73 protein-coding genes, 3 rRNA genes and 1 pseudogene (1 of these 77 cut by a window edge) are annotated in these 92,431 nt (G+C 72.2%); 18 read left to right on the top strand and 59 right to left on the bottom strand.

The genetic code is table 11. The features are described from left to right. Both ABD946_RS20665 and ABD946_RS20660 read right to left on the bottom strand, forming a co-directional pair. A partial coding sequence (locus tag ABD946_RS20665; protein WP_345285681.1) for a type VII secretion protein EccB occupies nucleotides 1-1,049 on the bottom strand: 1,049 nt, incomplete at its 3' end. A 396-nt stretch (nucleotides 1,050-1,445) separates the two neighbouring features. Then, a complete protein-coding gene (locus ABD946_RS20660; RefSeq protein ID WP_345285679.1) occupies nucleotides 1,446-1,574 on the bottom strand; it encodes a hypothetical protein in 129 nt (42 codons plus the stop codon). A gap of 74 nt (nucleotides 1,575-1,648) precedes the next feature. Here ABD946_RS20660 and eccE point away from each other — a divergent pair, with 74 nt between their 5' ends. The 3 genes from eccE to ABD946_RS20645 all read left to right on the top strand — a co-directional run bounded on the left by eccE (nucleotide 1,649) and on the right by ABD946_RS20645 (nucleotide 5,602). After that, nucleotides 1,649-2,662 (top strand): type VII secretion protein EccE, encoded by a 1,014-nt coding sequence (eccE, locus tag ABD946_RS20655; RefSeq protein ID WP_345285677.1) that lies wholly within the window; start codon nucleotides 1,649-1,651, stop codon nucleotides 2,660-2,662. Then, the gene (locus tag ABD946_RS20650; protein WP_345285675.1) at nucleotides 2,662-3,420 is read left to right on the top strand and encodes a hypothetical protein; all 759 of its coding nucleotides are present in this window, start codon (nucleotides 2,662-2,664) and stop codon (nucleotides 3,418-3,420) included. Before eccE ends, ABD946_RS20650 begins: the two co-directional genes overlap by 1 nt. A 166-nt stretch (nucleotides 3,421-3,586) precedes the next feature. Continuing rightward, nucleotides 3,587-5,602, top strand: coding sequence for a nucleotide-binding protein (locus tag ABD946_RS20645; protein WP_380149479.1), 2,016 nt, complete (start codon nucleotides 3,587-3,589; stop codon nucleotides 5,600-5,602). 86 nt (nucleotides 5,603-5,688) lie between these two features. On the opposite strand, the gene ABD946_RS20640 is transcribed toward ABD946_RS20645, so the two are convergent. The 10 genes from ABD946_RS20640 to rimP form a co-directional block, all read right to left on the bottom strand. Further along, a complete protein-coding gene (locus tag ABD946_RS20640) occupies nucleotides 5,689-6,636 on the bottom strand; it encodes a bifunctional riboflavin kinase/FAD synthetase (protein WP_345285674.1) in 948 nt (315 codons plus the stop codon). A gap of 65 nt (nucleotides 6,637-6,701) precedes the next feature. Further along, on the bottom strand, nucleotides 6,702-10,457 hold the full coding sequence (locus ABD946_RS20635; RefSeq protein WP_345285672.1) for a hypothetical protein: 3,756 nt from the start codon (nucleotides 10,455-10,457) through the stop codon (nucleotides 6,702-6,704). A gap of 339 nt (nucleotides 10,458-10,796) precedes the next feature. Beyond that, a complete protein-coding gene (gene truB / locus ABD946_RS20630) occupies nucleotides 10,797-11,726 on the bottom strand; it encodes a tRNA pseudouridine(55) synthase TruB (RefSeq protein WP_345285670.1) in 930 nt (309 codons plus the stop codon). Between the two features lie 41 nt (nucleotides 11,727-11,767). Then, nucleotides 11,768-12,889, bottom strand: a complete 1,122-nt coding sequence (locus tag ABD946_RS20625) for a DHH family phosphoesterase (protein ID WP_345285668.1) — start codon at nucleotides 12,887-12,889, stop codon at nucleotides 11,768-11,770. A gap of 2 nt (nucleotides 12,890-12,891) precedes the next feature. After that, the gene (rbfA, locus tag ABD946_RS20620; RefSeq protein WP_345285666.1) at nucleotides 12,892-13,335 is read right to left on the bottom strand and encodes a 30S ribosome-binding factor RbfA; all 444 of its coding nucleotides are present in this window, start codon (nucleotides 13,333-13,335) and stop codon (nucleotides 12,892-12,894) included. Nucleotides 13,336-13,482: 147 nt separating this feature from the next. Continuing rightward, entirely contained in the window at nucleotides 13,483-13,779 is a 297-nt protein-coding gene (locus tag ABD946_RS20615) for a DUF503 domain-containing protein (protein ID WP_345285664.1), read from the bottom strand. A gap of 130 nt (nucleotides 13,780-13,909) precedes the next feature. Then, nucleotides 13,910-17,047, bottom strand: a complete 3,138-nt coding sequence (gene infB, locus ABD946_RS20610; protein WP_345285662.1) for a translation initiation factor IF-2 — start codon at nucleotides 17,045-17,047, stop codon at nucleotides 13,910-13,912. Between the two features lie 186 nt (nucleotides 17,048-17,233). Further along, a complete protein-coding gene (locus tag ABD946_RS20605) occupies nucleotides 17,234-17,527 on the bottom strand; it encodes a YlxR family protein (RefSeq protein WP_345285694.1) in 294 nt (97 codons plus the stop codon). A gap of 69 nt (nucleotides 17,528-17,596) precedes the next feature. After that, a complete protein-coding gene (gene nusA / locus ABD946_RS20600) occupies nucleotides 17,597-18,610 on the bottom strand; it encodes a transcription termination factor NusA (protein ID WP_345285661.1) in 1,014 nt (337 codons plus the stop codon). 46 nt (nucleotides 18,611-18,656) lie between these two features. Then, the gene (gene rimP, locus ABD946_RS20595) at nucleotides 18,657-19,208 is read right to left on the bottom strand and encodes a ribosome maturation factor RimP (protein WP_345285660.1); all 552 of its coding nucleotides are present in this window, start codon (nucleotides 19,206-19,208) and stop codon (nucleotides 18,657-18,659) included. A 231-nt stretch (nucleotides 19,209-19,439) separates the two neighbouring features. On the opposite strand from rimP, the gene ABD946_RS20590 reads away from it, so the two are divergent. After that, a complete protein-coding gene (locus ABD946_RS20590) occupies nucleotides 19,440-20,534 on the top strand; it encodes a ferritin-like domain-containing protein (protein ID WP_345285658.1) in 1,095 nt (364 codons plus the stop codon). 152 nt (nucleotides 20,535-20,686) lie between these two features. Beyond that, nucleotides 20,687-21,607: an aminoglycoside phosphotransferase family protein gene (locus ABD946_RS20585; protein WP_345285656.1), complete on the top strand. Its 921-nt coding sequence runs from the start codon at nucleotides 20,687-20,689 to the stop codon at nucleotides 21,605-21,607. On the opposite strand, the gene ABD946_RS20580 is transcribed toward ABD946_RS20585, so the two are convergent. The 9 genes from ABD946_RS20580 to ABD946_RS20540 form a co-directional block, all read right to left on the bottom strand. Beyond that, the gene (locus ABD946_RS20580; RefSeq protein ID WP_345285654.1) at nucleotides 21,580-22,140 is read right to left on the bottom strand and encodes a GNAT family N-acetyltransferase; all 561 of its coding nucleotides are present in this window, start codon (nucleotides 22,138-22,140) and stop codon (nucleotides 21,580-21,582) included. The two genes, ABD946_RS20585 and ABD946_RS20580, sit on opposite strands and share 28 nt — an antisense overlap. A 203-nt stretch (nucleotides 22,141-22,343) precedes the next feature. After that, nucleotides 22,344-23,222: a GNAT family N-acetyltransferase gene (locus ABD946_RS20575; RefSeq protein WP_345285692.1), complete on the bottom strand. Its 879-nt coding sequence runs from the start codon at nucleotides 23,220-23,222 to the stop codon at nucleotides 22,344-22,346. Between the two features lie 116 nt (nucleotides 23,223-23,338). Further along, nucleotides 23,339-24,499 (bottom strand): flavodoxin-dependent (E)-4-hydroxy-3-methylbut-2-enyl-diphosphate synthase, encoded by a 1,161-nt coding sequence (ispG, locus tag ABD946_RS20570; protein WP_345285652.1) that lies wholly within the window; start codon nucleotides 24,497-24,499, stop codon nucleotides 23,339-23,341. A 141-nt stretch (nucleotides 24,500-24,640) separates the two neighbouring features. Beyond that, the gene (locus ABD946_RS20565) at nucleotides 24,641-25,945 is read right to left on the bottom strand and encodes a M50 family metallopeptidase (protein ID WP_345285650.1); all 1,305 of its coding nucleotides are present in this window, start codon (nucleotides 25,943-25,945) and stop codon (nucleotides 24,641-24,643) included. Between the two features lie 38 nt (nucleotides 25,946-25,983). Next, nucleotides 25,984-27,204: a 1-deoxy-D-xylulose-5-phosphate reductoisomerase gene (dxr, locus tag ABD946_RS20560; protein WP_345285648.1), complete on the bottom strand. Its 1,221-nt coding sequence runs from the start codon at nucleotides 27,202-27,204 to the stop codon at nucleotides 25,984-25,986. Nucleotides 27,205-27,235: 31 nt separating this feature from the next. Beyond that, nucleotides 27,236-27,640, bottom strand: coding sequence for a hypothetical protein (locus tag ABD946_RS20555; RefSeq protein ID WP_345285646.1), 405 nt, complete (start codon nucleotides 27,638-27,640; stop codon nucleotides 27,236-27,238). Nucleotides 27,641-27,758: 118 nt separating this feature from the next. Beyond that, a complete protein-coding gene (locus ABD946_RS20550; protein WP_345285644.1) occupies nucleotides 27,759-29,201 on the bottom strand; it encodes an aldehyde dehydrogenase family protein in 1,443 nt (480 codons plus the stop codon). A gap of 341 nt (nucleotides 29,202-29,542) precedes the next feature. After that, nucleotides 29,543-31,105 carry a PucR family transcriptional regulator gene (locus ABD946_RS20545; RefSeq protein WP_345285642.1) on the bottom strand — a complete coding sequence of 521 codons (1,563 nt, stop codon included), beginning with the start codon at nucleotides 31,103-31,105 and terminating at the stop codon, nucleotides 29,543-29,545. A 142-nt stretch (nucleotides 31,106-31,247) separates the two neighbouring features. Beyond that, nucleotides 31,248-33,290, bottom strand: a complete 2,043-nt coding sequence (locus ABD946_RS20540; RefSeq protein ID WP_345285640.1) for an ATP-binding protein — start codon at nucleotides 33,288-33,290, stop codon at nucleotides 31,248-31,250. A gap of 219 nt (nucleotides 33,291-33,509) precedes the next feature. Between ABD946_RS20540 and gabT the strand changes: the two genes are divergently transcribed. Beyond that, nucleotides 33,510-34,850: a 4-aminobutyrate--2-oxoglutarate transaminase gene (gabT, locus tag ABD946_RS20535; protein WP_345285638.1), complete on the top strand. Its 1,341-nt coding sequence runs from the start codon at nucleotides 33,510-33,512 to the stop codon at nucleotides 34,848-34,850. Between the two features lie 409 nt (nucleotides 34,851-35,259). Continuing rightward, entirely contained in the window at nucleotides 35,260-35,874 is a 615-nt protein-coding gene (locus tag ABD946_RS20530) for a phosphatase PAP2 family protein (protein ID WP_345285636.1), read from the top strand. Nucleotides 35,875-35,931: 57 nt separating this feature from the next. Here ABD946_RS20530 and ABD946_RS20525 read toward each other — a convergent pair whose 3' ends face one another. After that, nucleotides 35,932-36,264: a DUF2218 domain-containing protein gene (locus tag ABD946_RS20525; protein WP_345285634.1), complete on the bottom strand. Its 333-nt coding sequence runs from the start codon at nucleotides 36,262-36,264 to the stop codon at nucleotides 35,932-35,934. Between the two features lie 142 nt (nucleotides 36,265-36,406). On the opposite strand from ABD946_RS20525, the gene ABD946_RS20520 reads away from it, so the two are divergent. Next, nucleotides 36,407-36,895 carry a MarR family winged helix-turn-helix transcriptional regulator gene (locus ABD946_RS20520; protein WP_345285632.1) on the top strand — a complete coding sequence of 163 codons (489 nt, stop codon included), beginning with the start codon at nucleotides 36,407-36,409 and terminating at the stop codon, nucleotides 36,893-36,895. Here the strand turns inward: ABD946_RS20520 and ABD946_RS20515 are convergent. After that, a complete protein-coding gene (locus tag ABD946_RS20515) occupies nucleotides 36,807-37,769 on the bottom strand; it encodes an EamA family transporter (RefSeq protein ID WP_345285690.1) in 963 nt (320 codons plus the stop codon). The two genes, ABD946_RS20520 and ABD946_RS20515, sit on opposite strands and share 89 nt — an antisense overlap. Before the next feature lie 177 nt (nucleotides 37,770-37,946). Here ABD946_RS20515 and ABD946_RS20510 point away from each other — a divergent pair, with 177 nt between their 5' ends. Further along, nucleotides 37,947-38,849: a LysR family transcriptional regulator gene (locus ABD946_RS20510; protein ID WP_345285630.1), complete on the top strand. Its 903-nt coding sequence runs from the start codon at nucleotides 37,947-37,949 to the stop codon at nucleotides 38,847-38,849. Between the two features lie 42 nt (nucleotides 38,850-38,891). Here the strand turns inward: ABD946_RS20510 and ABD946_RS20505 are convergent, their stop codons facing one another. Next, nucleotides 38,892-39,659: a ZIP family metal transporter gene (locus ABD946_RS20505; protein WP_345285628.1), complete on the bottom strand. Its 768-nt coding sequence runs from the start codon at nucleotides 39,657-39,659 to the stop codon at nucleotides 38,892-38,894. Nucleotides 39,660-40,101: 442 nt separating this feature from the next. On the opposite strand from ABD946_RS20505, the gene ABD946_RS20500 reads away from it, so the two are divergent. Then, the gene (locus ABD946_RS20500) at nucleotides 40,102-40,509 is read left to right on the top strand and encodes a DUF6278 family protein (RefSeq protein ID WP_345285626.1); all 408 of its coding nucleotides are present in this window, start codon (nucleotides 40,102-40,104) and stop codon (nucleotides 40,507-40,509) included. A 116-nt stretch (nucleotides 40,510-40,625) separates the two neighbouring features. On the opposite strand, the gene ABD946_RS20495 is transcribed toward ABD946_RS20500, so the two are convergent. From ABD946_RS20495 to ABD946_RS20450, 10 genes are all read right to left on the bottom strand, one after another. After that, on the bottom strand, nucleotides 40,626-42,344 hold the full coding sequence (locus ABD946_RS20495) for a restriction endonuclease (RefSeq protein WP_345285624.1): 1,719 nt from the start codon (nucleotides 42,342-42,344) through the stop codon (nucleotides 40,626-40,628). Between the two features lie 117 nt (nucleotides 42,345-42,461). Further along, a complete protein-coding gene (locus ABD946_RS20490) occupies nucleotides 42,462-44,084 on the bottom strand; it encodes a hypothetical protein (protein ID WP_345285622.1) in 1,623 nt (540 codons plus the stop codon). 365 nt (nucleotides 44,085-44,449) lie between these two features. Beyond that, nucleotides 44,450-45,100, bottom strand: coding sequence for a YigZ family protein (locus tag ABD946_RS20485; RefSeq protein ID WP_345285620.1), 651 nt, complete (start codon nucleotides 45,098-45,100; stop codon nucleotides 44,450-44,452). Nucleotides 45,101-45,240: 140 nt separating this feature from the next. Further along, complete coding sequence (locus tag ABD946_RS20480; RefSeq protein ID WP_345285618.1) at nucleotides 45,241-46,497, bottom strand: DUF6986 family protein; 1,257 nt, start codon at nucleotides 46,495-46,497, stop codon at nucleotides 45,241-45,243. 88 nt (nucleotides 46,498-46,585) lie between these two features. Next, nucleotides 46,586-48,148, bottom strand: coding sequence for a DUF2637 domain-containing protein (locus ABD946_RS20475; RefSeq protein WP_345285616.1), 1,563 nt, complete (start codon nucleotides 48,146-48,148; stop codon nucleotides 46,586-46,588). Nucleotides 48,149-48,275: 127 nt separating this feature from the next. Next, nucleotides 48,276-48,962, bottom strand: coding sequence for a response regulator transcription factor (locus ABD946_RS20470; RefSeq protein WP_345285614.1), 687 nt, complete (start codon nucleotides 48,960-48,962; stop codon nucleotides 48,276-48,278). Next, nucleotides 48,914-50,326: a sensor histidine kinase gene (locus tag ABD946_RS20465; protein ID WP_345285612.1), complete on the bottom strand. Its 1,413-nt coding sequence runs from the start codon at nucleotides 50,324-50,326 to the stop codon at nucleotides 48,914-48,916. The genes ABD946_RS20470 and ABD946_RS20465 overlap by 49 nt, the downstream gene beginning before the upstream one ends. 188 nt (nucleotides 50,327-50,514) lie before the next feature. Next, nucleotides 50,515-50,631, bottom strand: a 5S ribosomal RNA gene (rrf, locus tag ABD946_RS20460). Nucleotides 50,632-50,717: 86 nt separating this feature from the next. Continuing rightward, nucleotides 50,718-53,839 (bottom strand): 23S ribosomal RNA (locus ABD946_RS20455). A gap of 282 nt (nucleotides 53,840-54,121) precedes the next feature. Beyond that, a 16S ribosomal RNA gene (locus ABD946_RS20450) occupies nucleotides 54,122-55,643 on the bottom strand. The 16S, 23S and 5S rRNA genes sit together here, the layout of an rRNA operon. Before the next feature lie 655 nt (nucleotides 55,644-56,298). On the opposite strand from ABD946_RS20450, the gene ABD946_RS20445 reads away from it, so the two are divergent. Both ABD946_RS20445 and ABD946_RS20440 read left to right on the top strand, forming a co-directional pair. After that, nucleotides 56,299-57,024 carry a DUF4166 domain-containing protein gene (locus tag ABD946_RS20445; protein ID WP_345285610.1) on the top strand — a complete coding sequence of 242 codons (726 nt, stop codon included), beginning with the start codon at nucleotides 56,299-56,301 and terminating at the stop codon, nucleotides 57,022-57,024. Between the two features lie 121 nt (nucleotides 57,025-57,145). After that, nucleotides 57,146-57,790: a TetR/AcrR family transcriptional regulator gene (locus tag ABD946_RS20440; RefSeq protein WP_345285608.1), complete on the top strand. Its 645-nt coding sequence runs from the start codon at nucleotides 57,146-57,148 to the stop codon at nucleotides 57,788-57,790. 83 nt (nucleotides 57,791-57,873) lie between these two features. On the opposite strand, the gene ABD946_RS20435 is transcribed toward ABD946_RS20440, so the two are convergent. The 9 genes from ABD946_RS20435 to ABD946_RS20395 all read right to left on the bottom strand — a co-directional run bounded on the left by ABD946_RS20435 (nucleotide 57,874) and on the right by ABD946_RS20395 (nucleotide 68,262). Continuing rightward, on the bottom strand, nucleotides 57,874-59,406 hold the full coding sequence (locus tag ABD946_RS20435) for a CoA-acylating methylmalonate-semialdehyde dehydrogenase (protein WP_345285606.1): 1,533 nt from the start codon (nucleotides 59,404-59,406) through the stop codon (nucleotides 57,874-57,876). A gap of 102 nt (nucleotides 59,407-59,508) precedes the next feature. Beyond that, nucleotides 59,509-59,955 carry a hypothetical protein gene (locus tag ABD946_RS20430; RefSeq protein WP_345285604.1) on the bottom strand — a complete coding sequence of 149 codons (447 nt, stop codon included), beginning with the start codon at nucleotides 59,953-59,955 and terminating at the stop codon, nucleotides 59,509-59,511. Nucleotides 59,956-60,181: 226 nt separating this feature from the next. Continuing rightward, on the bottom strand, nucleotides 60,182-60,949 hold the full coding sequence (locus tag ABD946_RS20425; RefSeq protein ID WP_345285602.1) for a CDP-alcohol phosphatidyltransferase family protein: 768 nt from the start codon (nucleotides 60,947-60,949) through the stop codon (nucleotides 60,182-60,184). A 127-nt stretch (nucleotides 60,950-61,076) separates the two neighbouring features. After that, complete coding sequence (locus ABD946_RS20420; RefSeq protein WP_345285600.1) at nucleotides 61,077-62,471, bottom strand: NAD(P)/FAD-dependent oxidoreductase; 1,395 nt, start codon at nucleotides 62,469-62,471, stop codon at nucleotides 61,077-61,079. A gap of 69 nt (nucleotides 62,472-62,540) precedes the next feature. Beyond that, the gene (locus ABD946_RS20415; protein ID WP_345285599.1) at nucleotides 62,541-63,344 is read right to left on the bottom strand and encodes an ABC transporter permease; all 804 of its coding nucleotides are present in this window, start codon (nucleotides 63,342-63,344) and stop codon (nucleotides 62,541-62,543) included. Next, on the bottom strand, nucleotides 63,344-64,267 hold the full coding sequence (locus tag ABD946_RS20410) for an ABC transporter permease (RefSeq protein WP_345285597.1): 924 nt from the start codon (nucleotides 64,265-64,267) through the stop codon (nucleotides 63,344-63,346). The genes ABD946_RS20415 and ABD946_RS20410 overlap by 1 nt, the downstream gene beginning before the upstream one ends. Then, the gene (locus ABD946_RS20405) at nucleotides 64,264-65,409 is read right to left on the bottom strand and encodes an ABC transporter ATP-binding protein (RefSeq protein ID WP_345285595.1); all 1,146 of its coding nucleotides are present in this window, start codon (nucleotides 65,407-65,409) and stop codon (nucleotides 64,264-64,266) included. Before ABD946_RS20405 ends, ABD946_RS20410 begins: the two co-directional genes overlap by 4 nt. Nucleotides 65,410-65,454: 45 nt before the next feature. Further along, nucleotides 65,455-66,705 (bottom strand): polyamine ABC transporter substrate-binding protein, encoded by a 1,251-nt coding sequence (locus ABD946_RS20400; RefSeq protein WP_345285593.1) that lies wholly within the window; start codon nucleotides 66,703-66,705, stop codon nucleotides 65,455-65,457. Nucleotides 66,706-66,747: 42 nt separating this feature from the next. Then, on the bottom strand, nucleotides 66,748-68,262 hold the full coding sequence (locus ABD946_RS20395) for a gamma-aminobutyraldehyde dehydrogenase (RefSeq protein ID WP_345285591.1): 1,515 nt from the start codon (nucleotides 68,260-68,262) through the stop codon (nucleotides 66,748-66,750). Nucleotides 68,263-68,586: 324 nt separating this feature from the next. Between ABD946_RS20395 and ABD946_RS20390 the strand changes: the two genes are divergently transcribed. Then, nucleotides 68,587-70,242 carry a PucR family transcriptional regulator gene (locus ABD946_RS20390; protein WP_345285589.1) on the top strand — a complete coding sequence of 552 codons (1,656 nt, stop codon included), beginning with the start codon at nucleotides 68,587-68,589 and terminating at the stop codon, nucleotides 70,240-70,242. A 158-nt stretch (nucleotides 70,243-70,400) separates the two neighbouring features. On the opposite strand, the gene ABD946_RS20385 is transcribed toward ABD946_RS20390, so the two are convergent. The 3 genes from ABD946_RS20385 to ABD946_RS20375 all read right to left on the bottom strand — a co-directional run bounded on the left by ABD946_RS20385 (nucleotide 70,401) and on the right by ABD946_RS20375 (nucleotide 74,594). Then, nucleotides 70,401-71,552 (bottom strand): polyamine ABC transporter substrate-binding protein, encoded by a 1,152-nt coding sequence (locus ABD946_RS20385; protein WP_345285587.1) that lies wholly within the window; start codon nucleotides 71,550-71,552, stop codon nucleotides 70,401-70,403. A 64-nt stretch (nucleotides 71,553-71,616) separates the two neighbouring features. Continuing rightward, complete coding sequence (locus ABD946_RS20380) at nucleotides 71,617-72,975, bottom strand: aspartate aminotransferase family protein (RefSeq protein ID WP_345285585.1); 1,359 nt, start codon at nucleotides 72,973-72,975, stop codon at nucleotides 71,617-71,619. Nucleotides 72,976-73,148: 173 nt separating this feature from the next. Next, nucleotides 73,149-74,594 (bottom strand): gamma-aminobutyraldehyde dehydrogenase, encoded by a 1,446-nt coding sequence (locus ABD946_RS20375; protein WP_345285583.1) that lies wholly within the window; start codon nucleotides 74,592-74,594, stop codon nucleotides 73,149-73,151. Between the two features lie 270 nt (nucleotides 74,595-74,864). Here ABD946_RS20375 and ABD946_RS20370 point away from each other — a divergent pair, with 270 nt between their 5' ends. From ABD946_RS20370 to ABD946_RS20355, 4 genes are all read left to right on the top strand, one after another. After that, nucleotides 74,865-75,338, top strand: a complete 474-nt coding sequence (locus ABD946_RS20370; RefSeq protein WP_057232352.1) for an Lrp/AsnC family transcriptional regulator — start codon at nucleotides 74,865-74,867, stop codon at nucleotides 75,336-75,338. Beyond that, complete coding sequence (locus ABD946_RS20365) at nucleotides 75,335-76,711, top strand: aspartate aminotransferase family protein (RefSeq protein WP_345285580.1); 1,377 nt, start codon at nucleotides 75,335-75,337, stop codon at nucleotides 76,709-76,711. Before ABD946_RS20370 ends, ABD946_RS20365 begins: the two co-directional genes overlap by 4 nt. Before the next feature lie 209 nt (nucleotides 76,712-76,920). Further along, complete coding sequence (locus tag ABD946_RS20360) at nucleotides 76,921-77,682, top strand: ABC transporter ATP-binding protein (RefSeq protein ID WP_345285578.1); 762 nt, start codon at nucleotides 76,921-76,923, stop codon at nucleotides 77,680-77,682. Between the two features lie 2 nt (nucleotides 77,683-77,684). Beyond that, the gene (locus tag ABD946_RS20355; protein WP_345285576.1) at nucleotides 77,685-78,833 is read left to right on the top strand and encodes a hypothetical protein; all 1,149 of its coding nucleotides are present in this window, start codon (nucleotides 77,685-77,687) and stop codon (nucleotides 78,831-78,833) included. A gap of 72 nt (nucleotides 78,834-78,905) precedes the next feature. Here ABD946_RS20355 and rlmN read toward each other — a convergent pair whose 3' ends face one another. The 6 genes from rlmN to rpsB all read right to left on the bottom strand — a co-directional run bounded on the left by rlmN (nucleotide 78,906) and on the right by rpsB (nucleotide 84,686). Further along, the gene (gene rlmN, locus ABD946_RS20350; RefSeq protein ID WP_345285574.1) at nucleotides 78,906-80,006 is read right to left on the bottom strand and encodes a dual-specificity RNA methyltransferase RlmN; all 1,101 of its coding nucleotides are present in this window, start codon (nucleotides 80,004-80,006) and stop codon (nucleotides 78,906-78,908) included. An 82-nt stretch (nucleotides 80,007-80,088) separates the two neighbouring features. Further along, the gene (locus ABD946_RS20345) at nucleotides 80,089-81,138 is read right to left on the bottom strand and encodes a phosphatidate cytidylyltransferase (RefSeq protein ID WP_345285572.1); all 1,050 of its coding nucleotides are present in this window, start codon (nucleotides 81,136-81,138) and stop codon (nucleotides 80,089-80,091) included. Further along, complete coding sequence (frr, locus tag ABD946_RS20340) at nucleotides 81,138-81,695, bottom strand: ribosome recycling factor (protein ID WP_345285570.1); 558 nt, start codon at nucleotides 81,693-81,695, stop codon at nucleotides 81,138-81,140. Before frr ends, ABD946_RS20345 begins: the two co-directional genes overlap by 1 nt. A gap of 115 nt (nucleotides 81,696-81,810) precedes the next feature. Next, nucleotides 81,811-82,566, bottom strand: coding sequence for a UMP kinase (gene pyrH / locus ABD946_RS20335; RefSeq protein ID WP_345285568.1), 756 nt, complete (start codon nucleotides 82,564-82,566; stop codon nucleotides 81,811-81,813). Nucleotides 82,567-82,839: 273 nt separating this feature from the next. Then, nucleotides 82,840-83,679, bottom strand: coding sequence for a translation elongation factor Ts (tsf, locus tag ABD946_RS20330; RefSeq protein WP_345285566.1), 840 nt, complete (start codon nucleotides 83,677-83,679; stop codon nucleotides 82,840-82,842). A gap of 131 nt (nucleotides 83,680-83,810) precedes the next feature. Then, on the bottom strand, nucleotides 83,811-84,686 hold the full coding sequence (gene rpsB / locus ABD946_RS20325) for a 30S ribosomal protein S2 (RefSeq protein WP_345285565.1): 876 nt from the start codon (nucleotides 84,684-84,686) through the stop codon (nucleotides 83,811-83,813). Between the two features lie 479 nt (nucleotides 84,687-85,165). Between rpsB and ABD946_RS20320 the strand changes: the two genes are divergently transcribed. Next, nucleotides 85,166-86,071 (top strand): M23 family metallopeptidase, encoded by a 906-nt coding sequence (locus ABD946_RS20320; RefSeq protein ID WP_345285564.1) that lies wholly within the window; start codon nucleotides 85,166-85,168, stop codon nucleotides 86,069-86,071. Nucleotides 86,072-86,233: 162 nt separating this feature from the next. Here ABD946_RS20320 and ABD946_RS20315 read toward each other — a convergent pair. The 7 genes and pseudogenes from ABD946_RS20315 to ABD946_RS20285 all read right to left on the bottom strand — a co-directional run. Further along, nucleotides 86,234-86,782, bottom strand: a pseudogene (locus tag ABD946_RS20315) (TetR/AcrR family transcriptional regulator); the annotation flags it as partial. A 137-nt stretch (nucleotides 86,783-86,919) separates the two neighbouring features. Beyond that, nucleotides 86,920-87,819 (bottom strand): RNA polymerase sigma factor WhiG, encoded by a 900-nt coding sequence (gene whiG / locus ABD946_RS20310; RefSeq protein WP_345285563.1) that lies wholly within the window; start codon nucleotides 87,817-87,819, stop codon nucleotides 86,920-86,922. A gap of 272 nt (nucleotides 87,820-88,091) precedes the next feature. Beyond that, nucleotides 88,092-89,363, bottom strand: a complete 1,272-nt coding sequence (dprA, locus tag ABD946_RS20305; RefSeq protein ID WP_380149471.1) for a DNA-processing protein DprA — start codon at nucleotides 89,361-89,363, stop codon at nucleotides 88,092-88,094. Nucleotides 89,364-89,496: 133 nt separating this feature from the next. Then, nucleotides 89,497-91,149 carry a YifB family Mg chelatase-like AAA ATPase gene (locus tag ABD946_RS20300; RefSeq protein WP_345285561.1) on the bottom strand — a complete coding sequence of 551 codons (1,653 nt, stop codon included), beginning with the start codon at nucleotides 91,147-91,149 and terminating at the stop codon, nucleotides 89,497-89,499. A gap of 1 nt (nucleotide 91,150) precedes the next feature. Further along, nucleotides 91,151-91,813 (bottom strand): YraN family protein, encoded by a 663-nt coding sequence (locus ABD946_RS20295; protein ID WP_345285559.1) that lies wholly within the window; start codon nucleotides 91,811-91,813, stop codon nucleotides 91,151-91,153. Nucleotides 91,814-92,007: 194 nt separating this feature from the next. After that, nucleotides 92,008-92,334, bottom strand: coding sequence for a DUF2469 domain-containing protein (locus tag ABD946_RS20290; protein WP_057232326.1), 327 nt, complete (start codon nucleotides 92,332-92,334; stop codon nucleotides 92,008-92,010). Continuing rightward, nucleotides 92,331-92,431: the end of an NUDIX hydrolase gene (locus ABD946_RS20285; protein WP_345285557.1), read on the bottom strand. Its footprint extends 433 nt past the window's final position; only the last 101 of its 534 coding nucleotides appear in the window; its start codon lies beyond the right edge, outside the window; the stop codon is at nucleotides 92,331-92,333. Before ABD946_RS20285 ends, ABD946_RS20290 begins: the two co-directional genes overlap by 4 nt.

The raw sequence follows: 92,431 nt of genomic DNA, 5'->3' as shown, positions 1-92,431 counted from the left end.
TGGGCGAAGTCGTTCGGAGAGAGCTCGGCGAACTTGGGCGTGCTGCCGCCGTAGAGCGCCCGCAGTTCGAGGTCGTTGACCATCAGCCGGGACTGGAAGGGGGAGATCTCGTAGAGCTTGTCGTAACCCACCATGAAGAAACTGCGGTTCTGGAAGGAGACCAGCCGGCCGACCTTCCGGTCCTCCGCGTTGCTGAGCGGGAGTTGGGAGCGCTGGTTCTTCTTGGTGTCGAACTCGTCGGGGCGCTTGAACTCCACCGCCCCGCCCTTGTCCAGGGTGTCCAGCCACTCCTGGGTCACCTGCTGCGGGTCGGCGTTGGAGCCGAACAGGCCGTCCTCCATCGCCGAGCGCTGCTGCGCGGTGGCCGAGGGACCGCCCAGGAAGTGCAGGGAACCCTTGTTGTCCACCAGGTACTTGGAGCCCGGGTAGGTGCCCTGCTTGGGCCCCTGGACGTACATCATCTGCCCCGGCCCGAGCATCCGGGCCGGGTCGCGCAGCGCGGCCGCGTCCTTGTCGGCGGCGACGAAGACGGCCTGGTTCGGCGGCTTCTTCTCGTCCGCGCCGGGGCGGTTGCAGACCGTCCAGAGCTTGGTCTGGCCGGCCACCGAGTCCAGCGGAAGCTTGTCCGGGGCGTACGGGATCCCGATGGTCGGGCCGTGGTTCTTGTACGCGTCCAGCACCTTGTCCGCCACGATCACGACCTTGGCGCCGGCCGGCAGGACCAGGCGCGCCGAGGACATGTTGAGGACCTGGTGGAGTTCCTTCTCCTTGGTCTTCTGGTTCGGCAGGATCACGTAGCGGGTGGTGGACTGCTTGCCCTGGATGATGTTGGCCCCGCTGTCCCAGTCCTTCGGCGCGGCGGGCTTGATCACTCCCCACATGCCGAAGCCGGCCACGATCACCGCGGCCACCACCACACTGGGCAGGATCGCCTTCACCGGACGCGGCGCGTCCTCGTCGTTCCCCCCGCCGCTGGGCAGCAGGAAGGCCCCCACCGTCCGCTTGCGCGCCGAGGTGTAGGCGTTCAGCTCGTCGCGGCGTGATGCCATGCTCGTCGTCTCCCCTGTTCGACCGAATTGCCAGTCCGACAACTGTGTGTGCGTCAGCACGACCGGCCCGCACGCGCGTTCCCCGTCGCGGGCCACGGCGGCTGAGTCTGCCACCCGCCGGGCGCACGTCGCAGCCAACCCTCTACGATGCGGCAGCAGACGGTGAGTACGGTACGGGTACGGTTTGCCGACCGGTCAACCGGGCCGTGGATTATCTGATTCAGAGAGGGCCACTCGGGGGATGCCAAGTCAGACCGCTCCAGGGCGACGCAGCACAGGGCACGGCAGGGGAAGCGGCGGGAGCCGCCGCGCGCAGTCCGGGCCCGCCCGGGCCACCGCTCCGGTTCCGGTCAAGGTGCACCCGCGGCCGGGCCTGCTCGGCACCCGCCTCAGGCTTCAGCAACTCGTGCTGCTGGAGGTCGCGTTGGCCTTGGTGGCGGTCGGCTGGACCATCAGCAAGGCGATGGCCGGGGCGTTCGCCGTCCCGGCGCTGCTGCTGGTGGTGCTCGCGCTGCTGCCGCTCAACGGCCTCAGCCTGCCCGAGGGCCTGAGGGTCCGCGCCGAGCTCAACGCCCGCCGCCGCCAGGCCCAGCAGAAACGTGCCGCCGCCCGGCACCGACCCGGCGCTGGCCCCGGCCCTGGAGCTCGAACCGGCGCTGCGCACCTACACCCACGCGATCGAGGCCGACCTCGGCGGCGGCCGCCCCGTCCGCCGGGAGACCGGCATGGTGGGCGACGGCACATTCCTCACCTCGATCCTGCTGGTGCAGGCCAAGGACCAGCCGCTGCGGCCGCACCGCAACGCGCTGCCGCTCCCGCTGGACGTGCTCTGCTCGGCCCTCCAGGTGGACGACATCGCCCTGGAGTCGGTGCAGTTGGTGCAGCACACCCAGCCGGCCCCGGCCCCGCACCTGCCCGACCAGTCGCTGGCCGCCCGCGCCTACCACCAGCTCCCGGACGGCGTCGCCACCCCGGGCCTGCGGCTCACCTGGGTCGCCCTCAAGCTCAGCCCGGAGCACACCCGCACCGCCGTCGAGGCCCGCGGCGGCGGCGAGGAGGGTGCCCGCAAGGCGCTCCAGCGCGTCACCGACCAGCTGGCCGGACGCCTCAACGGGGCCGGCTTCACCGCCACCGTGCTGGACGAGCGCGAGCTGATCGCCGCGCTGGCCATCTCGGTCTGCGCCAACCCGATCGCGGTGGCGGGCCGTCAGGGCACCGGCGGCGGTGGCGGCAACGGCCGCCGCACCCAGGAGAGCCGCAAGTTCTGGCGGGTGGACGACCGCTGGCACGCCACCTTCTGGGTCGCCAAGTGGCCCCAGCTCAGCCGCCCCGGCGGCGCCCCCGGCCGGATCGCCGCCCCCGACCTGGTCAACCTGGTCACCAACACCCCGGCGCTGGCCAGCACCTTCAGCCTGACCGCCAGCCGCGGCACCGGCGACTCGATCGCGGTCAGCGCGCACGTGCGCGTCACCGGCCGCAGCGAGAGCGAGGTCACCCAGGTCGGCCGGATGGTGGAGTCGCGCGCCCAGAGCTCCGGGATCGGCCTGACCCGGCTCGACCTGGAGCAGGCGCCCGGCCTGCTCGCCACGCTGCCCCTGGGAGGGACTTCCTGATGGCCTATCAGACCTATCCCGGCCAGACCGCGCCCGAGCCCACCGCCCGCGCCCCCCGACTGCGCCCCGGCTTCGGCCTGCGCGGCCCGCGCCGCGAGCGCCACGTGCTGGCCGCCGAGGACCTGGCCGCGCTGGCCTTCCCGGTCGGCGACGACGGCGTGCTGGTCGGCGTGGACCCGCAGAACCAGCCCGCCGTGATCGGCCTGTTCCGCCCCAGCCAGTACGAGTTGGTGCTGGTCGGCGGCATGTGGACGGCCCAGGTGATCGCACTCCGGGCGGCCGCCACCGGCGCCCGGGTCGCGGTCGAGACCGCCCGTCCGCAGGCCTGGTCCCCGATGGCCCAGGCGGCCGGCGGCGGCCAGCCGTGCGTGACGATCCACCAGGTCGGCCGGCTCGGCGCCCAGGGCGCCTCGGTCGCCTCGCCGGTGCTGGTGGTGCGCGACCTCGGTGCCCGTCCGCCGCGCAGCCGGCTCTCCGCCTCGCCCTGGCAGACCACCCTGACCCTGCTCCCCTACCTCGGCCCGAACGCCTCACGGGTGATCAACTCGGCCGATCTGGTGGGCATCCAGCGGGTCTCCCCGCAGGAGGCGGAGATCCTCGCCCGGCTGCTCTCGCTCGGCGACCAGGAGGTCGCCGCGCTGCCCACCCTGGGCGACAACATCACGCTCTGGGCGACCCGGATGCGGCGTCAGTTCGTGATGACCAACCCGGGCGAGGCCGAGGCACAGGTGCTCGGCGGCCCGCGCCGGATGGACTGACGGCGGACCGGCGAGAAGGTCCGTACACCGTGGGCACGGTGTACGGACCTCTCCATTCGTCCACGATGGTGTGAGTTCCGGCACCGCCTTAGGCCAACCGGACCACACGTCCTAGTCTTGTGCCTACGGCACCGCGAACAGCGGCGGCGAACACGAGGGAGCCCAAGTGAGCAGCGATCGGGACGGCGTCTACGTCGGCGACAACGCGGCGGAGGACGACGACGACTGGTCGGACGTTCCTGACTACTCCCCGCCCTCCTGGTACACCCAGGGCGACCCGGCGGCAGCGCCCGCCGCCGCCCAGCCCCCCGCGCCCGCTCCGGCGCCCGTCCCGGCCCCCGCGCCGGCGCCGGGCCCGGTCGCTCCGCCCGCACCCGCACCGGTGGCCGCGGCCCCGGTCGCCGAGACGCCCGCGCCGGTGGCTCCCGCGCCCGCCGTCCCGGCTCCGGCCCCCGCGCCCGCCGAGGTGGTCGAGACCGCCGTGCTGCCGCCGGTCACCGACCACGGCCAACCGGCGCCCGCCCCGGTCGCGTTGCAGTCCGCCCCGGAGCCCGTGGCCCCCGTGGCCCCGGTACCGCCCGCCCCCGCCCCGGTGCCCGTTCCGGCTCCGGCGGACGGGCAGGCCGTCCCCGGCCCGGTGCCGCCGCAGCCCGTCCAGGCCCAGCCGCCGCACCCTCAGGCGCCGCACGCCCAGCCGCCGCACGCCCAGCCCGGCCCGCCGCAGCCGCCGTACCCGCAGCAGGGCGGGGCCGTCCCGCCCGGTCCGCAGCCCGGGCCGTGGCCCCAGCAGCCGACGCACCCTCAGACCGCCCCGCCGCAGCAGCCGGTGGACCCGCGGCAGGGCGGCTGGCCGCAGGCAGCGCCCCAGCAGGCCGCACCGCAGCCGTACCCCCAGCAGCAGGTGCAGCAGCCGTACCCGCAGCAGGCCGTGCCGCAGGCACCGGTCGCCTTCCAGGGGCAGGGCCAGCAGCAGCCGATGGCGCACGGCGCCGCGCTCGGCTACACCGCGGCCGTGGAGCTCTCCTCGGACCGCCTGCTGCGCGGCCAGCCGAAGCAGCAGCGCGAGTCCCGGCTGAAGTTCGGCGGGAAGGCGGCCCAGGCCGACCGGGCCCGCAAGCTGGAGGTCATCCGCACCCCGGTGCTCTCCTGCTACCGGATCGCCGTCATCAGCCTCAAGGGCGGCGTCGGCAAGACCACCACGACCACCGCGCTGGGCGCCACGCTGGCCACCGAGCGCCAGGACAAGGTCATCGCGATCGACGCCAACCCGGACGCCGGCACGCTCGGCCGCCGGGTGAAGCGGCAGACCGGCGCGACCATCCGCGACCTGGTGACCGCCATCCCGCACCTGCGCAGCTACATGGACGTGCGCCAGTTCACCTCGCAGGACCTGCACTCGGGCCTGGAGATCCTGGCCAACGACGTCGACCCGGCCGTCTCGACCACCTTCAACGACTCGGACTACCGCCAGGTGATCCAGGTGCTCGGCCAGCACTACCCGATCATCCTGACCGACTCCGGCACCGGCCTGCTCTACAGCGCGATGCGCGGCGTGCTCGACCTGGCCGACCAGCTGATCATCGTCTCCACGCCCAGCGTGGACGGCGCCAGCTCGGCCTCCACCACGCTGGACTGGCTCTCCGCGCACGGCTACGCCGACCTGGTGCAGCGCTCCATCACGGTGGTCTCCGGGGTCCGCGAGACCAGCAAGATGATCAAGGTTGAGGACATCGTCGCGCACTTCCAGACCCGCTGCCGCGGCGTCGTGGTGGTGCCCTTCGACGAGAGCCTGGCGGCCGGCGCCGAGGTCAACCTCGCGATGATGCGCCCCAAGGTCCGCGACGCCTACTTCGAACTCGCCACCCTGGTCGGCGAGGACATCATGCGCGCCCAGCACGCGGCCGGCGGCTGGGGCCAGCCCCAGCAGCAGGGCGGTTACCCCCAGCAGGGCGGCTACCCGCAGCAGCAGGGCCAGCCGGGCTACCCCCAGCAGGGCGGCTACCCGCCCCAGCAGGGCCAGCAGCCGGGCTACCCGCCGCAGGGCCAGCCCTGGGCCCCCCAGCAGCAGCCCCCGCAGCAGTACGGCTACCCGCAGCAGCCGCTGCCCCAGGAGTGGGCGCAGCAGCCCCCGCAGCAGCCCGGGTACGGCTACCCGCCGCCGCCCCAGCAGCCGCAGCAGTAGCACCCGTCACGCCGGAGGGCGGCCCACCGAGCTGGTGGGCCGCCCTCCGGCGTACGGTCCGTCAGACCCCGGGCGAGAGTGCCGGGTCAGGGCGCCGAGTCGGTCAGCTCACGGGCCCGCTTCACGTCGTCGGCCATCCGGTCGAGCAGCGCCTCGATGGAGTCGAACTTCTCCATCCCGCGCAGGTAGGCCAGGAAGTCCACGGCCACGTGCAGGCCGTACAGGTCCAGGCCGACCCGGTCGATGGCATAGGCCTCGACCGTCCGGTGGGTCCCGTCGAAGGTCGGGTTGGTGCCGACCGAGATGGCCGCCGGCATCCGCTCGCCGTCGGCGGTCAGCCAGCCCGCGTAGACGCCGTCGGCCGGGACCGCGCTGTGCGCGACGGTGTCCACGTTGGCCGTCGGGTAGCCCAACTCCCGCCCGCGCTGGGCGCCCTGGACCACCACGCCCTCGACCCGGTGCGGACGGCCGAGCACCTCGGCGGCGGCCTCCACCTCTCCCTCGGCGACCAGTCGGCGGGTCAGCGTGGAGGAGAACGGCACGCCGTCCCCGGCCGTGCCGCGCAGCTCCAGGTCGAGCACCTCCACCGCGAAGTCGTCCGCCCGGCCCAGCTCGGCCAGCAGCGCGACGTTCCCCGCCGCCTTGTGGCCGAACCGGAAGTTCGGGCCCTCGATGACCAGCTTCGCGTGCAGCGCCTCCACCAGGACGGTCCGCACGAAGGTCTCCGGGGACTCCTGGGAGAACGCGGCGGTGAACGGCAGCACCAGCACCGCGTCCACGCCCAGCCCCTCGATCAGCTCCGCCCGCCGCGGCTGCGGCGCCAGCAGGGCCGGGTGGCTGCCCGGCCGGACGACCTCGCTCGGGTGCGGGTCGAAGGTGACCACGACCGCCTTCACCCCGAGCTCCCGGGCCCGCTCCACGGCCCGGCCGATGATCAGCTGGTGGCCCCGGTGCACACCGTCGAACGATCCGATGGTGACGACGCTGCGCCCCCAGTCCCCGGGGATCTCCTCCAGGCCACGCCAGCGCTGCACCTGACCGCTCCTTGTTCCCGAACCGGCGTGCGGTCACCGCACGCCCTCGCTTCCTTACCGGACCCCTATAGCGTGCCATGCGCCCGATGCTGTGTCGGCACCGGAACCGCAGCTGCGCGCGGCGTCCGCACCAAGGCGCAGCGCTCGGCCTCCGCCGCCGCGTACTGAGGGTCCCGCCCGTCGGCCGCCAACAGCCGCATCCGGGTCAGCAACGGGCCACCGCACGGACCCGGCTCGTCCGGCGGCCAGTGGGCCAGCAGCCGGGCGAACCCGGCCGAGCGGCCCGCCCCGCGGACCAGCGCGGCGTCCACCCCGGGCCCGCCGCCCTGCGCCGCGATCCGCACCAACTCCCTGGTGCCGTCCGGCGGTTCGCCGTCATAGCGGGCCGCCAGCCGCTCCACCACCGGCACCAGCACCAGCGGGTCCCGCTCCTCGGCGAGCAGCGCGGCCAGCAGCCCGGTGGGGTGCTCCGGCTCGGTCAGCAGCAGCGCCAGCACCGCGCGCAGCCCGGGCGGCCCACCCGCCGCCGCGGCCACCACCGCCTCCGGACCGGCCGGGCCCACCAGCAGTCCCACCAGGTGCTCGACGACCTGACCCGCCGTCCGCTCACGGGCCGGGCCGCCCTCCCGCTCCGCGCGTTCCAGCAGCTCGGCGGCCAGGTCCAGGGCCGGACCGAGCAGCTCGGGGCCCGGCTGCCCGGCCAGCACCCGCAGCACCTCCGCCACCGCCGCCCCGGGCTCCGCCAGCCGCCGCCGGAAGGCCTCCAGCACCGGCCCCGGCTCGTCCGCCAGCACCGGAGCCAGCGCCTCGGCCGTGACGAAGGGATCGTCCCGCAGGAACGCCTCCAGCGCCCGCTCCAGGTGCCGCACCCGGCCCGCCGGCTCCCGTACCAGCAGGGCCAACGCCGCACCGTGCAACGCCGGTTCCTCCTCCCGGGCGAGCAACGTCCGGGCGGCGTGCCACAGCAGCTCGGCCCCCGTCCCGGCGGCGTACGGGGCCACCCGCAGCCCGTGCACCGCCGCCGCCACGTGCCAGTGCGGGCCCGGCCGGTGGCTCCACCGGTCCACCGCCCGGCACAGCGCCGAGGGCTCCTCCGCGGCCAGCCGGGCCAGCAGCGCGTCCGCCCGGGGATGGGCGGCGATCGCCAGACACTCCGTCAGGTCGTCCACCGCACCGTGCCGGTGCGCGAAGAGCAGGTCGTCCGCGAGGTCGCCCGCCGCACTGCCGCCGGTCTCCCGGTACCAGCCGCACAGCAGCGGCAGCACCGCCCGAGGCTCGGCCGCCAACAGCCCCGCCACCGCCGGGCCGGCCGGCTGACCCGCCGTCACCAGGCGCCGCAACAGCCCCACCCGGTCCTCCACCGGCAACGGCAGCCCGGTCCAGAACCCCGGCTCCAGGCCGCCGCCACCGCGCTCGGCGATCCGCTCCAGCAGCTCCCGGTGCGCGGCGGGGCCGGCCCCGAACCCCAGCCCGTCCACCAGCAGCCGCCGCGCCCACCAACCCTCCTCCGGCCCCGGAGCCGTCTCCACCCCGCGCCACAACCGCCACAACCACCCGTCCAACCCCTGCGCCCCGTACCGCTCCGCCACCCGCCGCAGCGCCCACCCCACCACCCCGACCCGCCACCGCGGCACGCCTCCGGCGGGGGCCGGGGCAGAGGCGGAGGGGGAGCCGGAGAACGGCGAAGCCGGGCCGGACGGGAGCTCGGAGACGGCCCGGGCGAAGCCGGCACCGGACGCGGAACCGGCGGGGGCGGGGACGGAGGGGGAGCCCGCGAAGGGCGAAGCCAAGCCGGACGGGAACTCGGAGGCAGCCGGGGCGGAGCCGGCATCCGACGGGGAACCGACGAGGGCCTCGGCGGACGCGGACGCGGAGCCGGAGAACGGCGAAGCGGGGCCGGACGGGGCACCGGAGGAGGGCGGACCGCCCAAGCCCCGCGCGGGATCCTCCGACGGGCCGGAGCAGGCCGTGGCGCCCGGGCCGGCCGCGGACGGCGCCGGCCCGCCGGACCCGTGCCCGTCCACCGCACCGCACGCCGCGGCAGCGCTCCCCGCCGACCCACCGTCCCGCGCGCCACCGCCCGCCGTCCCGGACGCCACCCCTCGCCTCACCGACTCGTCCGGGTGGCCGTCCGGAGCGCCGCCGGCCGGCGCGGACGCCGCCCCCTGCCCCACCGACCCGTCCGGAGCGCCGTACGCCGCGTCGCCGCCTCCCCCCACCTCGCCGAGCAGCAGCCGCAGGGCCGCGTCCAGGTCGAGCTGGGCGGCCTGCAGCCAGTCCGCGAGGTCCTCGTGCGGGAAGCGGTAGCCGCGCCCCGCCGGGACCAGCAGCGGGACACCCAACGCCGCGCCGGCCCAGCCGCCCGTCGCCGGGAAGAGCTCGTCGAAGTCGGCCGCGTCCAGGGTGCCGTGACCGCTCGACAGCATCCGGCGGGCCACCTCCCGCAGCCGCTCCGCCACCACCCCCGCCCGCTCCCGTTCCCGGGCCTCCGCCAGCTCCGGGGACGGCCCGCCCCGCCGGTGCGCCCCCGCCCGCCGGGCGGCCCCGGCCGCCGCCACCGCCCGGGCCGCCTCCCGGCAACCCCGCTCCAGCCAGCCCGCGTACAGCTCCGCCAGGTCCGCCGGCGCTCCCGTCTCGCCCGCCAGCCGCAGTGCCAGCGGCCGCCCGTCGAAGGGCTCCGTCCCGTACCGGCGGGCCACCCGGGCCGCCGCCTCGGCGGGCAGCTCCCCCAGCCCGTGCACCGCCGCCCCCGCCAGCCCCGGCCAGCCCTCCGGCCGGGCCGCCACCAGCAGCCGCGCTCCGGCGAACGCGAGCCACTCCACCGTCCCCGCCAGCCACTCCCCCGTGACGACGGCCGGCGCCTCCTCCAGCCCGTCCAGCAGCACCAGCAGCGGCCGCTCCGCCGCCGCACAGACCAGCAGCACCTCCGGCAGCCCCGGCTCCGGCACGCCCAACAGGCCCGCCGCCCACCCCAGTTGGCGCTGGACCGCGGCGGCCGGAGTGGGCTCCCCCGCCAGCAGGTCGGCCCCGCGCAGCCAGATCGTCGGCAGCGGCCCCGGCCCGCCCATCCGGCGGACCGCCAACGCCGCCAGTTCGGTGGAGCGCCCGCTCCCGGCCGGGCCGAGCAGCGCCGACACCACCGCCTGCGGCTCCTCCCCGGTCAGCCCGTCCGGGCGGTCCACCCGGTCGGCCGCCAGGTCCGCGATCCGGCCCGGCCCGGCGCCGGCCGAACCGAGCTGCACCGAGGCCAGTTGGAGCACCCCACCGAGGTTGAGCGCCCGCCCGTGCGCGGGGGCCGCCTCGGCGTTCCTGGCCCGCAGCGCCGCCAGTTCCGGCCCGTCCAGCGGCAGCGCGACCGGCCGCGCACCCGGCCCCGGCGCCAGCACCCCGAGCACCGCCCCGCTCTCCGCGCACAGCACCGGCGCGCCCGCCGTCACCGGGCCGCGCAGCTGCGGCAGCTCGAGCTCCAGCACCCCGTCCGGCCCGACCGCCCGCACGCCGCCCTGGAGCTGCGTCAGCTCCCACACCCCGGCGGCGAGTTGGCAGACGGTCAGCAGCCCGCTGCCCACCCCCGCCGCGATCGGCGGCGGCTGATCGGGCAGGCCCCCGACGCCCGCCGTGTGCAGCAGGGCCAAGCCCGCACCGGGCAGCTCCTCCACGCTCTCCCGCCCGAGCACCCGGGCCTGCCCGCCCGCCGTGTGCAGCACCAGCTCCGCGACCCCCGCCACCACCTGACGGGCCGTCACCACGGTGCCCGACCGGTCCGCCACGAAGCCCAGCCCGCGCACCAGTCCGTCCGCCCCGCAGATCCGCAGCAGCACGACGCCCGCCCCTCGTCCCCGGCAACACCCGCCCGGTACCTGCCCGCTCCCACCCGGACCGCTACCGCCACTCACCTGAAGGGATGAACTTCACCGCGACCCGGCCACCCTCGGACCGCCCTCGGACCTCCCTCGAACCGCCCTCGGACCGCCCGGAGGGCGGTCAGGGGCGCGAGGAACTGCGCGAATCGGAAGACGAAAACCCGTGTGCCGGGTACGGAGATCCACGTGCAAGTGAGTGTCCGTACCCGGCACACGGGTCGTTTCCTCCCGCAGCGCGCAGTTCCCCGCGCCCCCGGTATGACCAATTTCGTCCGCTGCCCCCGGCAGGGTGCGTCGTCAGCCCACGAAGACCGCGACCGGCTTGGCCTGGCCGGCCTTCTCCTCGATCAGGGCCAGGAAGCGCCCGTCCGGCGCGAAGACCGCGATCGGCCCGTCCACGCCCAGGCCCGGAGCCTTGAGGCGAGTCCCGTGCGAGAGCTGCTCGGCCTGCTCGGCGTCGACGTCCCAGCGGGGGAACGCCGCGGCTGCCGCGTCCCCGATCGCCAGCACCTCCAGCGGGGCGCCGTCCTCCCCCTTGACGGCCTCCTCCAGCTGCTCCAGCGTCCGCGCCGAGTCGAGCCCGTACGGCCCGACCTTGGTCCGCCGCAGGGCGGTCAGGTGACCGCCGACCCCGAGGCCCGCGCCCAAGTCCCTGGCCAGGGCCCGGATGTAGGTGCCGGAGGAGCACTCCACCGTGACGTCGAGGTCGATCACCGGGGTGCCGTCCTCCGCCACCGCCGCGCGCTGCTCGTGCACCACGAAGGAGTGGATGGTGGTCGGCCGCGCCGCCAGCTCGAAGTCCTCGCCTTCCCGGACCCGGGCGTAGGAGCGCTTCCCGTCGATCTTGATCGCGCTGACCTTCGACGGCACCTGCATGATCTCGCCGGTGAGCGCCGCGATCCCGGCGTCGATCGCCTCCCGCGCCACCGCGGAGGCGTCGGCCGAGGCGGTGACGTCGCCCTCGCGGTCGTCCGTGACGGTGGTCTGCCCGAGGCGGATCGTCGCCTCGTAGGTCTTCGCCGTGAGCATCAGGTGCCCGAGCAGCCGCGTGGCCCGCTCGACCCCGATCACCAGCACGCCGGTCGCCATCGGGTCCAGCGTCCCCGCGTGCCCGACCTTCCTCGTGCCGGCCAGCCAGCGCAGCTTGGCCACCACGCCGTGCGAGGTCAGGCCCTCCGGCTTGTCGACGATGACCAGTCCGTCCGGGCCCGTGCCTTTACGCTTCATCAGTTCTTTCTCTGCACCTAGTACTTACCAAGAAGAAGAAATCAGCCGTGCGCGCCCAGTGCCGCCCGGAACCGCGCGACCGTGGCGTCCACGTCCTCCCGCGCGGAGAACCCCGCCGCGAAGCGGTGCCCGCCGCCGCCGAGGTCCGCGCAGACCGCGGCCACGTCGACCTCGCCCTTGGCCCGGCAGGAGCCGCGCAGGGTGCCGTCCGGGTCCTGCTTGAGCACCAGTGCCACCTCGGCCTCGGCCGGGCGCCGCAGCACGTCGATCAGGCCCTCGATCTCCTCCACCGTGACGCCGTAGAGCACCAGTTCCTGGTACGGCACCCAGGTCCACACCAGCCCGCGGCCGCCCGCCGCGTCCGGCTCGTAGACGGCCCGGCCGAGCGCCGCGGCCAGCACCTTGAGGTAGCCGAAGGAGGAGGTGTCCCAGAGCTGACGGGAGATCAGGTCGTGCCGGATGCCGGTGGCCAGCAGCCGCCCGGCGAACTCGTGGGTGGCCGGGGTGGTGGCCGCGTACTTGAAGGAGCCGGTGTCGGTGGCCACGCCGGTGTAGAGGCAGGTGGCCAGCGCCTGGTCGAGCTCGACGCCGAGCCGCCGCAGCAGTTCGTCCACCAGCACGGCGGTGGCCGGGGCGGTGGGGTCGATCAGGCGGTGGGTGCCGAAGCCGGGGTTGGAGGCGTGGTGGTCGATGACCACCAGGGCGGGGGCGGCGAAGGCCTTGTCGTGCAGCAGGCCGAGCCGGCCGGTGGAGGCCACGTCGAAGCAGACCACCAGCGCGGGCACCTCGGGCACCTCGGCGGCCGGCACGATCAGCTCCTGACCGGGCAGGAAGGAGAGCGACTCGGGGATCACCTGCGGGTCGTCGCCGAAGGACACCCGGACCCGGCAGCCGCGGGCCCGCAGCGCCAGCCCGGCGGCCAGCGCCGAACCGAGCGCGTCGCCGTCCGGGTTCACGTGGCAGATCAGGTCCACCTCGTCGGCCCGGCCGAGCAGCTCCACCACCCGCTGCCACTCACCCGCCAGCGCGGGGGCCCCGGGCTCGCCCGCGGCCGACGATCCGCCGTCACCCGCGCTGCGCGGCCCGGGAAGCACCGCGAGGGCACCCTCCACCGTGTCGGTGGAAGATGCCCCCTGGCCGGCCTCGGCCGGCTCGCCGGTCATGGCTACTCGTCCTCGTCGTCGCGCTCGGCGGCCGGCACCCGGTAGGGGTCGGCGTCCCCGGCGTAGGTGGCGCCGGCCGAGGCCGTGCGCACCGCGGCGTCGGAGAGCCGGGCCTTGTCGAGCAGGTCGTCGATGTTCTTCGCGTTGTCCGGCAGCGCGTCGGCGACGAAGGTCAGCGACGGGGTGAAGCGGACGCCGGTCTGCTTGCCGACCTCGGAGCGGAGCACGCCCTTGGCGCTCTCCAGCGCCGCGGCGCTGGCCTCCCGCTCCGCCTCGTCACCGTAGACGGTGTAGAAGACGGTGGCCTCGCGCAGGTCACCGGTGACCCGGGCGTCGGTGATGGTCACGTAGCCCAGCCGCGGGTCCTTGATCCGGCGTTGCAGGGTCTCGGCCACCACCACCTGGATGCGGTCGGCGAGCTTGCGCGCCCTTGCGGTGTCGGTCACGTTGCCTCCTCGTGCAGTGAGCGCGGTACCGGGACGGTCGCACCCGGTGCGGCCCTGGCCCCAACGTACCCGCCCGCGCCCGGCCTTGCGGGCGCTCTCGGTCCTCGTCGGTGTGACGCTCCCGACCGGCCGGCCGGACGTCCCACCTCAATCATCGTCGTCGCCGTGGTACCGCCTCCTCGCGGAGAGCAGCATCACCTCGGGGCGGCCGGCGACCAGCCGCTCACAGCTGTCCAGCACCTCGGTGACGTACCCGGCGTCGCCGGAGACGACCGCCAGGCCGATCTCGGCCCTGCGGTGGAGGTCCTGGTTCCCTACCTCTGCGGCGCACACGCTGTACTTGCGCGCCAGCTCGGCCACGATGGGCCGCACGATCGACCGCTTCTCCTTGAGCGAGTGCACGTCGCCGAGGAGAAGGTCGAAGGTGAGTGTTCCTACGAACATGTATGACAGGCCAGAGCCGGCCTGGGGGCCTCGAAGGAGTTGCCCGAACGGGCGTACCTGGAGGCTAACAGTGAGGCCGGGGCCGGTCGACGGGATTTGCACCCGTCGACCGGCCCCGGCTCACACCGCGTTACGCGCGGGGCTTCTCGCGCATCTCGTACGTCTCGATGACGTCCTCGACCTTGATGTCGTTGAACGAACCGAGCGTGACACCGGCCTCGAAGCCCTCGCGGACCTCGGTGGCGTCGTCCTTGAAGCGGCGCAGACCCTCGATGGTGAGGTTCTCGGTGATGACCTTGCCGTCGCGGATGAGGCGGGCCTTGGCGTTGCGGCGCAGCAGGCCCTCGCGGACGATGACACCCGCGATGTTGCCGAACTTGGAGGAGCGGAAGACCTCGCGGATCTCCGCGGAGCCGAGGCGCACCTCCTCGTACTCCGGCTTGAGAAGACCCTTGAGGGCGTTCTCGATCTCCTCGATGGCCTGGTAGATGACCGAGTAGTACCGGACGTCCACGCCTTCCTTCTCGGCAGCGGTACGGGCGCGGCCTTCGGCGCGCACGTTGAAGCCGATGATGATGGCGTCCGAGCCCATGGCCAGGTCGACGTCCGACTCGGTGATCGCACCGACGCCGCGGTGCAGCACCCGGAGCTCGACCTCCTCGCCCACGTCGAGCTTGACGAGGGCGTCCTCGAGGGCTTCGACGGAACCGGAGACGTCACCCTTGATGATGAGGTTGAGCTGCTCGATGGAGCCCGCTGCGATGGCCTTGTCCAGGTCCTCGAGCGAGATCCGGACCCGACGCTGCGCGAAGGCGGCGTTGCGGTCGCGGGCCGAGCGCTTCTCGGCGATCTGACGGGCCGTGCGGTCCTCGTCGACGACGATGAAGCTGTCGCCGGCGCGGGGCACCGAGGTCAGACCGAGCAGCAGCACCGGGCGGGACGGGCCGGCCTCGGCGAGGCTGTTGCCGTTCTCGTCCAGCATCGCGCGGACGCGGCCGTAGGCGTCGCCGACCACGATCGAGTCACCGACGCGGAGGGTACCGCGCTGCACGAGCACGGTCGCCATGGCGCCGCGGCCCTTGTCGAGGTGGGCTTCGATCGCGATGCCCTGCGCGTCCTGCTCCGGGTTGGCCCGGAGGTCGAGCGAGGCGTCCGCGGTCAGGACCACGGCCTCCAGCAGGGAGTCGATGTGCAGGCCCTGGCGGGCGGAGATGTCGACGAACATGGTGTCGCCGCCGTACTCCTCGGCCACCAGACCGAACTCGGTCAGCTGGCCGCGGACCTTGGTCGGGTCCGCGCCCTCGACGTCGATCTTGTTGACCGCGACCACGATCGGCACGCCGGCGGCCTTGGCGTGGTTCAACGCCTCGACCGTCTGCGGCATGACGCCGTCGTTGGCCGCGACCACCAGGATCGCGATGTCGGTGGACTTGGCACCACGGGCACGCATGGCGGAGAACGCCTCGTGACCCGGGGTGTCGAGGAAGGTGATCGGGCGCTCTTCGCCGTTCACCGTGGTGACGACCTGGTACGCACCGATGTGCTGGGTGATGCCACCGGCCTCGCCCGCCACCACGTTGGACTTGCGGATGGCGTCGAGCAGGCGGGTCTTACCGTGGTCGACGTGACCCATGACGGTGACCACCGGCGGACGCGCGGCCAGCATCTCCTCGTCGCCCTCGTCGGCACCGAAGTCGATGTCGAAGGACTCGAGCAGCTCGCGGTCCTCGTCCTCCCGGCTGACGATCTCCAGCTGGAAGCCCATCTCCTCGGCCAGCATCTGGAGCGTGTCGTCGGAGACCGACTGGGTCGCGGTGACCATCTCACCGAGGTTGAACATCACCGAGACGAGCGCGGCCGGGTTGGCGTTGATCTTCTCGGCGAAGTCCGTCAGGGACGAGCCCCGCGACAGGCGAACGGACTGGCCGTTGCCGCGCGGCAGCATCACGCCGCCGACCGACGGGGCCTGCATGGCCTCGTACTCCTGGCGCTTCGCCCGCTTCGACTTGCGGCCACGGGCCGGACGGCCACCGGGGCCACGGCCGAACGCACCCTGCGTGCCACCACGGGCACCCGGACCACCCGGACGGCCGCTGAAGCCACCCGGACGGGCACCGCCGCCGGCGAAGCCGCCGCCGCCACCGGCACCACCCGGACGCGGGCCGCCGAAGCCGCCACCGGCCGGACGCGAGCCCGGACCGGCCGGACGACCGGCGAAGCCCGGACGGGCGCCACCGGCGGCACCCGGACCACCCGGACGGCCACCGGGACCACCGGGGCCACGGCCACCGGCACCCGGGCCCGGACGCGGGCCCGGACGCTGCGGCATCATGCCGGGGTTCGGACGGGGCATGCCCGAGGGGCTCGGGGCACCCGGACGCGGACCGGCCGGACGGGGCATCCCGTCGGGACGCGGAGCGCCACCCGGACGGGGGGCACCGGCACCCGGCGCACCGGCCGGACGCGGACGGTCGCCACCGGGACGCGGGGCACCCTGGCCCGGAGCGCCACCCGGACGCGGACGGTCGCCACCCGGACGGGGGGCACCGGCACCCGGCGCACCGGCCGGACGCGGACGGTCGCCACCGGGACGCGGCGCACCGGCACCCGGCGCACCGGCCGGACGCGGACGGTCGCCACCCGGCGCGGCCGGACGACGGTCGCCGGGGCGGCCCATGCCGGTCGCGGAGCCGGAGGTGAAGGGGTTGTTGCCCGGACGCGGGCCGGCCGGGCGCGGGCCCGGACGGGCGGCCGGGTTGGCGGGGTTCGCCGGACGAGCGGCCTGGGCGGCCGGACGGGCCGGGGCCTCACCGGCGGGAGCCGGGGAGGAGAACTCCGCCGCCGGGGCGGCCGGAGCGGCCGGGGCAGCGGGGCGGGCCGCCGGGCGCGGGCCCGGCGTCGGGGCGCCGGCCGGCTTCGGCGCGGCGGGGGCGGCCGGGGCGGCGGGAGCCGCGGCGGCCGGGGTCGGACGGGGACCCGGAGTCGCGGCGGGCCGCGGTCCGGGGGTGGGGGCACCCGGCTTGGGTGCGGCCGCACCGGCACCGCCGGTGGGCTGGGGCGCCGCGGGCTTCCGCGGGCCAGGCTTGGCAGCACCGCTGCCCGAGGGGGCAGCCACTCCCAAAGCGTCAGTCAACTTGCGCACGACCGGCGCCTCGATCGTCGAGGACGCCGAACGGACGAACTCACCCAGCTCGGTGAGCTTGGCCATGACGGCCTTGCTCTCCATGCCGAGCTCCTTGGCGAGCTCGTATACCCGGACCTTAGCCACTTCGCTCCTGTCTACGTGTCCGGGGTATTCGTCCGCCGGACCATCGCTACTTCATGGGCGTACTCATCGCGTACTCATCGAGTGCTCATCGCAATCTCGACCTACTTCCAACTCGCGAGGTACCTGACGTGGTGCGCACCGGGCGCGGGCCTGCCGGCCCTCCCGGTGCTTGTTGCGGTGGTTCTCTCAGCCTGGCGGGATGTCACCCGCCCGCTGCTCGACGTGCTCGCGCAGCGCCGCGGTGTCGAGCGTCCCCTGGAGCCGGAAGGCCCGGGGGAACGCCCGGCGGCGGACCGCGAGGTCGAGGCAGGCCAGGTCGGGGTGCAGGTGTGCGCCCCGGCCGGGCAGTGCGCCGCGGAGGTCGGGGACGCAGATGCCCTCGACCGCCACGACACGCAACAGCTGGTGCTTGGCCGCGCGCTTGCGGCAGCCCACGCAGGTGCGTTCCGGGCATGCTCGGACATGCGTCCGGCCAGACAAGCTCAAGTCTACCCCTCCGGAGGGACATGACGCCGCCCCGCCGATCGCGGTAGGACGTCTACAACGTGACTACTCGGCCCGGGATTCCCGGCGATCGTCCTCCGCAGGGGCCTCGGTGTCCGGCCGGATGTCGATCCGCCAGCCGGTCAGACGGGCGGCCAGGCGGGCGTTCTGGCCCTCCTTGCCGATCGCCAGCGAGAGCTGGTAGTCCGGCACGATCACCCGTGCGGAGCGCTGACCGTAGTCAACGATCTCCACGCTGCTCACCCGTGCGGGGGACAGCGCGGCGGCGACCATCTCGGCCGGGTCCTCGGACCAGTCCACGATGTCGATCTTCTCGCCGTGCAGCTCGGCCATCACGTTCCGCACCCGGGTGCCCATCGGGCCGATGCAGGCGCCCTTGGCGTTCAGGCCGGCCCGGCGGGACCAGACGGCGATCTTGGTGCGGTGGCCGGCCTCGCGGGCGATCGCGGCGATCTCGACGGTGCCGTCGGCGATCTCCGGGACCTCCAGCGCGAACAGCTTCTTCACCAGGCTGGGGTGGGTCCGGGACAGCGTCACGGACGGGCCGCGGACACCGCGGCGGACGGCCACCACGTAGCACTTCAGGCGGGTGCCGTGGGCGTAGACCTCGCCCGGGACCTGCTCCTGCGGCGGGAGGATGGCCTCCAGCTTGCCGATGTCGACCAGGATGTTCTTGGGGTCGTTGCCCTGCTGGACGACACCGGTGACGATGTCGCCCTCCTTGCCCGCGTACTCGCCGAAGGTCTTCTCGTCGGCGGCGTCGCGCAGGCGCTGCAGGATCACCTGCTTGGCGGTGGAGGCGGCGATCCGGCCGAAGCCGCTCGGGGTGTCGTCGAACTCCTTGGGCTCGACGCCCTCGTCCAGCTCGGAGGCGTCCTCCAGGGCCCAGACGGTGACGTGCCCGGTCTTGCGGTTCAGCTCCACCCGCGCGCGGCGGCGGGAGCCCTCGGTGCGGTGGTACGCGATGAGGAGGGCCGACTCGATCGACTCGACCAACAGGTCGAACGGGATGTTCTTCTCGGTAACCAGCCCACGCAGGGCGCTCATGTCGATGTCCACGGCTACGCCTCCTCTTCTCTCTTCACGGTCATGTTCGGGGTGGTGCTCACTCGTCGTCGGCGTCTTCGTCGGTGTCGTCCTCGACGGGCGCGGACTCGTCGAGCAGCCCCTCGTCTTCCTTGCGGTTGAACTCGACCTGGACCCGGGCCCGGGCCACCTCGGAGAACTCCAGGCGGCGCTCCTTGGGCTTGCCGCGGCCCTTCACCGGCTGCACCTCGACCAGCGCGCCGTCCTCGTCGCTCTCCAGCACCCGGGCGGTGATCTCGCCGCCGTCCACCAGGTGGATCTTGGCGAGGCGGCCGGTGGCCCGGTGCCAGTGGCGGGGCTCGCGCAGCGGGCGCTCGGCCCCCGGGGAGCCGACCTCCAGCACGTACGGGGCGGAGCCCATCACGTCCTCGGCGGCGTCCAGCTTCTCGCTGACCACCCGGCTGAAGTCCGCGATCGCGTCCAGGTCGACCCCGCCGTCGGCGTCCACGTCGATCTGCACCTGGCGGCGGTTGCCCGCCTGGGTGACGGTGACGTCCTCGAGGTCGAGACCGGCCTCGGCCGCCAGCGGCTCCAACAACGCGCGCAGCCGGTCAGTGGGGGTGGTGCTCATCCGGGTGACTCCTCGGCCGCGTCTGCTGTTGTCGGTAGGGCTCGCTTCTCAGCGCAGCGGCAAGCCTATCCGGTCGCGGGCCGTTCCACCGACTCCGTCCGGCGCGCGGGCCCCGTGCGCCGGGCGCGCTGCGAGCAAGGTCACAACGGTGCCGCAGGCCGTCTGTCATGATGCACGGGCCACCGGGGGGCCGCCCATGCCCTCCCACGACTTCACCCGGGAGCCCCACCGATGCCGTCCCTCACCCGGCGCAGCCTGCTCGCGCTCGGCGCGCTGACCGGCGCCTCGCTGCTGGTCTGCGGCTGCACCGACGAGGACGGGCCGGCGGCCGAGCAGCGCCAACGGGAGGACGCCGACCGGCCGGTGCGGGCCAAGGCGGTGGCCGACACCGACCGGCTGCTCGCCGGGTACGACGCGGTGGCCGCCTCGGCCGGGGCCCAGGCCGAGCAGGTGAAGGCGCTGCGGGCCGAGGTGGCCGAGCACCGCGCCGTGCTGGCGGCCGGGCTGTCCGGCGGCGGGTCCGCCGCCCCGACCGCCCAGGCCGTCCCGGCCTCCCCCGCGGCCTCCGGCGGCGACGGCGCGGTGGGCTCGGTCGCGCAGCTGGCGGCCGCCGAGCGGACCACCGCCCAGGCCCGGCTGGCGCAGCTCGCGGGCGCCTCGCCGGAGCTGGCCAAGCTGCTGGCGGTGGTCGCCGCCTCGGGGGCGGTGCACGCCGCCGTGCTGGGCGACCGCACTCCGGTCGCGGCACCCGGGGACGGCTCGGCCGCCGCGTCCGCCTCCGGGTCGGCGAGCGGGTCGGCGTCCGCCTCGGGTTCCCCCTCCGCCTCGCCCTCCGGGGCCGGCTCCGGGACCGCCTCCCCCAAGCCGGTGCCGCTGCCCGCCGCCACGGCCACCGCCCTGCAGACCGCGCTCGCCGCCGAGCACGCCGCCGTCTACGGCTACGGCGTGGTCGGTGCCCGCATCCCGGGGCCGGGCCGGGCCGAGGCGCACTCGGTGTTCGCCGCGCACCAGGCGCAGCGGGACACCTGGCAGCGCCGGCTGGCCGCCGGGTCGGCCACCCCGACCGCCGCCGCGGCCGGGTACCAGCTGCCCTTCACCGTGAACAGCCCGGAGACCGCCCGCCAGCTGGCCGCCCACATCGAGGTGCAGCTCGCCGGCGTGTACGCGGGCCTGGTCTCCGCCTCCACCGGCGAGCTGCGGCAGAGCGCCGCCACCGCGCTGCGCGAGGCCGCCCTGAACGCCCGCCGCTGGGGCGGCGACCTCACCGCGTTCCCCGGCCTCCCGGCCACCGGCGGCCCCGCCTCGCCGTCGCCCTCCACCTCCTGAGCCTTCCTCAACCGACCGGCCGGCAGCGCTTCCTGACGGACCGTCGGCACGCCACGCCGGTCCCCTGACCAGCGGTTTCACCGCCATGGCCGACAATGAGCGGGTGAACCGCCGCACCGGCCCGGCCGGGTGGTGCCAACCGAGAGGCCAGCATGTCGGCAGCAGCAGGGCAGCAGATCACCGTCCCGGCGCGGCTCGCGGAGGCCGTCCGGTCCCGGTACGGCGCCGAGGGAGCGGCCTGGCTGTCCGCCCTGCCCGGACTGGTCCGCACCGGGCTGGAGCGCTGGGAGCTCACCCCCGAGCGGGTGGTGGAGCCCGGCGGCCGGCTCTCGCTGGTCTGCACCGTACGGCGGGAGGACGGCTCCCCGGCCGTCCTGAAGACCTCCCTGGTCACCCCCGAGAACGCCCGGGAGCACGAAGCGCTCGCCCACTGGGCCGGACGCGGCGCCGTCCTGGCGCTGGCCGCCGAACCGGCCGACGGCGCACTGCTGTTGGAGCGCCTGCACGGGGACATCCCGCTGCGTTCGCTGGCCGAGGCCAAGGCCATGCTGGAGGCGGCCGGACTGCTCCAGCGGCTCTGGACCGCACCGCCGGACGGCCACGCCCTCACCCCGCTGGCCGAGCGGGTCGCCGAGCTGGCGGACGGCGTCCGACGCCGCCGCGAACTCGCCCCGGAGGCAGCGCCGTTGGCCGACGAGGCGGTGGAGCTGGCCACCGGCCTCCTCGGCTCCGGCGCGGAGTCGTACCTGCTGCACGGCGACTTCCACCACGGCAAGGTGCTGGCCGCCGACCGCTCCCCCTGGCTGGCCGTCTCCCCCCGCCCCCTGGTCGGCGAACGCGCCTGGGACCTGGCCCGGTTGGCCCAGGACCGGATGGACACCCTGGCCGGTTCCCCCGGCCAGCGCGGCGCCGTCCGCCGCCGCCTCCACCAGCTCGCCGACGCCGTCGAGGTGGACCACGACCGGCTGCGCGGCTGGACCCTCTTCCGGACCGTCGAGGCCGGTCTGCGCCACCTGGAGGCGGGCGCCACCGACACCGCCGAGCTCTACCTGGAGTTCGCCGACTGGCTCTGAAGCAGCGGCAGTCGAGCCCCCATCACCGCGTACGGGCGGACCGTGTTCGGGAACACCACCATCCGCGCCAGGTCCTGGTAGCCGAGCGAGCGGTAGAGCCGGCGGGCGGGCGTCTCGGCGTCGATCGCCGACAGGATGCTGCGGTCCGCCCCCGAACACTCCGTCAGGGTCCGGATCAGCCGCGTCCCCACCCCCTGCCCCTGGAAGCCGGGCAGCACGTGCAGCTCGGTCACCGCGAAGGTCCCGTCCAGCCAGTCGCCGTACCCGTTGTGCTCCAGGTGCGGTTCGATCACCGTGCTCCACCAGTGCTCGCGCCGGTTCGGCATCCCGTACCCGAAGCCCACCAACCGCTGCCCACTGAACGCCCCGAAGGCCAGCACCCCCGGCTGCAGCGCGTGCCGCCGCACGATCTGGAGCCGCACCGCCACCTCGTCGGCCGTCAGCCCGAAGGCGACCGCCTGCACCTCCAGTGCCTCCGCCGCCCACGCCGCCAACTCCACGGCCTCGATCGTCACCTCGGTCAGCTGCTCCATGCCCCCGGACGTTACTCTCCCCGCCTCCCCGACGTACGTCTCCCTACGCCGGGGAAGATCACGAAAGGCTGCCGGACCACCATGACGATGTACCGCAACCCGTCCAACGGGTTCCTGGCGTTCCTCGCCGTGGTGACCGCGGTCCTCCCCGCCCCGGGTGGCGGCGGAGCTCGGCTCCGGCCGGACGGCGGGCTGAACGGGCGTCAGAACAGCACGCTCATGAAGGCGCCGATCTCGCGGAAGCCGACCCGGGCGTAGCTGGCGCGGGCGCGGAGGTTGTAGTCGTTGACGTACAGCGAGACGGTCGGGGCGACCTCGCGCAGGGCGATGTCGAGGACGGCGGCCATGCCGGTGACGGAGAGGCCCCGGCCGCGGTGGGCGGGGGCGACCCAGACGCCCTGGATCTGGCAGGCGCCGGCGGTGACGGCGCCGATCTCGGCCTTGAAGACCACCGAGCCGTCCTCGTCGAAGCGGGCGAAGGAGCGGCCGCCGCCGACCAGTTCGGCGACCCGGGCCTGGTAGAGCAGGCCGCCGTCGCCGGCCAGCGGGGAGATGCCGACCTCCTCGGTGAACATCGCGACGCAGGCCGGCATCAGGGCGTCGACCTCGTTCTTGCGGACCCGGCGGACCAGCGGGTCGGGGGTGATCGAGGCCGGGGCGGGGCTCTGGGTGGCCATCAGCGGCTGGTGGGCGCGGACTTCGCGGGCGGGGCCCCAGCTGCGCTCCAGGCAGGCCCAGAGGGCCGCGGTGGGCCCGGCGGGGCCGACGATGGAGGAGCAGCGGCGGCCCTGGCGGCGGGCCCGCTCGGCGAAGGCGCGGACGGCCTCGGGGCCGGCGTCGACCAGCACCAGGTTGGCCCCGGCGTAGCAGAGGGACTCCAGCCGGCCGTCCGCGTCGTACCAGCCCCACATCTCGCCGCCGAGCCGCCAGGGGTCGAGCCCGACGGCCTCCACCCGGGTGGCGACGAAGGCGTTGGCGACCGGGTCCCGGTGCAGGATCTCCAGCGCCTCGTCGAGGTCCTGGGGGTCGAGCACCCGGGTGGTCGCCAGGGCCCGGGCCACCTGGAACGGGCCGGGGAGCATCACACCTCGATCGAGCACGGGCACCTCACCACTAGGAACGCTTGTCGCACCCTACTCCGCCCGCCCCGCCGGAGAGGAGGTGCGAGCGAGCGAGCGCCCGCACCTCCCGGAATGCACTACTCGGCGGCGGTCACGACCGGCGCGCCGGACTCCACGCCGTCGGCCTGCATCTGCTCGGCCAGCTTGAGGGCCTCCTCGATCAGGGTCTCGACGATCTTCGACTCGGGGACGGTCTTGATGACCTCGCCCTTGACGAAGATCTGGCCCTTGCCGTTGCCGGAGGCGACGCCGAGGTCGGCCTCGCGGGCCTCGCCCGGGCCGTTCACGACGCAGCCCATGACGGCGACGCGCAGCGGCACCTCCATGCCCTCGAGGCCGGCGGTGACCTCCTCGGCGAGCTTGTAGACGTCGACCTGGGCACGGCCGCAGGACGGGCAGGAGACGATCTCCAGGCCGCGCTGACGGAGGTTCAGCGACTCCAGGATCTGGATGCCGACCTTGATCTCCTCGGCCGGCGGCGCGGACAGCGAGACCCGGATCGTGTCGCCGATCCCCTCGGCCAGCAGCGCGCCGAAGGCGACCGCCGACTTGATGGTGCCCTGGAACGCCGGGCCGGCCTCGGTGACGCCGAGGTGCAGCGGGTAGTCGCAGGCGGCGGCCAGCTGGCGGTAGGCGTTGATCATCACGACCGGGTCGTTGTGCTTGACCGAGATCTTGATGTCGCGGAAGTCGTGCTCCTCGAACAGCGAGCACTCCCAGAGCGCGGACTCCACCAGCGCCTCGGGGGTGGCCCGGCCGTACTTCTCCAGCAGGCGCTTGTCGAGCGAGCCGGCGTTGACGCCGATCCGGATCGGCGTGCCGGCGTCCTTGGCCGCCTTGGCGATCTCGCCGACCTTGTCGTCGAACTGCTTGATGTTGCCCGGGTTGACCCGGACCGCGGCGCAGCCGGCGTCGATCGCGGCGAAGACGTACTTGGGCTGGAAGTGGATGTCCGCGATCACCGGGATCTGCGACTTCTTGGCGATGACGGCCAGCGCGTCGGCGTCGTCCTGGGTCGGGACGGCCACCCGCACGATCTGGCAGCCGGAGGCGGTCAGCTGGGCGATCTGCTGCAGCGTGGCGTTGATGTCGGCGGTGACGGTGGTGGTCATCGACTGGACCGAGACCGGGGCGTCGCCGCCGACCGGGACGTTGCCGACCATGATCTGCCGGGAGACGCGACGGGTCGCCAGCGGCTTGAGCGGCAGGGACGGAATTCCGAGCGAGATCGCGGACATGTGCGCAGGTTCCCCAGGGGTGCGGTGGTGGTCCGGCCATCGGCTCCGGCCGGGCCGGGCGCCCCGGTAGTCAGGAGGCGCCCGGCGTCCAACGGTACGGCACGGGCGAGGTGGCCAACGCACGTACCCGACGGAACCGGGTCAGTTCAGGCGGATGGGGTTGACAAGGTCGGCCACCATCACCAACGCGGTGAAGCAGATGAACACACCGGCCACCACGTACGCGGCGGGCATCAGCTTGGCCACGTCGAACGGGCCCGGGTCGGGGCGGCGGAACAGCTTGGCCCAGCGGCGGCGGACCGACTCCCACAGGGCGCCCGCGATGTGGCCGCCGTCCAGCGGGAGCAGCGGGAGCATGTTGAAGAGGAAGAGCGAGAGGTTGATCCCGGCCAGCAGCTGGACCATGCCGACCGCCTTGCTGGAGGAGGGGATGTCCATCTCGAACATCTCGCCGCCGATCCGGGCCGCGCCGACCATGCCCATCGGGGAGTCGGCCGGGCGCGGGTCGTCGCTGACGATGGCGTGCCACAGGCCGGGGATCTTGCCGGGCAGCGCGATCAGCGAGGAGATGCCGTTCTGAGCCATGGTGCCCATCTGGTCGACGCTCTCGCCGAAGGTCAGGGTCTGCATGACCTGGCGCGGGGCGAAGCCCAGGAAGCCCGCCTCGACGGTCTCGCCCTTGACCGGGTACCCGTCCTCGTCGATCTTCTGGACGACGTTCTTCTCCGGCCTGGCCGTCAGGGTGACCTGCCGGCCGCCCCGCTCGACCACGATCGACACCTGCTTCCCGGCGGCCTTGCGGATCTCGCCCTGGAGCTGCTTGTAGTCGGTGACCGGGACGCCGCCGAAGGAGAGGAAGGTGTCGCCCTCCTGCAGCTTGGCCTGCAGGGCCGGGCTGTCGGGCGCGCCGTCGGGGCACTTGTCGGTCGGCTGGCCGACCGCCACCACGCACTTGTTGACGTAGGAGACGGTGGGCACGGCGTTCAGCTGACCGACGCCCATCAGCACGGCGAGGTAGAGCGCGAAGGCCAGGACCAGGTTCATGAACGGCCCGGCGAACATCACGATGACGCGCTTCCACGGCTTCCGGGTGTAGAACATCCGGTCCTCGTCGCCGGGCTTGATCTCCTCGTAGGAGGCCTCCCGGGCGTCCTCGATCATCGTCCGCCAGGGCGAGCTGGAGCGCTGGGTGATCCGGCCGTCCTCGCCCGGCGGGAACATCCCGATCATCCGGATGTACCCGCCGAGCGGGATCGCCTTGAGGCCGTACTCGGTCTCGCCCTTCTTCCGGGACCAGACGGTGCGGCCGAAGCCGACCATGTACTGCGGCACCCGGATGCCGAAGAGCTTGGCGGTGGACAGGTGGCCCAGCTCGTGCCAGGCGATCGAGAACAGCAGGCCGCCGAAGAAGACCAGGATGCCCAGGCCCCACCACACCAATGTCACCGCTGAGCCTCCGTCATGCCGCTCCCTAGGTCTGCTCGCTAGCCGGCTGCCAGCTCGCGGGCCCGGGCACGTGCCCAGGTCTCCGCGTGGAGTACGTCCTCCACCGTGAGCGAAGTTCCCACCGTGTGTTCGGACACCACCTTCGCCACAGTGTCCACGATTCCGGTGAAGGGGAGCCGCCCCTTGAGGAAAGCGTCCACGCACTCCTCGTTGGCGGCGTTGAAGACCGCCGGGGCGGTCCCGCCGAGCGTACCCACCTCGCGGGCCAGGTCGACGGCCGGGAAGGCGTCGGTGTCGAGCGGGAAGAACTCCCAGGTGGCGGCCTTGGTCCAGTCGCAGCCGGGGGCGGCGTCCGGCACCCGGTCGGGCCAGCCGAGGCCGAGCGCGATGGGCATCCGCATGTCCGGCGGGCTGGCCTGGGCCAGGGTGGAGCCGTCGGTGAACTCGACCATCGAGTGGACGACCGACTGGGGGTGCACCACCACGTCGATCCGGTCGAACGGGACGTCGTAGAGCAGGTGCGCCTCGATCACCTCCAGGCCCTTGTTGACCAGGGTGGCGGAGTTGATGGTGACCACCGGGCCCATCGCCCAGGTCGGGTGGGCCAGTGCCTGGTCCGGCGTCACCCCGGCCAGCTCGTCCCGGGTGCGGTTGCGGAACGGGCCGCCGCTGGCGGTGACCACCAGACGGCGCACCTCGGAGCGGGTACCGCCGGCCAGCGCCTGGAAGAGCGCGGCGTGCTCGGAGTCCACCGGCACGATCTGGCCCGGCTTCGCGACCGCCTTGACCAGCGGGCCGCCGACGATCAGCGACTCCTTGTTGGCCAGCACCAGCACCCGGCCGGCCCGCAGGGCGGCCAGGGTGGGCCGCAGGCCGATCGAGCCGGTGATGCCGTTGAGCACCGAGTGGCACTCCATCGCGGCCAGCTCGGTGGCCGCGTCCGGGCCCGCCAGCACCTCGGGCAGCGGCCGCCCGGCAGCCCGGGCGGCGAGCGCCTCGCGCAGCGCCGGGACGACGGCCTCGTCGGCCACCGCCACGGTGTGCACGCCCAGCTCCATCGCCTGCTCGGCGAGCAGGGCGACCCGGCCGCCGGCCGCCGAGAGGGCGACCACCTTGAACCGGCCGGGGTTGCGCAGCACCACGTCGATGGCCTGGGTGCCGATCGAGCCGGTCGATCCGAGGATCACCAGTTCCCGGGGCCCCTCCGGGTCCCTGACGACGGGTGAGAAGCGCAGCTGCGGGTGGGCGAGCGAAGTCATGCGCCCCATTGTGTCCTGTCGGACGGGGCGCTCACTGCCAGGCCCAGAGCTTCCCCTCGGCCGTGCCGTCCGCCGCCACCTCCCACTCGAAGACGCCGACCTTGCCGCGCAGTGCGGCGAACTCGGGCGAGCCGCTGGTGTAGATCAGCGCGCCGCGCCAGCTGTTGCCGTTCTCCGTGAAGCTGCCGACGCCCCAGCCGTGCCAGGTCGCGTTCGCGCCGCCCGGGCCCATCAGCACGCCGTGGCCCTCACCCTCCAGGGTCCCGTCGGCGCGCATCCGCGCCTGGTAGGTCCCCATGTCCTGCACCTCGACGCCGAGCAGCGTGCCGCCGGCCGCGAACGAGGTCTCCACCGTCGGGGCCAGGCCGTGCTCGCCACCGACCACGCGACGGCCGGTGATCGTCCCCGATTCCTGTCCGATGAGGTCACCCAGCATGACGACCTCCCTTCCTGTCCTTCCGGACTACGCCCGCCCCGGGGAGGTGTCAAGACGGGCCGATGCCCCGTCACCAGCGGTCGGTGACGGGGCATCAGAAGGTGCTTCAGGGGGTGGCTCAGAGGTCGAGGCCGGTGAGGACCATGACCTTCTCGTAGGTGAAGTCGCCCATCGCGTACTTGACGCCCTCGCGGCCGACGCCGGAGTCCTTGACGCCGCCGTACGGCATCTGGTCGGCGCGGTAGGACGGGGCGTCGCCGATGATCACGCCGCCGACCTCGAGCACCTGGTGGGCCTTGAAGGCGGCCTGCAGGTCGTGGGTGAAGACGCCGGTCTGCAGACCGAACGGCGAGTCGTTGACCAGCGCGAAGGCCTCGTCGGTGGAGTCGACCTTGTGCAGCGAGAGCACCGGGCCGAAGACCTCGGCCTTGGCCAGGATGGCGTCCGCGGGCAGCTCGGCCAGCACGGTGGGGGCGTAGGTGGCACCCTCGCGGGTACCGCCGGCCAGCACCTTGGCGCCCTTGGTGACGGCGTCCTCGACCCAGGCCTCGACGCGCTTGGCGGCGTTCTCGTCCACCAGCGGGCCGACGTCCACCGAGTCGTCGGAGGGGTTGCCGGTGACCTGGGCGCCGACCTTGGCGACGACCTTCTCCACCAGCGCGTCGTAGACCGAGGCGTCGGCGATCACGCGCTGCACCGAGATGCAGGACTGGCCGCCCTGGTAGTTGGAGAACATCGCGATCCGGGTGGCGGCCCACTCCAGGTCGGCCTCGGACGACCAGTCGGCGAGCACCACGGCGGCGGCGTTGCCGCCGAGCTCCAGGGTGACGTGCTTGCGCGGCACCGAGTCCATGATCTGGTAGCCGACCTTGTCCGAACCGGTGAAGGAGATCACCGGCAGGCGCTTGTCCTGCACCAGGGCCGGCATCTTCTCGTTCTCGACCGTCAGCACCGACCAGGAGCCGGCCGGCAGCTCGGTCTCGGCCAGGATCTCGCCGAGCACCAGCGCGGAGAGCGGGGTGGCGGGGGCCGGCTTGAGGATGATCGGAGCGCCGACCGCGATCGCCGGGGCGATCTTGTGGGCGACCAGGTTGAGCGGGAAGTTGAACGGGGCGATGCCCAGCACCACGCCGCGCGGGAAGCGGCGCACCACCGCGAAGCGGCCCACGCCGCCCGGGTCGGTGTCCAGGCGCATGGTCTCGCCGTTGGTCCGGCGGGCCTCCTCGGCGGCCCAGCGGAACACCGAGGCGGCGCGGCCGACCTCGCCGCGGGCCCACTTGATCGGCTTGCCGTTCTCGGCGGTGATCAGGCGGGCGATCTCCTCGGTCCGCTCGGTCAGCCGGCGGGCCACGTGGTCCAGCGCGGTGGCGCGCACGTGCGCGGGGGTGGCGGCCAGGGCCGGGGCTACCGCGACGGCGGCGTCCAGCGCCTCCTCGACCTGGGCGTCGGTCGGGATGCTGACCTTGCCGACCAGGCTGCCGTCGTACGAGTGGCGGACCTCGAACTCGGCGTCGCCCGACGCCTTGCGGCCGGCCAGCCAGAACTCATGGGTGGTGGTCACGGTCGTACCGGCCCCTTCTGTCGTCGTGTGGTGCTCTACCGGATCCACGGTAGGGGCGCACCCGCGCGAGCAGGATTGGACACGGCGGCGGACTGCGGCACACCGCTACTCCGGATCGGCACGTGGCCCGACGACGATCGGCGATCTCGGGGCGCACGTGGCTGTGCCACCAGGGGCGCGAGGAACTGCGCGCGGGGGAACCGCAGCACGTGCGACCGGCTGACGGCGATCCAGTTGCCGGTGGTCCGCCGTCCGAAGCGCGCCCGCACGGCGGAGCCGCGTATCAGCAGAGCCCCGCGCCCCTGGGCGGCCGCAACCGAACGTCGCGCACCGGAGCAGGCTCAGTCCTCGCCCGCGCGCAGCGCCAGCCAGAGCTCCATCCGGACGTCGGTGTCGTCCAGCGAACGGCCGAGCAGCTCCTCGACCCGCTTCATCCGGTAGCGCAGGGTGTGCCGGTGGACGCCGAGGTCGGCGGCGGCCGCGTCCCACTGACCGTGCCGGGAGAGCCAGGCGCGCAGCGAGGCGACCAGGTCGCCGCGGGCGGTGCGGTCGTGCTCGCGCAGCGGTCTGAGCAGCCCCTCGGCGAAGGCGGTGACCGCCTCCTCGCCGAGCAGCGGCAGCAGCGAACCGGCGCCGACCTCCTCGTGGTCCACCGAGCGGCGCCCGCCGCGCAGTGCCACCGCGAGGGCCCGCTCGGCCTGCGCGAAGGCGGTGCCCGCCTCCTCCACGGTGCACGGGGCGGAGACGCCGAGGGCGATCCCCTCGTGCTCCTCGGCCGCGCCCAGGCAGGCGCGGTGGGCCGAGCCGCCGTCGGGGGCCAGCACGGTGAGCCGGGGGCCGTGCGGTCCGTCCTCGCGGGAGACCAGCAGCCGCTCGCCGACCCGGCTGCCGGCCTGCTCGGCCCGGTCGCCGAGCTCGTTCAGCGCCTCCGGGTCGCCGTTCGGGCCGAGGCCCCCGACCAGCACCCGGACGGTGCCCTCGGGCAGGCCGCCGAACAGCCCGGCCGCGACCTGACGGGCCGTCGCCGCCTCGCCGGCCAGCACCATGCCGAGCAGGGCGGCGCCCATCCGCTCCTCGGCCTGGCGCAGCTCGCGGGAGCGCTCCAGGGTGAGGGTGAGCAGGGCGACGGCCGCGTTCAGCACGTAGCGCTCGGTGGGGGTGATCCGGTCCTCGGTGCCGACGGCGAGGAAGCCGCGGGCGCGGCGGTCGGCGCCGAGCGACTGGACCACCACGTAGTCCTCGTCGGCGGTGTCGATGCCGGGGGCGCGGCCCTGCAGCGCGGCGCTGGAGGGGGCCGGACGGCGGCGCAGCCGGTCCACCTCGGCGGCGAGGCGGCCGGCCCGGCGGGCGGCCCAGTCGGGGGCGACGGCGGAGAGCGCGCCGGAGCCGTCGTAGAGCGCGGCCCAGCCGCCGAGGCGGGCGGCCAGGCGGCGGACCACCGCGGTGGTGCCGTCCTTGCCGAGGGCGGCCCGGGTCAGCTCCTCCTGGGCCTCGAAGCTGGTGGTGACGGCCTCGTACTGCTCGGCGGCCAGGGCGGCCGAGACGGCCTTGCTGATCGCGATGAAGGGCGTGGCCTCCGGCACCCGCAGCAGCGGCAGGCCGCGCTGGGCGGCGGCGTCCACCAGGGCCTGCGGCACCTCGGTGTGCGAGAGCCCGACGCCGAGGCCGAGCCCGACCACCCCCGCGTCGGCCAGCCGGTGCACGTACGCCTGGAGCTTGGCGGCCGCCTTGCCCAGCTTGATCCCGGTGGTGAGGAGGAGCTCCCCGCCCTCCAGGAACGGAGTGGGGTCGTCCAGCTCGCTGGTGTGCACCCAGCGGACCGGCCGCTCCAGGTGGTCCGCGCCGGCGAGGACCGTCAGGTGGAGCGAGCTGTTGCGGACGACGGAGGCGAGTGTGGGGGGCATGGCACCTTCGGAGTGTTTGCCGCCGGGGACGCGCCGTTGCGGCCTGGCGATGAGGGCTTCTCCCCCCATTATGGACGCTCCGGACAAGCGGACGGACCGAATCCTCCGGACCGTAGTCCGCCGCCGCGCACCTCCTCCGGTACTAACCCCTCAGGTCGACCAGCAGCGGCGGGACCTGATCACCCGTCACCGAGGCCAGCGAGATCACCGCGTGCCCGCTCGGCAGCGCGTGCGCCAGGTCCGAGGGTGACCAGCGGTGCCGCTCCACGTCCCGGACCGTGACGCTCTCGGTCTGCGCGGCGGTGCCCGACAGCGCCTTGCGCAGGCCCCGGCCGGCCTTGCGGAACATCCCGCCGGAGGTGTCGGGGGTGTGGGTGACGGCGGTCTCGCGGACCAGGTGGGTGCCCCAGGCCTCGGAGAACAGCTTGCCGTCCCAGGGCGCGATGCCGGGGAAGGCCATCCGGCAGCCGACCGCGCCGAACAGCGCGGTGCGCAGCGCCTCCGGCAGGTCCACCAGGGTGCGCAGCAGCAGCACCGCGCCCGCGTTGGCCCCGCGCATGCCCTGCAGGCCGCGGATCACCTGCGCGTCCACGGCCGCCGAGGCGTCGTCCACCACCAGGCCGGCGAACAGCGCCCGCTCGGTGCGGGCCGCGGCCGCCTGGACGAACTGGCCGGCGAGCAGCCGCGACAGCATCCGGGCCGCCTCCGGGTGGCCGCGCTCGGGCAGCTTCACCCGCACCCGCAGCGGGTGGTCCAGCGCCCGCATGGCGAAGGCCGGGCGGCCCGGGCCGTCGCCGGGGAAGTGCCCGGCGAAGGCCGGGCGGTCCAGCAGGGCCAGCCGGTCGGCCAGCAGGGTGCCCGGGTCGTCGGCCCGGCCGTGCTGGCGCTCCCGGTGCTGGAGGTCGGCCTCGTGCGCGGCCAGCAGGCCGTTGTCGTCGAGGGTCTGACGGAGCGTCTGCCAGGCCGCGGCCGCGCCCCCGAGCAGCGCGCGCAGCTCCCGCACCCCCGGGTAGCGGCCGTAGGCCGCGTGGAACGGGCCGACGGTCTGCTGGAGCGCGGCCCGGGCCGCCTCGCCGCGCGGCGCCAGCTCGTCCGGCAGCAGAGCGTCGGCCAGCCGGGCCGCCGCCTGCTCCACCTCGACGGCGGCGCCGAACAGGTCGAGCCCGTACGGGGAGGACGGGTCTCCCGGGGCGATCACCACGTCGTACCAGTCGTCCGGGCCGAGATCGGCCTCCGCCGAGCCGAGCACCACCGCGCAGGCGGTGCCGGCCAGCGCCTGGAGGCAGAGCGCCTCGGCCAGCGGACGGGCCAGCCCGGCGGTCTTGCCGGTGCCGGCCGGGCCGACCGCGAGCAGCGAGGTGCCGAGCAGGGCGGGGTCGAGGGCGAAGCCGGTGGCCCGGTGGGTCTGCGGGTTCTTCACCACGTCCTGGGCCGCGCCGAGCCGGACCTGACGGGTCAGCAGGTCGTGGCCGGGGCCGCGGCCGGTCAGGTCGCGGGCCTCGGAGGGGTGCGCGCAGGCGGCGGGGCCGCGGGCCGCGACCTGCTCGGTGAAGGCGGGCAGCAGCGCCGGGTCCTGCCGGACCGTCTCCCAGGCGCGCTGGATCCGGACGTAGTCCACGTCGCCGACCGGCCGTCCGTCCAGCAGCCGGGCCGCCTCGGCGGCGCCGCCCTGGCGGAGTGCGGCCCACGGGTCGGTGGGGCCGGCGGGCTCGGCGTCCTCGGACGGCTGCTCCTGGGTGACGGTGCGGGCCAGCAGCGGGGCGACCCAGCGGCGCCAGACCTCGGGCCAGCGGCCCATCCGGCCGAACACGCGGATCACCACGGTGAGCACCAGGCCGTTGACCACCAGCAGGGCGATCACCGAGGTGGCCTGGCCGAGGCCGTCCAGCAGGTCGAGCAGACCGGCCACCCAGAAGACCAGCTCGACCCCGTAGAGGTAGGCGAACCAGGCGACCAGCGCGTTCAGCGCCGCCCGCCAGAGCAGCGGGCCGGCCGGGACGGCGGCCGCCTCGCGGTCGGCCTCGGTACGCTGACGGTGGTTCAGCCGCCAGACGCCGGGGGCGAGTTCGGGTCTGGGCGCGTTCACCCAGGCGGTCAGGTCGAAGGGGGCGACGCCGCGCTGCGGCGGCACCGCGACCTGGGCCTGCTCGGCCGCCCGCTGCCCGTAGGTCCCGTCCAGTCCCATGTGGCGGCCCCGCTCCCTCTGCCCGCGCTCCCCCGTTGGAAGGTCGGCACCAATGTAGTGGAGCGGAGGCGCCGCGTAACTGATCTCGTGCGCTGGCCGCCCCGGACAATTCGGGTGGCCCACTGCTACCGAGTGGCGCATGCCCGGCGGCCGTACCCGGCCGTAGCCTGCGAGGACCGCGCCTCGTAATTCCGGGCCCCTAGACATGGAGAACACACGATGAGCACTGCAACGCCGCTTCCGCAGGAGCGTCGCCTGGTCACCGCGATCCCGGGCCCGAAGTCGCAGGAGCTGCAGGCCCGCAAGCTGGGCGCGGTGGCGGCCGGCGTCGGCACCACCCTGCCGGTGTACGTCTCGCGCGCCGGCGGCGGCGTGCTGGAGGACGTGGACGGCAACTCGCTGATCGACTTCGGCTCCGGCATCGCCGTGACCAACGTCGGCAACAGCGCGGCCGCCGTGGTCGCCAAGGCCACCGCGCAGCTGGAGGCCTTCACCCACACCTGCTTCATGGTGACCCCGTACGAGGGCTACGTGGCCGTGGCCGAGCAGCTCAACGAGCTGACCCCGGGCGACCACGAGAAGCGCACCGCGCTGTTCAACTCCGGCGCCGAGGCCGTCGAGAACGCGGTCAAGATCGCCCGCGCCTACACCAAGCGCACCGCCGTCGTGGTCTTCGACCACGGCTACCACGGCCGCACCAACCTCACCATGGGCATGACGGCGAAGAACATGCCGTACAAGCAGGGCTTCGGCCCGTTCGCCCCCGAGGTCTACCGCGTCCCGGTCGCCTACCCCTACCGCTGGCTGACCGGCGCCGAGAACTGCGCCCCCGAGGCCGCCGCCCAGGCGATCGACCTGATCAACAAGCAGATCGGCGCCGAGAACGTCGCCGCGATCGTGATCGAGCCGATCCAGGGCGAGGGCGGCTTCATCGAGCCGGCCAAGGGCTTCCTGCCGGCCATCGTCGAGTACGCCAAGGCGAACGGCATCGTCTTCGTCGCCGACGAGATCCAGACCGGCTTCTGCCGCACCGGCCAGTGGTTCGCCTGCGACGACGAGGGCATCGTCCCGGACCTGATCACCACCGCCAAGGGCATCGCCGGCGGCCTGCCGCTGGCCGCCGTGACGGGCCGCGCCGAGATCATGGACGCCGCGCACGCCGGCGGCCTGGGCGGCACCTACGGCGGCAACCCGGTGGCCTGCGCCGCCGCGCTCGGCTCGATCGAGACCATGAAGTCCGAGGACCTGAACGGCAAGGCCCGGCAGATCGGCGAGGTCATGCTCGGCCGTCTGCGCGCCATGCAGGAGAAGTTCGACGTGATCGGCGAGGTCCGCGGCCGCGGCGCGATGATCGCGGTCGAGCTGGTCAAGCCGGGCACCAAGGACCCGAACCCGGAGTTCACCGCCGCGGTGGCGAAGGCCTGCCACGCCGAGGGCCTGGTCGTGCTGACCGCCGGCACCTACGGCAACGTGCTGCGCTTCCTGCCGCCGCTGGTGATGCCGGAGCACCTGCTGGTCGAGGGCCTGGACATCATCGAGAGCGCCTTCGCGGCGGTCTGAACCGTCCGCTCCGCCTGACGCCGCGTCACGCGCGAGGGGCCCGGTCCGCACGGACCGGGCCCCTCCGTTTGCTTGCGCCGGATGCGCCGGTCGGATGCGCACGCTGAATGCTCGCGCTGGCTGCACGCGCAGTGGTGAAGATGCTGTGGCAAACCGCGCGGCCCGCCCTGTTCGGCCGGGTTCTGACGTACTGTCATGACAGATGGACAGCGAGCCACACTCCTTACCGACGACGCCACCCGCCCCCTCGGGGGCAGCGGCAGCCGAGGACCGATCGACCGACCGTCCGGCCCACACCCCCCGGGGCGCACGGAACGGCGATCTCCCCAGCCGCCCCGGAGCTCTCCCCCCTGCTCCGGGGCGGCTCTCGCACGTCCTGGGCGGGTTCTGGCTCCCGGCGCTGCTGCTCGTGGTGCTGGCGGTGGTCTCCTGGCAGGTGGCCGCCGACGGTCCGCTGCTGGAGCTGGACGACTGGGCCAGGCGCTCCACCCGGGCCGTCCGCACCGGTCTGCACAGCACCCTGCTGAACCACCTGGGCGCCGGCCTGGCCGACCTCGGCGGGCCCTTCCCCGCGATGCCGGTGCTGCTCGGCGCGGCCGCGCTGGCGGCCGCGCGGGAGCGGACGGCCGGGCGGCGGCGCTGGTGGTACCCGCTGCCGTTGGCGGCGGCAGCCGGGCTGCTGGTGCCGCTGCTGGTGGTCCCGGCCAAGGCGTTGTTCGCCCGCCCCGGCCCGTTCGGCGTGCCGCTGGCCGCCGATCAGCTCGGCTGGTACCCGTCCGGGCACACCGCCACCTCGGCCCTCGCCTACGGCACCGCCGCCCTGCTGCTCGGCCCCACCCTGGCCCGGCGCCCCCGGCGGTGGCTGTACGGGCTGACCGCACTGCTCTGCCTGGGCGTCGGGGCCGGGCTGGTGTGGAGCGACTACCACTGGCTGCTGGACGTGGTGGCCAGCTGGTGCCTGACCGGGACGGCGCTCTGGTGCCTGTGGCGGTACGTCATCCCGTGGGCGCGGCGCCGGAGCTGACCGCTCGTCGGACGCGGGCCGCCCGTGCTGGTGCGGCCTTGCTCCTCGGGTGCGGCCCTACTCCTCGGGAGCGTCGTTGCGCTGAACGGTGCCGGGGGCGCCGCTCTCGCGCTGCCACTCCACCACCAGCTCGTCGCGGGTGCCGAAGCGGACCAGGTGGCGGCCGACCACGTCCTCCAGCTGCGGGAGGTTCTCCTCGGCGCCCTCGACCACCAGCAGCAGGGCACCCTCCTCGGCGGTCAGCACGGCGGTGCCGGCGCTGAAGACCAGCTCGCCGCGGCCGCTCTCCTCGGACCAGTCGGCCTGGATCTTGCGGCCCATGTGGGCAGCCAGCTGCTTGCCGTAGCGGGACGGACGGTCCGTGACGACACGGGCCTGGGAAACGGACATCGGTGTACTCCTCTTGGTTAAGATTAGGTCAGCCTAAGTGAATGGTGAGCCAAGCTCAAGGTATTTCGGCGGCGACACCCCGGAGGGCTCTCCGGCAGCCCCGATACCCTGGTGGCCACCTACCGTCCCAGGAGCCGCCCCCATGTCCGTGCCCGCCGCCGAGCCGCCCGCCGAGACCGCCGCGGACCTCGCCGACGCACTGACCCGGGCGATGAAGCGGATCCGCCGGCAGACCATGGTGCGCCTGGAGCCCTACGGCATCACCCCCGGCCAGGCCCGGGCGCTGCGCACCCTGGCGCACGCCCCCGGCTGCGAGGGCCGGGAGACCATGCGGCTGAGCGAACTCGCCGAACGCCTCCACATCGCCCCCCGCTCCGCCACCACCGTGGTGGACGCCCTGGAGGAGGCCGGCCTGGTCGAGCGCACCCCCGACCCGGACGACCGCCGGGCCGTGCGGGTGGTCCTGACCGCCGCCGGGCACGGCGCGCTGGAGCGGATCGGCCTGGTCCGCCAGGAGGTCGCCCAGGAGTACTTCGGGCCGGTCAGCCGAGTCGAGCAGGAGGCTCTGCTGCGGGCCCTGCGACAGGCCGAACTCGCCTTCGAAGCAGCCCGGTCGGCCGACCGGAGCTGAGCACCCGGACGGAACCCAGCGCCCCCGGACGCAACGCGGTGAGCCCGATGCCGAGCACCACCAGCAGCGCGGCCCCGGCCCCCAGCGGGCTGATCCCCTCCCCCAGCAGCAACCAGGACGAGGACATCCCGAAGACCGGCACCAGCAGCGAGTACGGCGCCACCGCCGAGGCGTCGTAGCGCCCCAGCAGGAAGCTCCAGGCCATGAAGCCGAACAGGGTCGACCCCAGCCCGACGTAGAGCACCGCCCCGATCCCGGCCGGACTCAGCGCCGCGAACGCCTCCCCCGCCGCCGACGGACCCTCGAACAGCAGCGAGAGCGCCAGCAGCGGCAGCACCGGCACCGCGCTCATCCAGACCATCCAGCGCAGCGCGTCCGCCGGCGCGGCCTTCTTGGTCAGCACGTTGGACAGCCCCCAGAACGCCGCCGAGAGGATCACCAGCGCGAACGCCCCGACCGGGCCGTTCAGCCCGCGGTCCACCGCCGCCACGCCGATCCCGGCGAAGGCGATCGCCAGCCCGGCGATCCGCTGCACCGGCGGACGCTCGCGCAGCAGCGCGGCGGCGAACACCGCCGTGAAGACCGCCTGGCTCTGCAGCACCAGCGACGACAGTCCCGAGGGCATCCCCGCGTTCATCGCGAAGAACAGCAGCCCGAACTTGGCCACTCCGAGCGTCAGCCCCACCGCCACCACCCAGCGGAACGCCACCCGCGGCCGCCCCACGAAGAACACCGCCGGAACCGCCACCACCGCGAACCGCAGCGCCCCGAACAGGAACGGCGGGAAGTGGCCCAGGCCCACGTGGATCACCACGAAGTTGACCCCCCACACGGCGGCGACCAGCACGGCGAGGGCGATGTGACGGGGGCTCATCTGCATGCCCGTCAGCATGGCCCGGCGGGATCGTGTAGCACCAGCGACTTGTCCTACAGGGAATGCTTTAGCATCACTGCACGATGACGGGCGCAGGCCCGCCCCGCCTGCCCCGCCCGACAGCCCGACAGCCCGACAGCCCGACAGCCCGATGCTGCCCGGGGAGAGGAGGCACACGTGATGGACCTCGGACGGCTCCGCGCCCTGCACGCCGTCGCCGTGCACGGATCGGTCGGCGGCGCGGCCGCCGCACTCGGCTTCACCCCCTCGGCGGTCTCCCAGCAGATCGCCAAGCTGGAGCGGGAGACCCGCACCGTACTGCTGGAGAAGCAGGGCCGCGGCGTGGTCCTCACCGACGCCGCCCGCACCCTCGCCGACACCGCCCGTGAGGTGCTCGCCCTGGTCGAACAGGCCGAGGTCACCCTGGAGCGCCAGCGCGGCCGCGCCGTCGGCCGTCTGCTGGTCGCCTCCTTCGCCACCGGCGCCCGCGGAGTCCTGCCCGGCGCGCTCGCCGCCCTCCGGCGGGACTGCCCCGACCTGGAGGTCCGGCTGCTGGAGTCCGACCCCTACCAGGCCGCCGAACTCGTCGCGCGCGGCGAGGTCGACCTCGCCCTCGTCCAGGACTGGCCCACCGTCCCGCTCCCCGTCCAGGACGGCCTCTCCCGGCTCGACCTCGGCGAAGACCCGGTCGACCTGCTGCTGCGTGCCGAACACCCGCTCGCGGCCCTCGCCGTGGTCCCCGTCCAGCGCCTGCTCGGGCAACGCTGGACCAGCGTGCCGCCCGGCAACATCTGCCACGACTGGCTGGTGCGCACCATGCGGGAGGCCGGCGAGGAACCCGACGTGGTCTACCAGGTCGGCGAGTTCGAGACCCAGATCGCACTGATCGAGGCCGGGCTCGGCCTCGGCCTCGTCCCCCGGCTCGGCCGCGGCCCGCTGCCGCCCGGGGTGGTCGCCCGGCCCGTGGTGCCCGAACCGGCCCGGCGGGTGTTCGTCCTCTGGCGGACCAGGACCAGCCGGCGGCCCGCCGTGGCCGCGGCCCTGGCCGCCGTCCGCGAGCAGTGGGACGCCACGCACTGACGGACGGTCAGGCGGGCCGGCCGACCGGCCGTGGGGGCGGTCCTACTCGGCGAAGCCGATCACCAGCCACATGAACGCCACCCCGAGCACCGTGCAGATCAGCGTGGTGCGGGACGGGTGCGGGCTGTGCGCCTCCGGCAGGATGTCCGAGGTCGCCAGGTAGAGCAGGAACCCCGCGAAGAACCCCAGGTACAGGCCGAGCGCCTGCTCCGGGATGGTGAACAGCAGCGTGATCGCGGCACCCGTCACGGGCGCCAACGCGTCCGCGCCCAGCAGCGTCAAGGCCCGGCGGCGGTCGTTCCCGTACATCCGGGTGATCGTGTAGGTGTTGAAGCCGTCCGCGAAGTCGTGCGCCACGACCGCGATCGCCACCACCGTGCCCACCGTGGTGCCCGCCTGGAACGCCGCACCGATCGCGAATCCGTCCATCAGACTGTGCGTCACCAGCGCACCGGCGGCGGTGAGTCCGACGCCCTGCTTGCCGCCGTGCGCGTGGCCGTGGGAGTGGGCGTGGCCGTGCGAGTGCTCGGCGTACTCCGTCTCGTGGCTCCGGTGGATCGCCACCGCCCGCTCCACCACGTGGATCGCCAGGAACCCGGCAGCGAACATCAGCAGTGCCTGCGGCACCCCGTGCAGCTCCTGCGGCGCCGCGTGCATCGCCTCCGGCAGCAGGTCGAAGGCCACCACCCCGAGCATCAGCCCGGCCGCGAACCCCAGCACCAAGTGCCGACGGTCCCCGACCCGCTGCGCCACCAGTCCGCCGAGCAGCGTCATCAGGAACGCCCCGGCGGCCACCAGCACCGCGGTCATCGACGGCCCTCCCGCTCGTCCGCTCCCGGTGGGGCCGGACGGCTGCGCGGACCGCTGCCCACGGGCACAGACGCCCGGCCCGGACCGGAGCAGAGACCCCCGGCCCTGCCGGCCAGCCTCTCCGCCCCCCGGGCCGCCCGCCCGCCGGACGGTCCGTCAGGGTGACGGCCCCTCACCCCCGGCCCCGGTCCACCGATCCGCCTCGCACCCACCCCGGCCCCTCCTCGTACACCGCCGAACGAAACGCCCATCCTCCCAGCCCGCCCGGCACCACCCACCAGGGGGCCCGGACCGATGCGACCGCGCGGGTACGGCGGGCCGACGGCCCGCCCGAGCGGCGCCGCGGCCGGGTAGGACGGCAGTGCGGCAGTACGGCCGTCGGCGGCACGACGCGGCGCCGGTCCCCCTCGCCGCCCGCCCGGGGCCCTGGCACCCTGGCCCCATGGGCAGGTACCTCGGCCGGCGACGGCACCCCCGCGCGGCCGGCGCCAGCGAAGCCGCACTGGCCGGACTGCTCGCCGAGTGCGGGCTGCTGCGCGAACTCGCCGACTCGGCCGGGGTGCGACTGGACGACAGCGAGCGCTCCCTCACCGCCCTCGACCAGCTGCTGCCCCGCTGGCGCGAGAACCCCGGGCTCTCCGACCGCCTGGGCAACGACGCCGGGCTCTACCTCGGCACCGTGCTGCGCCGCACCGTCCCCGGCACCCACTGGCGGCTCGGCCCGGAGGAGCGCCCCCTGCTGGTGCTGCCCGGCGGCCGCGAACTGGACGTCACCGCCCTGGGCCACGGCTGGGCCGACCAGGGCTCGCCGCCGCTCGCCGCGGCCTACCTCACCGCCACCGACGGCTGACCGCCACCGACGCGACCACCGACCCGCCCGACCCGTCCCATCAGCCCGACCGCCCTCCCGCTCGCGCTCCCGCAACGGCCCTGGCCCCGGCCCCGGGTCCTGGTCCCGGCCCCGTCTCAGCCGCCGACGCCGAGCCGCATGCCGAGCTGCGTCTCGGTGAGCTCCCGCACACCATCGCCGTCCACCAGGTGGATCTGCGGCAGCTCCGCCGCCAGGTCCAGCGCCGCCTCCGCGAACCGACCCGTGGTCAGCCGCAGGCCGCGCTCCGCCCCTTCCTCCCGGACCGCCTCGGCCAGCGTCCGCAGCTCCGTCGCCGTGACCTCCGCCCCGTCGGGCCCCGACCCGCCGCGGGGGCGCGAGGCCCAGACCACCCAGCGCCCGGGCAGCGCGCTGCCCTCCTGGCCCACCGCCGTGGCCACCAGCCCGGCCGACCCGCGCAGCCGCACGCTCCACTCCCCCAGCCCGCCCCTGGTCAGCAACTCCCGCACCAGGTGGGCGAACTCATGGGCCGACAGGTCCTCGGCCGTGGGCACCGTCATGCCCGCCTCCGCACCCGGCTCGACCCCGGCCAGACCGTACGGGTCCGGCGAGACCGCCGCCGACAGCTCCCGCAGCCGCACCAGGGCCTCGTCCTGCTCGGCATCCGCGTACAGGCCGCCGTACACACCCTCGTACGCGCCGTCCTCCCGGCCCTCGCCGTCCTCCCGGCCCTCGCCCTCCTCCGGCCCCTCGTCGGCGGCCGGCAGCAGCCGGGTGCGGGCCAGGGCGTCCCGGTCCGCGTCCACGCTGAGCAGGCAGAGCGGAGCTCCTGACGGTGTGTCACGGAGCCAGCCGTTGAGCACGACGCCGGCCAGTATCTCGTCGGTGTCCACCGCGTCCGCCGCCTGGAGCGCGCGCAGCGCCAGCCGGGCGACCAGCCGCAGGTAGTCGTTGGCCCGGTCGGCGAGCGGACGGGGCACCGGCTCCACGGTGTCCTCGGTGGTCAGCCGGTAGCCGTCCAGCGAGGGCACCAGGGCGAGCGGCGGCAGGTCGAGGTCGAGCACCGCCGTCCTGGTCAGCGGGCGGAACACCGCCCGGCACGGCGCGGGCAGGTCCTGCGTCGCCCCTTCGGCCGCCGCCAACGCCCGTTCCAGGAGCGACTCCACGGCGGCCGGCTCGGCCAGCCGGTAGGCCCGGCGGCACTCCTCCAGGCTGTCGTTGTACTCCCGCACCGCCCGGGCCCGGGCCTCCTCCAGGGCCTCGTGCGCCCGCCGCTCCGCGGAGGCCGCGTCGTCCGCCGCGGCCGCCCGGCCGGCCCGCCACTCCCGCAGCGCGCGCTGGTGGCGCAGCCGGGCCTGCGCCAACTCCCGCTGGTAGCCGGAGTCGAGCAGCGGACGGCCCGCGCCGTCCGCGCCCTCCGGCTGCGCGGGCACCGGCGGCGCGAAGTCCTCCCAACGCGGCTCGGGGCCGTCCGGGCCGAGGTCCTCCGCTCCCCCGGCGGCCGGGAACGGGCGGGGACGGTAGCTGCGCAGCTGGCTCTCGAAGTCCATCGCGGAGACCGGCAGCGCGGCCCGGCGCAGCAGGTCGGCCAGGTGCTCGTGCTCGGCCCGGACGGCGGCGGTCCGCTGATGGCTGAGCACGGCGGCCCGGCCGCGTGCGGCCACCTCGTCCTCCGCCGCCTCCCCCAGCCCTCCCGGGCCGTCCTCTCCCTCCGGCCCGTCCGTGGCACCCGGCTCTCCCGGGCCGTCCGCACCGCCCTCCCCGGCGCCGAGGTCGCGGAACAGCGAGGCCAGGAAGCCCGGTTGGAGCGTGGCGGCGGCGGTACCGTCCGACTGACCCTCAGGTGCGTACTGCATCGGTGGTCGTACCCCCAAGCTCGTCCGGCTGCTGCAGAGCATTGTCCACCGTCCGGGCCGCCCTGGGGGCTGACTCCCGCTGCCGCGCCACCGCCTGGCCGTCCGCCTGATCGTCCGTCAGTTCGTCCGAGTGTTGGTCAGGTGCAGCCCGATGTAGCCGACGTAGATCCGGCCGCTGCCCGAGCAGTCGTCCAGGTAGTGCAGGCGGGGGGCCGTGCGACCGCCTCCGATCCGCAGGTGCGCGCCCATGAACGCGCGCCGGGAGGAGTCCACGCACTCCGGCACCGGGAGCATCCGCTCGCGCTTCCACTTGGTGTGGCTCTCCACCGTCCGGGACTCGCCCCGGACGGCCTTGCGCGGCGGGAAGCGGTGGCAGCCGTCCGGGGTGTGCTCGCACCACTGCTTGAAGTCGCCGTGTGCCTCGCCCCGGACGGCGGCGGCCGCGTACTCCTGGAGCGCCGTCAGCCCCTCCCAGGTGAGCCGCGCCCAGCCGGTGCCGTCGCACTGGCCGTCCAGCGCCACCGCCTCCTTCTGGTCACCGGTGAACTCCAGCAGCGGGAACTCGCCGAAGCGGCCGACCAGTTCGCCGAAGGTTACCGGGCTGCCGTCCGCCGAGCGGGCGGTGCAGAAGCGGCCGGACAGCGCCTGGACCTGCGCGTTGGCCCGGCGCAGGGCGGTGCGCTGCTCCTCGCCCACCGCGAGCAGCAGCCGCTCCCGGCGGCGCGAACGGTGCAGGCTGTGCCGCACCCGCTGGAGCTCGTCGGCCCGGGCCTGGCGCTCGGCGGTGTCCGCCGTCCGGTGGGCAGCTCCGGTCCCCTCCGGCCCGGCTCCCGTGCCGGCTCCCACTCCGGACGCCGCCCGCACCTGCGGGGCGGGCTCGGCCGGCGGCTGGTAGACCGGGACGGCCGCCAACTCGGCGGGCAACGGGAGCTCGGCGGCCAGCCGGCCCGGCTCGCGGGCCAGCAGCGCGGCGGCCCGCCGGACGTCCTCGTCGATCCGGTGCCGGGGCAGCACCGGGTGCCGGCCGCCGTCCGCCCGCGAGGCCGGATCCACCTCGGGCAGGTAGGTGCGGACCGCTCCGCCGTAGACCTTGTGGTACTCCAGCGCGACGTTGAACAGCGGCAGCGCCTCGTGGTCCAGCAGGTAGAGCGCGGCCAGGCCGGTGAGCTGCCGGGTGAGCTGGCGGCCGGTGCCCTCCAGCCAGACGGCGGGGGTGGTCGCGGGCGGGAGGCTGGCCACCACCACGGGCAGGGTGCGGTCCGGGTCGCAGAGCTCGTCGATCAGGGCCTCCACCCCGGCGGGCCGGACGACCCGGGGGGCGTCGCCGATCCGGACCGGGCCGTCGGAGGCGTCCAGCAGCGGCAGCAGCGCCCGGGCCAGCTCGGGCACCGGCACCCGGCCGCCCGCCCGCAGGCCCGGACCGGACGCCAACTGCTCGGCCTCCAGCCGGACCCAGGTCGGCCCCTCGGGACCGGCCGAGGCCACGGTGAGGGTCAACTGGTCGGTGCCGTGCGGGGCGGGGGTGCGCAGCCGGCGGCGGAGGTAACCGCCGGGGACCTCCCGCAACTCGCCGAAGTCCCGGTCCAGCAGGACCCTTTCGCCGAGGCGCAGGCGCTCGGCCGGAAGGTCGGCGGTGCTCGGTGGGGGCTCGTCCCGCCCCTCGCCCTTCAGCCAGCCGGCCAGCAGCTGGTCCGCCAGGGCGGCCACCTCCTGCCGGGGGCGCGGGGTGGTCAACGTCATCCGGTACGGCGTGGGGCGGTCCAACCGGCCCGCCTGCGAGGCGGGTTGTCCCGCTCGCCTGCCCTCTGATCGGCTCGTGGAATCGGCCGGGCTGTGATGTGGCGTCATGCGAGGTACCTCCCGTGGTGCGGGGTGGTTGGGGTCTGACGTCCTCCGTCTGCGGGTTTGTCGGGCGGCGCCGCACCGGACTTCGGTGCGGTTCCTTGTTCCAGGAAACGCAGGTGCCCGGAGCGGAAGTTCCAACTCCGGGCATGGTTAATTCGTTCGAGTGTCACTCGGTTTTGGCCCGCGCCTGCTGGGCCAGACTCTTGGACTGGGCTGCCCGGCCCGGCGGACGACTCCGTCAGGTCCTCCGGTCGGGCCGGTCAGGCCTCCACCGGCACCTCGACGTAGTCCCGGCCCACCGGCTCGGCCACCGCCGCGCCCCCGGTCGCCTCGGCCAGCCAGACCTGAAACTCCGTCACTCCGGCCTCCGGCACGCCGACTTCGATCCGCACGTCCGCGGCGTACGCCAGCTCGCGCACCGCGTACCCGGCCGCCCGCAGGTCGTTCTCCAGGCGCCCGGCCCGGGTGTGGTCCGCCCGCACCGCGAGCACCGCCACCGGCCGCCGCTCCAGCAGCCCGAGCGCGTCCACCGCCTCCGAGACGGCGCTGCCGTACGCCCGCACCAGCCCGCCCGCACCCAGTTTGATGCCGCCGAAGTACCTGGTCACCACCGCCACCGTGTCGGTCAGACCGCGCCGGCGCAGCACCTCCAGCATCGGCACCCCGGCCGTCCCGCCGGGCTCGCCGTCGTCGCTGGACCGCTCCCTCGGGTGCTCGCCGCCCACCACGAAGGCGGTGCAGTTGTGCCGGGCGTCCCAGTACTGCTTCCGGATGCCCGCGATGAACGCCTGCGCCTCCTCCTCGTCGGCGACCCGGGCGAGGTGGCAGATGAACCGGGACTTCTTGATCTCCAGCTCGTGCACGCCGGAACCCCGCACGGTGAGGTAGGGCTTGGGGGTCGGCTCCGACATGGGGCGGTGGGTCTCCAGACACGAGAAAAGCCGGCAGGGACGGTGATCGTCCCTGCCAGCTTAGGCGGGCGCGCCGCCGGACCGGGCGCAGGCCGGTGCCGGAGGCGGCCCGCCGCGAGCGGCCGCTCGCGGGCCGCGGCTCAGCGCCCGGCCAGCGCGTCCAGCTGCTTGCGGTCCAGGCCGGTCAGGCCGGTGACCTCGTCGAGGTCCACCGCGCCGCAGTCCAGCCCGCGCAGCACGTAGCCGCTCAGCGCACGTGCGGTGGCGGGCTCGTCCATCACGTCGCCGCCGGCCTTCGCCACGTAGGCGGCCAGCCGTGCCGCTGCCGCCTTCAGGCCCTCGCGGTAGAAGGAGTAGACCGCGACGTAGCGCGTCGGCAGGTGCGCCGGGTGCATGTCCCAGCCCTGGTAGTACGCCCGCGCGAGCGAGCGGCGCACCAGGCCGTGGTGGAGCTTCCAGGCCGCGTGCACCTGCTCGGTGGGACCGGTCGGGATCACGTTGGTGGAACCGTCCGACAGCCGCACGCCGGTGCCGGCCGCCGCCACCTGCATGACCGCCTTGGCGTGGTCGGCCACCGGGTGGTCCATGCTCTGGTAGGCGGCGCTCACACCACAGGAGGCGCTGTAGTCGAAGGTGCCGTAGTGCAGGCCGGTGGCCCGGCCCTCGGCCGCCTCGATCATCAGGGCCACGGTGGCCCGGCCGTCCGGGCCGAGGATCGCCTGGGTGGTCTCGATCTGGATCTCGAAGCCGATCCGCCCGGCCGGCAGCCCGGCCCGGCGCTCGAAGTCCTCCAGCAGCCGCACCAGCGCGGTGACCTGCGCGGCGTAGGTGACCTTCGGCAGGGTCAGCACCAGCCCGTCGGGCAGGCCGCCCTCCGCGAGCAGGGTGGAGAGGAAGAGCTCGAGGGTGCGGATGCCGCGGGCGCGGACCGGCGCCTCCATGCACTTGATCCGGATGCCGATGTACGGCGGGGCCGTGCCGTCCGCCACCGCGGCGGCGACCAGCCGGGCGGCGCGCACGGCCTCCGCGTCCTCCTCCGCGTCCGGACGCGGACCGTAGCCGTCCTCGAAGTCGATCCGCAGGTCCTCGATCGGCTCCCGCTCCAGCTTGGCGCGGACCCGGGCGTGGACGTCGGCCAGCAGCTCGTCGTCCGCGACGCCGAGCGCCTGCGCCAGCCGGGCGGGGGTGGCGGCGTGCTCGTCGAAGGCGGCCAGCGCCTGGGCGCCCCAGCTGCTGACGGTGTCGGCGGCGAAGGCGTCGGCCGGTACGTAGACCGTGTGCACGGGTTGACGGCTGCCGTCGTCTCCCGGGTAACGCCGCGTCAGATCGGCGTCGACCGGAGCGAGCAGCTCCTCGACGGCGGCCAGGGCGGCCTCGGAGAACTTGGCCTGCGACATGCGGAACCCTCCACGCCTTCAACAGTTTGTTGAGGCGAAGGTAACGGCGCGGCTCGCGGACCGTCAATGGCGGATCCTCCGAGAGACCTCAGCCCAGGCCCAGCTCCATGAAACGTTCGTTCAACTTCGGCCAGATCCGCTCCACGTCCTTCGCGACCACGGAACCGTCACGCCCGCTGCCCTCCAGACCGAACTCGGAGGTCAGGAACTCGGCCAGCTGCCGGGGGTCGGGCTGCTGCTCGAACTTCTCGATGTACTGGGTCAGCGCCGCGAAGCAGACCTCCGGATCGAGCGGCACGGCCTGGCCCATCGGACGCCGCTCGGGCTCGACCGGCACCTCGACGGCCGTCGCCTCCTCGAACGGCAGCTCCTCCACGTACCCGGCCGGCACGCCCTGCGGGGCCAACTGCTCCAACCGCACCGGCCGCCGCACCTGCGGCTGCTCCTGCGGGACCTCCTGCACGCGCTGCGGCTGCGGCTGCGGCTGCGGCTGCGGGGCCTGCTCGACCTGCGGCTGCGGCGCCTTGAACCAGGGCGACGGCTGACCGGGCACCCGCGCCGTCTGCACCGGCTCGCTCGGCTGCGCCGGCGAACGGACCGCGCGGGCCGTCCACACGTTCAGCTCCGGCTCGGCCGGGACAGGACGCACCTCCGCCGCGTTCGGATCCTGCGCGTCCCGCAGCCGGACCGCCGCCAGCTTCGCCAGCGTCGGCGCCGCCAACGCGGCCGTCACCTGCGCGTCGGACACGGCCTGCGCCTCGGCCACCGGCTTCTCATGCACGGGAGCCCGCTCCACCGGCGACTGTTGAGTCGAGGCCTGCTGCGCCGGAGCCACCTGAATCGGCCCACCAGTCACGCCAGCGGCGTGGGCGGCGGGAGCCACGGCGGCAGCGGTCTGACCCGCCGTCACCTGAGCCGTCGTCACCGGCAGCTCCCGCCCCAGGGCCGGAGCCTCCGACGGGACGCTCTCCAGCGGGCCGTCGATCCGGTCCAGGATGCTCGGGTCCAGCGGGACCCCGTACTTGGCGAGCTTCAACGGCAACAGCGCCTGGAACGGCGCCGACCGGCGCCAGCCCCGGCCGTACCGGAACCGCAGCTGCGCCCGGTACACCAAGCGGTTCTGCTCCAGCCGGACGGTCTCGTCGTACGACCGGAGCTCCCAGAGCTTCATCCGCCGCCACAGCCGGAACGTCGGCACCGGCGACAGCAGCCAGCGCATCAGGCGGACCGACTCCATGTGCCGGTCCGCGGTGATCGCCGCGATCCGGCCGACCGCATGCCGGGAGGCCTCGACGACGACCACGAACAGCATCGGGATGACGGCGTGCATGGCCATCCCCAGCGGATCGCCCCAGGAGGCGGCGGCGTTGAAGGCGATGGTGGCCGCCGTCAGCAGCCAGGCCGTCTGCCGCAGCAGCGGGAACGGGATCCGCAGCCAGGTGAGCACCAGGTCCAGGGCGAGCAGCACCACGATGCCGGCGTCCACGCCGATCGGGAAGGCGTACGAGAAGGCACCGAACCCCTTCTCCACCGCCAGGTCGCGCACCGCGTTGTACGAGCCGGCGAAGCCGATGCCCGAGATCAGACAGGCTCCGGCCGCGACCACACCGAGCAGGGCGCGGTGGGCGCGGGTGAGGGAGGGACGTGCCATTCGATGATCAACCCCTGGGATTCGGCGGCTGCCGGACTCGGCCGTTGCTGCCGGATCCCCCCGTCGAGGTTCAGGACCACCGCGCCGGCGACCGTCTCGGCCCACCGGATACTACTCGCACGGGCGTTCAGTCGCCGCGCCGCCCTCCGGTCTGGACCACCTCCGCAGGCGTGCCGTTGAGGTGCGCCAACACCGCCAGCACACGGCGGTTGGCGTCCTCCGCCGGTGCCAACCCCAGCTTCGTGAAGATATTGGCAATGTGCTTGGCCACCGCCCCGTCGCTGACCACCAACCGGCTCGCGATCGCCGAGTTCGACCGCCCCTCAGCCATCAACCCGAGCACCTCCCGCTCCCTCGGCGACAGGCACTGGAGAGGCTGCGAACGCGACCTGCTCTCCAACAACTTGGCGATCACATCGGGATCCATCGCCGTCCCGCCCGCCGCAACCCGGCGGATCGCGTCGACGAACTGGTCCGCGTTGAACACCCGGTCCTTCAGCAGGTACCCGATCCCGCCCGTGCCGTCCGCCAGCAACTCCCGTGCGTACAGCTGCTGGACGTGCTGCGAGAGCACCAGCACCGGCAGGCCCGGGATCTCCCGTCGAGCCGCCAGCGCCGCCTGCAGACCCTCGTCCGTGAGTGTCGGCGGCAGCCGGACGTCCACCACCGCGACGTCCGGCCGGTGCTCCAACAGCGCCGCCAAGAGCTCGGGCCCGGTCTCCACCGCCGCGGCGATCGTGAACCCGTGCGCCTCCAGCAGCCGGGTCAGCCCTTCTCGGAGGAGGTAGAGGTCCTCGGCGAGGACAACGCGCACGGCAGCTCCATGGTGATGGTGGTCGGACCGCCCAGCGGACTGCTGACGGACAGGACACCGTCGAAGGTACCCAACCTCCGCTCGATGCCCCGCAGTCCACCGCGCGGCGTCTTGGTCGCCCCTCCCCTGCCGTCGTCCGTGACGGTCACCCGAAGCCGGCCCGCGCGGTGCAGGATGTCCACCCAGACGCGCTGCGCACCCGAGTGCTTGGCCGCGTTCACCAACAGCTCACTGATCGAGAAGTACACCGCCGCCTCCATCGGCAGCTCCGGCCGGGCCGGCAGACCGACCGTCACCTCAACGTCCTGCGTGCTGTCCAGCGCCAGGGCGCGGACCGCGTCCCCGAGGCCGCGCTCGGCCAGCACCGGCGGGTGGATGCCCTTCACCAGGTCACGCAGCTCCTGGAGCGCCTTCGCCGAGGACTCCCGGGTCTCCGCCAGCAGTCGCTTGGCCGCGTCCGGGTCGCTCTCCCACAGGTGCTCGATCGTCCCGAGGGTCAGCCCGATCGACACCAGACGGGCCTGGGCGCCGTCGTGCAGGTCCCGCTCGATCTGCCGCAGCTCGGCCGCCTGACTGCCCACCGCATCGGCCCGGGTCTCCGTCAGCTCGGCCACCCTGCGGGTCAGTTGGATGTTCGACGCCCGGCCGTTCGGGTCCAGGATCCGGCGCGCCAGGTCAGCGTGCAGATGGAGTGCCTGGGGCAGCAGCAGTACCGCGAGCAGCACCATGGCCCCGGCCAGCAGGAGCGAGATGACGAAGGATCCGAGCCCGCCCGACACCGACCCGTAGGTCCGGCTGTCGACGAAGCTGGTCAGCCCGAACAGGGCTCCACCCAGGCCGAGCCCCACCAGCGGCCCCAACAGCACCACCACCGCTGCCGGGTTCACCAGCAACCAGACCATCTCCGCCCGGGTCGCCGGATCCCGCAGCGACCAGTGCACCAGCTGGGCGACCTTCGCCACCCCGTGACTGCGGTGGTACGAGTACCCCGTCCACCAGTACCCCCGCTCGTCCACCTCCAGCGCGGGCCGCACCGAGTACTCGACCGGCACCCGGACTCCACATCGGCGCTCGATCTGCGACCGGGTCCACCCCGCGTTCAGCCGCACCGCCGGCGAGGCCATCACCACGGCGACGGCCGCCGCCAGCAGAAACGCGAACAGAGCCCCGAAGTCGCTGTACCCCGTCACCGCCATCGTCGTCCCGCCGACCAGCATGGCCCCGAGAACCGGCACCACCACCCCGGGCGCCGAGCTGACCACGACCGTCAGCGACCACCCGAGGGCACCGGTACCGGAGCGAACTGCCTCCGCGGCAGCGCGATGGAGCGGGGTGGCGGGCTTAGGAGGACTGACTGTGGTCACCTGACGGCTCCTGGAACGTGACTGACTGCTTACGGTCATCAGTGTTGCTCGGAGGTAGGTGTCGGCGCACTGGTCATCCCTCCCCGGTTCGAGGTGGTGCTAGGTCCACCCTTCCCGCCGAGGTGATCCGGCCCGAAAAAGCAGAAAGCCCCCGCCGGGTGACCCGGCGAGGGCTTTCTTGAATGATTGTTCGGCGGCGTCCTACTCTCCCACAGGGTCCCCCCTGCAGTACCATCGGCGCTGTGAGGCTTAGCTTCCGGGTTCGGAATGTAACCGGGCGTTTCCCTCACGCTATGACCACCGAAACACTATGAAACTGTCAACCGCACCACGTCGTCTTCTCATGACGTGGGGTCGTTGTTTCAGAACAACACAGTGGACGCGAGCAACTGAGGACAAGCCCTCGGCCTATTAGTACCGGTCAGCTCCACCCCTTACAGGGCTTCCACATCCGGCCTATCAACCCAGTCGTCTACTGGGAGCCTTACCCTCTCAAGGAGGTGGGAGTGCTCATCTCGAAGCAGGCTTCCCGCTTAGATGCTTTCAGCGGTTATCCCTCCCGAACGTAGCCAACCAGCCATGCCCTTGGCAGGACAACTGGCACACCAGAGGTTCGTCCGTCCCGGTCCTCTCGTACTAGGGACAGCCCTTCTCAACACTCCTACGCGCACAGCGGATAGGGACCGAACTGTCTCACGACGTTCTAAACCCAGCTCGCGTACCGCTTTAATGGGCGAACAGCCCAACCCTTGGGACCTACTCCAGCCCCAGGATGCGACGAGCCGACATCGAGGTGCCAAACCATCCCGTCGATATGGACTCTTGGGGAAGATCAGCCTGTTATCCCCGGGGTACCTTTTATCCGTTGAGCGACGGCGCTTCCACAAGCCACCGCCGGATCACTAGTCCCGACTTTCGTCCCTGCTCGACCCGTCGGTCTCACAGTCAAGCTCCCTTGTGCACTTACACTCAACACCTGATTGCCAACCAGGCTGAGGGAACCTTTGGGCGCCTCCGTTACTCTTTAGGAGGCAACCGCCCCAGTTAAACTACCCACCAGACACTGTCCCTGATCCGGATCACGGACCCAGGTTAGACATCCAGCACGACCAGAGTGGTATTTCAACGACGACTCCACCCAAACTGGCGTTTGGGTTTCAAAGTCTCCCACCTATCCTACACAAGCCGAACCGAACACCAATATCAAGCTATAGTAAAGGTCCCGGGGTCTTTCCGTCCTGCTGCGCGAAACGAGCATCTTTACTCGTAATGCAATTTCACCGGGCCTATGGTTGAGACAGTCGAGAAGTCGTTACGCCATTCGTGCAGGTCGGAACTTACCCGACAAGGAATTTCGCTACCTTAGGATGGTTATAGTTACCACCGCCGTTTACTGGCGCTTAAGTTCTCAGCTTCGCCTAGCCGAAACTAGACTAACCGGTCCCCTTAACGTTCCAGCACCGGGCAGGCGTCAGTCCGTATACATCGCCTTACGGCTTCGCACGGACCTGTGTTTTTAGTAAACAGTCGCTTCTCGCTGGTCTCTGCGGCCAGCCCCAGCTCAAGGAGCAAATCCCATCACCAGTTCCGGCCCCCCTTCTCCCGAAGTTACGGGGGCATTTTGCCGAGTTCCTTAACCATAGTTCACCCGAACGCCTCGGTATTCTCTACCTGACCACCTGAGTCGGTTTGGGGTACGGGCCGCCATGAAACTCGCTAGAGGCTTTTCTCGACAGCATAGGATCATCCACTTCACCACAATCGGCTCGGCATCAGGTCTCAGACTATGTGTGAGGCGGATTTGCCTACCTCACGTCCTACACCCTTACCCCGGGACAACCACCGCCCGGGCTGGACTACCTTCCTGCGTCACCCCATCGCTCAGCTACTACCACCTTGGTTCGACGGCTCCACCACTCCCCTTTGCCCGAAGGCTCCGGGGCGGCTTCACGGTCTTAGCATCAGAAGGTTCGCCGTTGGCGCTTCAAAGCGGGTACGGGAATATCAACCCGTTGTCCATCGACTACGCCTGTCGGCCTCGCCTTAGGTCCCGACTTACCCTGGGCAGATCAGCTTGACCCAGGAACCCTTGGTCAATCGGCGCAAGAGTTTCCCACTCTTGTATCGCTACTCATGCCTGCATTCTCACTCGTGAACCGTCCACAACTGGATTCCTCCGCTGCTTCACCCGGCACACGACGCTCCCCTACCCATCACAGCAGGCGTTGGCCCTATTGCTGCAATGACACGACTTCGGCGGTGTACTTGAGCCCCGCTACATTGTCGGCGCGGAATCACTTGACCAGTGAGCTATTACGCACTCTTTCAAGGGTGGCTGCTTCTAAGCCAACCTCCTGGTTGTCTCTGCGACTCCACATCCTTTCCCACTTAGCACACGCTTAGGGGCCTTAGTCGGTGTTCTGGGCTGTTTCCCTCTCGACCATGGAGCTTATCCCCCACAGTCTCACTGCCACGCTCTCACTTACCGGCATTCGGAGTTTGGCTAAGGTCAGTAACCCGGTGAGGCCCATCGCCTATCCAGTGCTCTACCTCCGGCAAGAAACACGTGACGCTGCACCTAAATGCATTTCGGGGAGAACCAGCTATCACGGAGTTTGATTGGCCTTTCACCCCTAACCACAGGTCATCCCCCAGGTTTTCAACCCTGGTGGGTTCGGTCCTCCACGAAGTCTTACCTCCGCTTCAACCTGCCCATGGCTAGATCACTCCGCTTCGGGTCTTGGGCATGCAACTCAACCGCCCTATTCGGACTCGCTTTCGCTACGGCTACCCCACACGGGTTAACCTCGCTACACACCGCAAACTCGCAGGCTCATTCTTCAAAAGGCACGCAGTCACGAGATGCACAGCAAGCTGCACATCCGACGCTCCCACGGCTTGTAGGCACACGGTTTCAGGTACTATTTCACTCCGCTCCCGCGGTACTTTTCACCATTCCCTCACGGTACTATCCGCTATCGGTCACTAGGGAATATTTAGGCTTAGCGGGTGGTCCCGCCAGATTCACACGGGATTTCTCGGGCCCCGTGCTACTTGGGAGAAGCTCAAGCGAGCCGCACAGATTTCGTCTACGGGGGTCTTACCCTCTACGCCGGACCTTTCGCATGTCCTTCGACTATCCATACGGTTTCTGACTCGCCCAGCCGCCGGCAGACGACTGAAGAACTTTCCCACGACCCCACGATGGCAACCCCTGCCGGGTCTCACACCAACGCGGTTTAGCCTCATCCGGTTTCGCTCGCCACTACTCCCGGAATCACGGTTGTTTTCTCTTCCTGAGGGTACTGAGATGTTTCACTTCCCCTCGTTCCCTCCACACACCCTATGTGTTCAGGTGCGGGTGACAGCCCATGACGACTGCCGGGTTTCCCCATTCGGAAACCCCCGGATCAAAGCCTGGTTGACGGCTCCCCGGGGACTATCGTGGCCTCCCACGTCCTTCATCGGTTCCTAGTGCCAAGGCATCCACCGTGCGCCCTTAAAAACTTGGCCACAGATGCTCGCGTCCACTGTGCAGTTCTCAAACAACGACCAGACACCCAAACTCAACGCTCCCTTACGGGGGCGCCTCGCATGAGGCCGGCATCTCTGAAGCAACAACCTCACGGCCGTTCCCTCAGGACCCAACAACGTGCCCGACACACACAAAGCCTTGTCCCGTTTCCACGCCGAAGCAGTACTAAGAAACACTCTCTGTGCGTGCCGAATAGTCAACGTTCCACCCATGAGCAACCGTGTGAGACATTCGCTCACATCCGGCTATGTGCTCCTTAGAAAGGAGGTGATCCAGCCGCACCTTCCGGTACGGCTACCTTGTTACGACTTCGTCCCAATCGCTGGTCCCACCTTCGACGGCTCCCTCCCAAGGGTTAGGCCACCGGCTTCGGGTGTTACCGACTTTCGTGACGTGACGGGCGGTGTGTACAAGGCCCGGGAACGTATTCACCGCAGCATGCTGATCTGCGATTACTAGCAACTCCAACTTCATGGGGTCGAGTTGCAGACCCCAATCCGAACTGAGGCCGGCTTTTTGGGATTCGCTCCGCCTCGCGGCATCGCAGCCCTTTGTACCGACCATTGTAGCACGTGTGCAGCCCAAGACATAAGGGGCATGATGATTTGACGTCGTCCCCACCTTCCTCCGAGTTGACCCCGGCAGTCTCCTGTGAGTCCCCATCACCCCGAAAGGCATGCTGGCAACACAGAACAAGGGTTGCGCTCGTTGCGGGACTTAACCCAACATCTCACGACACGAGCTGACGACAACCATGCACCACCTGTATACCGACCACAAGGGGGCGCCCATCTCTGGACGTTTCCGGCATATGTCAAGCCTTGGTAAGGTTCTTCGCGTTGCGTCGAATTAAGCCACATGCTCCGCTGCTTGTGCGGGCCCCCGTCAATTCCTTTGAGTTTTAGCCTTGCGGCCGTACTCCCCAGGCGGGGAACTTAATGCGTTAGCTGCGGCACCGACGACGTGGAATGTCGCCAACACCTAGTTCCCAACGTTTACGGCGTGGACTACCAGGGTATCTAATCCTGTTCGCTCCCCACGCTTTCGCTCCTCAGCGTCAGTAATGGCCCAGAGATCCGCCTTCGCCACCGGTGTTCCTCCTGATATCTGCGCATTTCACCGCTACACCAGGAATTCCGATCTCCCCTACCACACTCAAGCCTGCCCGTATCGAATGCAGACCCGGGGTTAAGCCCCGGGCTTTCACACCCGACGTGACAAGCCGCCTACGAGCTCTTTACGCCCAATAATTCCGGACAACGCTCGCACCCTACGTATTACCGCGGCTGCTGGCACGTAGTTAGCCGGTGCTTCTTCTGCAGGTACCGTCACTTGCGCTTCTTCCCTGCTGAAAGAGGTTTACAACCCGAAGGCCGTCATCCCTCACGCGGCGTCGCTGCATCAGGCTTTCGCCCATTGTGCAATATTCCCCACTGCTGCCTCCCGTAGGAGTCTGGGCCGTGTCTCAGTCCCAGTGTGGCCGGTCGCCCTCTCAGGCCGGCTACCCGTCGTCGCCTTGGTAGGCCATTACCCCACCAACAAGCTGATAGGCCGCGGGATCATCCTGCACCGCCGGAGCTTTCCACCTTCAACCATGCGGAAGAAGGTCATATCCGGTATTAGACCCAGTTTCCCGGGCTTGTCCCAGAGTGCAGGGCAGATTTCCCACGTGTTACTCACCCGTTCGCCACTGATCCACCCCGAAGGGCTTCACCGTTCGACTTGCATGTGTTAAGCACGCCGCCAGCGTTCGTCCTGAGCCAGGATCAAACTCTCCGTGAATGTCTGCGGGTAATCCCGCAAGCACCCGCGTTGAGCGGCACGGCAACCACCGGAATAGGGCGGCCCCGCGCACTGCGTCCTCGCTAGTGTTTACTACATAAAGGAATCTCCAACCCCACCGAACGGTGAGGCCGGGGATGTCAACATATCTGGCGTTGACTTTTGGCACGCTGTTGAGTTCTCAAGGAACGGTGGCTTCCTTCGGTCCGCCTTCCAGCGGGCCCTCCGGGCGCTTCGTTCTTTCGTGTTTCAAGCTTATCAGACGCTTTCGTCCGACTCGCTTCCGTCTTCTGCGACCTGACGGCCTGTCCGACGTTTCAAACTCTAGCCGATCCCCGCTCCGAAAAGCGAATCCAGCCGCAATCCATATAAACGCACACAGCAAATAGACCCGGCCCGTAAAAAGCACAGACCAGTTCCGAGCAGAAGTGGTGTTCCAAGGATTGGCCGCCCCGGGACCGTCCACACAGAACGCGTGTCCGGTGCTCCCTGCCGAGCGACTAGAGAACACTACCTTCGTCGCCACCCGAAGGCAAACATCCTCCAAGAGCCCTGTTCGACACCCTCTTGAGCGATCGCTCAAGCTCTGCCACCATGGCGCCACCGCCTTGAGCGATCGCTCAAACCGCAACCGCCGGCCTGCCCAGGAGTACCCGTGCCTCAGATCGCCACCGCCACCACCACGACCGCCTCCACCGCCCGCGCGTCGATATTCCGGAGCGCCCTCGGCTCGGACTTCGACCGGCTGCACCCCGAACTCCAGCGTCGCTTCGGGTTCTCCAGTCGGGACGGGATCGCCTGCATCGGCACCGGCCGGATGGACCGGGTGTGGCACGGGTCCCGCCTGGTGAAGCAGGCCCTCCGACTGGGGAGCGGCTGCAACATCCTTTTTCCGGAGAGCGGGCGCGACGTCGCCTTCACCATCGCGAACTACGCGTACCGGGACGGGTACGGCCGGGAGACGGTCACCTTCGTCCGGACCTTCCAGTTCACCCGTCCCCGCCGGTTCGACGCGACGATGATCGCCTCCGAGCGACCGAACACGGTCATCGACTACCTGGGGACGCACCAGCACCTGGCGGTCGACCTGGAATTGCAGGTGACTCCGGCCGGCGGGTTGGTGATCACCTCGGGCGACCAGCGGGTGTCGGCGCTGCCGGGCTCGCCGCGGTGCCCGGGGGTGCTGACGGGGCGGGCCCGGGTGCACGAGTGGTTCGACGAGGAGGCGGAGCGGTTCCGGATCGAGGTGAGGGTGACCAATCCGGTGGTCGGTGCGGTGATGGGGTACCAGGGGTCGTTCACCACCGAGTACGTGGACGTCGCGGACCGCGCGGGGGTGCCGACGTACGTGCGGCCGGTACGGGAGCAGTGGCGGAGTTGAGGGCACGGGAACGGGCACGGGGAGGAGCGAGGACGGCGGGGAGGGCGGGGGAAGCGATGCGAGTCAGCGCGCCTGAACGGGCCTCGGGCCGCCCGGGGCGGCTCCCACTACGCTGCTCGGCATGAGCGACACGCGTGAGCGACTGATGGAAGCGGCCGTCTCCGCGATCAGGCGGCACGGGATCGCGGGCGTCTCGGCGCGAAGCATCGCCACCGAGGCGGGGGCCAACCAGGCGCTGGTCTTCTACCACTTCAAGACGGTCGAGGGACTGCTCGCCGCCGCCGCGCTCCGTGAGACCGGTCTGCGGCTCGAGCGCTACCGGCCGCGGCTCGAACAGGCCGGCTCGCTGCGCGAGCTCCTCCGGCTCGGCCGGGAGCTGCACGAGGAGGAGCGGGACCGGGGGAACGTGGCACTGCTGGGGCACTTCCTCGCGGGGGCCGCCGCCTACCCGGCACTGGCGACCGCTTCGGCGGAGGCGCTCGGGCTGTGGAGTGCGGAGGTCGAGCGGGTGCTGACGCGGATCTTCCTGGGCCACCCCCTGGCGGAGGTCCTCGACGTACCGGGGCTGGCCAAGGCCGTCTCCGCCTCCTTCGTCGGTCTGGAGCTGTACGAGGGGGTGGATCCTGACGGGGCATCGGCCGCCTTCGACGCGCTGGACCGGATGGGCGCGCTGGTGGAGGTGGTGGACGGGCTCGGGCCGGTGGCCGCGCGCGCGTTCAAGGCCACGCTTCGGCGCAGCTCCGCCCGGACGGGTCGCGAGGGCTGAGGCCGGCAGCAGGTGACACGACGGCGGCCCGCCCCCACTGTGGGGGCGGGCCGCCGTCGTGTCACCTGGTCACCGCACTCCGGTCAGGAGTTGGTGGGGAAGCCCAGGTTGATGCCGCCGTGCGAGGGGTCCAGCCAGCGCGAGGTGACGGCCTTGCCGCGGGTGAAGAACTGGACGCCGTCCGGGCCGTAGGCGTGGGTGTCGCCGAAGAGCGAGGCCTTCCAGCCGCCGAAGGAGTAGTAGGCGACCGGGACCGGGATCGGCACGTTGATGCCGACCATGCCGACCTCGACCTCGTGCTGGAAGCGTCGGGCGGCGCCACCGTCGTTGGTGAAGATGGCGGTGCCGTTGCCGTACGGGTTGCTGTTGATGAGCGCCAGGCCCTCCTCGTAGGAGGAGACCCGGACCACCGAGAGCACCGGGCCGAAGATCTCGTCGTTGTAGACGGACATGCCGGGCTTGACGTGGTCGAACAGGGTGGGGCCGAGCCAGAAGCCGTCGGCCGTGGGGGTACCGGCGGTGTCCGTCTCGGAGATCGCGTGCTTGCGGCCGTCCACGGCGAGCTCGGCGCCGTCGGCGAGGCCGGACTCGACGTAGGAGGTGACCTTGTCGCGGTGCTGGCCGGTGACCAGCGGGCCCATCTCGCTGTCGCCGTTGCAGCCCGGGCCGACCTTGAGGGTGGCCATCCGCTGCTTGATCTTCTCGACCAGCTCGTCGCCGATCGGGTCGACCGCGACCAGGACCGAGACGGCCATGCAGCGCTCGCCGGCCGCGCCGAAGCCGGCGTTGATGGCGGCGTCGGCGCTCAGGTCGAGGTCGGCGTCGGGGAGGACCAGCATGTGGTTCTTGGCGCCGCCGAGGGCCTGGACGCGCTTGCCGTAGCGGGTGCCGGTCTCGTAGACGTAGCGGGCGATCGGGGTGGAGCCGACGAAGCTGACGGCCTTGACGTCCGGGTGCTCCAGCAGGCGGTCGACGGCCACCTTGTCACCGTGCACGACGTTGAAGACGCCGTCGGGGAGACCGGCCTCCTTCCACATCTGGGCGATGAAGTTGGCCGCGGACGGGTCCTTCTCGGAGGGCTTGAGGATGACGGTGTTGCCGGCCGCGATGGCGATCGGGAAGAACCACATCGGCACCATGGCCGGGAAGTTGAACGGGGAGATGATGGCGACCGGGCCGAGCGCCTGGCGGATCGAGTAGACGTCGATGCCGGTGGAGGCCTGCTCGGTGAAGCCGCCCTTGACGAGCTGCGGGATGCCACAGGCGTACTCGACGACCTCCTGGCCGCGGGCCAGCTCGCCGAGCGCGTCGGAGTGCACCTTGCCGTGCTCGGCCACGATGATCGACGCGAGCTCGTCCTTGCGGGCGTTGAACAGCTCGCGGAACGCGAACAGCACCTGGGTGCGCTTGGCGATCGAGGCGTGACGCCACTCGTCGAAGGCGGAGGCGGCCGCCGCGACGGCCTGGTCCACCTCCTCGATCCCGGCGAAGTCGACCTGACCGGTGACCAGGCCGGTGGCCGGGTCGAAGATGTCGCCGCGCCGAGGGGCGGAGCCGGCGGTGGCGACGGGAGCGCCGTCGATCCAGTGAATGATGTGCTTGCTCAAGGTCCTCATGCCTCCGAAGTCCGATCACGGGGCTACCGCGCTCGTCCTCCAGTCTGCTGACCGATCGGGCCCGTCTCAACGAACAGGCTGACGGGGAATGGAGATTCAGCCTTACAGGTCGTCATGCACGCGGGGCTGACGCGTCAGTGCGGCGGCCTCGTGCAGCGCCAGCTCCAGCAGCACCGGGTCGGTCAGCCGGCCGGAGCCGTCCGGCGGGGTCAGCCAGCGGAGCCCGCTGCCGCCGCCCGCCGGGTGCGGCAGGGCGACCCGGGTGCCGTAGCCGGCGGCCCGGACGCTCGTGCCGACCCACCGGGCGGCGGTGCCGACGGGCACCAGGAAGCCGACCCGGGCGTCGCCGAACTCGGCGAAGGCCGGGCCGCCCACCTCGGCGAGCATCCGGTGGGCCGCCCGGCCGAGCGGGCCGGGGACCAGCAGGACGTCCCAGACGCGGCCGGCGGGCAGCGGCATGACGCCGCGGCCGCCGCGTTCCCACTCCGCCCGGCAGGCCGCCGGGTCGTCGGCCGCCGACACCAGCCAGTCCAGCGGGGTGGTCTCCATCGTGCGCTCCTCGGTGCTCCGGACATCCGTCAGGAGTGAGAGAGGGGCGCGAGCGCCGGGTCTTACACGCCTCCCCCTCGCCGACCCACAAGAGCCGACCCACAAGAGCCGACCCCGGAGAGCCACCTCGGAGGGGACGGCGCGAAGGGACGGCGCGAGGGGGACGGCGCGAAGGGACGGCGCGAGGGGGACGGAGCGAGGGGGACGGAGCGAGGGGGACGGACGGTCAGCGCAGCCGGGAGGAGGCCAGGATCGAGGCGAGGTGGGCGGGCACCATCACCCAGGTGACGGCGGCGAGCAGCGCGACCGCCGCCCGCGTGGGGGTGAGGTCGCCGGTCACCGTGTCGGCCACGGCGGCGGCGAGCAGCAGCAGCGAGGCCTCGATGCCGTTGGTGAGCCGGTGCAGCTTGAAGGCGGAGGCGAGCCGTCGCAGGGTGGCGACGCCCTGGGAGCGCGGCTGGGCGGCGGCGTCCTCGGCGACGGAGAGGCCGCTGCGGGCCCGGGCCACGTCCACCAGGTCGGTGGAGGCCTTGAGCAGCACCACGCCCAGGGCGGTGGCGAAGCCGATCGTGGACCACGCCCCGAAGTCGTTCTGGCCGGCCCGGAAGCCGGCCCCGGCGAGCAGCGCGGCGTCGGCCAGGTAGGCGCCGAGCCGGTCGACGTAGACGCCGGCGGTGGAGAACTGGCGCTTCCAGCGGGCGACTTCGCCGTCCACGCAGTCGAAGAGCAGGAAGCCCTGGAAGAGCACGGCGGCCAGCAGCGGGCCGGCCAGGCCGGGGATCAGCAGGGCGGCTCCGGCACCGACGCCGCAGACCACCATCAGCCAGGTGAGGGTGTTGGGGCTGACCCGGGTGCGGACCAGCTGGCGGGTGACGCGCAGGGAGATCCCGCGCATGTAGAGCCGGCCGGCCCAGTGCTCGCCGTTGCGGAGGGCGAGTTTGGCGGCGGGCTGGCAGACCTCGCGCAGGTCGGCCAGGGCGGGGGCGGGGGCCATGGTGGCTCCTTCGGAACGGACGCAGCGTCCAGGGGCGGGACGGCGCCAGGCTAGAGCAGGCCCGCAGCACGCCGGAGGGGCACCCCGCCGAAGCGGGGTGCCCCTCGCCGCACGCGCGGACGGACCGTCAGCTGTCGAAGCCCAGGCCCAGCTTGTCGAGCGTGCGCAGCCAGAGGTTGCGGTGTCCGCCCTGCCGGTCGGAGCGGTCCAGCGACCACTTGGTGATCTCGATCCCGGCCCAGCGCACCGGCTCGGGCGGGAAGGGCAGCGGCTTGCTGCGCACCATCTCCAGCGAGGTCCGCTCGGTCAGCTCGCCCGCGAGCAGGTCGAGCATCACCTCGGCGCCGTACCGGGTGGCGCCGACGCCGAGGCCGGTGAACCCGGCGGCGTACGCGACCCGGCCCTTGTAGGCGGTGTCGAAGAACGCCGAGAAGCGGGTGCAGGTGTCGATCGCGCCGCCCCAGGCGTGGGTGAAGCGGATGCCGTCCAGCTGGGGGAAGGTCTGGAAGAACTGCCGCGACAGGGTGCGGAAGGTCTCCGGGCGCTGGTCGTGCTCCGACTGCACCTTGCTGCCGAAGTGGTAGATGGTGTCGTAGCCGCCCCAGAGGATCCGGTTGTCCGCGGAGAGCCGGAAGTAGTGGAACTTGTTGGCGCTGTCGCTGAGCCCCTGCCGGCCGGTCCAGCCGATCGAGGCGAGCTGCTCGTCGGTGAGCGGTTCGGTCATCAGGGCGTAGTCGTACACCGGGACGATGTACGGGCGGACCCGCTTGACCAGCGAGGGGAACACGTTGGTGCCGAGCGCGACCTTGCGCGCGAAGACCCGCCCGTACGGGGTGCGGACGGCCATGCCGCTGCCGTGCTCGGCGAGCGAGAGGCCCTTGGTGCGCTCGAAGATCCGCACGCCCTGGGAGAGGCAGGCGTCCTTGAGGCCCCAGGCCAGCTTGGCCGGGTGGAGCATGGCCACGCCGTCCTTGTCCCACAGGCCGCCCAGGAAGGTGGGCGAGTCGACCTGCTCGCGCAGGGCGTCGGCGTCCAGGAAGGTGAGGTCGGTGCCGTACTCGGCGACCGCCTCGGCCACCTCGCGCAGTTCGGCGAGCTGGTGCGGCTGGGTGGCGATGTCGATCTCGCCGGTCCGCTCCCACTCGCAGTCGATGGAGTAGCGCTTGAGGGTGTCCTCGATGGCCTGGAGGTTGGCCATGCCCTGGCGCTCCAGCTCGGCCAGTTCGCCGGGCCAGCGCTGGAGGCCGTTGCCGAATCCGTGGGTGAGGCTGGCGGCGCAGAACCCGCCGTTGCGCCCGGACGCCGCCCAGCCGATCTCGTGACCCTCGATCAGCACCACGTCGAGCGAGGGGTCCCGCTCCTTGGCGATCAGCGCGGTCCACAGGCCGGAGTAGCCGCCGCCCACGACCAGCAGGTCGCACCGGGTGTCGCCGACCAGGGCCGCGAGGGCCTCCGGCCGACCCGGGTCCTCGAGCCAGAACGGGGTGGGACGGGCGTCACTGAGAGCACGGGCAGAGTCCATCTGCCTATCAGCTACTTTCTGCGGATTGACGGCATTTCAGAGCGTACACAGCAGGGTGTGTACAGAGTGTCAGGCTCGCGCCTTCCTGCGGTTGCCGACCCACTGGCCGGCCACCGTCAGGACGACGGCGGCGATGAACATCGCGGTGCCGATCACGTTGACCTGCACCGGGATGCCTCGCTGCGAGGCGCCCCAGACGAACATCGGGAAGGTGACCGTGGTCGGTCCCGAGTTGAACTGGGTGATGATGAAGTCGTCGAAGGAGAGCGCGAAGCTGAGCAGCGCGCCGGCCGCGATGCCGGGGGCGGCGAGCGGCAGGGTGATCTTGAGGAAGGTCTGGAACGGGGTGGCGTAGAGGTCCTGGGCGGCCTGCTCCAGGCGCGGGTCCATGCTCATCACGCGGGCCTTGACCGCCGTCACCACGAAGCTGAGGCAGAACATGATGTGCGCGATCAGGATCGTGGTGAAGCCGAACGGGATCCGCATGTTGAGGAACAGGGTGCCCAATGAGGCCGCCATGACCACCTCGGGCATGGCCATCGGCAGGAAGATCAGGCCGGTCGCGGTGCCCTTGCCGCGGAAGCGGTAGCGGGCCAGCGCGAACGCGACCATGGTGCCGAGCACGGTGGCGCCGACGGTGGCCAGCACGGCGATCTGCAGCGAGAGCGAGAGCGAGCCGCACATGTCGGCCACGCCGCAGGGGTCGGTCCAGGCGTCGGTGGAGAACTGGTTCCACTCGTAGTTGAACTTGCCCGCGGGCTTGTTGAACGAGAAGGCCAGCACGACCAGGTTGGGCAGGATCAGGTAGGCCAGGGCGGCGAGCCCGGCCAGGGTGACCAGGTTGCGGCGCAGCCACTTCACGGGACGGTTCATCAGACCAGTTCCTCCGTCCCGGCCTTGCGCATGTAGACCGTCACCAGACCCAGGATCAGGGCCATCAGGATGAAGCTCAGCGCGGCGGCCGTGGGGTAGTCCAGCACGTTCAGGAACTGCTTCTGGATCGCGTTGCCGATCATCTGCTCGCTCGGCGAGCCGAGCAGCTGGGCGTTGATGTAGTCGCCGGAGGCGGGGATGAAGGTGAGCATGGTGCCCGCCACCACGCCCGGCAGCGAGATCGGGAAGGTGACCTTGCGGAAGGTGGTGAACGGCTTGGCGTACAGGTCGCCGGCCGCCTCGTGCAGCCTGGGGTCGATCCGCTCCAGCGAGGTGTAGAGCGGCAGGATCATGAACGGCAGGAAGTTGTACGTCAGGCCGCAGATCACCGCGAGCGGGGTGGCCAGCAGGCGCTGCCCCGTCGTCAGCCCGACGGCGTCGGTGATGCTCAGCAGGTGCAGCGAGTTGAGCACCGAGACCACCGGGCCGCCGTCCGAGAGGATGGTCTTCCAGGCCAGGGTGCGGATCAGGAAGCTGGTGAAGAACGGCGCGATCACCAGGATCAGGATGACGTTGCGCCAGCGCTTGGAGGCCTTGAAGGCGATGGTGTACGCCAGCGGGTAGCCGATCGCCAGGCAGAGCAGGGTGGCGACCCCGGCGTAGCCGAACGAGCGCAGGTAGTGCCACTTGTACTCGCTGAGCGCGTCCCAGTAGGTGGAGAAGTGCCAGGTGAGCTTGAAGCCCTGCTCCAGCGAGCCGGTCTGCAGCGAGGTGGAGGCCTGGTAGACCATCGGCACCACGAAGAAGACCACCAGCCAGGCCAGGCCGGGCAGCAGCAGCCAGTAGGCCGTCAGCTTCCGCTTGGCGGGGCGCTCCTGAAGGGGTATCACCTGGGGCGGTGCCGCCTCGGTGGTGCTGGTCACGCCGCCTCCTCCCCGGTGCCCGCGTCGATCGCCTGGTCGGCGTCGAGGCCGAAGGAGTGCGCCGGGTTCCAGTGCAGGACGACCTCGGCACCGGGGGTGATCCGGACGTCGCGGTCCATGTTCTGCTCGAAGACGGCGATCTCCTGGCCGCTGGCGGTGCGCACCACGTACTGGGTGGAGACGCCGATGAAGGCGGAGTCCAGCACGGTGCCGGTGAGCCGGTTGCGGCCCTCGGCGACCTCGGTGCCGGCCGTCTCGATGGTGATCTTCTCGGGGCGCACGCCCAGGTGGACCCGGCCGGCCGCGGTGGTGCAGCGGGCCTCGGGCAGCGCGAGCCGGGCGCCGTCGGCGTCCAGCAGCACCGAGCCGTCGGAGCGGCCGCTGACCTGGGCGGGGATCAGGTTGGACTGCCCGAGGAAGTTGGCCACGAAGGTGGTGGCGGGGTTCTCGTAGAGGTCGGCGGGGGCACCGAGCTGCTCGACCCGGCCGCCGTTCATCACCGCGATGGTGTCGGCCATGGTCATGGCCTCCTCCTGGTCGTGGGTGACGTGCACGAAGGTGATGCCGACCTCGGTCTGGATCCGCTTGAGCTCCAGCTGCATCTGGCGGCGCAGCTTGAGGTCGAGGGCGCCGAGCGGCTCGTCGAGCAGCAGCACCTGAGGGTGGTTGATCAGCGCGCGGGCGACCGCGACGCGCTGCTGCTGGCCGCCGGAGAGCTGGTGCGGCTTGCGCCGGGCCATCGGGCCGAGCTCGACCAGCTCCAGCATCTCCTCGACCTGCTTCTTGACGTCCTTCTTGCCGCGGCGGCGCAGGCCGAAGGCGACGTTCTCGAAGATGTCCAGGTGCGGGAAGAGCGCGTAGCTCTGGAAGACCGTGTTCACCGGCCGCTTGTACGGGGGCAGCGCGGTGACGTCCTGACCCCCGATCAGCACGGTGCCGCTGGTGGGCTCCTCCAGACCCGCGATCATCCGCAGGGTGGTGGTCTTGCCGCAGCCGGAGGCACCGAGCAGGGCGAAGAAGGAGCCCTGCGGGACGGTCAGGTCCAGCGGATGGACGGCGGTGAAGGCGCCGTAGGTCTTGCCGATGCCGGTGAGGCGTACGTCGCCGCCGGCCGTCGCCGCCTCGCGCAGCTGCTTGGTCATGGGGGGTCTCTCTGTCGGGTGTTCAGAAGGCCGAGTGGGGTGGGGTCAGGCGCCGATCAACTTGGAGAACTTCTCCTCGAAGGCGGTCTCCTCGGCCTCGGTCAGGCTGCGGAAGGTGTGCACCTTCGCGGCCATCTCCGGGGTCGGGATCACCAGGGGGTTCTCGGCCGCCTCGGGGGCGATCTTGGCGAGCTCGGCCTGCACCCCGGTGACCGGGGAGACGTAGCTGATGCCCGCCGTGAGCTGCGCCGCGACGGTCTGCTGATAGTAGAAGTTGATCAGCAGCTCGGCGTTCTTCTTGTGCTGGGCCCTGGCCGGGACCAGCAGGTTGTCGGTGGAGGCCAGGTAGCCGTCGGCCGGGATCACGAACTCGATGTCGGGGTTGTCGGCCTTCAGCTGGATCAGGTCGCCGCCCCAGGCGATGCAGGCCGCGATGTCCCCGGAGGAGAGCTCCTGGCCGTAGTCGTTGCCGGTGAACTTGCGGATCTGCTTGGAGTCCACGGCCTTCTGGACCCGGGCCACGGCGGCGTCGAAGTCGTCCGCGGTGAACTTCTCCGGGCTCTTGCCGAGCGAGAGCAGCACCATCCCGATGGTGTCGCGCATCTCCGACAGGAAGGTCACCCGGCCCTTGAGCTCGGGGTCGTCCAGCAGCTGGGCGACGGAGGTGACCTCCTTCCCCTTGGTCGCCTTCTTGTTGTAGGCGATCACCGTCTGGATGCTGGTCCAGGGGTAGGTGTACTGGCGGCCCGGGTCCCAGTCGGGGGCGCGGAAGCGGGCCTCCAGGTTGGTCAGCGCGTTGGTCAGGTTGGCCGGGTTGAGCTTCTGCGCCCAGCCGAGCCGGATCAGTCGGCCGGCCATCCAGTCGGTGAGCACCACCAGGTCCCGGCCGGTGTCCTGACCCGCCGCCAGCTGCGGCTTGACCTTGCCGAAGAACTCGACGTTGTCGTTGACGTCCTCGGTGTACTTCACCTTGACGCCGGTGGCGGCGGTGAAGGCGTCCAGGGTCGGCCGCTTCGCCTCGTCGTTGGGGTCGACGTCGACGTAGAGCGGCCAGTTGGAGAAGTTCAGCACCTTGTCGGTGTCCGAGGCGTCCGGGGCTGCGGACTCCTTCCCCTCGGCGGAGCCGGTCTTCGCCGGGGGTATCCCGCAGGCCGTCAGGCCGCCCGCCCCGGCCAGCAGGGCGGTGGCCTGCAGCAGCCGACGGCGCGTCAGCGCCGCCCGGCCGCCCAGGAGGCTCCGTTCCCAGGCCCTGCGGACCGGCTCGGACAGGCCGTCGGTGATCTCGTTGAACTCCATGCTGGGGACACCCTCCGGGGGAAGAGGCGGAGCAGACGGGGATTATCTGTCTCCGAAGACCGTGCGGTGCCAGTCCTTCCTGGCGACCGCGGTGGTGTCGAACATGACGTGCTTGACCTGCGTGTACTCGTCCAGCGAGTACTGGGACATGTCCTTGCCGTAGCCGGAGGCCTTGTAGCCGCCGTGCGGCATCTCGCTGATGATCGGGATGTGGTCGTTGACCCAGACGCACCCGGCCTTGATCTCCCGGGTGGCCCGCAGCGAGCGGTGGACGTTGGTGGTCCAGGCGGAGGCGGCCAGGCCGTACGGGGTGTCGTTGGCCAGCCGCAGGCCCTCCTCGTCGGAGTCGAACGGGAGCACCACCAGGACCGGGCCGAAGATCTCGCCCTGCACCACCTCGCTGTCCTGCGGGGCGCCGGTGATCAGGGTCGGCAGGAAGTAGGCGCCGACGCTCAGGTCGGTGCCGTCGTGGCCGAGCACCCGGGCCGGGCCGCCGGTGACCACGGTGGCGTACGAGCGGGCGCGCTCGACGAAGCCGGCCACCCGGTCGCGGTGCGCGTACGAGACCAGCGGGCCGAGGTCGGTGGCCGGGTTCAGCGGGTCGCCGATCCGGACCTGCCCGTACAGCTCGGCCACCCCGGCGACGAAGGCGTCGTACAGCGGGCGCTGCACGTAGGCGCGGGTGGCGGCGGTGCAGTCCTGGCCGGAGTTGATCAGCGAGGCGGCCACCGCGCCGTGCACGGCGGCGTCCAGGTCGGCGTCGTCGAAGACCACGAACGGGGCCTTGCCGCCGAGCTCCAGGTGGGTGCGCTTGACGCCCGCGACGGCCAGCTCGGCCACCCGCTTGCCGACCGGGGTGGAGCCGGTGAAGGAGACCATCGCGACGTCCGGGTGCGAGACCAGGTGCTCGCCCGCGGTGCGGCCGGCGCCGGTGACCACGTTGACCACGCCGTCCGGGATGCCCGCCTCGGTGCAGGCCCGGGCGAACATCAGCGAGGTCAGCGGGGTCAGCTCGGCCGGCTTGAGCACGATGGTGTTGCCCGCCGCGATGGCCGGCAGGACCTTCCACGCGGCCATCTGCAGCGGGTAGTTCCACGGCGAGATGGAGCCGACCACGCCGATCGCCTCGCGGCGCACGTAGGAGGTGTGGTCGCCGGAGTACTCGCCGGCCGCCTTGCCCTCCAGGTTGCGGGCCGCGCCGGCGAAGAAGGAGGTGTTGTCGACCGTGCCGGGCACGTCGAACTCGGTGGAGAGCTTGATCGGCTTGCCGGTCTGCGAGGTCTCCACCCGGGCGAAGTCCTCGGCGTGCTCCGCCAGCACCGCGGCCAGCTTCAGCAGCGCCTCGGACCGGGCGCCGGGGGTGGCGGCCGACCACTCCGGGAGCGCGGCCTTCGCGGCGGCGACGGCGGTGTCCACGTCCCCGGTCGAGGCCAGGGTGACGGTCTGTACGGTCTTCCCGATGGCCGGGTTGACGACCTGGAAGGGTTCGCTGCCGGTGCCCTCGGTGAGCCGTCCGGCGATGTACTGCGCACCCGCGCCGAAGTCGGTCAGATCCATCGTTGTCCTCCAGGTACCCGGTGAGTCGGCCAGGGATCAGCGGGGTCCGGCGATCCTGACACCCGCCCGTTGCCCCTACAAGGGAATCCGCCGTTGCGTTCTGGTTACGCGACGGAATCCGGGGGCAACACCGCATTCATGCCACGACCCGGGGAGAGGGTCGGTGCTGCCGACCCGCTGACCTTGCCTCCTCACCCGGAAGGGTGACAAGCCTCACTCCGACAGCCTCCGCCGCAGAGGCCTTACAGGGTGGAAAGGCGACAGGTCGTCCGGCCGATGCATGATTCACCTGACACCCTGACGCCCCCACCGGAAGGTGCCGCCGTGCTCCCCACCGTCGCCCGCGTGCTCGACCTCGACGTGATGCGGCGCGGCCTGCCCCAGGTCGTGGCCGGAGCCGAACACCTGGAACGCCCCGTCCGCTGGGTGCACGTCAGCGAGCTCCCCGACGTGGCCGGCATGCTCCAGGGCGGGGAACTCGTCCTCACCACCGGCATCGCCCTGCCCGAGGACCGCGACGGCCTGGCCCGCTACGTCCGCGAGCTCACCGAGATCGGCGCCGCCGGCCTGGTCGTCGAGTTCGGCCGCCGCTACTTCGACACCCTCCCCCGCGCCCTGGTGCACGCCGCCGAGCAGCGCGGCCTCCCCCTCATCGCGCTCCGCCGCGAACTGCGCTTCGTCGCCGTCACCGAGGCCGTGCACGCCCTCGTCGTCAACGCCCAGCTGGAACAGCTGCGCACCTCCGAGGCCGTCCACCAGGTATTCAACGAGCTCGCCACCGAAGGCGCCGAACCCGGCGAGGTGGTCCGCCAGGTCGCCCGGATGGCCGGCGCGCCCGTCGTGCTGGAGAACCTCGCCCACCAGGTGCTGGCCCACGACACCGCCGGCCGCCCGGAGAGCGAACTGCTGGAGGGCTGGGAGCGCCGCTCCCGCGGCGTCCACCCCACCGGCCGCACCGGCCACGACCCGCGCAGCGGCTGGCTGGTCACCACCGTCGGCGCCCGCGGCCAGGACTGGGGCCGCCTCGTCCTGGTCGCCGACCCCGGCCCGCTGCCCGCCGACACCCCCCACCCGCACGCCATGCTGCTGGAGCGCGGCGCCGCCACCCTGGCCCTGAACCGGCTGGTGGTCCGCGACCGCGAGTCGCTGGAACGGCAGACCCATCGCACCCTGCTCTCCGGCATCCTCACCCACGCCCTGACGGTCAGTGAGGTCGCCCTGCGGGCCGCCGCCCTGGGCGTCCCGCTGGACGGGCGGCGGCTGGTCGGCGTGGTCCTGCGGCAGCGGCGCGGGCCGATCCCCGCGGCCCTGGAGGCCCAGGCCCGGCTGCGCGACTTCACCGAACTCGCCGCCACGGCGGTGCGGAGCAGCCGGCTCTCGGCGCTGGTCGGCGCGCTGGACGACGAGGGCGTCGGGCTGCTGATCGCCCTCGGCTCCGGGCAGGACGAGCACACGGCACTGGAGTCCTTCGCGGCGGCGCTGCGCAAGCTCGTCGCCGAGGGCGCTCGTGACGCCGCGTCACCCGTCCCCGAGCCCGTGATCGCGGTCGGCTCCTCGGTCGGGTCGGTCCGGGACGCGCGGCGCACCCTGCTCGAAGCCACCCAGGTCGCGGACGCCGCCCTGCACGACGCCCCCGGCGGACGGGCCGCCTCCTACTACCGGCTGCCGGACGTGCGACTGCGCGGCCTGCTCCACCTGCTCCGCGACGACGCCCGGCTGCAGACGTACGTCGAGCGGGAGCTCGGGCCCCTGCTCGCGTACGACGCCGAGCACGGCGGGCAGCTGGTCCAGCTGCTGCGGATCTACCTGGAGCAGGGCCGCAACAAGTCCGCCGCCGCCGACGCCGCCCACCTCTCCCGGCCGTCCTTCTACGACCGCCTCCACAAGGTCGAACGCATCCTCGCCGTCGACCTCGACCAGGTGGAGTCCTGCCTCTCCCTGCACGTCGCCCTGCTCGCCCTGGACGCCGTCCGAAGGTGACGCGCCCTGGGGTGCCGAAGGCACACCCGGGGGCGCGGGGAACTGCGCGAGTCCGGAAGGCGGACCGGCGTGGGATCGGGGCACGTCAGCCAGTTGCACGTGCTGCCGTTCCCCTGCGCGCAGTTCCCCGCGCCCCTGCGGGGCGCTACCCGGGAGACCTAGACCCCGGCGACGTTGCCCCAGATCTTGTGGAAGTCGGGCCGCTCGTCGGCGGTGACGTCCCGCATCGTCCGCAGCCGCGCCCGCATCTCGTCCGTCGGGAACATCAACGGCTCCTCCGCGAGCGCCGCCACCTCCGGGTCCTCGCTCTTCGCCAGGACCTCCCGCGCGGCCGGCACCGGGCAGATGTACTGCACCGCCGCCGCCAGCTCCGCCGCCACCTCGGGCTGGTAGTAGTAGTCGATCAGCAGCTCGGCGTTGGTCTTGTGGGCGGCCCGGTTCGGCACCAGCAGGCTCTCGGCCCACAGCTCGCCGCCCTCCTCCGGCACGACGAACTCGATGTCCGGGTTCTCCGCCTTCAGCTGGATCGCGTCGCCGGAGTACGCCTGGCAGGCGACCGCCGCACCCGACGCCAGGTCGCTGGTGTAGTCGTTGCCGGTGAACCGCCGGACGTGCTTGGTGTCCACCATCTTCTGGACCAGCGCCATCGCCTTGTGCGCGTCGTCCGCCGTGAACTTCGCGATGTCCGCGCCCTGGGCCAGCATCAGCATGCCGATCGCCTCGTCCATCCCGGCGAACAGCGTGACCCGGCCCTTCAGGTCGGGGGCCCACAGGTCCGCCGTCGACTTCAGCTCCCGCCCCAGCGCCTTGCGGTTGTAGGCGATCCCGGTGATGCCGGACTGCCACGGCACGCTGTGCCGGCGCCCCGGGTCCCAGGCCGGGGAGGCCAGCTGCGGGTCGAGGTGCTTGGTGACGTTGGGCAGGTTGGCGGCCTCGTACTGCTGGACCCAGCCCAGCGAGACGTACCGCCCGGCCATCCAGTCGCTGACCACCATCAGGTCGCGGCCCGGGTCCCCGCCCTGGGCCAGCACCGGGCTGATCTTGCCGAAGAACTCGTCGTTGTCGTTGATGTCCTCGGTGTAGCTGACCTCGATCCCGGCGTCCTTGGCGAAGGCGTCCAGGGTCGGGCGCCCGCCCTTGTCGTCGGTGTCGATGTACTGCGTCCAGTTGGAGAACTGGAGCGACTTGTCCTGCTCCGACTTGTCCGGCCCCGCGCGGCGCTCCTCCGGGACGTACGCGGCGGGGATGCCGCAGGCGGAGAGGCTCAGCAGGCCGGCGGTCCCCAGCAGGGCGCGGCGGGTGAAGGTCATCAGCGGGTCTCCGAGCAAAGGGGCGGCCCCGGGCCGGTAGCCCGGGGCCGTGCCGAACGGTACGTCAGACGGTGTGCGCGTCGGTGAGGTTGAGCACCTCGTCCAGGATGGCGAGGCCGGTCTTGGCCTCCTCCTCGCTCACGTTGCACGGCGGCACCACGTGGAAGCGGTTCATGTTCACGAACGGCCACAGGCCGCGCTTCTTGCAGGCGGCGGCCAGCTCGGCCATCGGGGCGTTCGCGGGGCCGGCCGCGTTGTACGGCACCAGCGGCTCGCGGGTCTGACGGTCCTTCACCAGGTCCAGCGCCCAGAACACGCCCAGGCCGCGGACCTCGCCGATCGAGGGGTGACGCTCCGCCAGCTCGCGCAGGCCGGGGCCGATCACCGTCTCGCCGATGTGCTTGGCGTGCTCCACGATGCCCTCCTCGGCCATCGTGGTGATGGTCGCGACGGCGGAGGCGCAGGCCAGCGGGTGGCCGGAGTAGGTGAGGCCGCCGGGGAAGACCCGCTCGGCGAAGGTGGCCGCGATCTCGGCCGAGATGGCCACGCCGCCGAGCGGCAGGTAGCCGGAGTTGACGCCCTTGGCGAAGGTCAGCAGGTCCGGGGTGACGTTCCAGTGGTCGGCGGCGAACCACGCGCCGGTGCGGCCGAAACCGGCCATCACCTCGTCGAGGATGAAGACGATGCCGTAGCGGTCGCAGATCTCCCGGACGCCCGCCAGGTAGCCGGCCGGCGGGATCAGGATGCCCGCGGTGCCGACCACCGTCTCCAGGATGATCGCGGCGACGGTGCCGGGGCCCTCGAAGGCGATGGTCTGCTCGAGGTGGGCGAGCGCGCGCTCGCACTCCTGGGCCTCGTTCTCGGCGTGGAAGTTGGAGCGGTAGGCGTACGGGCCCCAGAAGTGCACGATGCCGGAGACGCCGGTCTCGTTGGCCCAGCGACGGGGGTCGCCGGTCAGCGTGATCGCGTTGGCGGTGGCGCCGTGGTACGAGCGGTAGGTGGCCAGCACCTTGTGGCGGCCGGTGTGCAGCCGGGCCATCCGGATGGCGTTCTCGTTGGCCTCGGCGCCGCCGTTGGTGAAGAAGATCTTGTCCAGGTCGCCCGGGGTGCGCTCGGCGATGAGGCGGGCCGCCTCCGAGCGGGACTCCTCGGCGAAGCCGGGGGCGATGGTGCAGAGCTGGGCGGCCTTCTGCTGGATCGCGGCGACCACCTTGGGGTGCTGGTGACCGATGTTGGTGTTCACCAGCTGGGAGGAGAAGTCGAGGTAGCGGTTGCCCTCGTAGTCCCAGAAGTACGAGCCTTCGGCACCGGCCACCGCGAGGGGGTCGATCAGGGCCTGGGCGGACCACGAGTGGAAGACGTGCGCGCGGTCGGCGGCCTTGACGGCCTGCCCGGCAGCCGGATCAGCAGTGGGGATGCTCATGCCGGTAAGCCTAGGGAACCCCGGGCCTGACGTGCAGTTGCATCCTGTCAGGCGGACGCCGCGTCGCCCGACACCCTGACAAACACGAGGGGCGCGGAGCCAGTGGCCCCGCGCCCCTCAGTACCTCAGGACGCTCAGATCGCGGTCATGCTGCGCCCGACGGTGACGACCCGCTAGATCGCGGTCATCACGTGCTTGACCCGGGTGTAGTCCTCGAAGCCGTACGACGACAGGTCCTTGCCGTAGCCGGACTTCTTGAAGCCACCGTGCGGCATCTCCGCGACCAGCGGGATGTGGGTGTTGATCCAGACGCAGCCGAAGTCCAGGCGACGGGACATCCGCATGGCGCGGGCGTGGTCCTTGGTCCAGACCGAGGAGGCCAGCGCGTACTCGACGCCGTTGGCGTAGCCGACGGCCTGGTCCTCGTCGGAGAACTTCTGCACGGTGATGACCGGGCCGAAGACCTCGTTCTGGATGATCTCGTCGTCCTGGTTCAGGCCGGAGACCACGGTCGGGGCGTAGAAGTAGCCGACCTCGCCGACCCGGTGGCCACCGGCCTCGACCTTGGCGTGGGCGGGCAGGCGCTCGATGAAGCCGGCCACCTGCTTGAGCTGGTTGGCGTTGTTCAGCGGGCCGTAGAGCACGTCCTCGTCGTCCACGCCGCCGGTCTTGGTCTCCGAGGCGGCCTTGGCCAGCGCGGCGACGAACTCGTCGTGGATCGACTCGTGCACCAGCACGCGGGTGGCGGCGGTGCAGTCCTGGCCGCCGTTGAAGTACCCGGCGACCGAGATGCCCTCGACGGCCTCGGCGATGTCGGCGTCCTCGAAGACCACGACCGGGGCCTTGCCGCCCAGCTCCAGGTGGACCCGCTTGACGTCCTTGGCGGCCGACTCGGCGACCTGGATGCCGGCGCGGACCGAGCCGGTGATGGAGGCCATCGCCGGGGTGGAGTGCTCGACCATCAGACGGCCGGACTCGCGGTCACCGCAGATCACGTTGAAGATGCCGGCCGGCAGCTCCAGGTCCTTGAGCACGCCGCCGATGATCTCGGCCAGCAGCACGGTGGAGGCCGGGGTGGTGTCCGAGGGCTTGAGGACCACGGTGTTGCCCGCGGCGATGGCCGGGGCGAACTTCCACACGGCCATCATCATCGGGTAGTTCCACGGCGCGACCTGGGCGCAGACGCCGACCGGCTCGCGGCGGACGATCGAGGTCATGCCGTCCATGTACTCACCGGCGGCCTTGCCCTCCAGCAGACGGGCGGCGCCGGCGAAGAAGCGCAGCTGGTCCACCATCGGGCCGATCTCCTCGGAGAGGGTCAGCCCGCGCGGCTTGCCGGTGTTGCGGACCTCGGCGTCCACGATCTCGTCGGCGCGCGCCTCGACCGCGTCGGCGATCTTCAGCAGCAGCTTCTGCCGGGTGGAGGGGGTGGCGTCGCGCCAGGCCGGGAAGGCCGCGGCGGCGGCGTCCATGGCGGCGTCCACGTCGGCGGCGCCCGACAGCGGGGACGTCGCGTACACCTCGCCGGTGGTCGGGTCGATCACGTCGAGCGTGCGGCCGTCGGCCGCATCGACGAACTCACCGTTGACGTAGTTGCGCAGCGTCTGAAGCTCGCTCACGGAAGTCTCTCCTCGGTCGGGGCCTGCCACGTTGCAGGGACACCGGCGCCAGGGTACCTCTGGGCGCCGGGCGGCCGGCTGGGAAGCGCCGGTCCACGGTTGGGTGCGTACCCGCCTTCGCGTGTACCTGACCAGAGTAGCCGGTTGGCTTCCGTTCTCGACAGCCCATCGACATAAGGGCTACGTAATCCGCAGGCCAAATCGGAAACAGCGACGAAATCAGCAGCAGGAGCAGTTGCGCCTGACGAAACGATCAGGCACAGTGGCGACGTGGCCAACCGCGACCGGAACGCCAGCGTTCCCCTCGACGCCGCCTCCAAGGCGATCATCGAGCAGCTCCAGGAGGACGGGCGCCGCCCGTACGCCGCCATCGGCAAGGCCGTCGGCCTGTCCGAGGCGGCCGTGCGTCAGCGGGTCCAGAAGCTGCTCGACCAGGGCGTGATGCAGATCGTCGCCGTGACCGACCCCCTCACCGTCGGCTTCACCCGGCAGGCGATGGTCGGGATCAACGTCGAAGGTGACATCGAGCCCGTCGCCGACGCGCTGGCCGCCCTCGACGAGGTCGACTACGTGGTCTGCACCGCAGGCTCGTTCGACCTGCTGGCCGAGCTGGTCTGCGAGGACGACGAGCACCTGCTCGAACTGATCAACAAGCGCATCCGCGCCCTTCCCGGCGTGCGGAGCACCGAGAGCTTCGTTTACCTGAAGCTCCGGAAACAGACCTACACCTGGGGCACCAGATGACGGACCTTTCCAAGACCGCCTACGACCACCTGTGGATGCACTTCACCCGCATGTCGTCGTACGAGAAGAACCCCGTCCCCACCATCGTGCGTGGTGAGGGCGTCTACGTCTGGGACGACAAGGGCAAGAAGTACCTCGACGGCCTCGCCGGCCTGTTCGTGGTCCAGGCCGGTCACGGCCGCGAGGAGCTGGCCGAGGCCGCCGCCAAGCAGGCCAAGGAGCTCGCCTTCTTCCCGGTGTGGAGCTACGCCCACCCGAAGGCGATCGAGCTGGCCGAGCGCCTGGCCAACTACGCCCCGGGCGACCTGAACAAGGTCTTCTTCTCCACCGGTGGCGGCGAGGCCGTCGAGACCGCCTGGAAGCTGGCCAAGCAGTACTTCAAGCTGACCGGCAAGCCGACCAAGCACAAGGTCATCTCGCGCTCCATCGCGTACCACGGCACCCCGCAGGGCGCCCTGTCCATCACCGGTCTGCCGGGTCTGAAGGCGCCGTTCGAGCCGCTGGTGCCGGGCACCCACAAGGCGCCGAACACCAACATCTACCGCGCCCCCGAGTACCTCGCGGGCCCGGACGGCACCGTCGACCCGGAGTTCTACGGCCGCTGGGCCGCGGACCAGGTCGAGCAGGCCATCCTGTTCGAGGGCGCCGACACCGTCGCCGCCGTCTTCGTCGAGCCGGTGCAGAACGCCGGCGGCTGCTTCCCGCCGCCGCCCGGGTACTTCCAGCGCCTGCGCGAGATCTGCGACCGCCACGACGTGCTGCTGGTCTCGGACGAGGTCATCTGCGCCTTCGGCCGCCTGGGCACCATGTTCGGCGCCGACAAGTTCGGCTACCAGCCCGACATGATCACCTGCGCCAAGGGCATGACCTCGGGCTACAGCCCGATCGGCGCGACCATCATCTCGGACCGCCTGGCCGAGCCGTTCTACAAGGGCGACAACGCCTTCCTGCACGGCTACACCTTCGGTGGCCACCCGGTCTCCTCCGCGGTGGCGCTGGCCAACCTCGACATCTTCGAGCGCGAGGGCCTGAACCAGCACGTGCTCGACAACGAGTCGAAGTTCCTCGGCACCCTGGGCAAGCTCCACGACCTGCCGATCGTCGGCGACGTCCGCGGCAACGGGTACTTCTACGGCATCGAGCTCGTGAAGGACAAGGTCACCAAGGAGTCGTTCAACGACGACGAGATCGAGCGCGTGCTGTACGGCTTCCTCTCCAAGGAGCTGTACAACAACGGCCTCTACTGCCGCGCCGACGACCGTGGCGACCCGGTCATCCAGCTGGCGCCGCCGCTGATCTCCGACCAGTCGACCTTCGACGAGATCGAGCAGATCCTGCGCCAGACGCTGACCGACGCGTGGGCCAAGATCTGACGGCCTGACAGGCTCTCCGTCCCACCCTCCGCCCGAGGCGGCCTCCTTCCGGGGGCCGCCTCCGGCGTTTTCCGGTGATCAACACGCCGGATTCGTCACTCTTCGGACCGGAATGCGACCTGAACGGCTCAGTGCGCCGCAACCCCGACCCGCCCCGGTCGTTCTAATCTGACGACTGTCATATCCGCGTTCGGCACAGGATGGACCTCATGTCAGCGGCCCCGCCCGACAACGACGTGCTCTGGGCCCGGGGGATCGTCAAGTCCCACCACGGCACCCCCGCCCTCCGCGGCGTCTCGATCGGCGTCCGGGAGGGCGAGGTCCTCGCCGTCACCGGCCCCCGCGGTTCCGGCAAGAGCACCCTGCTCGGCTGCCTCTCCGGCCTGCTCCCCGTGGACGAGGGCGAGGTCTGGTTCAACAGCTCCCCCGTGCACACCCTCGGCCGGGCCGGCCGCGAGCGGCTGCGCCGCGAACGCTTCGGCTTCGTCGGCTCCGAGCCGCACCTCGTGCCGGAGCTCACCGCCCGCGAGAACGTCGCCCTGCCCCTGCTGCTCTCCGGCGTCGGCCACAAGGCGGCCCACACCGCGGCCGCCGAGTGGCTGGAGCGGCTCGACGTGGCCGAGCACGCCAAGCAGCGCCCGGCCGAACTGATGCAGAGCCAGCGCCAGCGGATCGCGGTCGCCCGGGCCCTGGCCCCACTGCCGCCGGTGGTCTTCGCCGACGACCCCACCGCCCCGCTGCACCGCGAGGCCCAGGACCAGGTCCTGCGGATACTGGCGACCGCCGCCCGCTCCCACCAGCTCACCCTGGTGCTCGCCACCCACGACCCGGAGCTCGCCCGGTACGCCGACCGCACCGTCGCGCTCGCCGACGGCCGGCTCACCGGGCCCGCCGTCCCGGTCGGCCGGGGCACGGCGCCGCAGAACCTGAACGGCCACGGCCCCGCCACCGCCGTACCCGCGGGGCGCTGAGCATGCTCTACCTCCGCCTGGCCCGCGGCTACCGGGCCGCCGACCTGCTCCGCTGGCTCCTCACCACGACCGCCGCCGCCCTGGTGGCGGCGCTGCTGCTACGCGCCCTCGGCCGCGCCCTCGGCACCCCCGGCACCGACGCCCTCCCCCGGCTGCTCTGGTGCCTGCCGCCACTGGCCGCCGTCGGCTGGTTCGCCGCCGCGGCCGCCCGCGCGGTGCCCGCCGCCCGGCCCGAGCGGATCAGGGGCCTCACCGCCGCCGGAGCCGGCCCGGTCCGCATCCGGCTGCTGATCGCCGGCGAGATCGCCCTCGCCTGCACCGCGGGCAGCCTGCTCGCCCTACTCGCCTTCCTGGTGCTGCGCAACGACATCGCCGGCCCCTCGCTCGCCGCCGACCTCGGCATGGGCACCCCCCTCCCGGCGGCCGCGCCGGTCACCCTGCTGGCCCTCGTCCCGCTCGCCGCGGGCCTGTGCGCCGCACTCGCCGTCCCGGCCACCGACCCGCTGCCCACCGGCGCCGAGACCACCGCCCGCACCGGCTTCCCGACCGCCCTGACCGCCACCGGCCTCGGCCTCCTGGTGGCGGGCGCGGCCCTGGAGCTGTACGGCCTGCGGCCCGGCGCCGCCGCCGACGGCCGCCCTGTCGACCTGCCCGGCGGCCTCGGCGACACCAGCCACGCCGCCCTCGCCGGCTGGGCCATGGCCGCACTGGGCCTGGCCATGCTCACCGGGCCGCTGCTCGCCCTGGCGGGCCGGGTGCTCGCCCTCGGCCGCCCGAGCCCGCTCCGGCTGCTGGCCGGCCGGGGCCTCACCGCCGAGGCCCGCCGGCTCGCCGTCCCGCTCGCGGTGCTCGCCCTCACCGCGGCCACCGTGCTCACCGCCTTCCGCCACTGGGGCGACCGCCCCGGCACCGGCGAGGCGCTGACCGCCCTGGCCGCCGTGCTGGTGATCGCCTGCGCGGCGGCCGCCGCGCTCGCCCGGGCCAACGAGGTCCGCCACTCCCGACGGGCCGTCAGCTCCACCCTGCTCCGCCTCGGCGCCGCCCCCGGGCTCCTCTTCGGCGCCGCCGTCCTCCGGGTGCTCACCGCCGGGACGGTGCTGCTGCTGACCGGCGGCCTGACCGCCGCCCTGGCGGCCGGCGCGCTCTCCTGACCCCCGGTCATGCCGAAGGGCCCGGCGGACTCACCGTCCGCCGGGCCCTTCGCCGTACGCCCTGACCGCTCGTCAGCCGGCCGCCGCCAGCTGCCCGCAGGCGCCGTCGATCTCCTGACCGCGGGTGTCCCGGACCGTGGTCGGCACGCCGTGCGACTGGAGGCGGCGGACGAACTCCCGCTCGTCCTCGGGCCGCGAGGCGGTCCACTTCGAACCCGGCGTCGGGTTCAGCGGGATCAGGTTCACGTGCACCCGGTGGTTCTTGATCAGACGGCCGAGCAGGTCCGCCCGCCACGCCTGGTCGTTGATGTCCTTGATCAGCGCGTACTCGATGGAGATCCGGCGCCCGGACTTCTCCGCGTAGTTCCACGCGGCGTCCAGCACCTCCTCGACCTTCCACCGGGTGTTCACCGGCACCAGCTCGTCGCGGAGCTCGTCGTCCGGCGCGTGCAGCGAGAGTGCGAGGCGGCAGGAGAGCCCCTCGTCCGCGAACCGGTACATCGCCGGGACGAGGCCGACGGTCGAGACCGTGATGCCGCGCTGGGAGAGCCCGAAGCCGTCCGGCGCCGGGTCGGTCAGCCGGCGGATCGCGGCCAGCACCCGGTTGTAGTTGGCGAGCGGCTCGCCCATCCCCATGAAGACCACGTTCGACAGCCGCGCCTCACCGCCCGGCATCTCCCCGGAGCGCAGCGAACGCATCCCGGCGGCGATCTGCTCCACGATCTCGGCGGTGGAGAGGTTCCGGGTCAGCCCGGCCTGCCCGGTCGCGCAGAACGGGCAGTTCATCCCGCAGCCGGCCTGCGAGCTGATGCACATGGTCACCCGGTCCGGGTAGCGCATCAGCACCGACTCGACCAGCACGCCGTCGAACAGCTTCCACAGCGTCTTGCGGGTCTCGTCGTCGTCGCAGGACACGTGCCGGACCACCGACATCAGGTCCGGCAGCAGCGCCTCGGTCAGCTTCTCCCGGCTGGCGGCCGGCATGTCCGTCCACTGCGAGGGGTCGTTCGAGAGGCGGCCGAAGTAGTGGTTCGACAGCTGCTTGGCGCGGAACGGCTGCTCGCCCAGCTCGGCGACGGCCGCCTTCCGCTCGTCGGCGGACAGGTCGGCGAGGTGTCGCGGGGGCTTGGCGCCGCGCGGCGCAGCGAAGGTGAGTTCTCCGGGCTTAGGCATGATTCATCCAGTGTCGCAGATCGAAAAGGCCCCGGACGCTACGGCGTCCGGGGCCCCTCTGAGGGTGCGTCAGCGCGGCCGGTCAGCTGCCGACGAAGGCGGCGAGCAGGAGCCAGACCACCGGGGCGGTCGGCAGCAGCGAGTCCAGCCGGTCCATGATGCCGCCGTGGCCGGGGAGCAGGGTGCCCATGTCCTTGATGCCGAGGTCGCGCTTGATCATCGACTCGGCCAGGTCGCCCAGGGTGGCGGTGACGGCCGCGCAGGCGCCCAGGATCAGGCCCTGCCACCAGACGCCGTCGTCGATCACGTACTGCATCAGCAGCGCGCCCGCGATCATCGACAGCCCGATGCCGCCCGCCAGGCCCTCCCGGGTCTTGCCCGGGCTGATGGTGGGGGCCAGCTTGTTCTTGCCGAACTTGTAGCCGACCGCGTAGGCGCCGGTGTCGCTGCAGATGGTGACGACCAGGAAGAGCAGGATGCGCCACGGCCCGTCGTCGGCCGCCAGCATCATCACCACGAAGGTGGCCAGGAACGGCACGTAGAAGGCGGTGAAGATGCCCGCCGTTATGTCGCGCAGGTAGTTCTCCGGCGGCTGCGACATCCGCCAGACCATCACCGCGAGCCCGGTCAGCGCCAGCGCGGCGGCGGCCCACTCGGGCCCGGCCCAGTAGCCGGCCGCCAGCATCGCGATGCCGCCCGCCACCAGTGGCACCAGCGGGACGCTGACCTGCTTGCGCTCGGCGAGCCGGCTGGTGAGCTCCCAGATGCCGACCCCGACCGCGGCCATCACCACGAAGAGGAAGAGCACCTTCACGAAGAACAGCGAGGCCACGATGACCGCACCGAGGCCGACCCCGACTCCTATCGCCGCCTGGAGGTTGCGGCCGCCCCGCTGCTTGCGGGGCTGCTGGTCGGGCTGGGCCACGGCTGTCTCCTGCCCTGGGGCGGACGTCGGGGTGGGATGGTGCGGCATGACAGGAGTCTGTGCCGGGGTGCCCGGTCGGTACACCGGGCGCTGCCGCGCGTGACCCGTTTGGGGTGCACCGACCCCCGGGCCGGAGGACTCCGGCCCGGGGGCGGTCGCAGCAGAGCGGTCGGGCGCCGAGGCCGGGCGCCCGGGAGCGTCGTGCATCAGACCTCGAGCAGCTCGGCTTCCTTGTGCTTCAGCAGCTCGTCGATCTGCGCCACGTGGCGGGCGGTGACGTCGTCGAGCTCCTTCTCGGCGCGGCGGCCGTCGTCCTCGCCGATCTCGCCGTCCTTCACCAGCTTGTCGATGCCGTCCTTGGCCTTGCGGCGGATGGAGCGGATCGAGACCTTGGCGTCCTCGCCCTTGCCGCGGGCCTGCTTGATGTACTCGCGACGGCGCTCCTCGGTGAGGACCGGCAGCACCACGCGGATGATCGAGCCGTCGTTGGACGGGTTGACGCCCAGGTCGGAGTCGCGGATCGCGGTCTCGATGTTCTTGAGCGCGGTCTTGTCGAACGGCGTGACGACCGCCATCCGGGGCTCCGGCACCGAGAACGAGGCCAGCTGGTTGATCGGCGTCAGCGCGCCGTAGTAGTCCGCGACGATCTTGGCGAACATCGCGGGGTGGGCCCGGCCGGTCCGGATGGCCGCGAAGTCGTCCTTCGCGACCTGGACGGCCTTCTCCATCTTCTCCTCGGCCTCGAAGAGGATCTCTTCGGTCACTGTCTGCTCCCTGTCCCGTACATCTGCTGTTGTCCCGTACCGGTTGGTGCCCCGGACGGCTGGTTGCTGCTCAGGTGACGGCCCGCCGGCTGACCGACCGTCGGCTGACGACCGCTCAGGCCCGTACGGAATCCTGGCTGATGAGTGTGCCGATCTTCTCACTCTTCACCGCGCGGGCGATATTGCCCTCCGCCAGCAGCTCGAAGACCAGGATCGGCAGGTCGTTGTCCTTGCACAGCGTGATGGCGGTCAGGTCAGCCACCTTGAGGTCCCGCGAGATGACCTCGGTGTAGTCGAGCGAGTCGAACTTGACCGCCCCGGGGTTGGTGCGGGGGTCGGAGTCGTACACGCCGTCGACGCCGTTCTTGCCCATCAGCAGCACCTCGGCGTGGATCTCCAGGGCGCGCTGCACGGCGGTGGTGTCGGTGGAGAAGTACGGCATGCCCATACCGGCGCCGAAGATGACCACGCGGCCCTTCTCCAGGTGCCGGACGGCCCGCAGCGGGAGATAGGGCTCGGCGACCTGGCCCATGGTGATGGCGGTCTGGACCCGGGTCTCGATGCCTTCCTTGATCAGGAAGTCCTGGAGCGCCAGGCAGTTCATCACGGTGCCCAGCATGCCCATGTAGTCGGAGCGGGCCCGGTCCATGCCGCGGACCTGGAGCTCGGCGCCCCGGAAGAAGTTGCCGCCGCCGATCACGACCGCCACCTCGGTGCCGCCCCGGACCACCGTGGCGATCTCGCGGGCGATCTTGTGCACCACGTCCGGATCGACGCCGAGGCCACCGCCACCGGCGAACGCCTCACCGGACAGCTTGAGCAGTACCCGGCGGCGGCCGCCGTCCTGCCCGGTCTCCTGCGTCTCCGTCATCGACTTCTCCTTCTCCACCTACTGGTCCGCAGGCGGGGCCACCGGCGGGCGCTGCCGGGCCCCTTGACCTGCGCGTACACGCGAGGAGGCCACTGCCGCGGGAACCGGTACGGTCTCCTGCACGGCAATGGCCTCCTCGTCGTTCATGGTGCCGACGTGGCCCGCCCGTTGTCTTCGTGGCGCTGGTCGAGCCAGTTCGGCGCGTTCCTGGCCGCACCTGTGGTGGGCGGCCGGGCGGTTCCTACCTTAGGCGGGAAGCGCTCGGAACGGGTCTCAGGCGCCGACGCGGAAGCGGGCGAAGCGCTTGAGGGTGACGCCGTTCTCCTCGAGAACCTTGGCGACGGTCTTCTTGTTGTCCTTCGCGAAGGCCTGCTCCAGAACGGAGTTCTCCTTGACGAAGCCGGTGACGCGACCCTCGACGATCTTCGGCAGGGCGGCCTCGGGCTTGCCCTCCTCGCGAGCGGTGGCCTCGGCGACGCGGCGCTCGTTCTCGATGTCCTCGGCCGGGATCTCCTCGCGGGAGAGGTACTTCGGCGCGAAGGCGGCGATGTGCTGCGCGACGTCCTTGGCGACCTCGGCGTTCGGCTTGTCCAGCTCGACCAGGACACCGATGGTGGGCGGCAGGTCCGGGTCGGACTTGTGCTGGTAGACCGCGACGAAGCCGTCACCGTCGAACTGGGCGAAGCGACGGAAGACGATCTTCTCGCCCAGGGTCGCGTTGGCCTCGTCCACGTACTGCTGGACGGTCTGGCCGGCGTTGATCTCGGAGGCCAGGGCGGCCTCGAGGTCGGCCGGGGAGGTGGCGGCGATGTGGGTGGCGATCGTGTTGGCGACCTCGACGAACTTGCCGCCCTTGGCGACGAAGTCGGTCTCGCAGTTGAGCTCGACCAGAACGCCGGACTGGGCGTCCTCGGCGATCACGGAGGCGACGGCGCCGTTGGAGGCGTCACGGCCCTCGCGCTTGGCAACGCCCTTCTGACCCTTGATGCGGAGCAGCTCGACGGCCTTCTCGACGTTGCCCTCGGCCTCGTCCAGAGCCTTCTTGCAGTCCATCATGCCGGCGCCGGTGAGCTCACGGAGCTTCTTGACGTCCGCGGCGGAGATGTTCGCCATGGTGTGAATCTCTTCTCGCGTCTCGCGTGTCTGCGGGGAGTGGTGCCGGGGTGGCGATGGCCAGGCCCCGGCACGGGAGAGAGGGGCACCTACCGGTGTCGTACCGGCGGGTGCCCCTCACCCTTGGTACGTCAGGCCTGCTCGGCCTCGACGGCCGGAGCCTCGGTGGCCTCGGCAGCGGGGGCCTCAGCGGCGGGAGCCTCGGCGGCGACCGGGGCCTCCTCGGCCTTCTTCTCGCCCTCGAGGAGGTCCTTCTCCCAGTCGGCGAGCGGCTGGTCGGCGCCCGGCTCGGCCTTGACATCGCCCTTGGCGACACCGGCGCGGGACTTCAGACCCTCGGCGACGGCGTCGGCGATGACGCGGGTCAGCAGAGTGACGGAGCGGATCGCGTCGTCGTTGCCGGGGATCTTGTAGTCGACCTCGTCCGGGTCACAGTTCGTGTCCAGGATGGCGACGACCGGGATGTTGAGCTTCCGGGCCTCGCCGACCGCGATGTGCTCCTTCTTGGTGTCCACGATCCAGACGGCGCTGGGAACGCGCTGCATGTCGCGGATACCGCCGAGGGTCTTCTCCAGCTTGTCGTGCTCGCGCTGGAGGACCAGGAGCTCCTTCTTGGTGAGGCCGGAGCCGGCCACGTCCGTGAAGTCGATCTCGCCGAGCTCCTTCAGGCGCTGCAGGCGCTTGTAGACGGTCGAGAAGTTGGTCAGCATGCCGCCGAGCCAGCGCTGGTTCACGTAGGGCATGCCCACGCGGGTGGCCTGCTCGGCGATGGCCTCCTGGGCCTGCTTCTTGGTGCCGACGAAGAGGACGCTGCCGCCGTGGGCAACGGTCTCCTTGACGAACTCGAAGGCGCGGTCGATGTAGTTCAGCGACTGCAGGAGGTCGATGATGTAGATGCCGTTGCGCTCCGTGAAGATGAAGCGCTTCATCTTCGGGTTCCAACGACGGGTCTGGTGACCGAAGTGGACGCCGCTCTCCAGCAGCTCCCGCATCGTGACGACGGCCATGGCCGTGCTCCTTGTGCTCTGCCCGGCGCGCCGGGTCCGTGCGGACCGCGGGGTGCCAGGGGTTCTCGGTTGTTCCGTGACGGTCGGGCGACCGTCACGCCTGACGCCCCGGACGTGCCGAGCCGCTCGGCCTGGCACAGGTCGGGACCGGAGTCCTGACCGCACCGGGCTCGGCGGACCGAGCGGCACTCGCACCGGGCTGGCGGCCTCCTCGCGGGTGGCCTGGCCGCCGGTGGCGGGGCGTGCGAAGTCGACCCGGGAGACCGGGTCGCGTGTGAAGTGTACGGGAAGCCCCGAGCGAGGAGCGACTCCGGCGGTGGCGGGAAGGGACCGGAGGACGGACTGCCGGGCCGCCCCGACTGCCCGGTCACCTCGGGTTCACCCCTGCGGGGGACGGCGGCCGTCCACAGGGACGGCCTTGTCCACAGGGCCGGGCCGGGCAGTGGTCCGGAGCTCGGCCGCTCGGGAGCCTGCACGGCATGACCGATCCTCTCGTCAGTCCGGTGGTTTCGTTTCCGTCCTCCTCTCCCCGGCCCCGGCCCCGGGTGCGCTCCTGGGGCCGGGCGCGCACCCGGGGATGGCCCGGGGCCGGGGCCGGGGCTCGTGCTGGAGCCCGGGAGCGTCACCGGGACTGGGACCCGGGCCGGCTCCAGGGCTGGGACCGGCACCGGGGCCGGGGCTCGGGCTGGGGCTGGGGCTCGGACCGGGCGAGGGTCCGGGCCCGGGACTTCCGGGGTGGGCTCACCCTGCTACCCGGCGGGGACGGCTCCGGCCCGCCGGGCCGACCCGATCGACGGCTGGTGCTGTTGGCAGTCCTGCTGGCCGCGGTGCTGCTCGTCGGGGTGGAGCCGCCCACCGCTCACGGCACGGCTCGGGATGCGGCTACGGGGGCGGCCCATGTACCCCAGGCTGTACCCCGGGCCGTGGTCGCTCCGGCGATCCGTCCTGCCGTCGGGCCGGGGCCCGGGCGGGCCTGGCCGGTGGGCGGACGGAGCGGGCTGCTGCAACGGTTCGACCCGCCGCCGGTCCGGTGGGCAGCCGGCCACCGGGGCGTCGACCTGGCGGCCTCGCTCGGCGACACCGTCCGGGCAGCCGCACCCGGGGTGGTGTCGTTCTCCGGGATGGTGGGCGGCCGACCGGTGGTGACGGTGACTCACCCCGGCTCGGGGAGCCCGGCCCTGAGAACCACCTACCTACCGGTCACCGGCCTCCCGGTCGGCACGGCGGTCTCGGCCGGGCAACCGATCGGGGTGCTGGCCGTCGGGGCCGGGCACTGCGCCAGCGACTGCCTGCACTGGGGGTTGCTGCGCGGGAAGCGCTACCTCGATCCGCTGGCCCTGCTGGGCACCGGGCGGGCCAGGCTGCTGCCGCTCGACGTGCGCTGAGTCGGGCCGACCACCGTCACGTCGGCTCGGGGCCGCCCTCAGGGGCGGCCTCCGTCAGTCCGCGGCCGGGGCTCCGGTCTGCCGCTGGGCAGCGGCGTCGGCAGTGATGTCGGCAGCGATGTCGGCGTCACCGTGGGCGGAAGCCTCACGGTGTGCCGGGCAGACACCGTGCAGCACCATCGACACGGCCGAGTCGGAGACCGGGCCGGAGCCCGGGCCACCCGGCCGCTCGGCCTGGCGCACAGCGGCCTCGACCACTCCCTGCAGCAGTGCAGCCGCCACCCTGGGCTGATCGTGCCCGAGGTCCTCCAGGGCCTGCACCACCAGGTCGACCAGGGTGTGGTGGGCCGCCCGGATCCGCTCGCGCGCCTCGTCGCTCAGTTCGAGCGCCGAGATCGCCACGACCGCACGGTGTCGAGGGTCCGCCGCGAGGGCGAGCTGCCCCCGGACATAGGCCTCGACCTTCTGCTCCGGGGCGTCCGAAGCGGCCATCCCGGCCTCGATCTCGGCAGCCCAGAGCGGGAAGTCGATGGCGCAGAGCTCTTCCACGACCGCCGCCCGCGAACGGAAGTACTCGTACACCGAGGAGCGTGCGAGACCGGCCTGCGCCGCGAGTGCGGGGAAGGTCAGCGCCTCCATGCCCCCCTCGGTGAGCAGCGTGCGGGCAGCATCGAGCAGCGCTGCGTGCTGCAGCTGGCGATGCTCGGCCACGGTGGCCGCCCGGATCTTAGGCACGCCCCTACTGTACGGAGCCAGGAGCGCTCCGGTGACGGGGCCTCGTGAATCCGTCAGAGCACGCCCGGCGCACCCGGCGCACGCCGCACGGCGCGAGCTGCGGCCGCGAGCCGTCAGCAGACCTCGGAGAGCTTGGCCCGGAGCTGGATCACCGACTTGGTGTGGATCTGGCTGACCCTGCTCTCCGTGACGCCGAGCACCTGTCCGATCTCGGCGAGCGTGAGGCCCTCGTAGTAGTAGAGGGTCACCACCGTCTTCTCCCGCTCGGGGAGGGTGTTGACCGCCGTGGCCAGCAGCCGGCGCAGCTCGCGGTCCTCCGCCACCTCGACGGGATTGTCGGCGCCGGTGTCCTCCAGGGTGTCCATCAGGCTCAGCCGGTCACCTCCGTCCCCGGCCGGGTGCAGCAGTTCGTCCAGAGCCACCACGTTGGCGAGCGAGAGCTGGCTGAAGATCGCGTGCAGGTCCTCGATCGCGATCCCCATCTCGGCCGCGACCTCGGGTTCGTGCGGGGTTCGGCGAAGACGCGCCTCCAGGGTGGCGTAGGTCCGCTCCACCGCCTTGGCCTTCTGCCTGACGGAGCGTGGGATCCAGTCCAGCGCCCGGAGCTCGTCGATGATCGCGCCGCGGATGCGGCTGATGGCGTAGGTCTCGAACTTGATCGCGCGGTCGATGTCGAACTTCTCGATCGCGTCGATCAGGCCGAAGACCCCGGAGGAGACGAAGTCGGCCTGCTCGACGTTGGCGGGAAGCCCGACCCCGACCCGGCCGGCCACGTATTTGACCAATGGCGAGTAGTGCAGGATCAGTTGTTCCCGCAACCTGGCGTCGCCGGACTCCTTGTAGGAGCGCCAGAGCACCTCCAGGGCTGACCTTTCGTCAGTGGCAGCCCCCTCAGGGGGCGTAGCCGACGCCTGTTCACGCCGGGCGGCCGGCGCGCGGGCTCCCGTCGGGGCCGCCGCCTCCTCCGCGTTCCCCCTGGTGTGCGCCCGGCCGGCCTGCCGGGTCACACCCATCACGCCTGCTGCCTTGGCCGGTCCCTCGGCGGCCGGGCGCACCTCGGCCCCCGGCCCTGGCCCTCCCGAGGACCGGAGGCCACCGGTCACCCTGTGTCCGGGAATGTGTGTGGGCATACGTTGGTCTGCGCCGTTCTGCCGAGTCATGTGCTGATAGGGAAGCCACTGGGAGCGTAGCGTGATCGAGTCGCTGCACAGTGCTACCACCACTCGGTCGTCCCTCGATCCGGTGGTGCGATCGGCGCGTCGCGCTCCACCGGACCGGCGGGTCGTCACCCTCGTCCGGACCTCGCCCGGCGCGCGAGACGCCAGTGGGCGCCGCACCTCTCGACGAAGCCGAGGGACCCCAACTCGTACAGCCGCTGCTGGACTTCGTCCTGCGACAGCCCCGCCTGCCGTGCCAGCCGCTCGAGCGGCGCGCCCTCGGCCGTGGCCGGGACTGCCTCCAACACCTTGGCCACGTTCGGCGTCAGCAGATCCCGGGGAAGAACCGGCCCGGACCGGCGCGGCGCGAGGTCGTCGCCGATCGCCCCGATCAGCTCGCTGACCTCCGCGGCGTCGGTGACCAAGGTGGCCGCGCCGCTGCGGATCAGGGCGTGGACCCCTGCCGAGAGCTCGGACGTGACAGGGCCGGCCACGCCCATGGTGTGCCGGTTGAGGTCACGGGCCCGGCGCGCCGTGCTCAGAGCGCCGCTGCGCAGGGCCGCCTCCACCACGACGGTGCCCCGGGTGAGGGCCGCGATGACGCGGTTCCGCAGGACGAAGCGGAACCGGTTGGGGTGCTCGCCAGGCGGCAGTTCGCTCAGCAGCAGCCCCTGCGCCGCGATCCGGGCGATCAGCTCGGAGTTGCCCGCCGGGTAGGCCACGTCCACCCCACTGGCCAGCACTGCGAGGGTCACACCGCCGACCGCGAGCGTGCCCCGGTGAGCCGCCGCGTCGATTCCGTACGCCGCCCCGGAGACCACCACCCAGCCCCGCTCGGCGAGTTGGGCCGCCAGCTCTCCGGCCACATGGGCCCCGTAGGAGGTGCAGGCCCGGGCTCCGACCATCGAGACCGACCGTAGGGCGAGCATCCGCAGGGAGCCCGAGCCTCGGATCCAGAGGCCGATCGGCCGGCCGTCCCCGAGGTCGTCGAGTTGGGAGGGCCACTCGGTGTCGCCCGGAATGATGAACCGCCCACCGAGTGATCGCACCCGTTCCAGGTCACCGTCGACGTCGATGAGCGGAAGCCTGGCCCGGTAGGCGGCGAGCCGGTCGGCGTCCAGGTCCAGGTACCCGGGCTCCGCCCTGCGGTGGATCGCCTCGACCAGACTGGCCGCGCCGACCTGTCCGAGCCAGCGCCCGATCACGGCGTCGCCCGGCTCGATGAGGCGTGAGAGCGCGGCTCTGGCGCGCCGCTCGGGGTTGTCCTTCCAGGATGGAGGGTGGGTGCCGTCACTGGCGGCGCAGTCCTCGCCGATGTGCCGGCTCTCGGGCTGCGGCTCGGTGCGGCGCCCGGTCCGGGGTTCGGTGCGAGGTCCGAGCTCGGTCTCAGTCTCGGGCAGGGTGCCGGGCTCGGTCGCGGGCTTGGACGCGGTCAGGGACTCGGACTCGGCAACGGTGGGTCGACTGCGGTTCACCTGCACCTCCACGGTGCGGAGTTGGGGAAGGCTCGGCCACGAGGGCTGTGAGGGGGTGTCAGGGCTCGATCTCGAAGTGGCCGTCCGGCTCTCCTTCGGGGTGGGCGGGCCGCTCCACGGCGGGGAGGCCGCGTTGGACTCCCGTCCGCAGTTGCAGCGCGGCCCGGACGTCGACCCTGGTCGGGCTGGAGTGCCCGCACAGGTCGGCGACAGTCCAGGCGACCCGCAGCACGCGGTCGAGCCCGCGGGCAGTGAGCAGGCCCCGCTCCAACTCCCGCTCCGCGTCGATCAGGGCACCCGGTGCCAACTCCCAACGGGTGCGGAGGGTGTGGCCGGGGACCTCCGCATTGGTTCGCCAGGGGGTCTCGGCCATCCTGGCGGCGGCTCGCTCACGAGCGACCAGGACCCGGTCGGCGACTTCCCGGGTGCTCTCGGCCTTCCCCTCACGCCCCATCAACTCGGCCCTGGTCACCGGCGCCACCTGCACCTGGAGGTCCACCCTGTCCAACAACGGCCCGGAGAGCCGGCCCTGATACCGGCTGACCATCGTGGGTGTGCACTCACATCCCTCGCCCCGGCGCGAATGCCTGCCGCAGGGGCAGGGGTTGGCCGCGAGGCAGAGCTGGAACCGGGCGGGCAGGCGGACCGAACCGGCAGACCGGGCGATGGTCACCTCCCCGGACTCCAACGGCTGCCGCAGCGCGTCGAGGACCCGGACGGGGAACTCCGGGGCCTCGTCCAGGAAGAGGATCCCTCGGTGTGCCAAGGAGACCGCTCCCGGTCTGGGGAGCCCGCTGCCGCCACCGACGATCGCGGGCATCGTGGTGGAGTGGTGCGGCGCGTAGTAGGGCGGACTGTCGATCAGCGGCCGGTCCACGGGCAGCAGACCGGCGACCGAGTGCACCGCCGTCACCTCCAGCGCCTCGGACTGGGTCAGCGGCGGCAGAAGGGCCGGGAGCCGCTCCGCGAGCATCGTCTTGCCCGCGCCCGGCGGCCCCTTCAGGTAGAGGTGGTGGCCGCCGGCGGCGGCGATCTCCAAGGCCTGGCGGGCTTCCTGCTGCCCGGATACGTCGGCGAGGTCGAGCAGGGCCGCCTTCTCGGCCGTGAGCCCCCGGATGCCGGCTCCCGGCAGGAGCAGCCCGGCCACCGACGGGTCACGGCGCCCGTCCAGTTGGGGTGAGGGATCGTCAGGCGCCGGGGCACCGGTCAGCATGGCGATCAGCTGCCGGAGGCTGCGGACACCACGGACCGAGACCTCGGGGACGAGCGACGCCTCGGCAGCGGTCTGCTCGGCCACGATGATCTGCCGGTACCCGGCCTCGGCGGCCGCCAGGACGGAGGGCAGGACTCCTCGGACCGGCCTGACCCGTCCGTCCAGGCCGAGCTCACCGATGATCAGCAGGTCGGCGATGACGGCCGGTTCGAGCCGCTCGGCCGCGGCCAGGACCGCACAGGCCACGGCCAGGTCGAACCCGCTGCCTCCCTTCGGGACCGAGGCCGGGCTCAGACCCACCGTCAGTTTCCGCTGGGGCCAGGTCTCCCCGCTGTTGACCACGGCAGCCCTCACCCTGTCCCTCGCCTCCGAGAGCGCCTTGTCGGGCAGTCCCACCAGGGCGAAGGCGGCCAGACCGGGCTCCAGGTCCGCCTGGACCTCCACCACCACGCCGTCCACCCCGACCAAGGCCACCGAGCAGGTGCGGGCGAAGGCCATCTCAGATCGCCCCTCTGAGGTGCTCCACCAGGGCGGCACCCTTGAGGCGGTTGACCACCGCCACCAGGTCGATGCGGACACCGCCGGGCGGCAGCGGGACCGACCGGATCGGGGGCTCCGGGGCAGGTGTCGGGCTGCCGCCCTTGGCCGCCTTGGCGCGACTGCCCTTGGCGCGACTGCCCCTGACACCGTCGCCCTTGCCACCGATGGTCCCGCCCTGGCCCGTACTAGGACCCGCTCCCGGCGGTCCGACGTCGACCACGGCTCCTCCCGGGGCAGGTCCTTCCCCGGCGGTGACCGCAGCTGGCGATGCCTTGACCGACTGGTCGACCGACTGGCCCCCCGGTGGTCCGGAAGCTGCCTCGACCGCCCTTGCCAGCCGATCGAAGTGCTCGGGCCAGCGCTCGCCGAGCCAGCGCTCGGCGAGGTGGCGCAGCCGCTCGGCCTTCGTCTGGTCGATGCCCTCCTGGGGCTGCTGGAACCCGCGCTCGGACCGCGTCTTCACCTCGCACACGGCGAGCGTGTCCCCGTCGAGCGCAACGATGTCCAGCTCGCCCTCGGCACAGCGCCAGTTGCGCTCGAGGATCTGTAGCCCGCCTTGGGCGAGCCAGCGGGCAGCGACTTCTTCGCCGTACCGCCCGAGGCCGGTGTTGGAACTCTGCACGGCAATCACCTCCATGCCGGAGGTTGCCGCGACGGACCGACGACAGGTCGGAAGCGTCCTCAGCCTGTGGAAAACCCGGGGCTGTGGACAACGGTGCTCACTCGGAAGAGTGGTGCCGAGAATTCACCCTGGACAGACCGGTGATCGACGGTCCAATGTCTCGTTCCGGGCAGCAGTTCGACCGCTGCCGAGGTTCAGTTCCCGAACGACGCGTCGTCGGACGGGAGCTCCAGATCACTCTTCGCCAGTTCCTCGATATTGACGTCCTTGAAGGTCAGCACCCTCACCTTGCGGACGAACCGGGCAGGCCGGTACATGTCCCAGACCCACGCGTCCGCCATCGAGACCTCGAAGAAGACCTCGCCCTGCACCGAGTGGACCTGAAGCTCGTAGTCGTTCGTCAGGTAGAAGCGCCGCTCGGTCTCGATCACGTATTTGAACAGGCCGACGACATCCCGGTACTCCCGGTAGAGCTTGAGCTCCATCTCGGTCTCGTACTTCTCGAGGTCTTCGGCACTCATCCAGGCGTCCCCTCAGCTCGATACGTCCACCCCATTGTGGACCACCCCGCTCGTCCGCAGAGCCTTACCGGCCGGACTGGCGGACCATCGGCCAGCA

This window comes from Kitasatospora albolonga, assembly GCF_039535905.1.
GTDB lineage: Bacteria > Actinomycetota > Actinomycetes > Streptomycetales > Streptomycetaceae > Kitasatospora > Kitasatospora albolonga.
This window is presented reverse-complemented; position numbering and strand designations above follow the sequence as displayed.

Excerpts from the sequence above, each read along its gene's own strand:
- ABD946_RS20650 (WP_345285675.1), top strand. The coding sequence starts at position 2,662 with ATGGCCTATCAGACCTATCCCGGCCAGACCGCGCCCGAGCCCACCGCC.
- truB (WP_345285670.1), bottom strand. The coding sequence starts at position 11,726 with ATGAAGCGTAAAGGCACGGGCCCGGACGGACTGGTCATCGTCGACAAG.
- ABD946_RS20625 (WP_345285668.1), bottom strand. The coding sequence starts at position 12,889 with ATGACCGGCGAGCCGGCCGAGGCCGGCCAGGGGGCATCTTCCACCGAC.
- ABD946_RS20615 (WP_345285664.1), bottom strand. The coding sequence starts at position 13,779 with ATGTTCGTAGGAACACTCACCTTCGACCTTCTCCTCGGCGACGTGCAC.
- rimP (WP_345285660.1), bottom strand. The coding sequence starts at position 19,208 with ATGAGCACCACCCCCACTGACCGGCTGCGCGCGTTGTTGGAGCCGCTG.
- ABD946_RS20590 (WP_345285658.1), top strand. The coding sequence starts at position 19,440 with ATGCCGTCCCTCACCCGGCGCAGCCTGCTCGCGCTCGGCGCGCTGACC.
- ABD946_RS20585 (WP_345285656.1), top strand. The coding sequence starts at position 20,687 with ATGTCGGCAGCAGCAGGGCAGCAGATCACCGTCCCGGCGCGGCTCGCG.
- ABD946_RS20580 (WP_345285654.1), bottom strand. The coding sequence starts at position 22,140 with ATGGAGCAGCTGACCGAGGTGACGATCGAGGCCGTGGAGTTGGCGGCG.
- ABD946_RS20575 (WP_345285692.1), bottom strand. The coding sequence starts at position 23,222 with ATGCTCCCCGGCCCGTTCCAGGTGGCCCGGGCCCTGGCGACCACCCGG.
- ispG (WP_345285652.1), bottom strand. The coding sequence starts at position 24,499 with ATGTCCGCGATCTCGCTCGGAATTCCGTCCCTGCCGCTCAAGCCGCTG.
- dxr (WP_345285648.1), bottom strand. The coding sequence starts at position 27,204 with ATGACTTCGCTCGCCCACCCGCAGCTGCGCTTCTCACCCGTCGTCAGG.
- ABD946_RS20555 (WP_345285646.1), bottom strand. The coding sequence starts at position 27,640 with ATGCTGGGTGACCTCATCGGACAGGAATCGGGGACGATCACCGGCCGT.
- ABD946_RS20545 (WP_345285642.1), bottom strand. The coding sequence starts at position 31,105 with ATGCCCCCCACACTCGCCTCCGTCGTCCGCAACAGCTCGCTCCACCTG.
- ABD946_RS20540 (WP_345285640.1), bottom strand. The coding sequence starts at position 33,290 with ATGGGACTGGACGGGACCTACGGGCAGCGGGCGGCCGAGCAGGCCCAG.
- gabT (WP_345285638.1), top strand. The coding sequence starts at position 33,510 with ATGAGCACTGCAACGCCGCTTCCGCAGGAGCGTCGCCTGGTCACCGCG.
- ABD946_RS20525 (WP_345285634.1), bottom strand. The coding sequence starts at position 36,264 with ATGTCCGTTTCCCAGGCCCGTGTCGTCACGGACCGTCCGTCCCGCTAC.
- ABD946_RS20520 (WP_345285632.1), top strand. The coding sequence starts at position 36,407 with ATGTCCGTGCCCGCCGCCGAGCCGCCCGCCGAGACCGCCGCGGACCTC.
- ABD946_RS20515 (WP_345285690.1), bottom strand. The coding sequence starts at position 37,769 with ATGAGCCCCCGTCACATCGCCCTCGCCGTGCTGGTCGCCGCCGTGTGG.
- ABD946_RS20505 (WP_345285628.1), bottom strand. The coding sequence starts at position 39,659 with ATGACCGCGGTGCTGGTGGCCGCCGGGGCGTTCCTGATGACGCTGCTC.
- ABD946_RS20500 (WP_345285626.1), top strand. The coding sequence starts at position 40,102 with ATGGGCAGGTACCTCGGCCGGCGACGGCACCCCCGCGCGGCCGGCGCC.
- ABD946_RS20495 (WP_345285624.1), bottom strand. The coding sequence starts at position 42,344 with ATGCAGTACGCACCTGAGGGTCAGTCGGACGGTACCGCCGCCGCCACG.
- ABD946_RS20490 (WP_345285622.1), bottom strand. The coding sequence starts at position 44,084 with ATGACGTTGACCACCCCGCGCCCCCGGCAGGAGGTGGCCGCCCTGGCG.
- ABD946_RS20485 (WP_345285620.1), bottom strand. The coding sequence starts at position 45,100 with ATGTCGGAGCCGACCCCCAAGCCCTACCTCACCGTGCGGGGTTCCGGC.
- ABD946_RS20480 (WP_345285618.1), bottom strand. The coding sequence starts at position 46,497 with ATGTCGCAGGCCAAGTTCTCCGAGGCCGCCCTGGCCGCCGTCGAGGAG.
- ABD946_RS20475 (WP_345285616.1), bottom strand. The coding sequence starts at position 48,148 with ATGGCACGTCCCTCCCTCACCCGCGCCCACCGCGCCCTGCTCGGTGTG.
- ABD946_RS20440 (WP_345285608.1), top strand. The coding sequence starts at position 57,146 with ATGAGCGACACGCGTGAGCGACTGATGGAAGCGGCCGTCTCCGCGATC.
- ABD946_RS20435 (WP_345285606.1), bottom strand. The coding sequence starts at position 59,406 with ATGAGGACCTTGAGCAAGCACATCATTCACTGGATCGACGGCGCTCCC.
- ABD946_RS20430 (WP_345285604.1), bottom strand. The coding sequence starts at position 59,955 with ATGGAGACCACCCCGCTGGACTGGCTGGTGTCGGCGGCCGACGACCCG.
- ABD946_RS20425 (WP_345285602.1), bottom strand. The coding sequence starts at position 60,949 with ATGGCCCCCGCCCCCGCCCTGGCCGACCTGCGCGAGGTCTGCCAGCCC.
- ABD946_RS20420 (WP_345285600.1), bottom strand. The coding sequence starts at position 62,471 with ATGGACTCTGCCCGTGCTCTCAGTGACGCCCGTCCCACCCCGTTCTGG.
- ABD946_RS20415 (WP_345285599.1), bottom strand. The coding sequence starts at position 63,344 with ATGAACCGTCCCGTGAAGTGGCTGCGCCGCAACCTGGTCACCCTGGCC.
- ABD946_RS20405 (WP_345285595.1), bottom strand. The coding sequence starts at position 65,409 with ATGACCAAGCAGCTGCGCGAGGCGGCGACGGCCGGCGGCGACGTACGC.
- ABD946_RS20400 (WP_345285593.1), bottom strand. The coding sequence starts at position 66,705 with ATGGAGTTCAACGAGATCACCGACGGCCTGTCCGAGCCGGTCCGCAGG.
- ABD946_RS20395 (WP_345285591.1), bottom strand. The coding sequence starts at position 68,262 with ATGGATCTGACCGACTTCGGCGCGGGTGCGCAGTACATCGCCGGACGG.
- ABD946_RS20385 (WP_345285587.1), bottom strand. The coding sequence starts at position 71,552 with ATGACCTTCACCCGCCGCGCCCTGCTGGGGACCGCCGGCCTGCTGAGC.
- ABD946_RS20380 (WP_345285585.1), bottom strand. The coding sequence starts at position 72,975 with ATGAGCATCCCCACTGCTGATCCGGCTGCCGGGCAGGCCGTCAAGGCC.
- ABD946_RS20365 (WP_345285580.1), top strand. The coding sequence starts at position 75,335 with ATGACGGACCTTTCCAAGACCGCCTACGACCACCTGTGGATGCACTTC.
- ABD946_RS20360 (WP_345285578.1), top strand. The coding sequence starts at position 76,921 with ATGTCAGCGGCCCCGCCCGACAACGACGTGCTCTGGGCCCGGGGGATC.
- ABD946_RS20355 (WP_345285576.1), top strand. The coding sequence starts at position 77,685 with ATGCTCTACCTCCGCCTGGCCCGCGGCTACCGGGCCGCCGACCTGCTC.
- rlmN (WP_345285574.1), bottom strand. The coding sequence starts at position 80,006 with ATGCCTAAGCCCGGAGAACTCACCTTCGCTGCGCCGCGCGGCGCCAAG.
- ABD946_RS20345 (WP_345285572.1), bottom strand. The coding sequence starts at position 81,138 with ATGCACGACGCTCCCGGGCGCCCGGCCTCGGCGCCCGACCGCTCTGCT.
- pyrH (WP_345285568.1), bottom strand. The coding sequence starts at position 82,566 with ATGACGGAGACGCAGGAGACCGGGCAGGACGGCGGCCGCCGCCGGGTA.
- tsf (WP_345285566.1), bottom strand. The coding sequence starts at position 83,679 with ATGGCGAACATCTCCGCCGCGGACGTCAAGAAGCTCCGTGAGCTCACC.
- rpsB (WP_345285565.1), bottom strand. The coding sequence starts at position 84,686 with ATGGCCGTCGTCACGATGCGGGAGCTGCTGGAGAGCGGCGTCCACTTC.
- ABD946_RS20320 (WP_345285564.1), top strand. The coding sequence starts at position 85,166 with ATGACCGATCCTCTCGTCAGTCCGGTGGTTTCGTTTCCGTCCTCCTCT.
- whiG (WP_345285563.1), bottom strand. The coding sequence starts at position 87,819 with ATGGGTGTGACCCGGCAGGCCGGCCGGGCGCACACCAGGGGGAACGCG.
- ABD946_RS20300 (WP_345285561.1), bottom strand. The coding sequence starts at position 91,149 with ATGGCCTTCGCCCGCACCTGCTCGGTGGCCTTGGTCGGGGTGGACGGC.
- ABD946_RS20290 (WP_057232326.1), bottom strand. The coding sequence starts at position 92,334 with ATGAGTGCCGAAGACCTCGAGAAGTACGAGACCGAGATGGAGCTCAAG.